Annotated in this window: 94 protein-coding genes and 1 pseudogene (2 of these 95 cut by a window edge); 48 read left to right on the forward strand and 47 right to left on the reverse strand. The window is 41.1% G+C overall.

Annotated elements, in window-relative coordinates; all coding sequences use genetic code 11:
- Both ACKTT2_RS48750 and ACKTT2_RS48755 read left to right on the forward strand, forming a co-directional pair.
- Positions 1 to 366: the end of a protein kinase domain-containing protein gene (locus ACKTT2_RS48750; protein WP_407900343.1), read on the forward strand. 1,794 nt of this gene lie to the left of the window's left edge; the window shows 366 of its 2,160 coding nt (coding positions 1,795–2,160); its start codon lies beyond the left edge, outside the window; it ends in the stop codon at positions 364 to 366.
- A 39-nt stretch (positions 367 to 405) separates the two neighbouring features.
- Positions 406 to 1,392 (forward strand): hypothetical protein, encoded by a 987-nt coding sequence (locus tag ACKTT2_RS48755; RefSeq protein WP_407900344.1) that lies wholly within the window; start codon positions 406 to 408, stop codon positions 1,390 to 1,392.
- Between the two features lie 64 nt (positions 1,393 to 1,456).
- Here ACKTT2_RS48755 and ACKTT2_RS48760 read toward each other — a convergent pair whose 3' ends face one another.
- Both ACKTT2_RS48760 and ACKTT2_RS48765 read right to left on the reverse strand, forming a co-directional pair.
- A complete protein-coding gene (locus ACKTT2_RS48760) occupies positions 1,457 to 3,772 on the reverse strand; it encodes a transglycosylase domain-containing protein (RefSeq protein ID WP_407900345.1) in 2,316 nt (771 codons plus the stop codon).
- Between the two features lie 361 nt (positions 3,773 to 4,133).
- Positions 4,134 to 4,739 carry a hypothetical protein gene (locus tag ACKTT2_RS48765; protein ID WP_407900346.1) on the reverse strand — a complete coding sequence of 202 codons (606 nt, stop codon included), beginning with the start codon at positions 4,737 to 4,739 and terminating at the stop codon, positions 4,134 to 4,136.
- A 662-nt stretch (positions 4,740 to 5,401) separates the two neighbouring features.
- Between ACKTT2_RS48765 and ACKTT2_RS48770 the strand changes: the two genes are divergently transcribed.
- Positions 5,402 to 6,163 carry a HEAT repeat domain-containing protein gene (locus ACKTT2_RS48770; RefSeq protein WP_407900347.1) on the forward strand — a complete coding sequence of 254 codons (762 nt, stop codon included), beginning with the start codon at positions 5,402 to 5,404 and terminating at the stop codon, positions 6,161 to 6,163.
- 91 nt (positions 6,164 to 6,254) lie between these two features.
- On the opposite strand, the gene ACKTT2_RS48775 is transcribed toward ACKTT2_RS48770, so the two are convergent.
- The 7 genes from ACKTT2_RS48775 to ACKTT2_RS48805 form a co-directional block, all read right to left on the reverse strand.
- Positions 6,255 to 7,592, reverse strand: coding sequence for a PQQ-dependent sugar dehydrogenase (locus ACKTT2_RS48775; RefSeq protein ID WP_407900348.1), 1,338 nt, complete (start codon positions 7,590 to 7,592; stop codon positions 6,255 to 6,257).
- A 298-nt stretch (positions 7,593 to 7,890) separates the two neighbouring features.
- Positions 7,891 to 10,233: an NACHT domain-containing protein gene (locus ACKTT2_RS48780; protein ID WP_407900349.1), complete on the reverse strand. Its 2,343-nt coding sequence runs from the start codon at positions 10,231 to 10,233 to the stop codon at positions 7,891 to 7,893.
- A gap of 179 nt (positions 10,234 to 10,412) precedes the next feature.
- Positions 10,413 to 11,543, reverse strand: a complete 1,131-nt coding sequence (locus ACKTT2_RS48785; protein WP_407900350.1) for a hybrid sensor histidine kinase/response regulator — start codon at positions 11,541 to 11,543, stop codon at positions 10,413 to 10,415.
- Between the two features lie 263 nt (positions 11,544 to 11,806).
- Positions 11,807 to 13,030 (reverse strand): EAL domain-containing response regulator, encoded by a 1,224-nt coding sequence (locus ACKTT2_RS48790; protein WP_407900447.1) that lies wholly within the window; start codon positions 13,028 to 13,030, stop codon positions 11,807 to 11,809.
- Positions 13,031 to 13,094: 64 nt separating this feature from the next.
- On the reverse strand, positions 13,095 to 15,941 hold the full coding sequence (locus tag ACKTT2_RS48795; RefSeq protein ID WP_407900351.1) for a PAS domain S-box protein: 2,847 nt from the start codon (positions 15,939 to 15,941) through the stop codon (positions 13,095 to 13,097).
- A 230-nt stretch (positions 15,942 to 16,171) separates the two neighbouring features.
- The gene (locus ACKTT2_RS48800; RefSeq protein WP_407900448.1) at positions 16,172 to 19,015 is read right to left on the reverse strand and encodes a family 10 glycosylhydrolase; all 2,844 of its coding nucleotides are present in this window, start codon (positions 19,013 to 19,015) and stop codon (positions 16,172 to 16,174) included.
- 127 nt (positions 19,016 to 19,142) lie between these two features.
- The gene (locus ACKTT2_RS48805; protein WP_407900352.1) at positions 19,143 to 20,468 is read right to left on the reverse strand and encodes a TIGR03279 family radical SAM protein; all 1,326 of its coding nucleotides are present in this window, start codon (positions 20,466 to 20,468) and stop codon (positions 19,143 to 19,145) included.
- 15 nt (positions 20,469 to 20,483) lie between these two features.
- Between ACKTT2_RS48805 and ACKTT2_RS48810 the strand changes: the two genes are divergently transcribed.
- Complete coding sequence (locus ACKTT2_RS48810; RefSeq protein ID WP_407900353.1) at positions 20,484 to 21,470, forward strand: FecCD family ABC transporter permease; 987 nt, start codon at positions 20,484 to 20,486, stop codon at positions 21,468 to 21,470.
- Entirely contained in the window at positions 21,470 to 22,252 is a 783-nt protein-coding gene (locus ACKTT2_RS48815) for an ABC transporter ATP-binding protein (RefSeq protein WP_407900449.1), read from the forward strand. The genes ACKTT2_RS48810 and ACKTT2_RS48815 overlap by 1 nt, the downstream gene beginning before the upstream one ends.
- Positions 22,253 to 22,473: 221 nt before the next feature.
- Here ACKTT2_RS48815 and ACKTT2_RS48820 read toward each other — a convergent pair whose 3' ends face one another.
- Together ACKTT2_RS48820 and ACKTT2_RS48825 are read right to left on the reverse strand one after the other, a co-directional pair.
- The gene (locus ACKTT2_RS48820; protein WP_407900354.1) at positions 22,474 to 22,992 is read right to left on the reverse strand and encodes a calcium-binding protein; all 519 of its coding nucleotides are present in this window, start codon (positions 22,990 to 22,992) and stop codon (positions 22,474 to 22,476) included.
- Between the two features lie 277 nt (positions 22,993 to 23,269).
- Entirely contained in the window at positions 23,270 to 23,401 is a 132-nt protein-coding gene (locus ACKTT2_RS48825; RefSeq protein ID WP_407900355.1) for a hypothetical protein, read from the reverse strand.
- A 213-nt stretch (positions 23,402 to 23,614) separates the two neighbouring features.
- On the opposite strand from ACKTT2_RS48825, the gene ACKTT2_RS48830 reads away from it, so the two are divergent.
- A complete protein-coding gene (locus ACKTT2_RS48830; protein ID WP_407900356.1) occupies positions 23,615 to 23,869 on the forward strand; it encodes a hypothetical protein in 255 nt (84 codons plus the stop codon).
- A gap of 110 nt (positions 23,870 to 23,979) precedes the next feature.
- Positions 23,980 to 24,852 (forward strand): ABC transporter substrate-binding protein, encoded by an 873-nt coding sequence (locus ACKTT2_RS48835; RefSeq protein WP_407900357.1) that lies wholly within the window; start codon positions 23,980 to 23,982, stop codon positions 24,850 to 24,852.
- A 192-nt stretch (positions 24,853 to 25,044) separates the two neighbouring features.
- Here the strand turns inward: ACKTT2_RS48835 and ACKTT2_RS48840 are convergent, their stop codons facing one another.
- Together ACKTT2_RS48840 and ACKTT2_RS48845 are read right to left on the reverse strand one after the other, a co-directional pair.
- Entirely contained in the window at positions 25,045 to 25,998 is a 954-nt protein-coding gene (locus ACKTT2_RS48840) for an undecaprenyl-diphosphate phosphatase (protein WP_407900358.1), read from the reverse strand.
- A 296-nt stretch (positions 25,999 to 26,294) separates the two neighbouring features.
- Complete coding sequence (locus ACKTT2_RS48845; RefSeq protein ID WP_407900359.1) at positions 26,295 to 27,308, reverse strand: mechanosensitive ion channel family protein; 1,014 nt, start codon at positions 27,306 to 27,308, stop codon at positions 26,295 to 26,297.
- A 581-nt stretch (positions 27,309 to 27,889) separates the two neighbouring features.
- Between ACKTT2_RS48845 and ACKTT2_RS48850 the strand changes: the two genes are divergently transcribed.
- A complete protein-coding gene (locus tag ACKTT2_RS48850) occupies positions 27,890 to 28,339 on the forward strand; it encodes a Fur family transcriptional regulator (protein ID WP_407900360.1) in 450 nt (149 codons plus the stop codon).
- Positions 28,340 to 28,385: 46 nt separating this feature from the next.
- Here ACKTT2_RS48850 and ACKTT2_RS48855 read toward each other — a convergent pair whose 3' ends face one another.
- The gene (locus ACKTT2_RS48855; protein ID WP_407900361.1) at positions 28,386 to 31,385 is read right to left on the reverse strand and encodes a pentapeptide repeat-containing protein; all 3,000 of its coding nucleotides are present in this window, start codon (positions 31,383 to 31,385) and stop codon (positions 28,386 to 28,388) included.
- Between the two features lie 138 nt (positions 31,386 to 31,523).
- Here ACKTT2_RS48855 and ACKTT2_RS48860 point away from each other — a divergent pair, with 138 nt between their 5' ends.
- Positions 31,524 to 33,350 (forward strand): DUF3685 domain-containing protein, encoded by a 1,827-nt coding sequence (locus ACKTT2_RS48860; RefSeq protein ID WP_407900362.1) that lies wholly within the window; start codon positions 31,524 to 31,526, stop codon positions 33,348 to 33,350.
- Here ACKTT2_RS48860 and ACKTT2_RS48865 read toward each other — a convergent pair.
- The 4 genes from ACKTT2_RS48865 to hbs form a co-directional block, all read right to left on the reverse strand.
- Positions 33,339 to 34,034, reverse strand: a complete 696-nt coding sequence (locus ACKTT2_RS48865) for a toll/interleukin-1 receptor domain-containing protein (protein WP_407900363.1) — start codon at positions 34,032 to 34,034, stop codon at positions 33,339 to 33,341. The two genes, ACKTT2_RS48860 and ACKTT2_RS48865, sit on opposite strands and share 12 nt — an antisense overlap.
- Before the next feature lie 251 nt (positions 34,035 to 34,285).
- Positions 34,286 to 35,767, reverse strand: a complete 1,482-nt coding sequence (locus ACKTT2_RS48870; protein ID WP_407900450.1) for a dihydrolipoyl dehydrogenase family protein — start codon at positions 35,765 to 35,767, stop codon at positions 34,286 to 34,288.
- A gap of 87 nt (positions 35,768 to 35,854) precedes the next feature.
- Positions 35,855 to 36,970, reverse strand: a complete 1,116-nt coding sequence (gene cobD, locus ACKTT2_RS48875) for a threonine-phosphate decarboxylase CobD (RefSeq protein ID WP_407900364.1) — start codon at positions 36,968 to 36,970, stop codon at positions 35,855 to 35,857.
- Between the two features lie 26 nt (positions 36,971 to 36,996).
- Positions 36,997 to 37,281: a non-specific DNA-binding protein Hbs gene (gene hbs / locus ACKTT2_RS48880; protein ID WP_009457351.1), complete on the reverse strand. Its 285-nt coding sequence runs from the start codon at positions 37,279 to 37,281 to the stop codon at positions 36,997 to 36,999.
- Between the two features lie 399 nt (positions 37,282 to 37,680).
- Between hbs and ACKTT2_RS48885 the strand changes: the two genes are divergently transcribed.
- The 9 genes from ACKTT2_RS48885 to crtW all read left to right on the forward strand — a co-directional run bounded on the left by ACKTT2_RS48885 (position 37,681) and on the right by crtW (position 48,110).
- Complete coding sequence (locus tag ACKTT2_RS48885) at positions 37,681 to 38,343, forward strand: TIGR04282 family arsenosugar biosynthesis glycosyltransferase (protein ID WP_407900451.1); 663 nt, start codon at positions 37,681 to 37,683, stop codon at positions 38,341 to 38,343.
- Positions 38,344 to 38,565: 222 nt separating this feature from the next.
- Complete coding sequence (gene hpsJ-B, locus ACKTT2_RS48890; protein WP_407900365.1) at positions 38,566 to 39,402, forward strand: hormogonium polysaccharide biosynthesis protein HpsJ; 837 nt, start codon at positions 38,566 to 38,568, stop codon at positions 39,400 to 39,402.
- 207 nt (positions 39,403 to 39,609) lie between these two features.
- Positions 39,610 to 40,491, forward strand: coding sequence for a glycosyltransferase family 2 protein (locus ACKTT2_RS48895; protein WP_407900366.1), 882 nt, complete (start codon positions 39,610 to 39,612; stop codon positions 40,489 to 40,491).
- A gap of 413 nt (positions 40,492 to 40,904) precedes the next feature.
- Positions 40,905 to 41,678, forward strand: a complete 774-nt coding sequence (locus ACKTT2_RS48900) for a DUF502 domain-containing protein (RefSeq protein WP_407900367.1) — start codon at positions 40,905 to 40,907, stop codon at positions 41,676 to 41,678.
- A gap of 220 nt (positions 41,679 to 41,898) precedes the next feature.
- On the forward strand, positions 41,899 to 42,549 hold the full coding sequence (nusB, locus tag ACKTT2_RS48905) for a transcription antitermination factor NusB (RefSeq protein WP_407900368.1): 651 nt from the start codon (positions 41,899 to 41,901) through the stop codon (positions 42,547 to 42,549).
- A gap of 98 nt (positions 42,550 to 42,647) precedes the next feature.
- On the forward strand, positions 42,648 to 44,324 hold the full coding sequence (gene ftsY / locus ACKTT2_RS48910; RefSeq protein WP_407900369.1) for a signal recognition particle-docking protein FtsY: 1,677 nt from the start codon (positions 42,648 to 42,650) through the stop codon (positions 44,322 to 44,324).
- Between the two features lie 585 nt (positions 44,325 to 44,909).
- Positions 44,910 to 46,316: a GAF domain-containing SpoIIE family protein phosphatase gene (locus ACKTT2_RS48915; protein ID WP_407900370.1), complete on the forward strand. Its 1,407-nt coding sequence runs from the start codon at positions 44,910 to 44,912 to the stop codon at positions 46,314 to 46,316.
- A 249-nt stretch (positions 46,317 to 46,565) separates the two neighbouring features.
- A complete protein-coding gene (locus ACKTT2_RS48920; RefSeq protein ID WP_407900371.1) occupies positions 46,566 to 46,760 on the forward strand; it encodes a chlorophyll a/b-binding protein in 195 nt (64 codons plus the stop codon).
- A gap of 588 nt (positions 46,761 to 47,348) precedes the next feature.
- The gene (gene crtW, locus ACKTT2_RS48925) at positions 47,349 to 48,110 is read left to right on the forward strand and encodes a beta-carotene ketolase CrtW (protein WP_407900452.1); all 762 of its coding nucleotides are present in this window, start codon (positions 47,349 to 47,351) and stop codon (positions 48,108 to 48,110) included.
- A gap of 9 nt (positions 48,111 to 48,119) precedes the next feature.
- On the opposite strand, the gene ACKTT2_RS48930 is transcribed toward crtW, so the two are convergent.
- From ACKTT2_RS48930 to ACKTT2_RS48955, 6 genes are all read right to left on the reverse strand, one after another.
- Positions 48,120 to 48,803 (reverse strand): hypothetical protein, encoded by a 684-nt coding sequence (locus tag ACKTT2_RS48930; RefSeq protein ID WP_407900372.1) that lies wholly within the window; start codon positions 48,801 to 48,803, stop codon positions 48,120 to 48,122.
- 8 nt (positions 48,804 to 48,811) lie between these two features.
- Entirely contained in the window at positions 48,812 to 49,486 is a 675-nt protein-coding gene (locus tag ACKTT2_RS48935; protein WP_407900373.1) for a DUF2834 domain-containing protein, read from the reverse strand.
- Positions 49,487 to 49,814: 328 nt separating this feature from the next.
- On the reverse strand, positions 49,815 to 50,903 hold the full coding sequence (hrcA, locus tag ACKTT2_RS48940) for a heat-inducible transcriptional repressor HrcA (RefSeq protein ID WP_407900374.1): 1,089 nt from the start codon (positions 50,901 to 50,903) through the stop codon (positions 49,815 to 49,817).
- Positions 50,904 to 51,325: 422 nt separating this feature from the next.
- Entirely contained in the window at positions 51,326 to 51,673 is a 348-nt protein-coding gene (locus ACKTT2_RS48945) for a rhodanese-like domain-containing protein (RefSeq protein WP_407900375.1), read from the reverse strand.
- A 140-nt stretch (positions 51,674 to 51,813) separates the two neighbouring features.
- The gene (locus ACKTT2_RS48950) at positions 51,814 to 52,257 is read right to left on the reverse strand and encodes a type II toxin-antitoxin system VapC family toxin (RefSeq protein WP_407900376.1); all 444 of its coding nucleotides are present in this window, start codon (positions 52,255 to 52,257) and stop codon (positions 51,814 to 51,816) included.
- A 2-nt stretch (positions 52,258 to 52,259) separates the two neighbouring features.
- The gene (locus ACKTT2_RS48955) at positions 52,260 to 52,568 is read right to left on the reverse strand and encodes a DUF2281 domain-containing protein (protein ID WP_407900377.1); all 309 of its coding nucleotides are present in this window, start codon (positions 52,566 to 52,568) and stop codon (positions 52,260 to 52,262) included.
- Between the two features lie 351 nt (positions 52,569 to 52,919).
- Here ACKTT2_RS48955 and ACKTT2_RS48960 point away from each other — a divergent pair, with 351 nt between their 5' ends.
- The 6 genes from ACKTT2_RS48960 to ACKTT2_RS48985 all read left to right on the forward strand — a co-directional run bounded on the left by ACKTT2_RS48960 (position 52,920) and on the right by ACKTT2_RS48985 (position 58,557).
- Positions 52,920 to 54,650 carry a DUF3352 domain-containing protein gene (locus ACKTT2_RS48960; RefSeq protein WP_407900378.1) on the forward strand — a complete coding sequence of 577 codons (1,731 nt, stop codon included), beginning with the start codon at positions 52,920 to 52,922 and terminating at the stop codon, positions 54,648 to 54,650.
- Positions 54,651 to 54,799: 149 nt separating this feature from the next.
- The gene (locus tag ACKTT2_RS48965) at positions 54,800 to 55,297 is read left to right on the forward strand and encodes a hypothetical protein (protein WP_407900379.1); all 498 of its coding nucleotides are present in this window, start codon (positions 54,800 to 54,802) and stop codon (positions 55,295 to 55,297) included.
- A 291-nt stretch (positions 55,298 to 55,588) separates the two neighbouring features.
- Positions 55,589 to 55,843, forward strand: a complete 255-nt coding sequence (locus tag ACKTT2_RS48970; protein WP_407900380.1) for a ribbon-helix-helix domain-containing protein — start codon at positions 55,589 to 55,591, stop codon at positions 55,841 to 55,843.
- A gap of 332 nt (positions 55,844 to 56,175) precedes the next feature.
- On the forward strand, positions 56,176 to 56,970 hold the full coding sequence (gene cysE, locus ACKTT2_RS48975) for a serine O-acetyltransferase (protein ID WP_407900381.1): 795 nt from the start codon (positions 56,176 to 56,178) through the stop codon (positions 56,968 to 56,970).
- A gap of 184 nt (positions 56,971 to 57,154) precedes the next feature.
- Complete coding sequence (locus ACKTT2_RS48980) at positions 57,155 to 57,739, forward strand: helix-turn-helix domain-containing protein (RefSeq protein ID WP_407900382.1); 585 nt, start codon at positions 57,155 to 57,157, stop codon at positions 57,737 to 57,739.
- A gap of 80 nt (positions 57,740 to 57,819) precedes the next feature.
- Positions 57,820 to 58,557 (forward strand): peptidylprolyl isomerase, encoded by a 738-nt coding sequence (locus ACKTT2_RS48985; protein WP_407900383.1) that lies wholly within the window; start codon positions 57,820 to 57,822, stop codon positions 58,555 to 58,557.
- Between the two features lie 361 nt (positions 58,558 to 58,918).
- On the opposite strand, the gene ACKTT2_RS48990 is transcribed toward ACKTT2_RS48985, so the two are convergent.
- The 7 genes from ACKTT2_RS48990 to ACKTT2_RS49020 form a co-directional block, all read right to left on the reverse strand.
- Complete coding sequence (locus ACKTT2_RS48990; protein ID WP_407900384.1) at positions 58,919 to 60,433, reverse strand: beta-barrel domain-containing protein; 1,515 nt, start codon at positions 60,431 to 60,433, stop codon at positions 58,919 to 58,921.
- Positions 60,434 to 60,456: 23 nt separating this feature from the next.
- Entirely contained in the window at positions 60,457 to 62,649 is a 2,193-nt protein-coding gene (locus tag ACKTT2_RS48995; protein WP_407900385.1) for a peptidase domain-containing ABC transporter, read from the reverse strand.
- A 185-nt stretch (positions 62,650 to 62,834) separates the two neighbouring features.
- On the reverse strand, positions 62,835 to 63,212 hold the full coding sequence (locus tag ACKTT2_RS49000) for a beta/gamma crystallin-related protein (protein ID WP_407900386.1): 378 nt from the start codon (positions 63,210 to 63,212) through the stop codon (positions 62,835 to 62,837).
- Positions 63,213 to 63,338: 126 nt separating this feature from the next.
- Positions 63,339 to 63,701 (reverse strand): beta/gamma crystallin-related protein, encoded by a 363-nt coding sequence (locus tag ACKTT2_RS49005; RefSeq protein WP_407900387.1) that lies wholly within the window; start codon positions 63,699 to 63,701, stop codon positions 63,339 to 63,341.
- A 737-nt stretch (positions 63,702 to 64,438) separates the two neighbouring features.
- Positions 64,439 to 64,600: a hypothetical protein gene (locus tag ACKTT2_RS49010; RefSeq protein WP_407900388.1), complete on the reverse strand. Its 162-nt coding sequence runs from the start codon at positions 64,598 to 64,600 to the stop codon at positions 64,439 to 64,441.
- A 75-nt stretch (positions 64,601 to 64,675) separates the two neighbouring features.
- Positions 64,676 to 65,020: a peptidase inhibitor family I36 protein gene (locus ACKTT2_RS49015; protein ID WP_407900389.1), complete on the reverse strand. Its 345-nt coding sequence runs from the start codon at positions 65,018 to 65,020 to the stop codon at positions 64,676 to 64,678.
- 463 nt (positions 65,021 to 65,483) lie between these two features.
- Positions 65,484 to 65,843: a peptidase inhibitor family I36 protein gene (locus ACKTT2_RS49020; RefSeq protein ID WP_407900390.1), complete on the reverse strand. Its 360-nt coding sequence runs from the start codon at positions 65,841 to 65,843 to the stop codon at positions 65,484 to 65,486.
- A gap of 757 nt (positions 65,844 to 66,600) precedes the next feature.
- On the opposite strand from ACKTT2_RS49020, the gene ACKTT2_RS49025 reads away from it, so the two are divergent.
- The 6 genes from ACKTT2_RS49025 (at position 66,601) to ACKTT2_RS49050 (ending at position 73,208) form a co-directional block, all read left to right on the forward strand.
- Positions 66,601 to 68,247: a sigma-70 family RNA polymerase sigma factor gene (locus tag ACKTT2_RS49025; protein WP_407900391.1), complete on the forward strand. Its 1,647-nt coding sequence runs from the start codon at positions 66,601 to 66,603 to the stop codon at positions 68,245 to 68,247.
- Between the two features lie 13 nt (positions 68,248 to 68,260).
- A complete protein-coding gene (locus ACKTT2_RS49030; RefSeq protein WP_407900392.1) occupies positions 68,261 to 69,487 on the forward strand; it encodes a DUF1822 family protein in 1,227 nt (408 codons plus the stop codon).
- A gap of 57 nt (positions 69,488 to 69,544) precedes the next feature.
- A complete protein-coding gene (locus ACKTT2_RS49035; RefSeq protein ID WP_407900393.1) occupies positions 69,545 to 71,869 on the forward strand; it encodes a CHASE2 domain-containing protein in 2,325 nt (774 codons plus the stop codon).
- A gap of 49 nt (positions 71,870 to 71,918) precedes the next feature.
- On the forward strand, positions 71,919 to 72,698 hold the full coding sequence (locus tag ACKTT2_RS49040) for a DUF928 domain-containing protein (RefSeq protein WP_407900394.1): 780 nt from the start codon (positions 71,919 to 71,921) through the stop codon (positions 72,696 to 72,698).
- A 70-nt stretch (positions 72,699 to 72,768) separates the two neighbouring features.
- Positions 72,769 to 72,993 (forward strand): type II toxin-antitoxin system HicA family toxin, encoded by a 225-nt coding sequence (locus ACKTT2_RS49045; protein WP_407900395.1) that lies wholly within the window; start codon positions 72,769 to 72,771, stop codon positions 72,991 to 72,993.
- Positions 72,990 to 73,208 (forward strand): type II toxin-antitoxin system HicB family antitoxin, encoded by a 219-nt coding sequence (locus ACKTT2_RS49050; protein WP_407900396.1) that lies wholly within the window; start codon positions 72,990 to 72,992, stop codon positions 73,206 to 73,208. The genes ACKTT2_RS49045 and ACKTT2_RS49050 overlap by 4 nt, the downstream gene beginning before the upstream one ends.
- Before the next feature lie 85 nt (positions 73,209 to 73,293).
- On the opposite strand, the gene ACKTT2_RS49055 is transcribed toward ACKTT2_RS49050, so the two are convergent.
- The 3 genes from ACKTT2_RS49055 to ACKTT2_RS49065 are packed head-to-tail and all read right to left on the reverse strand — an operon-like array spanning position 73,294 to position 74,940.
- Positions 73,294 to 73,980: a hypothetical protein gene (locus ACKTT2_RS49055; RefSeq protein ID WP_407900397.1), complete on the reverse strand. Its 687-nt coding sequence runs from the start codon at positions 73,978 to 73,980 to the stop codon at positions 73,294 to 73,296.
- 2 nt (positions 73,981 to 73,982) lie between these two features.
- Entirely contained in the window at positions 73,983 to 74,561 is a 579-nt protein-coding gene (locus ACKTT2_RS49060) for a two-partner secretion domain-containing protein (RefSeq protein ID WP_407900398.1), read from the reverse strand.
- Positions 74,548 to 74,940 (reverse strand): two-partner secretion domain-containing protein, encoded by a 393-nt coding sequence (locus ACKTT2_RS49065; protein WP_407900399.1) that lies wholly within the window; start codon positions 74,938 to 74,940, stop codon positions 74,548 to 74,550. The genes ACKTT2_RS49060 and ACKTT2_RS49065 overlap by 14 nt, the downstream gene beginning before the upstream one ends.
- Before the next feature lie 257 nt (positions 74,941 to 75,197).
- Between ACKTT2_RS49065 and ACKTT2_RS49070 the strand changes: the two genes are divergently transcribed.
- Positions 75,198 to 75,401 carry a hypothetical protein gene (locus ACKTT2_RS49070; RefSeq protein ID WP_407900400.1) on the forward strand — a complete coding sequence of 68 codons (204 nt, stop codon included), beginning with the start codon at positions 75,198 to 75,200 and terminating at the stop codon, positions 75,399 to 75,401.
- A 136-nt stretch (positions 75,402 to 75,537) separates the two neighbouring features.
- On the opposite strand, the gene ACKTT2_RS49075 is transcribed toward ACKTT2_RS49070, so the two are convergent.
- The 4 genes from ACKTT2_RS49075 to ACKTT2_RS49090 form a co-directional block, all read right to left on the reverse strand.
- The gene (locus ACKTT2_RS49075; RefSeq protein WP_407900401.1) at positions 75,538 to 78,306 is read right to left on the reverse strand and encodes a CHAT domain-containing protein; all 2,769 of its coding nucleotides are present in this window, start codon (positions 78,304 to 78,306) and stop codon (positions 75,538 to 75,540) included.
- A gap of 70 nt (positions 78,307 to 78,376) precedes the next feature.
- Positions 78,377 to 78,787: a hypothetical protein gene (locus ACKTT2_RS49080; RefSeq protein ID WP_407900402.1), complete on the reverse strand. Its 411-nt coding sequence runs from the start codon at positions 78,785 to 78,787 to the stop codon at positions 78,377 to 78,379.
- 165 nt (positions 78,788 to 78,952) lie between these two features.
- Positions 78,953 to 79,078: a hypothetical protein gene (locus ACKTT2_RS49085; protein ID WP_407900403.1), complete on the reverse strand. Its 126-nt coding sequence runs from the start codon at positions 79,076 to 79,078 to the stop codon at positions 78,953 to 78,955.
- Positions 79,079 to 79,580: 502 nt separating this feature from the next.
- Positions 79,581 to 82,874 carry a two-partner secretion domain-containing protein gene (locus tag ACKTT2_RS49090; protein WP_407900404.1) on the reverse strand — a complete coding sequence of 1,098 codons (3,294 nt, stop codon included), beginning with the start codon at positions 82,872 to 82,874 and terminating at the stop codon, positions 79,581 to 79,583.
- Positions 82,875 to 82,941: 67 nt separating this feature from the next.
- On the opposite strand from ACKTT2_RS49090, the pseudogene ACKTT2_RS49095 reads away from it, so the two are divergent.
- Positions 82,942 to 83,088 (forward strand): annotated as a pseudogene (locus ACKTT2_RS49095) (type II toxin-antitoxin system HicB family antitoxin); the annotation flags it as partial.
- A gap of 406 nt (positions 83,089 to 83,494) precedes the next feature.
- On the opposite strand, the gene ACKTT2_RS49100 reads toward ACKTT2_RS49095, so the two are convergent.
- Complete coding sequence (locus ACKTT2_RS49100; RefSeq protein ID WP_407900405.1) at positions 83,495 to 84,328, reverse strand: hypothetical protein; 834 nt, start codon at positions 84,326 to 84,328, stop codon at positions 83,495 to 83,497.
- Positions 84,329 to 84,463: 135 nt separating this feature from the next.
- Positions 84,464 to 85,048, reverse strand: a complete 585-nt coding sequence (locus ACKTT2_RS49105) for an Npun_F5749 family FMN-dependent PPOX-type flavoprotein (protein ID WP_407900406.1) — start codon at positions 85,046 to 85,048, stop codon at positions 84,464 to 84,466.
- 223 nt (positions 85,049 to 85,271) lie between these two features.
- Between ACKTT2_RS49105 and nrdJ the strand changes: the two genes are divergently transcribed.
- From nrdJ to ACKTT2_RS49145, 8 genes are all read left to right on the forward strand, one after another.
- Positions 85,272 to 89,732 carry a ribonucleoside-triphosphate reductase, adenosylcobalamin-dependent gene (gene nrdJ / locus ACKTT2_RS49110; protein ID WP_407900407.1) on the forward strand — a complete coding sequence of 1,487 codons (4,461 nt, stop codon included), beginning with the start codon at positions 85,272 to 85,274 and terminating at the stop codon, positions 89,730 to 89,732.
- A 190-nt stretch (positions 89,733 to 89,922) separates the two neighbouring features.
- Positions 89,923 to 90,141 (forward strand): ssl0294 family protein, encoded by a 219-nt coding sequence (locus ACKTT2_RS49115; RefSeq protein WP_407900408.1) that lies wholly within the window; start codon positions 89,923 to 89,925, stop codon positions 90,139 to 90,141.
- A 435-nt stretch (positions 90,142 to 90,576) separates the two neighbouring features.
- Positions 90,577 to 90,879, forward strand: coding sequence for an RNA-binding regulator (gene rbp / locus ACKTT2_RS49120; protein ID WP_407900453.1), 303 nt, complete (start codon positions 90,577 to 90,579; stop codon positions 90,877 to 90,879).
- 649 nt (positions 90,880 to 91,528) lie between these two features.
- Positions 91,529 to 92,578, forward strand: a complete 1,050-nt coding sequence (fbp, locus tag ACKTT2_RS49125; RefSeq protein ID WP_407900409.1) for a class 1 fructose-bisphosphatase — start codon at positions 91,529 to 91,531, stop codon at positions 92,576 to 92,578.
- 133 nt (positions 92,579 to 92,711) lie between these two features.
- A complete protein-coding gene (gene tal, locus ACKTT2_RS49130; protein WP_407900410.1) occupies positions 92,712 to 93,857 on the forward strand; it encodes a transaldolase in 1,146 nt (381 codons plus the stop codon).
- A gap of 170 nt (positions 93,858 to 94,027) precedes the next feature.
- The gene (gene zwf, locus ACKTT2_RS49135; RefSeq protein WP_407900411.1) at positions 94,028 to 95,557 is read left to right on the forward strand and encodes a glucose-6-phosphate dehydrogenase; all 1,530 of its coding nucleotides are present in this window, start codon (positions 94,028 to 94,030) and stop codon (positions 95,555 to 95,557) included.
- 99 nt (positions 95,558 to 95,656) lie between these two features.
- The gene (gene opcA / locus ACKTT2_RS49140; protein ID WP_407900412.1) at positions 95,657 to 97,033 is read left to right on the forward strand and encodes a glucose-6-phosphate dehydrogenase assembly protein OpcA; all 1,377 of its coding nucleotides are present in this window, start codon (positions 95,657 to 95,659) and stop codon (positions 97,031 to 97,033) included.
- A 107-nt stretch (positions 97,034 to 97,140) separates the two neighbouring features.
- A complete protein-coding gene (locus ACKTT2_RS49145; RefSeq protein ID WP_407900413.1) occupies positions 97,141 to 98,694 on the forward strand; it encodes a cobyrinic acid a,c-diamide synthase CobB in 1,554 nt (517 codons plus the stop codon).
- Between the two features lie 19 nt (positions 98,695 to 98,713).
- Here the strand turns inward: ACKTT2_RS49145 and ACKTT2_RS49150 are convergent, their stop codons facing one another.
- Positions 98,714 to 99,223, reverse strand: coding sequence for a VapC50 family PIN domain-containing toxin (locus tag ACKTT2_RS49150; protein WP_407900454.1), 510 nt, complete (start codon positions 99,221 to 99,223; stop codon positions 98,714 to 98,716).
- A gap of 30 nt (positions 99,224 to 99,253) precedes the next feature.
- A complete protein-coding gene (locus ACKTT2_RS49155) occupies positions 99,254 to 99,691 on the reverse strand; it encodes a helix-turn-helix domain-containing protein (protein WP_407900414.1) in 438 nt (145 codons plus the stop codon).
- Positions 99,692 to 100,425: 734 nt separating this feature from the next.
- Between ACKTT2_RS49155 and ACKTT2_RS49160 the strand changes: the two genes are divergently transcribed.
- The 3 genes from ACKTT2_RS49160 (at position 100,426) to ACKTT2_RS49170 (ending at position 107,614) form a co-directional block, all read left to right on the forward strand.
- Positions 100,426 to 100,764: a hypothetical protein gene (locus ACKTT2_RS49160; RefSeq protein ID WP_407900415.1), complete on the forward strand. Its 339-nt coding sequence runs from the start codon at positions 100,426 to 100,428 to the stop codon at positions 100,762 to 100,764.
- Positions 100,761 to 101,114, forward strand: a complete 354-nt coding sequence (locus tag ACKTT2_RS49165; protein ID WP_407900416.1) for a hypothetical protein — start codon at positions 100,761 to 100,763, stop codon at positions 101,112 to 101,114. The genes ACKTT2_RS49160 and ACKTT2_RS49165 overlap by 4 nt, the downstream gene beginning before the upstream one ends.
- 977 nt (positions 101,115 to 102,091) lie before the next feature.
- Positions 102,092 to 107,614 carry a trifunctional serine/threonine-protein kinase/ATP-binding protein/sensor histidine kinase gene (locus tag ACKTT2_RS49170; protein WP_407900417.1) on the forward strand — a complete coding sequence of 1,841 codons (5,523 nt, stop codon included), beginning with the start codon at positions 102,092 to 102,094 and terminating at the stop codon, positions 107,612 to 107,614.
- 95 nt (positions 107,615 to 107,709) lie between these two features.
- Here the strand turns inward: ACKTT2_RS49170 and ACKTT2_RS49175 are convergent, their stop codons facing one another.
- From ACKTT2_RS49175 to csaB, 4 genes are all read right to left on the reverse strand, one after another.
- Positions 107,710 to 108,030 (reverse strand): type II toxin-antitoxin system TacA family antitoxin, encoded by a 321-nt coding sequence (locus tag ACKTT2_RS49175; protein WP_407900418.1) that lies wholly within the window; start codon positions 108,028 to 108,030, stop codon positions 107,710 to 107,712.
- Between the two features lie 8 nt (positions 108,031 to 108,038).
- Entirely contained in the window at positions 108,039 to 108,428 is a 390-nt protein-coding gene (locus ACKTT2_RS49180) for a VOC family protein (protein WP_407900419.1), read from the reverse strand.
- An 81-nt stretch (positions 108,429 to 108,509) separates the two neighbouring features.
- Positions 108,510 to 109,100, reverse strand: coding sequence for a Uma2 family endonuclease (locus ACKTT2_RS49185; RefSeq protein WP_407900420.1), 591 nt, complete (start codon positions 109,098 to 109,100; stop codon positions 108,510 to 108,512).
- Positions 109,101 to 109,125: 25 nt separating this feature from the next.
- The gene (gene csaB, locus ACKTT2_RS49190; protein ID WP_407900421.1) at positions 109,126 to 110,163 is read right to left on the reverse strand and encodes a polysaccharide pyruvyl transferase CsaB; all 1,038 of its coding nucleotides are present in this window, start codon (positions 110,161 to 110,163) and stop codon (positions 109,126 to 109,128) included.
- A gap of 79 nt (positions 110,164 to 110,242) precedes the next feature.
- Between csaB and ACKTT2_RS49195 the strand changes: the two genes are divergently transcribed.
- The 5 genes from ACKTT2_RS49195 to ACKTT2_RS49215 all read left to right on the forward strand — a co-directional run bounded on the left by ACKTT2_RS49195 (position 110,243) and on the right by ACKTT2_RS49215 (position 113,300).
- Positions 110,243 to 110,590: a DUF2499 domain-containing protein gene (locus ACKTT2_RS49195; RefSeq protein WP_407900455.1), complete on the forward strand. Its 348-nt coding sequence runs from the start codon at positions 110,243 to 110,245 to the stop codon at positions 110,588 to 110,590.
- A complete protein-coding gene (locus tag ACKTT2_RS49200) occupies positions 110,587 to 110,880 on the forward strand; it encodes a DUF3593 domain-containing protein (RefSeq protein ID WP_407900422.1) in 294 nt (97 codons plus the stop codon). Before ACKTT2_RS49195 ends, ACKTT2_RS49200 begins: the two co-directional genes overlap by 4 nt.
- A gap of 136 nt (positions 110,881 to 111,016) precedes the next feature.
- Positions 111,017 to 111,790 carry a 1-(5-phosphoribosyl)-5-[(5-phosphoribosylamino)methylideneamino]imidazole-4-carboxamide isomerase gene (hisA, locus tag ACKTT2_RS49205; RefSeq protein WP_407900423.1) on the forward strand — a complete coding sequence of 258 codons (774 nt, stop codon included), beginning with the start codon at positions 111,017 to 111,019 and terminating at the stop codon, positions 111,788 to 111,790.
- An 823-nt stretch (positions 111,791 to 112,613) separates the two neighbouring features.
- Complete coding sequence (locus tag ACKTT2_RS49210) at positions 112,614 to 112,772, forward strand: hypothetical protein (RefSeq protein ID WP_407900424.1); 159 nt, start codon at positions 112,614 to 112,616, stop codon at positions 112,770 to 112,772.
- 309 nt (positions 112,773 to 113,081) lie between these two features.
- A complete protein-coding gene (locus ACKTT2_RS49215) occupies positions 113,082 to 113,300 on the forward strand; it encodes a hypothetical protein (RefSeq protein WP_407900425.1) in 219 nt (72 codons plus the stop codon).
- Positions 113,301 to 113,435: 135 nt separating this feature from the next.
- Here the strand turns inward: ACKTT2_RS49215 and ACKTT2_RS49220 are convergent, their stop codons facing one another.
- Positions 113,436 to 115,343 carry the 3' portion of a cation:proton antiporter domain-containing protein gene (locus ACKTT2_RS49220; protein WP_407900426.1) on the reverse strand. The gene runs 363 nt beyond the window's last position, so only the last 1,908 of its 2,271 coding nucleotides appear in the window; the start codon falls outside the window, past its right edge; the stop codon is at positions 113,436 to 113,438.

The following is a 115,343-nucleotide window of genomic DNA, read 5'->3' on the forward strand; positions in this document are numbered from 1 at the left end:
GCAGCAATCCAAATCTATAAAGAATTTAATCAAATCAATCCCCAAAATGACTTTGTTCTATTTCGTTTAGGTACGTTACTAGGACAAGAAGCTCAACGGTTAGGACAACCGGAATTATGGTCAAAAGCCCTTTCATGTTTAGAACAAGCAGTGCAGATAAGACCCGATCGTGCAGAAGCTTACCACAATCTTGGTTGGGTTTTGCATCAGATTAAAAACAATAATGGTTTGAATAATAACTATGTAAAATTGTTGGCAGCATATCGTCGAGCAGTCCAACTATATGAACAACAAAATCAACAAAATCCAACGAAATTAGCTCAAAGAATTAAACACGCCTTCCAATTAATTGGAGTTCCAATTTAAAACCTGTTTTTCAAGTTCTTTAAGTAAGAGGAGTTAAAAATGCCACGCCAGCAATACGAGCATGATTCTTTTTTGGGATTGTTTAAAGGAATTCATAAAACAGTCCTAACTATGTTAGTAGCTTTAATCTTAAGTTCTGGAGGAATATATGCCGTCATTGGGTTTATAGATTTTCGTATTAGTAGTTTACCTGAAAATTCTTTAGAAAAGACATCATGGAAAAATAACGTTAAACCTATCCTTTCTGATATTAGCTCGTCACTTATTTCAACTGTAGTCATAATATTGTTTTTTGAAATTGGTTTGCGAAAAGCAACTATAAAAGAGATTCGTAACATTTACAAAGAAACTCAGCCCAGTAAATACATCAGTAACTTTTATGCAAGTAACAAGGAGTCTAACGATCAAATAGTGGAAAATATTAAGATAGCAACACCAGGAAGTGATATAAAATTACTTGGGTTCGAGAAAGAGATAAATATGTTGGATTCATTAGGAATAAAAATAGTAAAGAATCAAATTATCTCTGGATGTCACTTTAGAATTATTATTTCACATCCAGAGTCTTCACTTTTAGAGTGTCTTGAAAAAGTCAATTCATCAAATAAAACTCTTTTAAAAGCATATATCGCAAGTACACTAAAGAATTTATATACAGAGTTATATAACAACCTGTCTTCATTAAAGGGAACAATTGAAGTTAGACTCCATGAAAATGTTTTTGCACCTGTTTGCTACTATTGTGGACCAGGGTTAGCATCTGTATGGATGTATCTCCCTGCCCAAGAGGGGACAGAATTTCCTGGGTTTATAGTATCTAATCAAGAGCTGATCAATGACATGAACAATTACTTTGAGCACCTATGGAAAAAAAGTTCGTATGTACTATTTAAGGTTTCAAAAGACGACTCATCATCAATGGGATTAGATTCGTTAATCCAACAATCTAACTCTCCTGCCACTCAAAATCAAGCTATTCCTTCAGCATCCCCACCAACTACAGGTCAACAGAATTCAAACCCGTAGGAACACTCAGTTGCTACGAGGCTACCAACTGAACTCGAACAATTTACACAATTGTCGATGGAAACTAGCGAGCAATTCTACTCATGTAGTCTCCCCAAAGTTTAGCCGCTAGAGCACTAGTACCACTAGTAGGGGTATTATCATCATTACCTAACCAAACACCTGTGACAAATTGTTTTGGAATATAGCCAACAAACCATAAATCTCTATAATCATTAGTGGTTCCTGTCTTACCTGCAACTTCTATCCCCGCGAGATTGGCTTTGTGTCCCGTACCATCTTCTCGTTGAACCACACCTCTAAGGAGTTTGGTCATTGTGCTGGCGACTCCTTCCTTAAGGACACGACGTTCTGATTCTCGATCGTCAGAATAAATGACCCGATCGCAGGTAGAGAAGTTTTGAATATTTTTACAACTACTGCTATCAAAGATTCGTTTAATAGCATGAGTACGAGTTCTAGTTCCTTCATTTGCTAGTACTCCGTAAGCTCCGGTCAATTCTAACAAATTTACTTCACTATGACCTAGAACCAAACGGGGAACAGGCTTGAGTTTAGATTTAATCCCCATCTGCTGAGCAATTTCTACTACATTTCCAATACCCGCTTCTCTGGCTATCTGTAATGCAATGACATTCTCCGACAATGCGATGCTGTCATACATATCCAATTTATCTTGTTTGGTATATTGACAAGAAGGGAATGACTCCTGGTCCCAATCAAACTTTTGACAGGAGTAAGTTTTCTTCGTTGATACGCCTTGCTCAAGTGCAGCCGCATACGCAAATACCTTGAAAGTCGAGCCTGGTTGTCGTTTTGTTTGCACCCGGTTCAATTGACTAACCTGATAATCTACTCCACCAACTAAAGCGAGAATTCTACCAGTATTGGGGTCTATAGTGGCGATCGCACCTTGGGAAAATCCTTTAGAAGCCCCCTCATTATTCATCGTGTTTTCTAAAGCATTCTCCGCTTTCTCTTGCATTTCCAGGTTGAGAGATGTTACGATTATATAATTTCCTTGTTGCGCTACTTCTTTTCCTAGTAAAGTTTGAAGTTCTTGAAATACATAATCTCCAAAATAGGGAGCTTTTCTGTTTTCTGCGTTCTTACAGAAAGAAGGTGCTGCTTGAATAGTGGAGCGCATTGCTAGCCTTGCCTTATCAGATGTTATTTTATACTGGTCTAACATCCGATTAATAACTCGATTACGCCTTTCAACTAAATCTTTATGACTTGCATCATCTTGATTTCTACATAAATCAAAGCCGTTTGGTCCGGGTAACATTGCTACTAAGGTCGCTGCTTCCGATAGCGTCAAATCTTTAACAGGTTTGCGGAAATAAACTTTGGCAGCATCTTTAAATCCATAGACACCCTCACCTAAATAAACATTGTTCAAATAGTTCAGTAAAATAAAGTCTTTGCTATAAACTGTTTCTAATTTCAGAGCAACAGCAGCTTCCTTGAACTTTCTAAACAAAGATTGTTCCCTTCCAACATAATTAGAGAATAAGGTACGAGCAACTTGTTGAGTCAAAGTGCTAGCACCTTCACTAATTCCTCCTCCTTGAAGGTTAATCAATATAGCCCTTGCAATTCCAATCGGATCTATACCTATATGCCAGTAATAACGGCTATCTTCTGAAGCGATCGCAGCCTGTGGTAAAAAAGTAGGAAACTGTGATAAGTTCTCTGCCTCTTCGTGAATAACGTTGCGTGGAAGGTACAGGGGAACCTGATTACTGGCGTAGACAATTACGGGTTGACGGCTAAGTACTGGTAGGGGATTTACTGCTGGACAGAGCACGTATGCCAAAACACTTAAGGTCAGAAACAAAACTGGTATGCAAATAATACCATAAAAGCTATAATAGGCAGCGGTGATGTACAAAGGAGGTGGATTGAGGTATTCAATCTGCACAGAATTTGCTAGTTCTGGTATTCCAAGAGTCAACACATCACCATGTCTTAACACAAGCTCTTTAATCTGTTTTTTTCCCTTATATATGCCGTGTTTTGAACCTCTGTCTTGAATCACAAAAGGTTTGTTTGGCAGATCGTTTCTGCGCTCAATAGACAGGTGTTCTTTGCTCACAATAGGGCTGGGCGTGACGATATCACATACCCTGCGATCGCGACCCAGAACAAATCTACTATGTAAAAGAGGATATTCTTTCACCTTTTGTACAACCGGATCTCGTACTTTGAGTTTAGGTACTCTTGCATTAGGTCTAAGTTGAGGAAATTGTTCAAAAAGAGTTGTTAAGACTCGTGAGATATTATTCCCTATGGTTTGAGAAGTTTGTTGTACTTGAGGAGGAAGTAAAGATTCAACCCATCTAAGAAAAGCTCTCAACCATTGAGCAAGTGAAGTCATGTTCTGCTCCTTTTGGTGTCACCATCTAATATGTTACAAAACTGATAACTACAAAAAAGTTTACGAAGGTAGTTACTGCATATTTACCTTCGATACTACCTAGGAAACTAGCATTAGTGACAATTCTACAAGCCAAGTATATACCAGAGCTAGTGACGACAAAGCCATCAAGTCGTTATGCTGTCACAGCAAATGGAACACGCAATTGCAGCGTAGGGTGATTAAGGATAGACGAGTCGGTATAGAACTCCCTTATCTAAGTAGCAAATTGGTAAGTCATCGCGCCCAAGAGTTCAATATCTACTGTAGAGCTTGACCAGTGAGAAACCGCGATCGTGCTTTCCTAGAACAAAATTATATGTTATTGAGGTTTGAAAGTAGCTATTAATTGAAATAAATTGCCAAGAATAAAACACACTATTCCTATAGTAGTTAAGAAAGATAAAAATATATTATCTTGATTTGAAAAAGCTACTAGAACTTGGGAAAATTTAATAATAAGAAAAACCAATAATCGCAAGAAAATAATTAATACAAGAAAGGAAAATATAGCAAGAGCAAAAATCAACACGATTCTAACAAAACTAAATTTTAATATTATTGAAAATATAAATAAAAGAATAGTAAAGATTAACATACTAATCAATACTAATAGTAGATTTTTTGTATTTTTTCCAGTCGCTCCATTACTTGAACTAGAAAGTGTTATTCTTCCTACTGCTGTGCGAGTTAAGTCACCAATAATAGGAATTTTATAAAAAAAATCACGATAAAAATTTCCAACAAATTTATCTAGAAAAGTATTTAAATTCGACATAAGGTTTGCAAAACTTGGTTTCAGCCTCTTTTCCAATTGTGAAAGCTTATCTTTTCCTATTAAGTCAGGCGCTAGTAAAAATCCTGCTAAGAAATTTAAAATGATACCAACTCTGTTCAAAGTATCAAAATCAGGAATGTAGAAGTTCATAAACTAATCAAAATAAAGGACTTAGATAGAGTAAATAAGGAATTAGGCTAAAAAATAGCACTTTTGTGATGAATACGCGCACGCAATTCCTTACAGAACTTACGCAACCTCAACGGTATTTTGGGTATTTTACGCCTTGCAGATCCACCCATCTTCCTCTAGCTCCTCTTAAAAAGAGGACTATGCATAAGTCCTAGATACGGTTAGGACGTAAACACACAGAAGTTCCTAGCGGCGACAAAAAACCTGCACCACAGTTAACAGAGTTGCCGTCTCATCAATTTTTAGGCTTTCCTTCTATAATTCTATTAGGTAAAGCAAAATCATCTTATGCAGAAGAATGTTAGTAAACCGTGACACGTTAGACTAAATTTTCTTATAAAGTACGCATCCGATCGTCAAATAGCATTACCGAAGAAAGATAGAGGCTTGGTTGCATAGGGCAGAAAGTTCATATTGTTAGCTTTTATACAATATTGAGTTTTCTGTGCTCTGCCAGATGGTCTAAAGCCGAATGTATTTATTTATGGATAAAATAGAACATTTTTCCTTGAAAGGTTGGGGAGATTGGTAAGTGCAATCTTTAGCCATAAAATTTTTACATCTTCACTTCTTGACACAAAGGGTTTTATATTAATCCCTATCAGGGATTGAAATAAGATATGTATGACGAAGAAGACCTAAGTTTACTTGATGATGTAGAGATAGAACTGGAAAGTCCCCTAGACCATTTAGGACCACTGACTGCGGAAGCAGAAGCACCTAAGCCCGATCCGGAGGCAATGCTAGCTCTATTGGAACATCCAAAACCACAGCAAAGAATGCTTGCTTCTCGTGCTTTTTGTGACATAGAAGATGCACGAGCTATTCCGCATTTGATTCGTTTGTTAACTGATACTTGCCCTTTAGTACGGGTGAGTGCGGCATATGCCATTGGACGAAACCCAAGCCCAGATGCCGTGGAGCCATTGATTGCTCAATTAAACCGAGATTGGAATGGTTACGCACGTAAAGGCATTGTTTGGGCATTGGGAAACTGTCGCGATCGCCGTTCTTTACCACCCCTCACAAATGCTTTAAGGACTGATATCTCAGCAGTCCGTTTGTGGGCTGCTAGCGCCCTAGTTCAAATGGCAGATGTGGGTTATGAAACAGTTGTGAGGGCAATACCTCCCTTAATCGAAGCTTTGGTGCAAGATCCCGTAGCTCCAGTGCGAAGTAATTGTGCTTGGGCATTGGGACAATTATGCCGCGAACTCCCTTCTAATGTCGTCTATGCCACCGCTGTAGACGCTTTAATTCAAGCTTTTGCTGAAGACAAAGATTTAGGAGTTAGGGAGGATGCCAAAGCCGCAATCCTAGGTGTTGGTGATACCCGTGGACTCCAGATGGTAGAAACTCTCGAACTGGAGGGATGGTTTTAGTATGGGGCAATGGGTACTGGGGAACTCGGGGCCCCCTCCTTGTTGAGGGGCAATGGGGACTGGGAAATTCTTACTCCCAATCGCCAATTCCCTATCCCCCTTTATACTGAATCCTATAAATGCGATCGTTAGCTTCCTCAGTAACTAAAAGGCTACCGTCGGGTAAGACAAGTAAGCCTACAGGACGCCCCCAAGTTGTGGGTACGGAAGGATCTAGTAAAAATCCTGTGAGGAAGTCTTCATAATAGCCCTGGGGTCTCCCTTTACCATCAAAAGGCACAAAGACAATTTTGTAACCAGTACCGCGATCGCGATTCCAAGAACCTCGAAAGGCAACAAAAGCACCATTACGGTATTTTTGGGGAAAGGTCTGACCGTCGTAAAACTGCAAACCCAGGGCTGCTGAATGTGCTTGAAATAATACATCTGGAGTCCGAGTGCGGGCTGCTAAGTCAGGTCGTTTGCTCTTGTTACCCGTAGCTTGGCGGGGGTCAAGATTATTGGGTGTCAGGTAAGCATAAGGCCATCCGTAGAATTCTCCCTGCTGAATGCGAGTCAAGTAGTCTGGTACTAAATCATCCCCTATACCGTCTCGTTCGTTGACAGTTGAGTAAAGTTCTTTTGTCACGGGATGAAAGTCCAAACCAACTGGGTTACGCAAACCAGAGGCAAAAGTTTGCCGCCCAGACCCATCTAAGTTCATCACCTGTACGGAAGCCCTTGGGAGTGGTTCTTCATCTACATTACTTTCCGAACCAATAGAAACATATATTTTTTGACTATCTGGTGATGACACTACGTTACGAGTCCAATGCTGATTGTATCCACCACCTGGTAGGTCAGCAATTTTTTGTCCCGTACCGCTTAGTTGCTGCTGACCTTGTTGATAAGGAAATTTCAGGACAGCATCAGTATTACCTAAAAAGAAAGAATTACCTGCAAAAGCCATACCAAAGGGAATATTGAGTCCATTTGCAGAACTTGCAAATGTCTCTTTCACATCAGCCGCTCCATCACTGTTGGTATCTTTCAATAAACGAATTCGATTCTGCCTAGTTTCTGTCACTAAGACATCACCACTCGGAGTTAAAGCCAACCAACGGGGTGCATCTAAACCATCCGCAAAAACATTAACGACAAAGCCAGACGGTACGCGCAAAGTGGGTTTTGATGGAATTGGTACGACTTGAGGACTTTTTGAAGCACTGTCTGTGGCAAAAGGTTTTGGTAAACTTTTGAGGTCAATATTAATGGGTGTAGGAGACAGTGTTTCCGTCGGAATAATATTTTGTGTTTGTGCCGAATTCTGTGCCAGTTGAGCAGAGGGTGCAGAAGCTTGGGGTGTAGATTCTTCTGGCAAAGCACTCGTTCGATCGCAAGCTACTGTACCTAGAAACAGAAACAGCAGCAACCAACGCAGAGATTTCATACCAATTTCCGTACTACTTTAAAGTATAACACCTCCAGTGTAATGTTTGCCCAATGCCCCATGCCCCATAGCCATTAGCTAATGACTACTCCCGAACCGCTTTTATGATTACCTAAACAAGTAGGTGGGGCTATGCCCTACAATAGCGCATGGTGGGCACTGCCCACCCTACTTCAGTTTCACTGGTCACTGGTCACTGGTCACTGGTCACTGGTCACTGGTCACCGGTCACTGGTCACTGGTCACTGGTCACTGGTCACTGGTCACTGGTCACTGGTCACTGATTACTGGTTACTGATTACTGGTTACTGAAAAAGCTTTCCTCAATGGACTGCTGAATTTTAACATTTACGCGATCGCTGCTATTCAAGCAATCAAAGAGCAATTTGTTAGCGTCCCAGTACTGTTGTAGCAATCCCAACTCATTCTCTGTAAACTGCCAATCATAACCAATACCTCGCCCAGAGATGGCTAAAGATCTCAGTTCTTCTGTCCATTTTTCTCCATTTGCCAACCACCACGCTTTTACGGGTTCTCTCCCTTCTATAGAATTTGGTAACTGATTTTTTAGGTTTTGTAGTGATGTTTGTAATGAAGGATTTTGCCCTAATAAGTGTTCTAAATCGAGAGATAGCTGGATAGCAGATAGTCTTTGGAAGAAAATGTCCGCCGTCATGGATAAACTCACTGTAAGAGCATACGTCAAAGCTAAATCTAAGGCTAAATCGGTAACAAGTGTACCTGCAAGCCTTTTATCTAATAACAGAGTAAAACTTTGGTTTCCTGCTAGGGAATGTTTTGGAGGAAGAGCGAGGGTAAAGTAAAAGGAACGAACGCTAGCTGGGTGATAAGATACGATGGCACTTGCTTTTTGATTTATCCATTTAAGATATTGCTGTAATTTTTCATTGGAAGCAGCAAGAATATTAATTTGTTGTTTCAACAATAACCACAAATCATCCCCAGAGTACAGCATTTCCGAAACCAATAAAAAAACTTCTCTCCAAGACTTTTCATAAAAATGAGTTGCAAATTCTTGCAATGTTTGAGGATTGGCAGTTGCTACAATTTCTCTTGCAGTAAAATATTCATGAAAAGTTAAGTGGGAAAAAGAATAAATTCCTCGTGCTTGCTCTACTAAGAGTCCATGCTGTGCTTCGATTGATTTTAATACGACCGTACTATCTAGCTGTAAAGCATCCACATCTGTAGGTACTTGTCGCAAATCGCTAAGGTAATCGCCAATAAGTTGCTGGATTTGAGCTTCAGAAAAAAAGCGATCGCCTCGAGCAAAAGTACTTGCTGCTATGCGACTGAGTAACTTAATTTTCTGTAATAAAGATAAATTATAGTAAAATTCATCTCGTTTAATACCTCTAGCTTCATCCCATCGCACCAATAACAAATCCAAACCTTGTCTATAAAGTTCGGAACGGAGGTGGGGAAAATTTTTGACACGCTGAAAAACTAAGCAGGTAAGATTAAGAAGAATTGGTGTAGTTACCAGTTCTCGAATGTGATAATTTTCGAGCAATTCTAGCTTTTGCATAAATTCAGCAGCTAAGACTTTTCCGTGTACCGGATAAGATTTAGCAATAGAGACAAACCATTTCTCAACAAATGCTCGAATCTGCGCTTTCGTAAAATCAGCAATTTCAACTTGAGTAAATCCTTTAAATTGATATTTATGTCCTGCAATACGACAAGTGAGAACGATCTGATTTTTATAAAACTGCTCGGTAAAGTAACGAATTTCTTTAATCACTTTATCGCTTTCTTTCTCGCTAACTTCATCTAAACCATCTAGTAGGACAATTGCCTTACCATGATGAAGTATTATTTCAATTTCTTGTTCTAATATATTGCAAGACTTAGCTATCTGACCTAAGTAGTTGAGTAAACTACTATTGGGGATTGTACTCGTGTCTTCCGCAAAGCTTTTTAAACTTACAAAAATTGGCAGACAATCTGGTTTAAAATTTCCTTGGTTGCACCGAATTGCAATTGATTGTAAAAAAGTGGTTTTCCCAGAGCCCGGTTTACCCAATACCATCAGCTTAGAATATTTTAAAACTGCCTCATACCCAGCAATTCGTTCTTGATGTAATTGATTCGAGTAAAAACCACCAAATTCTAACCTTGTCTTGTTTTGAATGGAAGAATAATTGTTAGTTTTGTTAAACGTAAAGTTTTGTAGCTCGGTCAAATCTAGCCATCGCTGACTGGTAATTTCTTCTAGAATATTGACATCGATATAAAGAGCGTCTAAATTCAGAGGCTGAGCTATATCCAAAATATATACAGTACCGCACTGGTCTTGAATTTTTTTATAGTATGCAGCCCGTGCTTTTTGTACTAAAGCACTAATATCTGTGGTATTTTCTTGTATCTTCTCTGAATTGGTTGCTAGTTCTTCATCGGGCTGTTGGACGATTTCTTCGAGATTTAAATCTAATAAATGACAAATCTCGTGAAAGACGTAACGTTCAACAGGTTTTCCACTAAAAAACTTCCAAATTGGTTGTCGAGTGTCCAATCCAACTTCAGATGCTAAGTATTCTTGTGTCCAGCCTTTCAGTTTAAAAGCATATTTCGCTTTTCTTATACCCTCAGTTGATGCTTGGAGCGATCGCTTTGCCATATTCTATAATCAATGATTTTTCGTTCATTTTATACAAGATATACGCAAAGTCAAACAGCAAATCACACATAATCTCAAACATCAGCCGTTCATAATGGTATCAAAGTCAGCCAATTAACCAATAATAAATTCAAACACGATAAGGCACTACCACAAATCAGCCTACTGTGGATAATGCCTTAAGTGTTTTCTTTTTTACATGAAGTACAGGGAAGCAGTACTTGCACAACAGTTTTCTCTCCAGGCTGACTGTGAATAGAAAGTTCACCTCCGTGTAATTCCACTATGCGCTTAACAATACTTAATCCCAAACCCGAACCTTGCTGTTCGTAAAGTTTTCGCTCAAATTGCCGATATGCACCCAAATCAGAAATTTCAGCACTTGTCATACCTCTACCAAAGTCAGTAAAAGATAGAATAAGTTTTCGATTGCTAACAGTACTGTCTACATATATTTTTGTTCCTGGCAATGAGAATTTTAAAGCATTATCTAACAATTCTTCAGTTATTTTATAAAGTTTAGTTTCACACATCCTTAGCCTACAAGATTTTTGAAAATTGATACATACATCCGCTCCACGCCCTAGTTTTTTAGCTTTTTCATCGATTAATTTTTGCAATCCCATTGTAGGGAATTTAGTCTTGTGGGTTTGAAGTAAATGTACTCTCTGTGAATCTGTGGCTGCGATTTCTAATTCTGCATAAAGTAAAAATTTTTGAATTAGCCTGTAGAGACGTTCTCCTGATTTGTGAATGCCTTCAGCCATTTCACGGATTTCGTGAGGACTAAGATTATCGACTTCTCTAATAAGAAGTTCTGAAAAACCCAAAATCCCATTGAGTGGTGTCCGCATTTCATGAGGAAGTGACATAGCAATATTACTACACAACTCATCTAGCTTTTTTTGTGATTGCTGACGAATAGCCGCTTGTTTTTCCAATCTTGAGGAAATAGCTGCTAGTAATTCTACCCTAGTAAAAGGCTTGGTTAAATAATCATCTGCCCCCAAAAGCATTCCTTGACGCACATCAGCTTTTTCACACTTAGCAGTCAAGAAAATAAATGGAATTGTTGCTGTTAGCGGTTGTTGACGTAATTTTTGCAAAACATCATGCCCGTTTAGTTCTGGCATCATAACATCGCAAATAATTAAATCTGGCACTTCCTCATGAGCTAATTGCACGCCCATGAGACCATTTTCTGCAGCAATAACCTGAAAATTCTCATAGGTGAGTAATTCTACCAAATTTTGCCTTACAAATGTCTCATCTTCTATGATTAGAATTTTGTGCTTATTATTATTTGTCATTTGTCATTGGTTATTTGTCATTAGTCATTTGTCATTGCTTGTTTGCCTCCATCTATAGCAACCCTCAATCATTTATAAACAATCTTAGGTACTGTAGGTAGGGAAGACAGCCCACCACAAAGTTTGATGGTGGGCAATGCTCACCCTACATATATTTTATAAATTAAATAAGATTGCTATATTTACTTAAGTCATCAGTTTGTTATTTCTTTAACAAACATTGATAATTATTATTTGAGTATTAAATATCTTCTAAAAACCCACTAACAACTAACAACTAACCTTTTATCCTCTCTTAACATTTTTTCAAACTCCGACGCTGGTAAAGGACGGCTAAAGAGGAAACCTTGCATAGCGTCACAGTTATAAGCTCGTAAGAATTCTAATTCTTGTTCTGTCTCTACACCTTCAGCTATGACTTTTAAATTTAAATTGTGTGCCATTTGAATTAGTGCTGTAGTGATTGCTGCTTTTTGTGGATCGCTGGCAACGTTTTGAATAAAGTAACGATCTATTTTTAATGTGTTAACAGGTAGTTGTTTTAGATAAAGCAAAGAAGAATAACCCGTCCCAAAATCATCAATAGCAATTTGTACTCCTAAAGAGTTGATTTCCTGTATATTTTGAAAAGCACAATCTACATTTTGCATAATCATGCTTTCTGTTAATTCTAGTCCTATGCGATCGGCTACTAGGTTATTGTTCAGTAAAAACTTAATAATTTTTTGACTAAATTCAGGTTGCATCAATTCACAAACAGATAAATTGACAGCAATATGTAAGAAAGTAAATCCTGCATCATGCCACAATTTTGTTTGCTTGCACACGCAACGCAATATCCACTCTCCAATAGGGATAATTAAACCTGTAGACTCTGCTAAAGGAATAACTTCTGTTGGAGAAACCATACCTAGTTCGGGATGTTGCCAGCGTAGCAAGCTTTCGGCTGCTACAATTCTACCAGAATTGAGATCGACAATAGGTTGGTAATAAATTTGAAATTGGCGAAATTCTCGCCGTTCTAAAGTATGACGCAAGCACATTTCTAGCTTTTGTGCTTTTGGAGAAACAGCCTTAGTTTCATAGTTTGGATTTTTATTTATACATTGTTTAAAAGCGGCTTGTTTGGATAAACGACTGGCGATCGCATTTAACAGTTCAGCTCGAGTAAATGGTTTGGTTAAATAGTCATCTGCTCCTAAATCCATGCCTTGACGAAAATCAGATCTAGCAGATCTAGCAGTTAGGAAGATAAACGGAATTGTTGCGGTCGGTGTTTGTTCGCGTAATGCAGTGAGTACACCATAACCGTCAACCTCTGGCATCATGAGATCGCACAAAATGAGATCGGGCGCTTCAGAGAATGCTAATTGTAAGCCCATTTTTCCATTAGCAGCAGAAATTGTATCATAGTTTTCTGCTTCCAATAGGTCTAAAATATTCTCCCTTACTGATTCTTCGTCTTCAATAACTAAAATTTTGATCATATTTTCCCTAATTTGTCCTTGGTCATTGGTCACTGGTTACTGGTCACTGGTCACTGGTCACTGGTCACTGATCGCTGATGATTGGTAACGTAACAGTGAAGGTTGTTCCAACACCAACTTGACTTTTCACAGTAATGTTACCTTTGTGGGTATCGACGCATTTTTTAACAATCGCTAGTCCCAATCCTGTCCCCTGGATATGACTGACGTTTGTAGCACGATGAAAGGATTCAAATATATAAGGTAGATCGTCTGCTGGGATGCCAATCCCATGGTCTTGAATTTCAAAAATTGCTTGCTCAGCTTCTAACTGAAGGGTAAATTGGATAAGAGGGCTTTCCGGAGAATATTTAATAGCATTTGATAGTAAATTACTTAAAATGTGACTTAGTAATTTTTTATCCATACGACATTGTAAGGACTTATTTTGAGTTTTAAAATTGATAAGTTGAGAATTTTTAATATTTAATTCTGATTCCTTCACAATATACTGACAGTATTCGACGAGATCGAACTCTTCTAGAGTCAAATCTAGTTTTCCCGATTCTGCTCTACCAATTAACAAAACATTGTCTAACATTTCTGTCATATGATGAACGGCGTTTTGAATGCGTTGCAGGTGAGAAAGCTGTTTTTCCTGCGTCCATTTATGACGGTAATGTTGTAGCAATTCTGCTGAGGAGAGAATAGTACTTAAGGGTGTCCGAAATTCATGGGAAGTCATAGCAATAAAGCGAGATCTGAGATCGTTAAGTTCTTTTTCTTTTTGCAATGCATTTTTTAGTTCCTCTTCAAGTTGTTTGCGTTCTGTAATATCAAGCCAGTAACCAACGATTTCTATTGGATTGCCAGTATCATCTAGTACAAGTTGAGCTTGATCGTACATCCACCGGACACTACCATCTTTGTGGAAAAAACGGTACTCGTAGTTAATTTGTCCTCGCTCAAACAGAATTGCCAAATCTGCACTGACTCTTGGCAAATCTTCTGGAAAAACGCGATCTATCCAAAAACTAGGCGTTTGAATAAACTCTTGTACTTCATAACCCAACATGGACATGACATTTTCACTGATAAACGTTGTTGCATAATCGTCTGAAGGTTTGCAGCTATAAATGACTCCCGGACTAGAGGAGAGTAAATAGTGCAGCCGTTCTTGCGATACTAATAGAGCAACAGCTGCCCTCTGTCGCTCTGTAATATCAGTTTGAATACCAATATAGTGTGTTAAATTTCCACTCGAGTCGTGAACCGGAGAAATACTTAATTCATTCCAAAATAACGAGCCATCTTTACGGTAGTTGCGTAAAACTACAGTACAGCCCTTTCTTTGGAAAATAGCATTACGTAATTGAACTAAACCGGGCTGATCGGTATCGCCATTTTGAAGAAAACGGCAATCTCGTCCTAGCACTTCTTCTATAGAGTAACCTGTAATTTGCTCAAACGCTCTATTAGCATAAATAATTGGTGAGTTTGGTATGGACGCATCAGTAATAATAATGCCATTGCTGCTAGCTGCGATCGCGCGATCGCGCAAGCGGAGACTTTCTTCGGCTTGCTTGCGAGAAGAGATATCCTCAAACGTACCTAAGATCCCCATGACTTTACCTTCTAAATCGTGAAGTGGGACTCTTGTTGTCTCTAGCCAAGCTTCTTTGCCATCTTTACGTGTGTGAAGTGAGACTACATGATACTCTGGTGCGTCAGTCTCCATCACCCTGAGATCGCATTCCCGGTAATAGTCAGCTTCTTCGCGATCGCGAATTATATCGTAATCAGTTTTGCCAATAATATCTTCTGGACGCTCCAAGCCTACTATCTGAGCAAAATTGCGGTTACAACCCAAATATACGGATGTTGTATCCTTCCAAAAAATACTTTGAGGAATGTTGTCCATGATATGTTGCAACATTTCTTGAGATTGTCGCAATTGCTCTTCTATTAACTGGCGATCTGCAATTTCATACATTAACTGTTGATTTATATCTCGCAAAGCTTTTGTACGTTCTTCAACCCGCATTTCCAGTTCTGCATTTGCTTGAACGAGATCTGCTTGCGCTTGTTGTAGTGCTCTTTCTACTTGCTTAGTTTCCGTAATATCAATTCCCACGAGAACTGCAGCATTATTTTGCTGATACTTATGCGCTGTAATCAAATAATTACGAGTTGTGCCATGTACCTGCATATCAAAGATACGAGATCTGGCTATTTCCAAGCTACTTATAAAATCTTGTATAAACTTTGTAATATTTTGATTGGTTTGCGTAAAACCCACCGATTGACCGACAAAATCATCAGTCGTTAAATTTAAACTTTCAGCTAAACGACGGTTCACTCCCAAATAGTGTCCATCAGCTCTCACCCACGAGACAAATACCGGCACTGCATCTATAACAGCTTGAAGTTGCTGTTCTGCTTCAGAATTCATAACAGCCGACTCTACTAAACTAGGTTGCTTCTGAATTTGCGTTAATTCACCTATAGTCAATCCTTCTCTTTCTAAAAAGTGGCAAATACTTTCATAAGTAATGACTCCAATGAATTGCTCCTTTTCGTCCACAATGACTAATGCAGGTAAATGATGCAGGCGCAATAGTGTTAGTAGTGTTACTATATGATTTTCCATTTCAGAGCGCTTCAGAGTAATTACTGAAGTCTCCATCACTTCAAAAATCTTAATTGCTTTAAAGTTAATATCTGAAAAAGCTATCCGCACTATATCTCGTTCTGTTAGTAACCCCACTACGCGCATTTCGTCGAGTACCAAGACAAAACCTGTTTGCAGCTGAGATTGATGCATAAGAGCCACAGCGTCTGACAAAGTTTCTTCTGGGGTAATAGTTAGAGGAGAAGGATAAATGATAGAGTCTAAACTCGGTAATACAATATATTGAGCTAAAGTATGCATAAAAAATTACAATAGCCTAAGTGGCAAAATTGTATTATAAGATTTCTTTTAACTGACTTGTTGCATTGTTACTTTGTCATAAAACATTTTCTTGCGTAGAAATACAAAAAAATAAAATTAATTTATACAAAAATTTCTTTTTAAGGGATTGAACCACAGCATTCTTGTTCTTGTGGTACGGGCGTCCTCGCCCGTACCACAAGATGAGTAATGTAATTCTTGGAAATCCCTTACTTGCGAACTTGGGCGCGTTCTCCATAACGTAATAACCGATCTATCGTAGTCAAACGATTTTCCCAAACTTTGACTTGATAGGAATTTTCTTGAGATGGAGCACGCATTAAAGTTCTAAATTGAGACACAAAACGAGTGAGTACGGCTTTTGCAGCAATCAAATTGCTAGAATTAGGCTCTTGCGCTACCCGATCTAAAGCACTTTGTACAATATCTGCTTGAGAATTAAATGTGGCTAGGGTTGTGTTCGAGAGTTGCAACTTATTATTTTGAAACAAAAATTTCCATTCCCGTTGTAAAGCAGAGTAACGAGCAGCCGCAGTTTTAAAAGGTTGGCGGTGAGGAATGAGTTCTTGCGATCTGGGTTGAATGCTTCCTTGAGTTGCACTAAAAACTTTATGTAGATCGCTACCAAAGTTCTCCGTGGCAAATAAAGCGTAACCAATTACGGGTAAGTCTCTCAAGAGTTGAATTTGGTCGAATGCACCTACGGTGGGTAATGAAAGTAAGCGGATTCCCGGTACTAATAGCGCCGATCCCAGTTGTGAAGATCTGATCCAAGGTTGTGCTAGTCGCTCGAAACGAGCTGTCTCTAAAGCATAGGTCATAGGAACAATCAAATCTATATCCCCGTTCTTTGCCCAAACTTCCCATTGTTGTTGAAGTTTTTGAATGCGTTCTTGTTCTTGTAGGGGAAATACAGCAGCTGACAAAATTAAATTCGGTCGTTTTTCTCGCAGCTGCTTTGACAGTTGTGCAACAAAAGTATTAATTTGAGAAGTCCGAAATTCCGTCCACTTTTGCCATAACTCTCTGTCTTTTGGAGAAATTGTAGCTGGATCTACCCCAGTTTGTTGTTGAAACTGCTGTCTAGCAGCTATGCCATAACCATAAGTCCGGTTAGCAGAGGGGTCTTGAAAGGGATAGCGAATGTAGTCTAGTTGCAGACCATCGACGTTGTAACGAGTGACAATTTCCTCGTAGAGATTTAGTAGGTACTGCCTTAACTGAGGATTTGCTGGATCGAAGAATGGCTTACCCTGTCCCACAGGAATCATCTGACCGCGATTGTCGTAGCCAGCCCAATCGGGATGAGCCGCAAGCACGGGTCCTGGATATTCAGGGTTAAGGTTCAGCAGTATATTGTGTTTTCTGTTACCTGCTGCAAACGCCCAAACCCAAGCGTGTAATTCTATACCTCTCTCATGAGCTAGCTTAACCGCAACTTCAAGCGGGTCCCATCCTTGAATGAGGGGGTTTTGCTGGGGTGCAATTTTGCTGGGGTAAATTGTGTACCCGGCGTTGATGGTTTCAAAATATACTGTGTTAATTCCCGCTTGAGCCAATTTATCAAAAATAACGGCTAACCCTTGTTCGTTTTTAGCACGGACAATTGTTCCGCGATCGAGCCACACTGACCGAATTTCTGGTTGAGCTAGTCTTTGGTCGAGAGGAAATTGTTTCCATAAATTTGCTCTTGCGGTTTGCCACTGCTGACGAGCAAGGGCATAATTTCTTTGTGCAACCAATTGGGGCAAGTTTTTAGCGACTGCACGAGCATTATCTATGACTTGTTCTGTATTGGAAACAAGCGAACCTGGTGTTGTTGATGCAACTTCTGTTTGTTGTGCCTTAGTCGCTTGAGCGCTGTTACTGTTTCCGTTAATAATTGAAGCTGCCAAACGAGAACTCTCTACTCTACCAATCAGATTTTCGAGTTCGTGTTGGAGTCCGATCGCATCCGACGAGCTTATGGATGATTGTGAGTTGGGATCGACATTAAATCGTACCCTTTGTTCTAATTGGTCGATCGCTTCGTCTGACTTCAGTGGCGGTGCAATGTTAATACGGGGAGTAGGGAGTAGGGAATAGGGAGTAGGGGAGGCGGAGGGAGTTGGAGAGGGGGAAGTTGGATTTCCCTTTGGAGTTGTGGGTTGTGGGGAGGTAGGAGTTTTGGATAAAGTGGATGAGGTAGATGAAGCGGAGCTTTCTCCCCTGCTTCTCTGCCCCTCTGCCCTTCTGCTCTCTACTTTCTGCGTTCCAGAAGTAGAAGGTAGCCTTGCCAAAGTTGTATTACAAGTGCCAGAACCTCCTGGAACTCGAGTTGGGGCAGTTTTAGATTTTTTGAGAAAACGGTTGATACTTGTTTGTAACCAAGCTGTATCCAACTCTGGTGATGCAACAGCATCGACTCCCCAACGCCAACCAAAAAATGTAGAACGCTCGGTGGCTACCACTGCGGCTGCATTATCTTTGGCATTCCAAACAGCAGCAGTTTGAGTGGTAGCTAATTCATCAGGAATAACAACACCACCACGTATTTTGCCAAAAAGTTCCTTTTTATCTGCCCAAGCTTGAATTTTTGGTTTTGGAGGAAGTTGTAATTGTTGTGCGTTTTCAAGGCTAAATCCCCAATAGCCTCCTAACAATGCACGCAAAAGCTGTCTAACTCCTGGTGCTGATACGCTTCCCATAGGACCGCTTGCAATCAAGCGCCCTCCTTTGCTCATCCATTCTTCTAAAGCAATCGCTTGTCCTGGAGTTAAGGACTCAACATTGGGTATAAATAAGATAGTGCGATCGCCCCAATCTGCTGTGCTACTCACATTCCACAAGGGAACTATACAGAACTTTACTCCTGCTGCTTGCAAACGGTTTGTAATACCCGTCCACTGATTTGTATTTTCTGTACTTTGGACAATACTAATAACTGGCTCTGTTGCTGTTGCAGTAGCAGGTGCAATTAGTAAATTCAATAGTAATAATTTAAAATTTAAAATTAAAAATCCTGCTTTTTGAATTTTTCGTCTCCGATTTGTCACTATAAACCCCCACAGCATCATCTTAGTTCGTAACTAGTAGGTAGGGCTAAAGCCCACTACCTTAAACTTTTGTAAGGCATAGCCCTACCTACGTGCCATTAAAAAATAAGATTTTTAATTGTTAATTGCCATTAGCTATTAGCTCTTAGCATTTAATACAAGTTAAAATCAATTCTTCAACTCCTGACACTGGAAATATTTTTGTACCCAGTGCTTGAGCCACATCTTCAACACTTATATCATCTAAAAATACCAATTCGCCATGTTTCAGTATGATACTTGGCAACAAAATTCCATTTCCCAAGTCTTGCCCCTTTAACTTTAGTAGCAAATCGTGACCTGTTAGCAAGCCTGTTACAGTAATATTCTGCCCCCAATAATCACTTGACAAAGCGTGCATTTTCACCTCTAGCCCCTCAACTGAGTTCAATCGTTGAATAATTGGTTCAAATGCTTGTTCTACCGCATTACCTACAACCCAAGTAAATTTTCTAGGTTCAACCTTTGAGGGTAACAATCGGTCGGCTGTTTCTGAAAATTGTCTGAGAAATAAACGGATGGAACCAACACCGTTATCTATTTGCGGATAATCCGCATACTCAGATTCTTCTGGCAATTCCTCTCTAGCAATCAGAAACCACTCATCAGCTAACCAAATACAGTTTTGACCGTATTTTTGCCGAAACTCTTGTTGTAGCGATCGCACTTGAGCGATCGTTTCCCTTGCCTTTTCTGTACTCACGGGTATCAGTTCGTCTTCTTTTGGGCGAAACTTAGTTAAACCCACTGGCACTACTGCTACAGAAGCAACAGCTGGGACTTGACCCGTGTGGAAAGACGCTAAATCCCTGAGTGTTTGTTCCAAATGAATGCCATCATTAATACCAGGACATACTACAACTTGTGCGTGTATTTGAAGTCTTCTTTCTTGAAACCACGCAATCTGCTGCAAAATTTGACCTGCACGCGGATTTTTGAGCAATCTGATTCTAACTTCTGGCTCAGTTGCGTGAACAGAAACATAGAGAGGAGACAAGCGCATACTTTCAATACGCTGCCATTCTCGTTCTGGTAAATTTGTCAGAGTTAAGTAGGAGCCATATAAAAAACTGAGTCGATAGTCATCATCCTTAAGATATAAACTAGAGCGCTTGCCTGGAGGTTGCTGGTCTATAAAACAGAAAGGGCAGTGATTATTGCACTGGATTAAACTATCAAAGAGAGCTGTTTCAAACTCTAGCCCCAAGTCATCATCGTAGTCTTTTTCAATTTCTATATAATGTGTTTTGCCAGCAGTATCTAAAACTTCCAATTCCAGCACTTCATCAGCACATAAAAATTGATAATCTATTAAATCTCTGGGCTTTGTACCGTTAATGCTAACAATTGCGTCTCCCGGTTCAAATCCAATTTCTGCAGCGATAGATTCGGATAGTACTTTAGTAATTCGGGCAGGATGAATAATAGCCATTTTGAATATACACTAATGAAAAAAATTATTTCAGAGAACCGCGTTCTAGTAGCAACTTTACTGCTAAGTGTAGCACTGGTGTTCCTAATAGGAATTTCCTTGTCTTTTGGGGCGGTTGCTTTGACTCCATCCCAATTATGGCAGGCAGTTCTTCGTCAAGGCGATACGCTACCTCAAACTATTATCTGGGATTTACGGTTACCTCGAACTGTGGCAGCAATACTGGTAGGCGCGGCTCTAGGAATGTCTGGCGCACTGCTTCAAGGAATGCTTCGGAATGGACTGGCAGATCCTTTCTTACTCGGTATTTCGGCTGGGGCGGGTTTAGTGGCTGTCCCAATATTTGCTCTGGGAATACTGCAAAGTTGGATTCCCTTTGCTGCATGGATTGGCAGCTTATTGACTACCCTGTTCGTTTATCTTCTGGCTCGCAGTGGTGATGGTATTTCTATTGAAAGGTTAATTTTGGGTGGAGTTGCTGTAAGTTCGTTATTTGGAGCAATTCAATCTGTTTTATTGCTTTTAACAGAAGACGGACAAATCCAAGCTGCATTAAGTTGGTTAATCGGAAGTCTCAACGGTAGGGGATGGAATCTGGTTGCGATCGCAATCCCCTATATTTGTATAGCTTTAATCCTAGGATCTTTACTCGGTCGCAATCTCAACTTGTTAAATTTAGGAGACGATCTAGCTGTTGGATTGGGAGTTTCACTTGGGCGATCGCGTATTATTATTGGCTCTGTTGCTACATTACTTGCTGCAGGTGCTGTGAGTATAGCCGGATTAATTGGCTTTGTTGGTTTAATCGTTCCCCACGGTATCCGCTTATTTGTTGGCACAGATTACCGATTTGTTTTGCCTTTAAGTGCTGTAGGCGGTGCTCTAGTTTTAACAGGAGCCGATCTGCTTTCTCGTCTGGGCGCTGTAGAATTACCAGTAGGTGCAGTCACCGCACTGCTAGGTTCGCCTGTATTTATCTGGTTATTATACAATCGCAAATGATAATCTTAAAAACTCAAGATCTGACTGGTGGATACGCAAGCAAACCCGTTATTCAAGATATCTCTCTCACACTTCAAGCGGGAGAATGGTTAAGTTTAGTTGGTGCTAACGGTTCGGGAAAATCCACCCTGCTAAAACTGATGAGTCGTTTGTTAAAACCGCAAACAGGAACTGTACTCCTCGACGGACAAGCAATTCACACTCAAAAAGCAACAGATGTCGCTAAGAAATTAGCTTTATTACCACAACAGCAAACAATACCCCCAGGGTTGACAGTCAAACAGTTAGTCTCTCTAGGGCGCACGCCTCATCAACCTTGGTGGCAATGGGAGTTAGATTTAGAAGATAGAAAGAAAGTGGAACAAGCTTTACGGCTAACACAGATGCAAACATTTCGCGATCGCTCTGTGGAACAATTATCAGGTGGTGAGAGACAAAGAGCATTTTTAGCGCTAGCATTAGCCCAAGATCCACAAGTGTTGCTCTTGGATGAGCCAACAACTTATTTAGATGTCCGCTACCAATTGCAGTTATTAGAGTTGCTCAAACAACTAAATCAAGAACAAAATATATCTATTATCACAGTATTGCATGACGTCAACTTAGGCGCTCGGTATAGCGATCGTATAGCTCTAATTTACCAAGGCAAAGTTTGGGCTGTAGGAGAACCCAAAATGGTGTTAACACCAGAAAATTTAGCTAGTGTTTTAGGTGTAGAAGTTGCTGTACTTGAAACACCAGTGGGTTTACAAATTTGTTCTTTAATGGCAATTGGGGATTAGGGATTGGGGACTTTAAGAGTATATTCCCCCCTTTTTAAGAGGGGATTGGTAAGTGCCTAAAATCGCATTATTACCGGAGAAAGGCAAAGGGCAGAAGGAAAGATTCTCAGCTTTTATACAAAATTAAGTCCTCTGTGCTCTGCCAGACGGTGAGAGTTTGACCATTTGCACACTATTCAACAATTGAATCAACATCCGTACAGGATGGTATTCAGAGTCTCTTACGCAACAAGCTCAAAACCTTCAAGGTAAAAAATAGATGGCTTGTTCTCTAATATAGCGAACTGGATTAATTGGGTTCCCTGAATGAACAACCCACCTGTAAAATTGTCGTATCTGAACTGACTAGTGGAAGAAACACCAAAGCCTGATTTGGAAATCTGAATTTTGTCACCTTCTGTGTAGGAGAAGTCTTTGATAATGTCAATACCTTCAAACCAGGAGTAGAAGTAGAATTTATCAGCGCCAGAACCACCAATTAAAGTATCTGAACCAGTACCACCATAAAGGAGGTCATTGTCTAACCCACCATCAAGATAGTCATTACCATAACCACCTAGAAGGTAATCATTACCGATCCAACCAGTTAATATATCGTCACCATCATCACCGTACAAATAATCATTACCACTACCTGTATTCCAATAATAGTCATTACCACCGTAACCATAGGCAGTCAGGTTATCTGACCCTTGGTGAATAATGGTATCGTTGCCACTAGTTCCGTATATAATTGTCATGAAATTTTCTCCTTAAAGAATATTTTGAATGTTAGATAAATTTCCAAAAGTTGTGGAACACTAAATTACAGATGGCTGTATGGAATGGAAACCAATTATTAAATTCACAAGAATAATATTCTCATAAAAATGTGACTAAACTAAAAACTAACCTCGAAGCTCAACGCAAAAAGAGGAACCGCAAGAAAAAAGTAACCACACACCATAACCCCGCGCCATTCGACCCTAGTTCGTCCATTAAGCCACTGATCTATGCTTCTATGGGTAGTTTCGCTTGTTATAGGTCAATATTGAGCCAAATCTGGAAAGAGGGGTGGGCGCGATCGCGATAGAATCCGATATGGAAATTTTCCCGTAACGGAGAGACTGTCACGGCTTGCGCTACGCGATCGCAACAACAGCTAGCCACACATATCCACTAGTCCAGGGATAGCAGATTGGGGAAACTGTGAATGCTGTTATACCTGTACTAGAGGGTTAAGTTTAGATGTGAGCTATGGTCATGCCATTATGCATAGACTAGTGGGTTAATAGCAACCATAGAGTAGCAAGTGGACGCGATCGCAATTAGGAGCGGTAGCCAGTAGCGGTGGATGCGGTAGCAGTGGACTGGGAGTTGGTATTGTCCCTTATTTCTTATGTTTTGGCGCATTGGGCGCAACTTCAAACGGCGATCGCCAAGACAAACCTACCTGATTGGGGAGAAGCCGCTGCGATCGCATTCCAAACTATATTTCCACAATTGGTGGTGTTACTTCTTTTACAAGATATTGAACGCCTTAGAGAACTGGCACTTAGTCAAGGAATTGACATTCAAATTTCCCGGTGCAAGATAGGAGCCTCTGACAGGCGCGGCGAGCGCTCCCGTGAAATATGAAAGAAACACAATTTTCCGGAAGCCCCGATACATAAGGGTTTTAAAATGTGTTTCTTAGGAGGTAGATGGGGTAAAATCAGGGTATTGCAAGTGCAACAAACATACATAATATGAAACATCGCTTAATCTTAATTGGATTATTAATAGGAGTAATTTTCGGTATTTTTGCTTGCTCAAGTATAACAAACGAGCAGGCAAAAACCTCATCACAGCCGCCTGCTCGCTCAGTAGAAAAAGTTGTTACGCTTACATCTCTTTCCACAGATATTATTTCTCGATTAGATAGTAAAAAAATCGTGGGTATATCTGGTAGCAACTTATTCAAAAATGACCCGCGTTTTAAAGATATTCCCCGTGTAAGCGAAGGTCAAACGCCGCCTAATCTAGAGAAAATTTTAGCACTGAAACCAGATTTGGTCATTGGTGCAGAAGGTTTTTCTAATCAGACAACAAGTAGACTTAAAGAATTGGGTATCCAAACTCTACTAACAAAAGTTGATAGTTGGGAAGGATTACAAGATTTAACGAAAACATTGGCAAAAATAGTTAATGCAGATCCAACACCACTTTTAAAGCAGTATCAAACTTTTTTGCCCGATAATCCAATTCCAACAGAATCTACTTTAGTACTTGTTAGCCGTCAACCGATTTTAGCACCCAATAAAAAAAGCTGGGCTGGCGATTTACTAGATAAATTTCAGGCAAAAAATTTAGCGGCTGATTTACAAGGGAAAGCACCAATACCGGGTTATATAACTCTTTCAGCAGAAAAAATTTTGGAAGCTAATCCAGAAGTTCTGATTGTTGTTAGTCCCCAACCAGGGCTTTTAAAATCTTTCAAATCAGAATCTTTTTGGAACCAATTGAAAGCAACAAAAAATAATCGAGTTTACGAGTTTGATTACTACGGGCTTGTCAATCCTGGTAGTATAGATGCCATTGCAAAAGCCTGCGACCAATTGAAAGCAGCTTTAGTAGCTTAGTTAACAACCCTCGTTCCCTGGCTCTATTTAGAAAATAGGGCATTAGGCATGGAAAAAGAATTATTTTTATTCCCTCGTTGTGAGATGTTCCCATGAATGACTGTCTTGAGTATGGAGCATGGGATGGGTAATGCCAACCAATATCGAATGGTGGGCATTGCCCACCCTACTTTACTGGTCCCTGCTCACTGCTCACTGATTACTCAAAACTCCTGCCCCAATTGCCGCTAAAATTACAACACCAAATACCAAGCGGTACCAGATAAATACCCAAGTGCTTCTAGTTTTAAGAAAACGTAATAAACCAGCGATCGCTAAATAAGAAAAGACTGCTGATGAAACCGTCCCAACGACCAAGGGAACTATATCCCCAAAGCCGACTTCTAACAAACCTTTTAACTCCACTAAACCAGCTAAGGTAATAGCGGGGATGCCTAACAAAAAGGAAAATTTTGCTGCGGTTGCTCTTTCCAAACCAATAAATAGCCCTGCTGTAAGGGTAGAACCAGAACGAGAAACACCAGGAATGAGTGCCATAGCCTGAGCTAATCCCATCGATATACCATCTGACATTTCCAATTGGCTGAATTCCCGCTTGCGCGTACCAAGTTTTTCTGCAACCCCCAAGAGTATGGACATGAAAATTGAAGCAATTGCTATTGCACCTAGACTACGTAAGGGAGAATTATCAAAATCGGGAATAAATTTTTTAATCAAAAGTCCACAAACAACAATTGGCAGAGTTCCTATGAGAATTCCCAAACTCACGCGGAAGTCTTTGTCTTGGTAATCGGAACGACTAATGGCTTTTGTTGCTCCTACAACAAGTTGTGTTAAATCTCCCCAAAAATACCACAGGACTGCAGCAATACTTCCTAGCTGAATGACGGCGGTAAAAGCGACTCCCGGATCGCCCCATCCAAGCATCACTGGCACCACTTTTAAATGTGCCGTGCTACTGATAGGTAGAAATTCCGTAGCTCCTTGAACAAAACCCAGTACAAGAGCTTGGAAGATATTCATCTGCTGTACTCCGTTAGTGGTTGTAGCCTGCGTACCAAAAGCTTTTAACGGTTCTACTACAACCGAGAGTGCGGCGGATGAGACACTTAAAATTACAAATAATTGACGTTTTGATAGAATCATTCAGTTTACCTTGCGATCGCTGTTTCTATAAGTTATACACAGTTTCACAAACGCTTCCTTACAAGAACCCTCCGGTAAAAAAGCACTTAAAAGTATAAAGGTTACAAAATAGAGGATTAAAAAAGCTTACAGGATTTTACTGAATTATTAATATTTACCTATTTTCGTCAGTCTTATCATACTTAATATGAAGTAAGTATGAAGAGTCAATAATTTATTTTTAAAATTCCCAGCCACTGGTCACTGGTCACTGGTCACTGGTCACTGATTACTGGTCACTGGTCACTGGTCACTGATTACTGGTCCTTGCTAACATAAATATCGCGAATTGGAAAGGGAATTTTAATTCCTTCTTGTTGATAGCGTTTGTGTAACTTTTTGACAAATAAATGTCTGGCAATGCGTTGATCGAAAAACTCATTCACCCGCATATAGAGAGTAAAATTAATACTAAAATCTGCAAATTCCTCAAATCTTAAATAAGGCTCATTTTCAATCAATTCTGGAGCTACTTCTTGCATAACTTCTTTCGCAACTTCTACAGTAACCTTCTCAACCTGTTCTAAATCGCTCTCGTAGGAAACACCCACACTCATTATCAAGGTAATTTCTTTAACAGGAAGATGATAGTTAGTGAAAATTGCAGTAGCTAGCTTAGAGTTAGGTACAATAATAACATTGTTAGAAAGCTCCTTAATAGTTGTATTTCGCCAAGTTATATCTGTAACATAACCCTCATGGTTGCCTGAGTCTAGCTTTACATAATCTCCAGTTCTTACTTGTTTGGAGATAATTAGGTAAAACCCTGAAAATAAGTTGGCTAATGTGTCTTGAAGCGCTAAACCAACTGCAATACCCGTAATACCTAAAGTCGTGACAACTGGTGTAATTTCAACTCCCAGTGTTTGTAGTAAAATGAGTATGCCTAGAACTAAAACTGCTGTTTTAGCAGCATTAGAAATCAAAGACGCTGAAAGTCCTTCCGTTCTCCGTAAATAGAGATTTATAATTCCTGCTGTAAGTCTAGCAAGAACTAAAGTTACAGAATATAAAAAAGCAATAGTAATAACTCTTTTTAGAACATCTGTAATTTCTGGCTCTGTACGATAACTAATAACTGCACCATAAAAACCTGCTAACGTACACCAAATAAACGGCATACGATTTAAGGATTGAATGAGTACTTCACCAATTGGGAATTTTTTGCTGAATGCAATCTTTTTCAGCTTTCTAAAAATAACTTTTTCGCCAATAATTCCACTAAGTACGCCAATCAGAAGAAAGCCAATTGGCACAATCCATTTCATCATAATTTTCAATTTTTAATTTAGGGAACAACTTGGTCGAGATAAAGTTGTAACATTTGATACAGCAATTACTCTATTTAGTGGTGCGCGATTTCATTTGACTAGAGGTAGTCATGGCACTATGTACCTAGCAGATGCACTCCTAGATAATCATGACTCTCTTAAGACCATCGAAATAGATATTTTTTAATTTTTATTTTACAATTAAACTTTTAATTTACAATATTGCCTCTCTTCACTCCAAGTTCCAGGATGATTTGTCAAGAAAGAGCCGATGAGGCAGGAGGCAGAGGGCTGCTACAGCAAATAATTGTTAACTATTGACAAGATAGCAGCAGTACAGTAGACGTTTACAGCAATTTTAAGTTAAAGTTGTAATGAGTTTGTTTTAGATTAGGGTGTAAACAATTTAGGCTTAAAAAGCAAAAAAGATACGTCATATCAATATGCCTTATCCCCAATGCTCCAAACAAAGGCTTGGGAAGAGGCGGACTTCGAGGAGCAAAAGTGCAAATCACATAGAATAACAAATAAACATTTAACAGAGATAAGAAACCCATTAATTTAAAAAACTTAAAGTAAATATGCAAAAACAAGTATTATCTACACAACCAATTCGTTCTCTAGAAGATGCTCTCGATCGCTGCCAGAAGCTTGGTATGCGGGTGAGTCGCCAGCGTCGTTTTATTTTAGAACTGTTATGGGATGCACAAGAGCATCTTTCTGCCCGAGAAATTTACGATCGCCTAAACTTGCAAGGGAAGGGAATTGGGCATACATCGGTTTATCAGAATTTAGAAGCCTTATCCAGCCAAGGTATCATTGAGTGCATCGAACGTTGTGATGGGCGTTTATATGGCAATATTAGTGATTCTCACAGTCACGTTAACTGTTTAGACACCAATCAAATTCTTGATGTTCACATAGAACTCCCAGAAGATTTCATTCGCCACATAGAAGAACAAACAGGCGTAAAAATTACAGATTACAGTATTAATTTTTACGGGTACCGCAACAAAGAACAGAATGGTTAGTGGTCACTGGTCACTGGTCACTGGTCAGGTGATTACTAGTCACTGGTCACTGGTCACTGGTCACTGTTGCGTCGTCTCCATAATCTTCGTATGGATCTTCTGGAAGAACCAGTTCCCCTTCTACACTTTCAATAATTCCCTTCTCCAATAAATTACTATGAGTCCAAGCAACTGTATCACCCGTAGTATTACTGCCATTCAGTAGATATTGTTGTGACAGTAAACTTTTAATAATTTGAAACTGTTCTGATGAGAATATGGCACCTTTGCTTAAAGCCATCTGTCGATCGGCATCAGTTAACATGGCTTGAAATAAACAGGCATTAGTCAGATTTACAGACTCAAGATTCACTCCTGTGAGATTTGCACCTCTAAGATCGGCTCCCATAAGGTTAGCATGGTTTAGATTTGCCTTAGAGAGGTTTGCACCTGCAAGATTTGCATCTTGGAAATTGGCTGCTGCTAAATTTGCCCCAACTAACTCAGCGTGAGACAGATTCACTTGCCTAAAATCAGCCCCTGCTAGCATCACGTCTTCCAAATGAACTCCTGACAGATTGATAAAGCTAAAAGATTTGGAGCGAATGCGAGATATAAGAGTGTTTTTGCCTAAAATTGATGTCCTACCTATCAGCCACATGAGCGCTTCTGAATTAAATTCTGTTAAAGAAGCAGGATGACCACAGGGCAAAAATTCCTTTTTTGCTTCCTGATGACTGCTAAAAAGCAATAAAAAAACGTTTAATCCCACTGCTGCATTCACTTGCTCGATGCCAACAGGGTTTTGTAATACCTGAAAATAAGTCAAAGCTTGATGCCCTATACCTTCATCTAACCAATGCCCTTGACAATAGGTATACCAGAAGGGTAACAGACGCTGACACAGAACTTCAAAAGAAAACTCTCGCTTGTTCGAGCGCCGTAATCCCTCAACAACAAGTGCTTCTATTTCAGAACTGAGAACACCATAACCAAGTAACTTGTAGAGATGAAGAGCAATTTCACTTCTTGAATCTAAAACAAAAGTTTGTTCGCCATACGCATTTGTAGTCCGTTCAACTAACCGTTTCAAACCTAAAATTATAGCTTTAGCACAAAAATAATCACCCAACTTAGAGTGAGCAAACGATAAGGAATAGGCGATTGGAGATTGGCGATTTGAAAAGTTTCTAGGTTTTTCTGTTAGCTTGAAATAAAAGGTTGGTAATATGCCTAGTTCATCAATCCAACTTATTTGACTCCGCCCGGAGTGCAAAATTTGCAACGCTGTATCTTGCATAATTTCTAGTAATTCTTCAGGGTGGTAACCTTGTAACAGATTTGCGATCGCTTCTTGAGTCCGGTGAATATGACTCAATCCCCAGTTCATTTGCACTGTTTTAATACCTTCAGCTTGAGGATAACCTAACAGCCATTTACTTAGACGGTAGTAAATTTCCCATAACAAAGAAGCATCACCTCTATACTGAGCTTTAGCTGCGAGCTGCAACATTTCATCATCAAGCAATTCATCACGATGTAAAATGCCTAGTAAATAAAGCATTAAAGGTTGTCGAACCAAAGCAGAAAGTTGTTGGAATTCCGGTTTCTTAGAAAAAATTCCAGCCTGTTTTAAAAATGTAAAGAAATTTTGAGCAATTGGTAAAGATTGTACTTTTGCCCATTGTTGAAACCATTGTCTCAGTTCATCCTGTTCCCAACGCTCTATAATTATTTGATTGAATTGCGATCGCAGTTCTCGAGCAATTTCTGGCAATATTGATAACCGACTCGTTAAGAAAACTTTATGTTGGCGCTTTGATTGAAAATCGAGCAATTGCTGAATAAAAATTGCTTTTGCTCTTTTACCCATAGAAGAAGGTGGTAGCTCATCCAAACCATCCAAAAGCAAAAGGCACCTAGGATGAGATAATTCCAACCATTCAGCAAGATGGATATGAAAGTTTCCTCGAAAACCAGAATTTAATGTTTCTTCCAAAGTGTCGCCCGGAGTCACCTCAGCAAGATTAATGAGTATGGGCATCCAGTTAGGATAAACTTCCTGAGCCACTATTCCAGCCCAAATCTGACAAAAACTACTTTTTCCGTAACCTGCTTCTGATTCAATTAAAGCAACAGTTTCTAAATCGGAAAGTTGTTGTTGCGCCCATGTCATTAAATCAACAGACTGAGAAGTTTTTGCCATTTCCTGGGAACCCTTTTCTGTGGGTAAACCTTTAGAAAAGACATAAATATCTTTGAGAGCAAAAGATTCTATAAATATCGGTTCTGAGTAACTTTGAATTAAACTAGCTCGGTAGAGTTCTCGGTACAAATCTATTTTGTCACCTGCTGCTGATGCATTTGACGTATAATTTGGAAGTAATGAATTACCTAACCGAAAGAATTTTTGGAGTTGAGCAAATGCGGGGGCATTTTCTGCAATTGCGGCAAGCAAATGTCCTGCAAGTCCATTCACCAATCGCTGTACGCTCGCTTTAGCTTCTGCTTCTTCCGCACTATTAGCTAATAACCATGCAACAGAGGCATTATTCATCTGTTGGACGAGTAATGAATCTGCAACTACAGATAGTGCTTGCTCGGCTTGAGTATCAGTGAGTTTTCCAGGACGGAGAGTTTTCAGCAATGCTTGGAGTTGGGCATCGGGAAGAGGACGAGAAATCAATCTGTCCGAGATCGTCATCCTATCTATCCAAGGTCGGTGTAGTTTTTTTTCTTGGCTGAGAACTTGGTGTAAAGCACGAAGATAAGCAATTTGGAACGCCAACCACGTCCCCTCATTACGTTTTAAAGATTTTTTTTGGCTAAAGGCAGTGACTAGGTTTTGAGTGAGTTGTGCAAAAACAGAAATTTCCAGTACAACAGCCCCTAAAGGCATTTCTAAAACTTCGACTAACGGACAAATATCAAATATGCTCAAGCTTTTGAGTTCCATATCTTGAACAATACGGAATGCCAAGCCAGCGATTTGCCCCGATGAAAATTGACTTATATGGGGAATGTCAAGATTGTGTTCTGTTAACCAATGCCGAAGACTCAAACTCATTATAAGATGTGGAATGCCAGCCTATGAGAATTATTAATCATTTATTGAGCTGCTCAAACAGGTCACAATAGGGGAAATTAAGCTAATTTGTAAAACTTGTTGTTACCTAATAAAAACAAGTGTTGTTTTTAGCAAACTATGAGCGATCGCCCTTTGAAACTACTGTTAATTGACCAAGACCCTATTTTTCGGTTAGGGCTAAGGGTAGCGTTGGAAGTCATCCCTGACATTGAGGTGATATCCGAAGCCGAAACAGATACCACTGCATTGCAGATCCTAGCAGAACTTGCACGTAATGACCCTAATAGCGTGAATTTAGTTGTTTTAGAACTAGGTAACGGTCACTCTATCTCAAGTCAACAACTAGGTTTACAACTCTGTCAGCATTTGAAAATTCAATATCCTAACTTGCCAGTGTTGCTCTTGAGTTCAACTCAAGAACAAGGACTCCTCCTAGCAGCACAAGCGGCGGGAGTTAATGCTTATTGTCCCAAAGGTGTACCTGTTGCTGAATTAGTCACTGTTATGAAAGAAGTAGTAGCAGGGCGTTCGTTTTGGTACGGAGATGATTGGGGACAGGGTGCAGGGGAGCAGAGGAGACAAGGAAGAATAACCAATCGCCAATCGCCAATTGCCAACCTCCAATCCCCAATCCCCTTACCTCGCTTACGAAATAAAATACGTTTGTCAGGAGAAGGGTACATCAATGCTTCTTTGGAAGAAGTTACCGCAAAATTACAGGTTCCTGGGCTGCCACTTTTAGAGCAAGCAGTTCTAGCCGGACGAAGACGAGAACTGTTAGCGGCTCGTTGGTTACTCGATCGCTTATTGACTTCTCCATTAGAAAGGCAACAAGTTAAGGAGAGAGTCTCCTACAATCCAGAGTCCCTCATCCGCGATGTTCCTCAAAGCAATTATTTTGCAACTGAGCCATCTCAGTTTTCCACAGACTTACCTTTACGCTTTCCTTATCCCAATCCTGACTTCTTAAAAACTCCAAAATCACCCGTTTTACTTAGCCCTAGAGCACTACAAGCGGAATTATTTGCTCTTTGCATTACAAAAATCCAACTTCCTTTACAAAATTTAACTGACGTAGTTTTAGAAATTGATATTTTACGAGAAGACAAAAAACGCGAACTTCTATATGTGATTCTGCAAAAAGTAGCAGATACATTGGATAAAATGCGTGCTTCTCACGTTGAAATGCACGATATAAGCCACTTAAAAGAGACTGTATTATTTGATATATGGCGAGAATCAACTATAGATTTTTTTGGAAAATTTTCTAAGATTAGAGTTGGCGATCGCAACTTAGAGATTGTCAATTTATTGTTAGAAAACTCTGTTGTAGTTCAAAGAGAGATTCTCAACAAAATACCCTTCTTCGTCGAATTGTTTTCCTACTTATTATTTCAAACAGATTTACAAGTAGACAATACTTCCTATCCATCTCATAGTTCTGAAGCAAAAGAGCAAGCAGAAAATATCCTAGAAAATCTCTTGATTCAGATTGCCAATGGTATAGTACAGCCGTTGCTAAACTCTTTATCAGATGTAGAAGCAATCAAACAAAATTTTTACACTCGCCAGTTTATATCCACGCGAGAACTAGAAAAATTTAGAAATAATTTATCTTGGAAATATCGTTTGAGCGCTTACGTATCTGAGCCTCAAGCAATTTTTGAAAGTCGCTATGAACTTTTTATTTTTGCACCTCGCGGTATTGCAAAAATTTCAATTTATGCGCCTCGCGGTCAAGAACTTGCTCAGCTTTCTGGTATTCCGCTACTTGTCACCCTAGGAATAGAATTTCGAGATGCATTAATACCTCGCTTGCAATCATTACTCTCTTTCTTAGGAAACGGTGTCGTGTTTGTTTTAACAAAGATAATTGGTCGCGGTATCGGTTTGATTGCTCGCGGTATCATTCAAGGGATTGGTAATGTTTCTTTAAGGCGTTAGTTGTTGGTTGTTATTTGTGTTAATCACTAACCACGATATGGGCGCAATGCCTTGCGCCCCTACTGATGACACAAAGCTCACATCTGTATTTAACAACAGTGTATCTTCAATAACTGTAAGAAACCCCAGATACCATTGTTCGGCAGTAACTTTTACTCCTCCTAGTGAAATCAAATCAACGACAACAGACTGTAACCCCTCATTTGCTAGACGTACCGGAAGAATGGCAGGACGCCCTTGCTGTACTTGTGCGAGTTCGTAAGCCATGCGAATTTCTGCCTCTACCATTTCGCTGTAGACCGATCGCGACGAAAGTAAGACAATGAAATAATCAGCTTGGCGGAGTTCTGCTTCTATATGTTCTGCCCACCGCGTACCCACTAACATCCTTTGGTCAATAAAAACTTGGTGCTGTTGCGATAGCGCTTGCAAGATTTGCATGGCGACTGGCTTATCAGGTTCAACATTGCGTTTGTAGCTGATGAATATCCGTTTAGATAGTGTCTTATCTATAACTGGATTGATGAGTTTTTTCTTAAGTACTGGAGTTTGGTGCTCGTTCAGATTAACTAGCAGCGAGCAACCCAATTCAAAAGCAAATTCGACATCTTCCCCTGCTGCTAAAGCATCGTAAAATGCCACAGCAAAATCAATAGCCGCTCTATCCTTAATTGTGCTATTCATGCCAATTACATATTTTATATGTTGGCTAATACTTGTAGCCTGCTCCTCTGAGTAACAAGCATACAGTTCAATCCGGAGTCAATAAGACAAAATTCTTGAATTTAAGATAATTAACAGCTGATAAACTATTGAACGAACTTCAAAGTCAAAAACTCAAAACATATCTGTAAATGTTGGGTTTTGTTCCTCAACCCAACCTACGTGGTTTCGGATTTTTAGGCAAAACCCGACAAGTATTGCTTGCTAACCAATCATAGATTCCAATTTCGCCGGAAGTGAAAAAAGCTTTCGAGAAAATCTTGCCAAGCAAGATCGCTATTGAGCTTGTGCTGATTCCAAGAAAGGGCTGTTTGCTCTAAAATTTCTGAGAAACTGGGGTAGAGAGGTGCTATGCGAGCTAAATGAGTTACGGTAATTTTTTGTGCGATCGCTAAAGCAATAACATGAATAAATTCCATAGCTTTTGCACCTAAGATAGAAGCTCCTAAAATTTCTCCACGATCTAGGGTTATCAATTTACATAAACCTGTTGTTTCATCTTGAATTTGAGCAGATGCTATAGATTTAAAATACTGTCGTAAAACTATAATTTTATCTCGATTGTATTGACGTTTAGCTTGTGCTTCAGTTAAACCAACTTGCGCTACTGTTGGATGAGTAAATATACCCCAAGGAATCTGTTGATAATTGACTTTTTGTTTTGAGAAAAAGAGTGCATTTTGTATGGCAACTCTTGCTTCATAGCGAGCGATGTTAGCAATTTCATAACCACCAATCACATCACCACAAGCCCAAATGCGGCGATTGGTAGTTTGCAGTTTATCATTGACTAGTAAGCGATCGCAATCCCATTTGACATCGACAGCAGCCAAATTTAAAGATTCAATATTTGGTTGTTGTGCGGTGACGACTACAATCTCATCTGTTTCAATAGCTTTATCTCCTACTTGCAACCATTTTTTATTCTCAATTCGTCTGACTTGAGTCACAGGTGCTTGTGTTACTATCCGCACGCCTTCTGCTTCTAACTGGCTACAAAGGAGTTGGGATATCTCAAAATCAATTTGAGGAAGAATATTTTTTCCAGCTACAATCAGCGTTACATCATAATTCAAATGCGCTAAAGTTTGAGCTATTTCAATACTTTGAGGAACACCACCAAAAATCGCCCATTGCTTGGGTGCTGCGGGGCGGTTAAGAGATTGCCAAACATCAGGTATGGTTAGAAAACCAATTTTTTGCAATCCTTCAATGTCTGGTATTTTCGGACGCGAACCTGTTGCTAGTAAATAAGTTCGAGCGCGAAGCTGGCGATCGTTGACTACAAATGTAAGAGTTGGTGATGGTTGAAATTGACCATCACCAACAATAACATCTACTCCTTGCGCTGCTAGGATAGCAGGTGAATGTTGCTCTTGAATCTTGGAGATAATGCCATCAGAGTAAAGTAATGCTTGGGAAGTATCTACAGAGATTTGACATTTCTGTTCGTTGTTACCACATGAAATGCGAACACCTTTGAAAAATGTCTCATCGAATTGTCTAGCCAAGTCGCTGATGTGACTAAAAGCTTGGTGATAGACAAACCCGTAAAGGGCATTAGCCAGATATAACTTACCATTTACTGTTGGTTCTACCAAAGCAACTTTAGCCCTCAGTTGGGTTGCAGACAATGCAGCAAAGCGTCCTACTAGGCTGCCACCAATAATTACAATATCGTAGTCATTAGTCATTTTTTGTCCCTTGTCCTTTGTCCTTTGTCCTTTGTCGTTAGTCATTATTTGACCAATGACTAATGACCAATGACCAATGACTAATGACTAGTGATGACTAATGACTAATGATAAAGCTTTTAGCAAGCGCTGGTTATCTGAAAAAGAAAGCACGGCAATACGGAAATAACGATCGCCTAATTCAGGAAAACTTAGGCAATCCCGAATGAAAATTCGGTGTTCTTTGAGTAATTTTTGCTGCAACTCCAATACAGACAATTGTGACTCAACGAGTAAAAAATTAGCAGCACCATTCAAAGGTTTTAATTCTGGCAAAGAGGCTAAACCTTCAAAAAGCTGGTTTCTTGTTGGTGGTAACCATGCCCAAGTTTCAGCCTGAAACACCTTATCTTGGAGAGCCGCGACTGCGGCGGCGGATGCTAGGGTATTCACAGGCCAAGGGTCGCGCCATGACTGCCAGCGATGCAATCTGTCGGGATGCGCGATCGCATATCCTAGGCGCAATCCTGACAAACTGTAGAACTTGGTCAGCGATCGCAAAATCACTAAGTTTGGATATTCTTGCACCATAGCGATCGCGCTTTGTTCGAGATCTGGAGGCAAAAAATCCATAAAAGCTTCATCGACTACCACCAAAGCAAATTTCTCCAGATATGGCAAAATGGCTTCCCGCGAAAACAACTTTCCTGTTGGATTGTGAGGATTGTTGAGCAATAGTCCTTTGTTATTTGTCCTTTGTCCTTTGTCAAGAATTTCTGACAAAGGACTTAAGAACGCCACTGAATTCAACGGAGATGATTCCTGCAAAGCAGTGGCTGTTAGTGACACGGGACACTCCAGAACTTTGGCATCGTATGCCGCCAGCGCTCGATAGTAGTCGCCAAAGGCTGGAGCGATTAAAACTGTTGCTGCTAATTGAGCTAATTCTCTGCCTGCAAGAGAGAGTAACTCTGCCGAGCCGTTACCGGGCAAAATCCATTCTGGAGAGAGTTGATGAAAGTGACTGAGAGCAAGTCTCAGTTCACAGTAATTTGGATCTGGATAATACCTGAGATTATCCAATTGGGACTTAATGGCAGCGAGAGCGCTGTTTGGAGGTCCCAAAGGGCTAATGCTGGCAGAAAAATCCAAAATCGTATCTGGGGGACAACCAGCCAGTGCTGCAGCCCAAGCTAAATTTCCCCCATGTTTAGGTCGCTGCATCAAAAAAGGTTCGCGCTTCAGATAACTTATGATTTTGGGGGCGCAACTTTTTCCCTAAACAGTTTTCCAGCTGAAAATGCAGGAACCTTCGTTGCAGGAATTTCCATTTTTTCGTTGGTTTTAGGGTTGCGACCTTCACGAGCTTTACGTTCCCGTGATTCAAAAGAGCCAAAACCCACCAATGTCACTTTATCCCCAGAGGATACAGCTTCAATAATGGTTTCCAATGCAGCCGTAAGAACTGCATCAGCTTGTTTTTTGGTCACGCTAGCTTTTTCTGCTACTGCATCAACTAATTCGCCTTTGTTCATGTCAAACTCCTTAAGGTTTACTTGAGATTGCGTACAGATGCTTCCTGATGCATCTCTACTTAATTCTTTATTCGGAGATTTACAGAAGTCGTTCTTTTTGGGTACTTATGCTTAAAAAAGCTGTAACTCCCATCTGCTCGACTTTTCAATGAATCATTCTAAAGTGTCCTAGCCAGAAGTGGATAGATGAAACCATTAATTTATATAGATTTCAGGATTTTTTGTATAAATTGAGTAATTGTGACCCCAAAAACACCCCTAAAGTAGGAATAAGTACTTAGTAAATACTCTTATTCTTCCTATAACTAGGGGAGATTATTCACAATTCGCAATCTCCAATGACCACCTGACCAGTGACCAGTGACCAGTGACCAGTGACCAGTGACCAGTGACCAACTAATGACCAATCCCCAATCGCTAACCCCCAATCTCCAATCCCCAATCGCAAAACAACATTTAGTTATATTTACTCGTTATCCCGAAGCAGGCAAGACAAAAACTCGATTGATAAGCGCTTTAGGTTCAGAGGGCGCGGCTGAGCTTCAGCGCCAAATGACAGAACACACAATATTTCAGGTAAAACAGCTGCAAAGAAAGTTTAGTTTATCTTTTGAAGTACGGTTTGCAGGTGGAAATTTGCAGCTTGTACGTGATTGGCTTGGGTCTGACATAATTTGCCAGCCTCAAGGAGAGGGGGACTTGGGAGTGCGCTTGGTGCGATCGCTGTTGTATGCTTTTGAATCAGGAGCAGAAAGAGTGATTATCATTGGGACTGATTGTCCCGATCTCAATGGGGAAATTCTTGTCAAAGCCTTTGAGCTACTTTATCATAACGACCTCGTACTAGGTCCAGCAGAAGATGGTGGTTATTATCTGATTGGTTTACAACACCCCCTGCCAGACTTATTTACTAATATCACCTGGGGAACTTCTCAGGTCTTACAACAAACTATAAAGATTGCCCAGCGATTGAATTTATCAGTCGGTTATTTACCTGTTCTATGCGATATCGATCGCCCTGAAGATTTACCTTTGTGGGAAAAATTTATTTCTTCCCCCTAAAGGAGTATTTACTGTTGTCACAGACGGTGTAAGTGTTGACAAGGGATTGGGGCTTAGGGACTGGGGAGTAGGGGAGCAGAGGTGATGACTAATCCCCAATCGCCACTCTCCAATTCAAAAAATAATCTCCGAATCATAAACTCTGGGTAGCATCATGGGAACAATATTCCAGTACCTTGGAATGGAACAAGACTTTTACTGTTGTATGCGAGACAAAAAACTATGAATACTCATTTAGCTGCTGTCACAGCTGCCCGCACGGCTAAGGTCGTGGGACTCATTCTAATAGTGTCTTTCTTTGTGGACTTTCTGATTCTGTTATTTCCCTTCCAACCAACTAATAAGGCGTGGCAAATTGATTTGGCAACAGCGCTGGTTGACCGAGGAATTGTGCCACTTGTAGGTTTAGGTTTCCTTTTTGCTGGATACTGGATTGACAGTATGGATGATGGAAGTCGTCCCGGTATTGACTTGAGATTTCCAGCATTTATACTGTCGAGCATTTTGGGCTTGATGTTTTTGCTGATTTTTCCCCTGCACCTCAATAATGTTCGTCAAGCAAGTGCCACTAGAGTGGATCAAATCAGTAAGGATGCTGAAGCTGCTGAGAATCAATTAAAAAACCAGCTCAATCAAGTACAAGCTCAGTTGAGTAACGATAAAGTTAGAGCAGCTGTAGAACAACAAAAATCCCAAATCAAAAATCAGTTTACCGAACTGCTGAAAGACGACCAACGGTATAAACAAGCACTTGAGAACCCCAATATTCCTCAAGCTCAAAAAGATTTGCTCAAGAAGTTTAAGGCAAATCCCCAAGAACTTGATAAATTTATTGCTCAGCAAAGCGATCCTCAAGCTTTAGCAAATCAACAGTTGAGCACAATTCGGGAACGTAGGGAAGAAGCTGAGAAACAAGCCAGAGAACGGGCATGGAAATCAGGATTGCGAATTGGGATGAGCAGTTTGCTGTTGTCCATTGGTTACATCATCATTGGTTGGACAGGAATAAGAAGTACCGGTGCTACACAAGGCGGTGGACGCAAGGTTCCTGCACGGTAATCCACTCTCCACAGGCAGTAGAATAAATCACTTCATCTTTGATGGTTCATACTGCCGACAATCAGTAACCAGTGACCAGTGACCAGTGACCAGTGACCAGTGATTAGTGACCAAGGACCAATGACCACCTGACCAATCCCCAACACTATTAAATTTGACAAAAAGTATATTTTGTCACAGATTAGTTATTATTACTAATGATTTGAGATGTTTTCAATTTACATATTGACTTATAACGAAGAATTGGATATCGCTGCTTGTATAGAATCGGCAATGCTGTCAGACGATATTATTGTTGTGGATTCATGCAGTAGCGATCGCACTGTAGAAATTGCCGCTCGATATCCGGTACGTGTTGTAGAACACGCTTTTGAAAGCCACGGTCAGCAACGAACTTGGATGCTAGAAAATATACCTCCCAAGCACGAATGGGTTTATATTCTTGAAGCAGACGAGCGCATGACACCAGAACTGTTTGCAGAATGCGATCGGGCAATTCAAAGTCAGGAGTACATTGGTTACTATGTTGCCGAGCGAGTCATGTTCATGAACCGTTGGATTCGGCGCAGTACCCAATACCCCCGTTATCAAATGCGTCTTTTCCGTCATGGCAAAGTTTGGTTTATAGACTACGGGCATACTGAACGCGAAGTGTGTGACGGTTCCACAAGCTTTTTAAAAGAAACCTATCCTCATTACACCTGTAGTAAGGGTTTCAGCCGTTGGATAGAAAAACACAATCGCTATTCCACTGATGAAGCCAAAGAAACCGTTCAGCAACTTGAAGGTGGGGAAGTTCATTGGCAAAACTTATTTTTTGGCAAGACGGAAGTTGAAAGACGTCGTGCTCTCAAAGATTTATCTTTACGCTTACCTGCTAGACCTTTAATTCGTTTCGTTTATATGTATTTTGTTCTAGGTGGCTGCTTGGATGGGTATCCGGGTTTTACCTGGTGTGTTTTGCAAACTTTCTACGAGTATTTAATTTTACTGAAAGTTTGGGAAATCAGGAATATGCCCATACCTACTGAATATGCAAAAACACCTGAAACTCAAGTAACTGAATTGGTCTCGAATCCTGCTGATTGAAGGCAGGAAACAAAAGCAAGTCCTAGTGAAAAAATTTCATCCTAATCGTGAAGTAGGGTGGGCAATGCCCACCGTTCGCTCTATCAAGCTTGCTAATGCTCGCTCGACGCCTGAGAAAAAATATTATAATAAGTTTATAGAGCTTAATAAAATTCCCATTAATTTTCCAGCTACCCAATCTTACCGTACTTAAAATGAATCCTTAAGAATAGCGGATTTAACTAGAGTTGAGCAGTATTGTTAGGATAATTAGCAGCTTTTTATCTGGCACGGTACTATTAGTAATACGTTAAAAGACTTGAATAATCATTTACAAGTCTTAAAGTTAAGCCATCGGTCAGCCGTTAGCAGTCAGCAAAAAGCTGAAAGTAGGAGTTTGACACCTAAAAGATAGTAGCTCAATGGCTAATAATATGAGTACCAATAAAAAAAATTCCACGAACCTAAAAAAGGAGAATGGGGGTTTGGCAATCAATCGCTGGAAACAGGACCTCAAAAATGACCTGATTGCAGGTTTGTTAGTCGTTATTCCCCTAGCTACCACAATCTGGCTAACATTCACTGTTGCCAGTTGGGTTGTTAACTTTTTAACCCAAATTCCCAAGCAACTGAATCCGTTTCAGGGGATGCACCCTATCTTAGTCAATATACTGAATCTTTTAGTAGGGCTAATGGTGCCGCTACTGAGTATTCTTTTGATTGGTTTAATGGCTAGGAACATTGCAGGACAGTGGTTACTAGATGTGGGCGAGCGTCTCCTACAGGCAATTCCCTTAGCTGGACAAGTATACAAAACTCTCAAGCAACTCTTAGAAACACTATTAAAAGATACAAATGGCAAATTTCGCCGTGTTGTTTTAGTAGAATATCCAAGACGGGGAATATGGGCGATCGCTTTTGTAACAGGCAATATAAGCAATGAGATACAATCTCAAATGCCTAATTCAATGTTAAGCCTTTTTATCCCGACAACCCCCAATCCCACAACGGGTTGGTATGCAGTTGTTCCGGAACAAGAGGTTGTTAACCTGTCAATGTCCATTGAAGATGCGTTTAAAATTATAGTCTCCGGTGGAATTGTTTCGCCAAATACACCCTTAGCCCCATTAGCGATCCCAAAAGAGCGCAAACTAGAAGTTCCTCCTATAGAGACAAAACGCCAAGTTATGCCTCTAGAAGAGGGTTAAAGTTGCTACTTACTACTTACTACTTGCTACTTGCTAATCTAGCCTTAGTTAGCACCATCAACTGTGTAGGGACGCAAAGCCTTGCGCCCCTACTAATTGCTAACTACCATGCACGGGCGTAAAGCTTGCGCCCCTACTAACTACTAATTACCATGTACGGGCGCTCTTAGCGCCGCGCCCCTAATAACACCTACCCACTACCCCTACCCCCTTCATTAATATGCAAGAGCGAAAACCCCGTCAAATTGCCCGCGAACTGGCACTTTTAAGCCTTAGCCAGTTACCAGTGAATCCTAAGAAATTAGAAAAGATGGAGCACGATCGCCTGGTTCCCAAATTAGTACTTGCTGCTGTACGCACGTTAAGATCTGAAGTACAGGATACCCTGGATAACGCTGCAGCAGAACTACAACGCAGTAACGATCGCTTGTTGAGCAGTCAAACTCGCACCAACGATGTGGAAACTGCTAGAACAATGGTGAAAGAAGCGATCGAATACACCCAAACAGCAATTAACAAGTTAGGTGCGGCGGTGGAGTTTCCAGAACTAATTCAACTGGCAAATCAAGATCGAGAAGTTCGAGAATATGCTAGAGATATTATTCTTGCAGTCAATGAAAACCGCAACTCTATAGATGAAGAAATTTCTAGCGCCCTAGTTGATTGGCAAGTGACACGCCTTGCTCACATAGATCGCGATATTTTACGAATTGCTGTAGCAGAAATGAAGCATCTTGAAGTGCCTCAAAGCGTAGCAATTAATGAAGCTGTCGAGCTAGCTAAGCGGTACAGCGAAGAAGATAGCCATAGGTTTATCAATGGTGTTTTGCGACGAGTCATTGAGCAAAAAAAGGCAGCAAGTACTCCTTAGTCATTAGTCATTAGTCATTTGTCATTGGTCATTGGTCAATGACAAAAAAAATTAAACTAAACATTAGAAACTAAAATTTTATAACACTGTTAGCTGTAATGGTTTTTAATTGGTTCCGCCGTCAATATAATGAGCCTTCTGGGACTCCCTCTGAAGATAAGCAGTCAGAAACACCTGCTGTACAAGAAACCCAACCAGAACAAGCCGTTACTTCAACGACAGAGAATGCAACTGACGTAGCTGTGGATTTGCTGGCTTATGCAAAAGCGGCTTATAAGAATATTCAGCAAAGACAGCAAGTAGAGGAACAATCTGAAACTTCATCTGAGGAAGCAATTACAGAAACTTCCCAACTACAAGAAGTTGTAGAGACACAACCTCAAGAAGAAACAAGCTTGGGAGACTTGGGAGACACGGAAGTTCTTCTGAGTCAACCTAGTCCTGGTGACCAAATCCAAGAAGAACTCAATGTAGCACCAGTAGATGAAGCTACGACTGAAGCACAAGAAGTGGAGAATTTAGAGTCTCCTTTGGAAATTAAAGGTGATGGGGAGTTGGCTGTAGACGAAGATGTAGCTATATCAACAGTTATCCCAAACGAGGAAACTCCACCTGTAGCACCAGCAACTCTGTCTTTTTTAGAAAGAGCAGCAGCAGAAAGGCAAGCTAAACAAGAACGACTGATCGAGAGTGCGATCGCAGAACCAGAGGTGGTACAACCAGCAGCAACAACAGTACCACAAGAACAAGAGGAAATTCCAGAGTTTGCCTTCGATGAAGGATTCTTGTGGTCTACACAAGTGCTGGCTGCACAAGGTAGACGAACCGAAGACATTTCTATTGAAGAAATTACTTGGCTCAAAAAACTACGCCAAGGTTTAGATAAAACTCGCCGTAACATACTCAACCAACTGAAAGCTATTGTTGGTCAAGGACCTCTCAACCAAGCAGCTGTTACGGAAATAGAATCCTTGCTTTTGCAAGCTGATGTGGGTGTGGAAGCAACCGACCATATCATTAACACTTTACAAAAAAGGCTTCGCCAAGAAGCATTACCCCCAGAAGAAGGTATTGCATATCTCAAGTCCATCCTTCGGGATATGCTAGATGCACCAATACAGAAATCTGGAAAACTTTCCTTTGCACCAGAAAAGGAAACCCTAAACATTTGGTTAATGACGGGAGTAAATGGAGTTGGTAAAACCACTACCATTGGTAAAATTGCTCACCTAGCCAATAAATCTGGTTATAAATGCTTGATTGGTGCTGCTGACACCTTCCGGGCGGCAGCAGTAGAACAAGTGAAAATTTGGGGTCAAAGAAGTGGCGTTGAAGTCATTGCAAATCCTGCTAAAAATGCCGATCCGGCTGCTGTTGTGTTTGACGCAATTTCTGCTGCACTAGCACGAGAAACGGAATTACTTTTGGTAGACACCGCAGGGCGACTGCAAAATAAAAAGAATTTGATGGATGAACTCAGTAAAGTTCGCCGCATTATTGATAAAAAAGCTTCCAACGCCAAAGTAGAGTCTTTGCTAGTATTAGATGCAACTTTAGGTCAAAATGGGTTGCGACAAGCAGAAGTCTTCTCCCAAGCAGCACAGCTAAGTGGTGTTGTTTTAACAAAGCTTGATGGCACTGCCAAAGGCGGAGTCGCCCTTGCTGTCGTGCAGCAACTAGGCTTACCTATCCGTTTTATTGGCGCAGGTGAAGGTGTTGAAGATTTACGACCTTTTTCTAGCTACGAGTTTGTGGAAGCACTTTTGAGTGGTTAGTTGTTAGTGGTTAGTTATTAGTAGGGTGGGCAATGCTTATCCTACTTTCCCAATCCCTAATCCCTAATCCCCAATCCCTAATATCTGTAGTTCCTGACAAAGCCGAGCGCAAAATATTCTCTAATGGTAGTTTAAATGTTGTTACTCCCTGGGCATGCTCTTATGATTTCCTAAATATGTAGGGTGGGCAGTGCCCACCATTAGCCGTTGGTGGGCACTGCCCACCCTACGCTATATCGGTACTTTTAGAGCGGAAAGGGAGTAGTGCTATAGTAAATATTTCGAGACTTTGTACTTTTAATATTTCTATTGGGAGTTGACAAAATAAGAAATTTATGAAATACTGAAAAGCCTCTTAGCGCTTGTCAAAAAAGTGCTAATTTCAAAATTTGTTTTGTATGCAAAACACTTAGATTCTATATATATCTATTGACTGGGAGCGGAAAATATGTATAAAAATCGGATTCTTGCGTCTTTCTACTCTTGCTAAATTGACAATCTTGTCACAATATGATTTAGCAATGAAAAAACAGAAGTATTTATAACTAAATCTAAAATCTGCTTAATTAAAGTGAAATTATAGCTGTGCCTGTGCCTCAACCATCCTCTCAACCTACTGATAATAACGGGTCTAGTGCTAGTTCGAATGTGACTCCTGTAATAGCACTGAAAGAGCTTGTGGCACGGTTACATAGAGAACAAAATAAAATTCAAGACTTACTGAGTTCATTAGGATTTGCCCTCAGAAGTTTCAATAATCTCAACCAGTTTCTGGAACTGATTCCACTGATGGCGACAAGGGTAACAGATGCTGATGGAAGTGCGTTGTTTTTGTATAAACCCAACGGTCAAGTCAGATTAGAACAACTGCACTGGCAAGATAGCCGTCAGCGTAAAAACATCCGCAAAGCCTTAGAAACAGTTAGCAGTCAAATTACCTATGTGCCAAACTCCCAACCTTTGGCAACAAATACAGGTATGTTGGACGATCATATGCATCGTCATCTGGGACCGGATATACAAATCTTTGGTACGGCTATTCTGGTGAAACACACAGAACGAGGATGGCTTTATGTTTTAAGTCGCGATCCAGAATATGGTTGGACGGAAACCAGACAAAAGTTAGTTCGGTTAATTGCAGATCAAACTGCAGTGGCGATTGAAAACGATGAATTAGCTGTAGAACTGAGGAAAAAAGAACGTCTCGACCAAGAATTAGAAATTGGGGCGGAAATTCAAAGACGGCTTCTACCACGTCAATATCCTACCATTCCGGGTGTAGCCCTTGCAGCTCGTTGTAAACCCGCCAATCGTGTTGGTGGGGATTACTATGACTTTATTCCTACTAATCACCATCAAATTCAATACAATAACAATGGTCGTTCTGCCGAAATGAATGGTCGTTGGGGTTTGGTAATTGGGGATGTCATGGGCAAAGGCGTTCCCGCTGGATTGATTATGACAATGATGCGGGGAATGTTGCGGGGAGAGGTTTTACACAGCCATACTCCGGGTCAAATTTTGGAAAACCTGAATCGAGTTATGTATGTGGATTTGGAAAATTCCCATCGCTTTGTCACGATGTTTTACTCGGAGTATGACCCAACAACTAGGATTTTGTCATACACCAATGCAGCACATAACCCTCCTATGTGGTGGCACGCTAAGACAAAAACAGTGACGCGCCTTGATAGCTGTGGTATGTTAATTGGCTTGGATGCTAGCAGTCAATATGAAGATGCTCGCGCTCAGCTAGAACCGGGCGATACTATTCTTTACTATACAGATGGTCTGACTGATGCTGCATCTGCAAGTGGCGATCGCTTTGATGAAGAAAACCTGCTTGTTGCCTTTAACTACGCTTGTCGGATTTGTAATAATCCAGAAGAAATACTCGATTACTTATTCGATCGCGTGGAACAATTCATTGGCGAGGACAGGCAAAATACTGATGATATGACATTGGTTGTTTTGCAGGTGAGTAATCAGTGAACAGTGACCAGTAACCAGCGCTCAGTGAGCAGGAGAGTATACAGGAGCACGGTTTGTGTATACACAAATTTCTTCTTTTAGGTAGTGTATATAGAACTCTACAGTCCTTTCGTTATAGAAAATTTACATATATTTTAAATAAACTCATTCTTGGGATTAACTAGTTGTTTTGCACTCTAGACAGATAGTGATAACTGTAGAAGCAAATACTATGAAAAATGTAATTCAAATACTTAAGGAAAATTAACAATGGGACTTTATCCTACAGATGCGACTGAAAAGGCATACAACGGTAGCGATCGCAATGCTGTAAAATTCGGGTTTACGCCACAATCCGAGCTGTGGCAAGGACGATTGGCAATGATTGGTTTTCTAGCATACGTACTATGGGATCTTAGTGGTTTTAGTGTAGTGCGTGATGTACTCAATCTTATTCCTCAATAAACACACACTACTAGAGCACCAAATTAATTTTGACACACCAGTTTGGTCAGATCCCCGACTTCTATAAGGATACAGCTGGTCAATTGGAGATGACACCAATTATTCAGTACTGTCTCGTTCCCAATCTCTATTCATTACTGTCTCGTTCCCAGCCTCTATTCAGTACTGTCTCGTTCCCAGCCTCTATTCAGTACTGTCTCGTTCCCAGCCAGAGGCTGGGAATGCAGACTACGAGGCTCTCTCTGCCTCGCTTTACACCGAACAAGAGGCGCACTTTATTAAAGATGCCTTTACACCGAAAAGGAGGCTCCGCCTCCTAAAAGTCATTCCCAGGCGGAGCCACCGGATCGAGGGGGGATCTGGTAATTCCGCAAGCTCGATCTGGTCACGCTCAACACAGAACAGAATTAAGACTAAAGAGCGTTGCAGGGTATGTAATTATTAAAGTATCTTAATATTTCTATACAATAGAAATGCTGGTGTTGCTTAAAGTACAGCACCGAGCGCAATTCAGGCAGAATCTGATGTGCGATCGTTTGCTTTGCCATGATTTTTTGAATTTTTACCCAAGACGGAGTTAATAGAGTGATCCAACAATTAGAAAAACCACCCAGTTCTCAAATTCAAATAAAATTAAACGGTGAATCTACTACTGGGCTTTTTATTGCTATTACCATCATAGGTATATGGGTAGCCAGCTTAACTTATTTACTTTCAGTAGATATTTCTAAATTGAATTTTTTTACTATATTACTAGGCGTAATTTGGCAAACATTTCTCTATACGGGATTATTCATTACTGCTCACGATGCTATGCATGGAGTGGTGTTTCCTAAAAGTAGCAAAGTTAATCACTTTATTGGTTCATTTTCCTTGTTACTTTACGGTTGGTTATCCTACAAAAAATTAATTAAAAAACATTGGTTACACCACCATCACCCTGCAAGTGAATCAGATCCAGATTTCCACAACGGTAAGCAGAAAAACTTTTTTGCTTGGTATCTATATTTTATGAAGAACTACTGGAGTTGGTGGCAAATTATTGTATTAACAAGTGTTTATAACATATCTCATTACTTACTCCATATACCCAAAGAGAATTTAACTTATTTTTGGGCAATACCTGCAGTTTTGAGTTCCGTGCAGCTATTTTATTTTGGCACTTTCTTACCCCATCAAGAACCAGAAAATGGTTATTCTGAACCCCATCGCGCTCAAACAATCTCACTTCCTGTCTGGTTGTCATTTCTCACTTGCTATCATTTTGGATATCATAACGAACATCATGAATACCCTCATGCAGCATGGTGGCAATTGCCAAAAGTTTATAAACTAAGAACTGAGCCGTAATTATTTTTTTCAAGAATTACGAACTAGAGTATTTTGCCTGTGCTGAGCAATATTATTCTCTAATATTGAAGGGCGCAGGCAAAGATAGGCAAGAGGACCGAATAAAGGAACTAAAGCTACAGACCAAAATAGTAGAGGGTTATCCAATCTTCGCCTTGCCATATCATCACCAAGTATGGTGGGAAATAACAGACAAAACAAGCAAACTGCCAAACTCATACCGTGAATAAAGCGATCGCTTTGAAACTGCTCCCAAAAATCTGTCCAATTCCCGAAAATCAAAGCATATCCAAGGATAGGCAAAGTGCTCAAAGCGAGAATAATACCAAACAAGCGAGAATCTAAAAAATTCAAAAAAGAGTCCTTTCGTCCGGCGAATTCTTGATTAGGTTCTCGAAAAGCTAAATAAGGCAAAAGACCAAGAATACCCGCACCAACACCAGCCAAAGCAAAAGGCCAAAAAGGAATCCATTGCATTCTGCCATCAAAGAACAAAACCCCACTATAAATTAGTAGCAAAATTCCTACCAGAGCAAAGATTGAGAGTATAACTGGATTGATTGCTAACCAATTCAGAGTAAATATATTTTTCAGAAGAGTGAGGGTTTCCTCTAGATGTAGGGGTGGTGACAAAAATAAAATGTAGGCAATAAACCCAGCCCATAATGACCAAAGAGCTATTTTTCTATTCATGCTTTTTTCTAACTGCTAATTCCTAATTCCTGACCTCTAACCTCTGTATCCTTGTCTGGTAAAGACGGACGAATACATAAATATATTAAAGGACCAAACAAAGGTATAAATGATAACCAGAAAATCTGAGAATTATTCAGCCCCCGACGTGACATATCATCTTTAAGTAAAGCTGGAAATAACAGACAAAGCAGGCAAAAATCAAGACTCATGACATGGATAAAGCGACTGGTTTGCCACTGACGTATAAAATCTCCCCAATCACCAGTTCCAATACCGTAAGCAACTAGTAAAACAGTGGCAATAGTTAAAGCAAAGCCAGTTAAGCGAGAATCCAGTATTGCCAAAAAAAGATTCTTCTTACCGAGGTATTTTGGATTGGGTTGCCGTAGAGATAAATAAGGCAATAGAGCAAAAGCCCCAACACCAAAGGAAACTGTAGCAAATGGCCAAGCGGGAATTTTTTGCCCTCTACCATCAGCAAACATGAGAGCGCTGTAAATTAATGGCCAAACACCCATGATGTAAAAGAGTGATATTACCAAGGGATTAATTCCTTGCCATTTACCAACACAAAGATTTTTAATCAATTCAAATGTGTTGGGTTGAATTTCTGGTGCGAAGAAAGAAGCGTAAATAATAACGCTCAACCATAAAAGCCCAAAGGCAATTTTTCTCACCATATAAATAGCTTTTTGTTAGTGGTTAGTTGTTGGTGGTTAGTTGTTAAGGGACTTCCAAATAAAAAAAATATACAACTTTCTCTTGTGGTGCCCAGAGCAGCGCCGTGCGGAGAGCAGTGCGTTGCGGGGGTTCCAAGCGTTGAAGCAACTGCGGAGGGTTCCAAGCGTTGAGGCGACTGCGGAGTGTCTCACCCGCTATCAGTATGGAACGGGCGAGGACGCCCGTCCCACAAGATGGATAATTTATTTCTTGGAAATCCCTAATAGAAAAAACATTAACTACTGTACGGGCGCGGCGACCTTGCGCCCCTACTAACCATTAACCCTTTTAAGAATTAAACGAACTGAAAGCCTCTGAGAGGTAATCGGCGGTTGCTGATACAACTGCGATCGCACTTTCATAATCCAGGCGCGTCGGTCCCAGTACACCTACACTGCCCACAGGCACTAAACCTCGACGATATGTAGAGGAAATTAACGAGCAAGTACGGATAGGTTCCAAAGGATTTTCAGAACCAATACGAACAGTGACTCGTGGCTTACTCACGTCCTCAGCTTCTGGTTGTTCAAATATTAACTGCCAAAGTTGCTCTTGTTCTTCTTCCAGCAGGTGGATAAGAGTTTGCACTTGCTGTAATTCTGAGAATTCTGGTTGGCGTAAAACCTCAGCGATACCGCGAACCATGATTTGTGTTGCAGATGGTTTAACAGTACGACGGCTTAACTCTGCCAATGATTTTTTCAAAAAGTTACTGTAGCTTTGGAATTCTCGATCGAGTTCGCTCCAATCGAGATTAGCTAGTTCTACCAGACTGCGTCCCCGCAAATGGCTGTTTAAAAAGTTGGATACTATTTGTAACTTATGGTCGATGGCTTCAGCGTCAGGTTGTGAGTTTTCTGGTTCGGTAGGTAAGTCTAACATGACTGAATGTGTTTCATATGCATCTGTAACCACAATCAACATGACTCGTCCTGCTTCAACTTGCACCAGTTGTAAATGCCGAACAACAGCAGCACTAGTTTGTGGCATGGTAATTAAGGTAATGCAGCCACTTAAAGTCGCGAGGATTTGTGCTGCTCCATGTAAAATGGCTTCCCAACTCCACTCTTCCCATTTCAAATTTTGTTGGAGTACTACCTCTACCTCCTTACCTAAAGTTTCAGAAGGTGTAATCAGGCGATCGACATAAATGCGGTAGCCTGAATCGGAAGGTACTCTTCCTGCGGAGGTATGGGGTTGATATAAGAACCCCGATTTCTCCAATGCGCCCATGACATTACGAATAGTTGCCGAGCTCACGCCAAGGTTATACTCCTCAACAAGAGCTTTGGAACCCACTGGTTCCGCCGTAGCAATGTAATGACGTATGGTTGCCCAAAGTATGTGTTGTTGCCGATTGGTTAACTGAACTTGCATAAGGGGATGGTTTACTGAAGCAGAATTTTAAGTAAAATTTGAAAAAGTTAATGTAGACAACTCCTAAAAGAATTAATTTTGGTAAAGCAAAATATCAAAGTGTGTATTTCTTTTGAAATAAGTGGAGTTGAGTTCCAGTATAGCCCCAAATAAAGTGTTCTTTAACACAAAGTGAGCGAGATGAAAAAGTTGATGGTTGCTGGAGTTAGAAAACTTACATATACTATGTATCATTTCATAAGCTTCTAAAAGATGTTGTATTTTAAGTTACTAATTTTTACTTGAACTAGAGCAAAAAGGGGTTGAGCAAGTGAGAGACTTGCTCTGTATACTTTACAAGCTAAATCTATTGTGTTAAAGATAGTGAAAGTTAGTTAAACTTACTAGTGCAATAAGTTTGAAAATGCACTTTTATGTTAGAACTAATACTGAGGAATGGAAGGATCGACTAAATGAGAGTACGCATCAATTCCACCTGCTATATTCTTAACATTTGTAAACCCTTGAGCGATTAACCACTGACACATCTGGGCGGAACGGATACCGTGGTGACAGAGTACGAGAGTTTCCGCATGGGGATTCAACAGAGTTTGAATTTGTTCCCCCCAACTAGCAAATTGACTCAAAGGTAAATTGACAAAGCCATCTATGCTAGCGATCGCAACTTCTTGCGGTTCGCGTACATCTACAAGCTGAAGGTTTGGCTCTTGTAAAGACAAGTGTTGACTGAGTTCCTCAACGCTGACTTGGGTAAAAGATTCCTCGCGCATGTCTGCCTACCATGAAGTTTTGAAGTTTTATGATAATTGCCTCTATATTTATGTTGACAGAAAATTGTCTGTTTTGTCGTTACTTAGCAAGCTATTAGATACCCGACTTCTTTAAGAAGTCGGGTATCTAGAGGATCTATCTAAACCCAAGACTCCAAATTGAACTCTCGCACCTGTTGCATTCGTTCAAAATCGCTATCAGTTGAAACAACTGTTAATGAGTAGCGAATAGCAGTTGCCGCAATCCAAAGGTCATGCTCACTGATACCTATTTCTCCTAATTTAGTTGTTCTGCGTCTAATTTTTTGTTTTGGTCCAAATCGTCTAACTAGCTCTGTTTTGAATTCTGCGTAAACCGCAGCAATTTCTAAGTTGATTGGATAAACATTAATACGCTGGATAAAAACGTTCACTTTCAGAAGATTGGTAGTTCTTTCTTGGGAGTTTTGTGCCATGAACTTTAGTTCACCTGCCACAATTACGCTAGTTGATACTTGAACATTCTCCTTATCTTGCCAACGCTCAATTACTTCGCGACGTCCCTCAATAATAAAAGTACAATGATTTGTATCCAGTAAGTACACTCTTAAAACTCCAGTGGAGCACGGCTTTCATGAACTAATTGCAGGCATTCTTGAATATCATCACCTTCCCAAGTACCCGCCAATTCTAAGAGATCCCCAAGAGTAGAGCCACCTAACTTAGTATGAGAAACGTCAGTACCATTTTGAGTTTCGGTTGGAGGTATGTCCGAGGAATTAGTCTCAACGCTTTTCATTTCCTGATTTTGTTTATGTACTAAAAAATTTATCATCTCAGTCACGAAGGCTAAATTATCGGGAGATAATTTTTGAAGGGATTGTATAATTTGTTGCTGATTCCTAACAGTATTCATGATCGATAGAGAAAATACAAAGTTTGCTTCTGGGTTTAGATACTTTGAGCGTACTGTCCTATTCTTATTTTAGCTGTAAAGTTTACGTACATAAGGTATACTCTCTTCTCCCTTGATAGTTACCTATGAAGGCATTGCTCAACGCCACTCTTCTCAATACGGACATCTCAATGAGGGTAGCTTCCTTACACATATTCCTTTGCCTAGTGGAAGCGTCAACAGCATAGTACTTATGCCTAAAGAGCATGAGCAATGAGCATTATAGATTTAAACTAAATCCTAGTGATGACATCGCCTTTATCTGGTAGTTGTATATTTGTTTGTGCGCCTCCAATAGTCTATGTAATAAATATGACACAAAATTTATTTTTCAAAGCCATAAAAGCTTATTTCCTCGTGCTGCTTCTCGTGGGCATTACGAGTTGTAATAGTGCCAAAGCCCCGCCTAACCTCGTGACTCCTTCCGGACAGCCAGATGCTGCTATATTTATTTCTCAGCAAGCGCCAGTGATAGTGTCGCTGCTGACAAATCCAGAACGCTTGCCAAGTTCAGAACGTGATGGAGAACTCTCTAAGCTAAAAACCAGTTTATTGGCAAATACGGATATTGATTACCAAAAAGATATTCAGCCGTGGTTGGGAAACGAAATTACATTGGCTGTAACTGCTTTAGACTTAGATCGCGAACCGGAAAATGGTAAGAATCCTGGGTATCTTATGGCACTTGCTACCAAAGAACCAGAAAAAAGCCGTGAATTTGTGGAGTTGTTGTTCTCCAAGCGATCGCTTACCGGAGCAAACTTAACTGTGGAACAGTACAAGGGTGTAAAATTGATTTATGAGATTCCACAGGAAACAACAGTAGAAGAGAAACCGGGCGGATATTTTTCAGTTCCAAATCGCCAATCTAAAAAGCCAAATCCGAAATCTCAAATTCAAAACGCTCTTGCTGGTGCAGTGGTAGGTAATAACTTTGTATTATTCGCGAACGATCCAAAAGTTTTGCGAGATGCGATTAATAACGTTCAAGCCCCAGACTTGAATTTGATAAGTTCTAGCAAATACCAGCAAGCCATAAAAGCATCACCTAAAGATGCTCTCGCGGTTGCTTACCTCAATCTTCCCACTGTCGCAAAATGGCAAGGCTTGGAAAGTGAAACCGCAACTTACAACAGTCAAATTGTTTCCTTAGTTGAGAAACGCAAAGGATTGATAGCTGAAACTGCTTTTCTAGCAAAAGAAAAAAATCTAGTTCCAAGCACAGAAATTGCTAAACCAGTTGGTGCATTGCAGTATATTCCAGCCTCAGCAGGGTTGTCAGTTACTTCTTCAAATTTAAGTAATTTAGATAACAGTAGTTTAGCTCTACTTTGGCAACAAGCGATCGCAGTGCTAACTGGTTCTAAAGAAGATGTGTTCTCTGGATTGCTGCAACCTTTAGCTGAAGTTCAAAAGCGCTGGAACGTCAATTGGAAAGACGATATTTTTAGTTGGGTGCAGGGAGAGTATGCCATAGGGCTGTTACCTCGTGAAGACAAAACCAATCCAGATTGGATTTTTGTAGCAGAAAAATCAGAGGCGACACCAACAGCTATTTCTCATTTAAATGAAATTGCTTCAACAGGTGGGCTTTCGTTGAATTCCCTAAACATAGGCGAACAAAAAATATTTGCTTGGACAGAGTTAGCCGCCACTTCCAGTCAATCTGCACTTGTGAAAGATCGACAAGTCTATACAATTCAAGCGAAGGTTCTGGGAGCGTATACGGATGTCGGTAATTACGAAATTATCACTTCCTCAATTGAGGCAATGGATGCAGCTCTGACAGCCAAAGAAGATTCTTTAGTTAACAAGAGCGATTTCCAAAATAGTATTGCTGCTCTACCCCAACCCAACCAGGGTTATGTCTACTTCGATTGGGCAAAGAGCCAACCAATTCTCGAACGTCAACTCCCCTTTCTGAAGCTTGTGGAAGTCATTGGCAAATCATTTTTTCAAAATTTGCGATCGCTTACAGTTAGTAGTTACGGTAGCGATACAGACTTGCTGAAAGGTGGTGTGTTTTTTCAGTTTAGGGGATAGGGGATAGGGGACCCCGAGTTCCCCATTCCCCATTCCCCAATGTTTCCTGTGCCACAATGAAAGCTGCCACAAGAAAGGGCGGCTTCAATGTTTTTCCCGATATTCTGAGTATAGAAAACAACTCTACTCAGATACAAGGGAGGGGTATCATGAAACGTAATTGCCCCCTATCTACGATTGCAACAAGCACTTGGTTCTTAGCTGCATTTGCCGTTTTTGCTTCTAACTCCGTATTAGCAGACACAGCAAACTTTGGTAGGCTAGCTCTGTCACCTGGGTTTGAATCAGCGAAAGGAACAATAACGGGTTATACAGGTGGATCGTATTCCTTGTCAGCCATTAGCAATCGCGATCGCAACAGAAATGTCTGTATTGGCTATGGAGATCCTAAGCCAGACCATATCCTAGTTTTGGAAAAAGACTTTTCTCGCCTCAAGATACAAGTTGACACAGGCGGCGGGGATACAACTATAGTCATTCAAGGACCAGATAACAGCATAGTTCGCTGTGGTGACGATACTGGTAGAAATAAAGACGCTAGCATCACGGATAATAGTTGGAAAGCGGGTACATATCGCGTATGGGTAGGCACATTTAAACCTGGAGAAAAGCGAAATTATAGACTTATGATACAGGAGCAGAGCTAAAATTTTCTGGAGTTGCGATCGCTTCGGCGCAAGCTGTACCCAGCTTATCGTTGATGGCAATTTTCTCTGCACTGAGGTATGGTCAGAAAAAATTTAACCGCAGCCTGTAGCTGATGGACGCGGATAAATTGATTTGTAACTCAGCAGATTTGGAAAGGTTAGTGTAATCTAATTTCTGTGTACTAAGCTGTTAGAAAATTCATTACTATTTTATAGGTAGTGACAGCGATCGCTTTGGTAGCGTAGTTCAAATATAGCAAGAGAAATGCAGAATAACTAGAGGTAAGAATTATGAATATCCAACTTAAAGCCGAATACGAGCAATTCATTCAAACCCGAATTGCTACAGGTAGATATGAGAATGCTGAAGATGTTATTGCTAAAGCATTAAAGTTACTTGAAGAATGGGAGAAGGGTTATCAAGAGTGGGAAGAAGAAACACGAAAAAAAGTAGCTATTGGGCTTGCTCAAATCGAACGTGGAGAAGTATTGGATGGTGAAGTAGTCATGAAGCGACTAGAAGAGAAATTACAGAAAGCACGTTAAAATCAAAGATAATGGAATACTTTATTGCAAAAGAAGCAAGCTAAGATTTAGATAATATTTTGGATTATTTTCTAGCTTGCAACATCAACGCCGGAGAAAGATTGATTCAAGAATTTAATAAAAAGTGCCAAAATATAAGTAAGTGGATAGGCAGCAATAAACCCAACTATATTAAGAAACGTAAATTTCCTTAAACTCTTACCAATGACAGATGACAAAGGACAAAGGACGAGTACCACTGGATAACTCTAATTGTGCTGACTTACTTAGCGATTGGCAATTAACGTTAAGATAGAGTGTGACTAGTTTGGCAGAACGAGAGTTTTATAAGCGTGTTATCTACTCTTTCGACTGACTTCCGCATTATATTTGACCGAGATCCAGCAGCCCGCAACTGGTTGGAAGTATTGTTTTGCTACCCCGGATTGCAAGCCCTGTTATTTCATCGGTTTGCTCATTGGTTGTATAGCATTGGCATTCCTTTTATTCCCCGTCTCATCTCCCATCTCGCCCGGTTTTTAACTGGAATAGAAATTCACCCCGGTGCAACAATCGGACAAGGAGTTTTTATCGACCATGGCATGGGCGTAGTTATTGGAGAAACAGCAATTATTGGAGACTATACCCTGATTTACCAAGGTGTTACCCTTGGTGGTACGGGAAAAGAGTGTGGTAAGCGCCATCCCACTGTAGGTGAAAATGTTGTTGTTGGAGCGGGTGCAAAAGTGCTCGGCAATATCCAGATTGGCAACAATGTCCGTATTGGTGCAGGATCGGTTGTTTTGCGCGATGTTCCATCTGACTGTACCGTAGTTGGCGTGCCTGGTCGGATTATTTATCGTGCTGGAGTTCGCGTCAATCCGCTAGAGCATGGAAGTTTACCAGATGCTGAAGCTCAAGTGATACGTGCTTTGGTAGACAAAATCGAACAACTCGAACAGCAAATTCAACAATTGCAAGACGTGCAGCAACACTTGTCAGTTTCTAACGTAGCTGCTGCTTTGCAAGAGCATTACTCTTCTCATACCCACTTCTTAACAGAGGAGCCAGTTTTTTCAGAAACTCGCACTCGCTGTCGAATTGACAATAAGATCATAGAAGAGTTTTTAGATGGTGCAGGGATTTAATAGAATTGGGGACTGGTGACTGGAAAAGAGTCATTTCAACGAATGAAAACCATCATCTACCGTAGGGGCGCAAGGCATTGCGCCCCTACAAGTTTGGACGAAATTACCGCTAACTTTTAAGGCTTCTGCATATTGTGTATGTTATGTCCCCAGAAAAATAGCAGATTTTTAGAAGTTCAGTGTTATGTCAAGCAATCATTTACAACAAGACATTGCTAGCAGTAACGAACAAGGTAAGTACTTAACACCGTTTCAGCGCAAGTTGCTGCAAAAAAGTTTGCAAGAAAATTTACCACAGCAGTACCGTCTGCGAATTGAAATCATGCTGCTTGCAGATCGAGGGAAAACTCAAACCCAAATTTGTCAAGCTTTAGGATGCTCTGTAGGAACGGCAAGACATTGGATTTGCATGGCTCAGTCAGGACAAGCTCACAAGTGGAACAATAACCCGATTGGGAAACCCAAGATTGTTAATGACCAATACTTAGAGCGTTTGAAAGAAGTAGTGAGCCATAATCCAAGAGAGTTCGGCTATCCGTTTCAACGTTGGACATCGCAATGGTTAAGCAAGCATCTGACGAAAGAATTGGGCATAGAGGTAGGCGATCGCCACATCCGTCGCCTACTTAAAGATATGGGACTATCCACCCGTCTCAAACCCTCTAGTCCCAAGGAAGCAATAAATCAAACCGACACCTACAGTATTGTAATTGCCGATTTATCATCTGCAAAAGTACCCTCGTTTTTTACGCTCGATCCATTTAAGTAGTTGCAACAAGATTGAAGCTGCCATTCATACCAAAAAGTGAAATTTCTGTTGCCAATATTCACTAAAAGGGAGTTATTTCCATGTTAAAGCCAATTACTATATCGTGCCAAGAAGTCCTTCAACAACTCAAATTATCCAACCAAATTCCCTCTCTTATTGAAAGAATTGTAACTCGTAATATTTTATTGTCCTCAGTAGCGGAATTAGGCATCAAAGTTGAATTTGAAGAACTGCAACAAGCAGCAGACAATATTAGATTCACGAACAACCTCAAAACAGTTGAAGAAACCAGAGCATGGTTGGAGAACAATCATTTATCTTTAGATGATTTTGAGAAAATGGTTTACATCAATGTTATTTCTGGGAAAGTGGCACAATATCTGTTTGCGGAGCAGGTTGAACCCTGGTTTTTAGAACATCAGTTAGATTATGCTCGAGCTGCAATATATGAAGTAATTTTGGAAGACAAAGACTTGACTAGTGAACTTTTTTATGCGTTACAAAAGGGATTGCGGAGTTTCCCTGAAGTTGCCCAACAATATATACAAGATACAGAATTACGTCGCTGTGGAGGATACCGAGGGATATTGAACAGGGTTCAGATGAAACCAGAGATTTCTGCTGCTGTTTTTGCTGCTAACCCACCTCAGATTCTTAAACCAATAGTGACTGCTGAAGGAATACATCTAATTTTGGTTGAAGAAATCATGCTACCACAGTTGGATGATGAGTTGCATTATCGAATTATTTCCAACTTGTTTTCTAAATGGTTAAAACAACAAATTGAACAAGTTAAAATTATTACTTACTTTAACTAAATGTGAGTTCGACAGTCTGTCATCAATACTGTTATAAAAACATTTATAGCGGTTTTCAATTGAGTGCAATACACAAAAAAGTTATGGAACTGCAGCCTGTAGCAGATGAACGCAGATAAATCTGTAGTTTCAATTATGATTATCTATCGCTCCTACTACCAAAACAATTAACATCACCACTAGGCTCAAAATTACCAATTTTACTCGACGCATATTGTTAGCTCTCTTACAAAAGAAAGTTGCAAATCTTTGTTTAAGTTCAAATCCCACGTTTGAACACAATCCCTAGTTCTAAAAAGACTAGATGAGGTGCGATACTGATGCAGAAACAACTTTTGCCTACGTTGTATAATGGAGGACTTTACATATCCGCTATCAGCCTTGCCTTCCTTAAAAAGAATTGGAGTACTGTTTCTTCTTTAGAAATAATATCCACTCTACCCTCCATTCCTAATTGAATGGAACATTGTTTTTTGCCGTTATATAGTTCAAGGTTTTCTGGCTCAACTGTTACCTCATAGAAAGCACCCCCTACAGCCGTCTTTTGACTGGTAGCCGTAGTGGAAGCAACTGCGGTAGCATTATTATTTGCTTGAGGGACGAACGCATCTGGAGAAATTGCCTTGACCTTACCGTTGAGAGTACCGTAATCTGGATATGGACAAGCAGAAACCCTCATAAGTACGTTTTGTCCTTCTTTCAACTTGCTCTTATCCTCAACTGCTACTGCTGCTTCGATCGCTATAGGAGCATCACTAGGAACTATTTGCGCGATTTCCTCTCCTAGGCGCACAGTTTGACCGGAATTGCGGAGATTAAGTTTGGAGATAATACCGTCTGCTGTAGCAGTAATGGAAGTTTGGCGGAGGTCTATTTCCACTTGTTGAAGTTCCCGGCGATCGCTCTCTAGTTGTTTGTGAATTTCAATCTGTTGCTGGTTCAATGCTTTACGTTCTTTGTCTATTGTAGCAAAGTTGACTTGCCCCGAAGCTTGTTCTTGAGCAATCCGCGATTTGGCGATCGCGACTTCTGCATAACTCGGATTGAGAGATGCGATCGTGCGTTGGCGTCTAGCTAGGGCTGCCAAAACTGCTTGTTGTAGCCGCGAAATTGTTTGTTTTTGCGCCTCAACTGTTGCTTTTTGTGCCTCAACTGCTTGTTCCTGCTGGTCAACAGCGAGTTGTGCTTCCTCAAATTGATTCCAAGGAAGAGCGCCAACTTTTGCTACGCTCTGATATCGATTTCGCTTCGACTGGGCTGCTGACAAGGCGACAACCGTTGACTTTAAGTTTGCTTGGGCTGTCCTTAAATCTGCCTGACCTTTTTGCAATTCCTTCTGGGCTATCCTAACATTCGCCTCGGCTTCTTCAACATCAGCGACGGTAGTAATCTGCTTGTCTCGATAGTCTCGGCTACGCTGTTCTAATTCAGAACGAGCTGCTGCAACAACACGGTTAACGCGATCTGTATCGGCTCTAATTTGGTTATTGAGAGCGCTAATTTGGGCGTTGAGTTGAACGATTTGTAACTGGCTTTGCTGGATGTTGCTTTGCAGTTGACTCTTTTTAGTTTGAAGGCGAGAGTCATCAATGGTGGCAATGATATTTCCCTTTTTGACAACTTGATTTTCTTTGACTCTGACGCCCATAATAGAGCCTTCTGTCGCTGCTTGAACAATACGCAATTCACCAGCAGGACGGAGGTTAGCTTGTGCTTGGATGGTGACTTTGTATTTGGCAACAGAAGCAAGAGCGATCGCCCCACCCACAAAAGTTAACATAACCATTCCACCAATGGTAGTCCAACGACCAAGAGGTGGTAGAAAACCATTTTCTTCAATCTGGGGCAAAGAAACTGAGTTAGAGTGGCTAAGCATAGGAAATAACAACTAACAAATGACTAATGACTAATAACTAATGACGAAACAAAACCATTTGTTGACGGAGCAACTTCGTCTAGGAAGTCTAAATGCTCGCCAGGAAGAAGGCGTAGCTCTTGGGGAGTACCCTGGATTTTCACCCGCCCTTTCTCCAGCAGCACAATCCAATCAGCTCGCCCGATGACTTTAGGACGGTGGCTAATCATAATTGTGGTTTTCCCCTGTCGGTAATAAAGTAGATGATTGAGTACTTCGGCTTCACTTACCGGGTCAAGAGCGCCAGTAGATTCATCTAAAATGAGTATCGGTGGCTCAGTAACTATAGCCCTAGCTATGGCTAACCTCTGCCGTTGTCCACCAGAGAGATTAGCACCAAATTCTCCTAAAACAGTTTGATATTTGTCAGGCAATTGACTGATAAACTCATCTGCACCAGCAATCTGGCAAGCTCTGACAATTTGTTCAAAACTAATGTGCGGATAGCTGAAGCGGAAGTTATCAACGATTGAACGACTCCAAAAGTGGGGTTCTTGGGGTACTAGCACTACCTGCTGCCGTAGGCATTCCAAGGAGAGATCTTGCCGATTGTAAATGCCATAGCGAATATTACCAGACTCAAGGGCATATAAACCAGCAATCAGTTTGGCGAGGGTACTTTTGCCGCAACCAGATTTACCAATTAAGGCAATGACTTGACCACCTTTGATAGTCAGGGAAAGATCTTGCAGCAAATCAACTCTACCTGCGTGGTGGAAGTTGAGGTTGGTGCAGGTAATATCTGCATTATCCTTAATTTCTGCTTCTGGCTTTTTGAAGTCGTTTTCGTCTTCTGGGGTGGCGTCAATGACCTCTGTTAAGCGTTGGATAACAATCTGAGCAGTAATAAACTGATCGGCTAACCCAATGACTGAACTTAAAAAGCCGAGAAAGTTGCCACTCATGCCGTTATATGCTAGCAACTGCCCAATAGTTAATGTGCGATTAATTACTAAATATGAACCTAACCAAAGTAAGGCAATATTAGTCAAAGTAGAAAGAATGCTGGTAATTGTGCTACTGTAAAGCTCTAACTTCATCGTACTCCAGCTTAGATTGGCAAGGCGACCATAATTGGTTTGATACTCTTGCCAAGCTTGCTCTGTAGCAGAAGTTGTTTTGAGAACTTGGACACCACGAAAGGTTTCGACGAGAAAGCCTTGGTTTTCTGTGCCTAAGACTATTAGGTTACGGGTTTTTCGCCGCAAGGAGGGGAGAAAAAGCAGATTGACGAGGGTGACAATGACAAAAGCACCCAGGGAAGCCACAGTCAGTTCCCAACTGTAGAACAGCATCAAACCCAAGGAAATCAAGGCGATAAAAAATTGGCTAGGTAAACCGAGAACAATTTGGGAAACAAGGGCATTGATGGCATGAACATCGGCAATGCGACTGACGACTTCTCCACTGCGGCGTCCTTCAAAATATGCAAGGGGCAAGTGCAAGAGGTTTCGCCCATATTCCAGAATCAGTCCTAATTGCAATCGTTGACCAAAGTGACCGATTAAGTGAGATTGTACTAAGCCGATCGCACTTTTAAATAAGTTCATCGCAATCACCCCAATTGCCACTGTTGTCAGCAGTTGGGTATCTCCTCGCACTAATACGTCATCGGTGAGAAGTTGCGTCATCAAAGGGGAGGCAAGAGAAAGTAGTCCGATGGCGATGTTAATTGCGATCGCTTGAGCAAGAATAAAGCGATAAGGCCAGACACGCACCACAAAGCGCCCAAATCCGCCAATTTTATCTTCTGGTTGCTCTTTAAAGCGGTTGTCATCTGGCTCCAACAGCAGCATCACGCCATTGCCCCAACCACTGAGTAACTCCTCGCGGGTGAGGTAACGGATGCCTACACTGGGATCTGCAATGGCATATTTTTTTCCTTTTTGCCCGTATAAAACAACCCAGTGGTAGCCTTTCCAATGAATGATGGCAGGCAAGGAAACTTTATGCAATGCATCTAGCAGTTGCGGAGAAGCTTTGACTTGGCGGGCATTGAATCCTAGAGCTTCTGCTCCCCGTCTCAACCCCAATAAGGTTGTTCCCCGCGATCCCGTGCCAACCGCTTCTCGAATGCGACTGATGGCAAAAGTGCGTCCGTAGTATTTAGCAACTGTAGCAAGACAAGCAGCACCACAGTCTTCTTCGCTGTGTTGCAGTACGCTGTAGTATTTCATTGTTCAATGATTAAAGTAAGTAAGCAGTCAACAGTTATCAGTCAACAGCGAACAACTACTAACTGAGTTATTAATATTAGGTAACTGATATCTGAACACTGTTAATACTGCCTCAGATTATAAATCTCTGAGGCAGGTTTATTGTCTGGGCAAAAATCCCTAGACCGGCGGCAGGGAAGTCAAATCTATCCTATACGCACGAGGGAAGATATTGAGTCATTTGTAAGGGTTCCAAAATTACCACCAACTGTGTATTGTCCACGAGTGAGAGTGCCTTCATAGTTGTTATAGCCTGCGTCTCTATAGAACGCCCAAACACCTCGAATAATTGTAATAGATGAGGTTACATCGTTAAAGTTGAGGTCAGTATCTCGTAGATTAGAAAAGCCATCACCTATCGATGCATTAAGCCCTAGTGTTCTCCCTCTGTAACTTGAATCTGAAAATAAAATTACATCTGGATCGTTGCCTCCAGGATAACGTACACCGCCACTACAGATAGCAGCCACCTCATCGTCAAGTTCTTTAATTGCGGAAATTTCTTCAAATTGATTGACTTTCATCTTTTCTTTCCTTTCTTCTTGAAATTAGGTTTATCGCAGATGTAATTAAGCTTTAATTAGCTCGTACATCTAATCATGTTTATAATCTCGGTAAAAATCCCCATAATAGCGACAGGAAAGTTAAAGCTATCCTATACGCAAGAGGGAAGATATTAAATCATTTTGCGAAGAATAAACATTAAATTGATCCCCAGGTCGCAAAGTGAATAGAAAGTTCTTCTTGTCTGCGTCTCTATAGAACGACCAAGTACCGCGAATAATTGAAATAGAAGAGGTTACATCATTGAAGTTTTGATCCCGTAAGTTGTTTGGACCATCACCTATTGATGCATTAACCCTTAGTGTTCTCCCACTAGAATCTGAATCTGAATATAAAATTAGATCGGGGTTATTGCCTCCAAATCGGACTATACCACCACTACAAGTAGCAGCAAGCTCATCGTCAAGTTCCTTGATAGCAGGAATTTCTTCAAATTGATTAACTTTCATTTTTCCTTTCCTTTCTTCTATAAATTAAGTTGACTACCAATAGAATTTAGCTGTTTTGTAGCTCATCTATCTAATCTATTTTTAAAACGTATATTTGTTAAAAACAAGCTTTTTAAACTAATTAACCGGACATTAATTAATCTGTTTAATCCATTAACTAAATATACAGCTTTCTCTTGTGGTGCGGGCGTCCCGCCCGCCAATAGTAAAGGACGGGCGAGGACGCCCGTTCCACAAGATGGATAATTTATTTCTTGGACATCCGTTACTGTCTGGGCAAAAATCCTTAGAAAGAATACAGGGAAGTCAAATATCGTCAATTGAATATTTCTTCCTCTTTTGACTACACAAAACTATCCATTGGTTGCCTTTCTTTGTGAATGATGGCTGGTAGAGGCGCTTTATGCAATTGGTGGAGATATACGTTTGAGAGAACTAACTGAGTCGAATGGAACATTAGGGTATATTCCTGGTTCGGAATATATGATGAGAAAATAATGTTATGTTTCATATTTTATGGACAGAAATAAAACAGTTTCATCCAATTTAAATAGAGCGATTATTCTGCCATAAACTGATGAAATAGCACACTCTAACCTTGTTCTTGGTTGAGTAGAGTTTTGAGCAGCGATCGCTTTGAATGGAGAGAAACGAAAAGCAAACCTAGGAAAGTTTAGTTTTCTGACTTTGACATCTGCTCCTCAATCGCGCTTAGGGACTTTCATATAAAAAAATATTCAATTTTCTCTTGTGGTGCGAGTGTCCCGCCCGCCAATGATAAAGGACGGGCGAGGACGCCCGTTCCACAAGATGGATAATTCATTTCTTGGAAATCCCTTATCATCCGGGCAAAAAATCTCTAGAAAGGATACAGGGAAGTCAAATATCGTCAATTGCATATTTCTTCCCCTTTTGCCCATACAAAACTATCCATTGGTTGCCTTTCTTTGTAAAGAATGGCTGCTAGAGGCGCTTTATGCAATTGGTGGAGATATGCGTTTGAGAGAACTAACTGAGCCGTATTGAACATCAGGGTATATTCCTGGTCCTTTCAAAGTTCCAACCAGATTCTTATAGCCTGGGTCTAAATAAAACGCCCATGTTTCATCTGCGTCAATCACAACAGATGAGATCGCGTCATCGAGATTGATGCCTTCCTTGTTATAACGGAGATCTCCATCTTTATTATAAAACGTCAGCCTATCTCCCCGAAAGACTCTATCCCGGAATACAGTTACCTTGCCTCCACTACAGCTAGCAGCTGCCTCATTGTTAAGTTCCTGAATAGCAGAAATTTCTTCAAATTGATTGACTTTCATTGTTGTTTCCTTTCTTTTTTGAATTAGGTTGATTACTGATGAAATTAAGCTGTGATTTAGCTCATCCATCTAATTTATTTTTAAAATATATTTTTGTTAAAAACAAGCTTTTTGAACTAATTCATTGGACATTAATTAATCTATTTAATCCATTTATTCGTCAACAAAAAACTATTTAACAGGAATATATAATAAAAAAAATAATGTCATATTCCAGTTTTTTTGGACAAAAATCAAGCAGTTTTACCCAATTTAACCCCCGCCACCAGTATAGAACGGGCGAGGACGCCCGTTTCACAAGATGGATAATTTATTTCTTGGACATCCCTTACTGTCTGGGCAAAAATCCCTAGAAAGGATACAGGGAAGTCAAATATCGTCAATTGAATATTTCTTCCTCTTTTGACTACACAAAACTATTCAGTAGTCGCCTTTCTAGTGAATGATGGCTGGTAGAGGCGCTTTATGCAATTGGTGGATATTCGCGTTTGAGAGAACTAATTAAGTCGTTTGGAATACCATAATACTTAACAAAAGAGTATCTTCCTGGTCCATGTAAAGATCCAGCCAGACTCTTATAGCCTGGGTCTCTATAAAATGCCCATGTTTCATTTCCTTCAATCACAACAGATGAAATTGCGTCATTGAGATTGATGCCTTCCTTGTTATAACGGAGATCGCCATCTTTATTATAAAACGTCAGACTATCTCCCTTAAAGTCTCTATCTCGGTATACAGTTATCTTGCCTCCACTACAGCTAGCAGCTGCCTCATTGTTAAGTTCTTGGATAGCAGAAATTTCTTCAAATTGATTAACTTTCATTGTTGTTTCCTTTCTTTTTTGAATTAGGTTGATTACCAATGGAATGAAGCTGTGATTTAGCTCATCCATCTAATCTATTTTTAAAACCAATATTTATTAAAGACAAGCTTTTTAAACTGATGTATTGGACATTATTTAATTGGTTTAATCCATTTATTCGACAATAAAAACTTGTTTAACAGAAATATATGATGAGAGAATTAATGTTCTATTCCATCGGTTGTGGACATAAGTAAAGCAGTCTTCTCCAATTTACATAGTAGGTCGATTATTTTGTCATACACTGATGAAACAGTACTTCCTTAGCTCTCTCGACTAAGAGAATTCTAATATGTAGCAGCACTAATGGAAACTAAGTAAGTGGGCATGATTAAATAAACCTGTGTCAAAGATTGTATACCAAAAACGGTTTAGAATCTAACTTTCCAAAAGTTGTCAAAAACTTGTAGGGGCGCAATGCCTTGCGCCCCTACAAATACATTAAACAATTCCGAAAAAGAACAGTTGTTAGCCGTTTACAGTATATATAAAGGTTTGTAGTTGTTTTTGCGAAGACAGTGCAACTACGAACCACGAACAGCATTTTATTTTGACCGCTCCACTGAGTAGCTGTTGTGTATACTCAAAAAAGCTGCATAATTACCTTCGTTCGATCCCAATAAATCAAGGCAGTCTACATCACACAGGCTGTCTTGATTAAATTGATACTGCTTTACAGTAAAAACACTTGATTGTCAATCGGGGAGAAGGAACCAATATGTTCGGCTTTATGCTAGAGGGTATTCCTATATTACCAAAGCGTGAGAACAATGTTGACAAATTTTCCATGTATCTCATGCTTCATACTCAAAATGGTCGTTTGTTGATTCAGTGGAAGTATCAGTTTTATTTGCAACGCAATATGGAGCTATACGAACAAATGGATCGGCGTTTTTCGCAGTTATGCAGTCAGCGAGACAAGGGATTAGGTTTAGCACAGTTTTGGCGGTATGTGGCGCTTAACGAACCACAGTTAACTCAAGACTGGGAACCAACAAACAAAGAACAGCTTGCTTGGGAACATTTGGCAAGTTACTTTGAAGAAAAATGCTATTGGGCTGCTAAAAAGGTATACAAAGAGTATGGCGAACATTCTTGGGAGGAATATCTATGTATTGCCCGACTGCTGGTTTACAATCCTCTCAAACTTAGCGATCTATTAACTCGGTATGATACTGATAGGGCAAGTATAGATACTTATGTATTAGAAGCTTTAGTCAAGCATATTAAATTTGAAACAGAAATTAATAGATTTTCGCGGTGGCGGCTATTGTGTAAAAAGAGCGAGAAAGAATTAAAAGAAGCACTGCAAGCCTCTGGTTGGATCGAACCAGAAATTTCTCAATTACTGTTTGCTCGCAAATTGTTTAAACAAGTTTATCTACTTAATAAAGTTAAAACTTCAACCAGACAAACTGGAAAAAAATGGCCCGAGCCCGATCGCGAAGATTTTGAAAAATCTGCTTTTTGTTACAATAATGAAAAATTACTGCCTACAGCACCTCATGAAGTATCCGTCTCAGCTAATATTGAAGTCGAGCAAATTCAATTATGGATGGAAATTTGCATTAACGCTTTACAAAATTACCCAAGAACAATCCTACCTCGCTTTTCTCTTGATGCTTTGCAAAATGTTGGATATGAAGCTAAATATGAGACGCAAAGCAATCCTTTAGAACTGGAATGTAACTCTACAACTAAAGTAGGAGAAACAGAAGACTATCAATATTTGCTTAATCAGGCTAACTCGTCTTTATGTCAGCAGATTGAAACTATGAAATTGGAGTACAAAAAAATTCTGCTGCTCTACTATGGTTTTGGATTGACTCAAAAACAATTGGCAATTCAATTGGGAATTAATCAGAGTACAATTTCTCGTTATTTAGCAAAATCAACTTTGCAATTACTGGATACTTTAACGGTAATTTCTCAACCTCAGCAATGGGTGAAACAATATGTATCCGCATGGTTAGAGCGAGATTACCAAGCACCTTTACACTCAGATTTGATTCATGTAGCTTTGGTATCAGCCATAAAAGAACTCGATGTTGAAAAACGAGATATTTTGCAACTTTGTTATGGACAGCGAATGGATGAAATAAAAATTGCTCGGGAGTTGAGTATTAATCAAGAATTAGCTAGAGAAAGACTTTCCCAAGCTCAGTATCAATTACAAAATTATCTAATCGAGTCAATAAATGTTTGGATTAAAGAGTATCTGGAAAAGTGGTTATTGCAACACTATCAATCTTTAGTTAAAACTATATTAAAAACTATTTCTCATCAAGCTACAAAATTAGAACCAGAAGCAAGAATCAATGCCGTTGTCGAGGCATATCTCCAAGACCAATCTCAAGTAAATTAATGAGGTGCAAATAATGTTTAGTTTCACAGAATTAGCAACGGCTGACACCAAGCATCTCTGGTTAAAAATTTCACCAGCAGAACAACAAATAGCATTGCAGCAATCCCAATACCACTCTAATCCGATCGCTTGCTATAATGCTTATCTCAATCACGTTTGCCTGCATTGCTTTAACAGTTGGCTTGAGGAATGGTTTCAAGAAGAACCTGCTCCACAACCTAAAGTATGGCTTGATGAGGATAATCTACCTAGTATTTGGGAATTGGTAAATGGTGCGGCTATTGAGTTGGGCGATACTCGATTGGTACTAGTACCGACTGAAACAATGGATTTAGAAGAATTTTCTGTACCGCAAGAGTGGGTAGATATTTCGAGTTGGGCGGCTGACTATTATCTGGCAATGTTAGTCAATATAGATGATGAAGATGACTGCTGGATAGGAGTGTATGGGTTTGCAACTCATAGTCAATTAAAGAATGAAGGTAAATATAACGAGCGCCATCGCACTTACTCTTTACCAGCCCAACAATTGACAGAAAACCTGACATTGCTGTTTGCAACACTCGGACTGCATTTACGAGAGAAAATTCCACTTGAGTCAAGCTTAGCAGAAGTTGAAGCCAAAAATTTATTGCTAACTTTGGGTGATGTAGCTATTTATTCCCCCCGTCTGCAATTAGATGTGCCATTTTCAAAGTGGGGGGCGCTCATTTCAAATCAGCAATGGAGACAGCAACTGTATAATCGGCGTTTGGGTTTTTTACATGATACCTCACCTGTTACCGTAGTTACTAAAACACGAGTGAATTTGAGCCAATGGTTTCAAAAGTTATTTGTTGCTGATTGGCAACCAATTGATGTACTTTTGGGTAAACAATTAGACATTATAGCATTTGAGAGCCGAAATTCTTCTGCTTCTGGAACATCTGTTAATGGAGTGAAGGTCATCGATTTAGGGATGCAACTAGGAGGACAAAGTGTAGCATTACTACTTGCGTTGACACAAGATGAGGAGAAAATTGGTATTCTCGTACAAGTGTATCCTACTAGAAATGAAAAGTACTTACCGCCTAATCTCAAACTTGTACTTTTAGAATCGGGTAAAGCTCTGCAAGAAGCGCGATCGCGAAGTCGAGATTATTACATTCAACTGAATCGCTTTAAAGGATTACCCGGAAGTAGCTTTAGTCTCCAATTAATTCTCGGCAATTTCAACATTACAGAAGATTTTTTTCTGTAACAAAAGACTAATAGCTTGTAATAATAACAATAAGCAATTAGCAATTAACCATTAGCTATGAGTAAGTTAGTTGTCATCAGTCTGGGGAAAGGTGACTTAAACGACGGCTTTTCCATCGTTACGGCCCAGCTTTGGGAAACTAACAACGAGCACCCGATGCAATTTACAGGTAGTTTACCAGCAGTACCAGAAATTGCTGAACTTGAAAAACGCTTTCAGTTCATCTATCAAGCATTGTATCAACGACTTCGACGGCGCTCTCAATTTGAAATCGAAACGGTAGGGATCAACAATGTTGGTGAAGTAGATTTTACTGATATATGTCAGCAGTTACACGAGCAAATCAATGCTTGGCTGAACTCAAATTCATTTCGCCCAATCGATCAACAATTACGAGCGCGATTGGCTTTAGATGAAGAATTTCAAGTCATAATTGAAACAAGTGATGACCAACTGCAAAAACTACCTTGGCATCTGTGGAATTTTTTTGAGGATTATCACAAGGCGGAAGTAGCTTTAAGTGCGCCTCAGTATAAGCGAGTTAAGTCAAAACCGAAAGAGATCGTTCATAAAGTTAGAATTCTAGCGATTTTAGGTAATAGTGCCGGAATTAATGTTCAGCAAGATAGAGAAATGCTCGAGCAATTGCCTGATGCATCAACGGTGTTTTTGATAGAACCTTCACGCCAAGAGTTAGATCGATGGCTTTGTGACAAACAGGGTTGGGATATTTTATTTTTTGCAGGGCATAGTCAAAGTCATGGTGACACGGCTCAGATACATATTAATCAAACTAGTAGCTTAACTATACCAGAGTTAAAAAATGCTTTGAGATGTGCGATCGCACGCGGTCTTAGTTTAGCAATTTTCAACTCTTGTGATGGTTTGGGCTTAGCTCGGCAGTTAGCTGACTTGCATATCGGGCAAATTATTGTTATGCGGCAAGATGTACCGGATATAGTAGCACAAGAGTTTTTAAAGAGTTTTCTTTTTGCTTTTGCCGACGGACACTCTTTGCACTTAGCAGTGCGTTACGCAAGAGAAAGGTTGCAGGGGCTAGAAGATGACTTTCCCTGTGCTTCATGGTTGCCAATAATTTGCCAGAATCCTGCTGAAATACCACCGACTTGGCAAAAGTTATGTGGTATGAATACAAACAATAGAATTTTTAAGCTGAATTGGCATTTGGGCAAAGCGATCGCAACAAGCTTAGTCGTCACAAGCTTGGTTTGCTGTATGCGCTCTCTAGGCATAATGCAGCAATGGGAACTGTCAGCATTTGATTCTATAGTGAGGATGAGACCTTCGGGAGATTTAGACAATCGCCTTTTGGTTGTCACTGTTACAGAAGCAGATATTCAAGCTCAGAAACAACCGCAAAAGTCTTCCCTATCCGATGCAGCACTCCGAAAACTTTTATACAAGTTGGAACCATACCAACCAAGAGCAATTGGTTTGGATATTTACCGTGATTTTCCAGTAGAAAAGCAATCTGGAGATTTAGCAAATATTTTACAGAGAACCAACACATTGATTGGGATATGTAAAGTTAAAGGTGGTAAAAAACAATCAGCTGGTGTTTCACCTCCTCCAGAAATTCCAGTTCAACGCATAGGGTTTAGCGATGTTGTGCGCGATCGCGATTTGATACTGCGTCGCCAACTACTAGCTATGACTCCATCTCCTAATTCTCCTTGTAAAACAACCTACTCCTTCAGCATACAACTGGCACGCCAGTACTTGGCAAAACAAGGCATCCTACTCCAAATTACTGACGAAGGCTACTTGCAGCTTGGCAAAGTCGTCTTCAAACCTTTAGAAGTTCCTATGGGGGGCTACCAACAATTAGATACGCGAGGACACCAAATACTGCTTAATTACCGCTCTTCACCAAAGGTGGTTCAGCAAGTCAGTCTCACACAAATCTTGAATGGTCAATTTAATCCGAATTGGGTAAGGGATCGTATTGTCCTCATCGGTGTTGATGCCGAAAGTGTCAAAGATAATTTTCTCACACCTTATAGTGCTGGGACTGTACCTCCCCAAGAAGTCCCAGGGGTTATAATTCACGCCCATATGGTAAGTCAAATTCTAAGTGCGGTTTTAGATGACAGATGGCTGTTGTGGGTTTTGCCTATGTGGGGAGAAATTCTTTGGCTCTGGGGTTGGTCTTTAGTGGGAGGCATAATAGCATTTTACCATCAGTTCCGGCTACAGGTGGTATTGATAATATTTGCTACACTCCTCATTTCATGTGGATGCTACTTTGTTGTCCTACTGTACGCGGGTTGGATACCTCTTGTTCCCTCTTTGATGGGAGCAAGTATCACATATTTATTAGTAATTTTTTATACTATATTGAAAGTGAAACGATATGAATAAAACCAACTTTTTTGTTTCATGTGTATTTAGTGTGTACCTAATTACTGTTTTGCTAATCAATTCTACGCAAACTACAGCACAGCAGAGGCGATCGCCTAGCAACAATACAAATCAAGTAGGTGTGCGCTTTGTCTCTCCTACTTTAGAAAAAGAACCAGAAAACCGAGGAGCACCAGACGAGCGTGTTGGAGCAGGAACCCGTCGTGGTGATTGTCCAGCAATACCTGTAAACAAGCCTCATCTCACTAGTTTAGTACCTTTAATGCAGAGAACTTTGACACAGAAGCAACAAGGAACTACCTCGAAATTTGTTTTAGGGTTAACAGTTGCCGAATACCCAACCTTTTGGTTTTACGTTCCTTATGCTCCAAAAGATGTCCGCGCAGTAAAGTTTATGCTGCTAGATGAAAACAATAACTCTGTTACCAAAGAACCTATTCCCATCACACTATCTGGAACACCGGGAGTTATTAGCTTCAGCTTTCCCCAGAAGGAAAAGCCGCTCTTAGTTGGCAAGTATTATCATTGGTACTTGCTAATTGACTGTAACCCAGCAAGTCGGTCTGCGGATATTAATATCCAAGGTTTAGTTCAACGGGTTGAACCAAACAGCGATTTGATGCGTAGGTTAGAGACAGCAACGCCACAAGAACGCATCGCCCTTTATGCTCGATCTGGCATTTGGCATGAAGCGATCGCACTTCTAGGTGAACTTCGCCGCACTAAACCACAAGATGCCGCCCTTGCCTCTGACTGGGTAAATTTGTTGAGATCCGTTGAGTTGGAAAATATTGCGACTGAGCCGATTGTACCGTGCTGTAAACCTTAGTATAAAGCCTGTGTTTATTACTCCAAAGGATGAGGAAGTGAGAAAATAGAGTGAGAAGTAGACGATATCTATGCCCAGGAAAATTCGAGAGTTGAAAACCCAAATTGCGCGAGAAGGATTTGTTTACCAGCCTAAGCGTGGTAAAGGTAGTCATGAGCGTTGGCGACATCCAATGCTGAGAAAAACACTGACAATTCCTGGCAAAGATGGAGATGATGTGCCACTCTACCTGGAGAAACAATTAGAACGGTTATTAAATGAACTAAAAGAAATGCGGGAGGACGAAGATTCATGAGCAGATACAGTATGATTGTTCAATGGTCAGATGAAGATCGGCTTTTCTTAGTTACAATTCCAGAGTTTGCCGACCGCGTTGTCATGCCCTGTACTCACGGCAAAACTCGTGAGTCAGCAATTCGTAATGGTGAAGAAGTAATTGAGATGTACTTGGAAGCTTGGCAAGCGGAAGGTGAATCTATACCTGAACCTAACACGCTTCAAACTGCCTGAGCACTACCCTAAGACCTTAATTCTTAAAGAAGGGAAATAATGCATAAATTAAAGATTATGTTAGTCTTTGTTACAGCTAATGTTACTAATGGCAAGATAACGGGTTCAACCAAGAATTATGGAGTGTAACAGTGGGTGAATTAGCTGTGAGGACTACCTCTCCCAATTCATTCTTCACCCACCCAGTAGCTTCAACTATGGGTTCTAGTGTGGCACGTTTTGGTGTGACAGTTGTTAATGAAAGGTCTTTAGCGGCATTGGCGCTTTGATCCTCTACAGCTTGTCGCCAGACGTCGCTACTTGGCACAGTCGTGAATCGCCAATCTTCCCAAACGGTATTGCTATTGAGTGCAGAGTTAGGAGAGGGAGGCAAACCACCACGCCCTGTTATGGTGAAGCTACTGCCAGTACCAGTAGTAGCTGCACAAAAATTTTGGTCAATCAAGCCAGTGGCATCAACTACTTCTAGTGGCAAGGGGACTAATCCTCGGCTGGGGTCAACATCAGGTGTGTTGAGTTGTATAGTGCCATTTAACTCAGGACTTGCCCCAGTGGCTGTGATGTCACTTGTTCGATCGGATGCCACATCTCGGATCTCTGTACCAAAAATACCTTGGGCATTAATTCTCACATTCCCGCCACGGAAGTTAGCAGAATTGGCGCTGATGTCACTATTTTCAACAGCAATGAGGAAATCGGTGTTAATGTTAATATTGCCACCGATAACGTTCTCTCCTGTTGCGTTGGTTCTAATGTTGCTGCCACGGCGCATTATCAAATATCGTGAGTTAATGTTAACTGTGGCCAAGCATACAAACCTCCACCATTTATATTGATATCACCGCCTACCAACAGCAAACTCAAGCCATCTGGCACACGTAAACCTCTAGCAGTAATCTTGGAAGATGGATTTAAACCCGCGTTTGCAACAGAGTTATTTTGAATTGGTGCAGCAGCATTTTGATTAAAGAAAAACGCAGAAGGATTTACTGTGAGCAGTTCAGGATTATTCGGAGCGGAAGCATTGAAAAAACCTTGATTACCAAATCGGATTGCATTGGCTGTAGTCGCAACAAAAGAACCACCAATGTTGAATGAAGCATTACGTCCAAAAATAATCCCACTGGGATTTATCAAAAACAGGTTAGCTGCACCATTAGCGCGGATTATTCCATCAATGTTCGATACTGACCCACCCGTTACCCTACCGATAATGTTCTGAATATCCGTAGCATTATTGAAGAAAGTAGTACCACCAGTAGAACCTTCGCTACTTCTTGTGCTTTTATCACTAAAGCTTATGCAGAGGTAGTAGGAGATCCAATTGAAAAAGGATGTACTAAAGATGCACAACAGCTAGAATACAAACAAAAAGGGTCTTATCTACACCAATGATGTTCTGAATATCAGCAGCATTATTGAAGAAAGCAGTACCAGTGGGAACAGAAAACTCTCCAAAACTGTGGAACAAGTTGCCACCTGCTCTAGTTCCACCCTCAATGATTGTGGTGTTCCCCTCTTGTTTGATGGTGGAATTATTGGGTAGAGTGTTATCGGGGGTGATTTGGGCATAGGCGCAATTAGTAGAGAGAGCGATCGCACTACCTATCGCACCACCGATCGCAATCCCTAAAACCAAGTTCCAACGAGTACTTATCCCGGACATAGCACCCCCACAAAAAAACAGCAGTAGCCCAACACCGATTACTTGGCTCTTTTCTAAGTAAATCATATTTACTGTTTTTAGAGAGTGAAACTCCCACCTAGCAATTTCACAGGTAGAGAGTCAATTGTGAGTGTAGTGCGCTAAGAAGCAGATTCCCTTTTAAGCAGATCTGGCATATGAGTTTCTGTGCGCTCTACACAAGCTTTGGGTCAACTCTACATTGACGGCAATAGAATTAAGGAAATGAGTACTTCTTCTACAATCAAGCGAAGTCAACAACTGCGGTCATTAGCCAATTTGGTGGCGACTCGGGAGGACCAGTGATGACGGAGGGGTCGGCAGTACCATTAGCGCGACCACTCATTGTCGGGGTGGTGGCAGGTCAGAATAGGAGCCTAGATGAGATCAGCCGTCAGGAAGAAATCACAGAGTGGTTTGCACGCTTTGACGCAGCTCCGCCCTTTGAACCGGGTATCCCTGACAACACTTATGGGTGGATACAGCAGAAAATTAAGGAATGGAAGTAGCTGTCAAAGCAGTTCTGTTGCTAAAGCTTTCAAGCTGTGCGTTCAGCTTCTTTACAAGCTTCATAACCAAAACTACCAAGTGCAAGAAGCATGAAAATAACTGAGCATTTGATATTAATCCAAAATCTAAAATCCCCTAGAGCCAATTACCTACTAAAACATAGGGTGCCCAATAAAATGGATGTTCTCTGTACTGCTGCAAAATGACTTGTTGGGCGCGACGGAGAGCTTCTGCTTTTGTCAAGGTAGGGTTTTTTGTTAACTGTCGATAAAACTCACCCATGAGCAAAGCGGTAGATTTATCGTCTACTTGCCACAAAGAAGCAAGGGTACTGCGTGCGCCTGAACGTACAGCGACTCCAGCTAGTCCTAAAGTAGCTCGTTTATCTCCAGTTGCTGTCTCACAAGCACTCAAAACAAGTAATTCAAGTGGAGGCGGAACGCGGGATGCCTGCCCTACTACTGGTTCTCTAGTTTGCAGAACCTCACGCAACTGGTTGACATTAATTTTGCCATTCCAGGCAAGAATAAATGTATCTTCCTGCTGAGAACTGAATTTACCGTGAGTAGCGAGGTGAACTACTGGGAAAGAAACAGAACTGACTTGGTTTTCGATACTTTTTTCTGTAAACCCTTGATTAAGCAGCTGTTTGGCGGGAATAACTGACTTAATTTGCTGCAATTCAGTTGCTACATTGGGTAGGGGACTATAGCCAAGTCGTGCTTCAGTCAATCCAGCTGTTAAAGCTTCTAGTCTTCGCTGTTCTTGCTTGGGCGATAATAGCTGCAAACCGGGAGTTAGGGCTATGCTGTACTTTTCTATTAGATACTGCTTGCCGTCATACAACGCTGCCATCGGTATATTCCGCAAGGAACCATCTAACACAAATACTAGGGTTTTTACCTTGCTCTGTTGCAGATCTGCTTGAACGGGTTCGATCAACCAGTTGTATACTTCTTTGGATAGGGCCTCGCGATCGCGAAAAGTATAGACCTCTTCCAATTTTTGCCGCAAATCCTCTAGAGTACTTTCTATTTGGCTTTTTGGTTTGTAAGTCCGATAGTGACGAAGTGCATTAATTCGTGGTAGTTTGACTATAACCTCAAGGCTTTCTGCTAAAACTATAGGATAGATGACTGCTGCCGATGAATCAGCACTGTCAACTATTTGGTCAATCTGCCTTGGTTCGGCAATTAAACAAGCATTACGAAAGAAGTTATCTAGTTCAGCGAGTTGTAAGGACTCAATTACACTGCGAGCTTGTTTTAAGTTTTCTTGACTCACCCTCACCTCCCCTGTATCCCCTCCTTTGTAAGGCGAGGCTAGGGGGGGTTGCAAAAGTAAAGCCACTAGTTGCCGATAGACTGGTTCAACTTCATCGCGAAAGTTAAACTTAATGTCGGTATCAAGGGCTGCTAGATCGTTGCGTAAAGATTTCAGCGATTCTACTGATTGGCTGTAAGCTGCGATCGCACCTTTTGAATCTCCCTTTTGTACTAGCAACCGTCCTAGTTGCCATTGCCACTGATATACAATATCAAGTGAATTAATCGTTTGGGCAAGGTTTAAAGCTGACTCAGTGTATTGTCTGGCCATTGAAAATTGTTTGGTATACTCATACACTTGACCCAAATTCCCGACTGCATAAGACTCAGCTCGTTGGTCTTTAAGTTCTTGAGCTTGTTGAATGGCGATGTTTAAAACTCGAGCAATTTCTCCTGCCTTCGATGCTCTATCCTCACTATCTATTACCCGCTCCAAACATACTAAACTCTGGGCCAAGTTTACCCTAGCGTAAACTCCAGCTCGACTTGGGGTTAAGGAAGCGATTTGTGACTGTAGCGATCGCAACTCCTCTGCTTTCGGTTTTTGTTCGAGTGCTAGTAATACCGAGAGGCGATTGAGTTGTGCTTGTACTGTAGCAATTTTTGAAGTTGACTTATTTGCAGCAGTGTGGTAATATTTGAACGCTTTACTATAGTATGTAGTAGCATTGTCAGAAAGAGGTTTTGATTCACAGCGTAGTGACAAAGGATGTGCGTCTTCTTTGTTATTATCTAGCTTCAAGTTATTGTTACCTTTGGCAAAAGCTATATTACCCAAACTGAGTAAGGTTGCACTTTCTTCTTCAGGAGATTGTATCTCTTGAGCTACTGCCAAACTTTGATATAGTATCTTCTCAGAATTGTTTAGATCCCCAAGCGATCGTAGAGTGTCGCCGAGACTTCGCAGCCCCGCTGCTTTGAGCAGAGAGCTTGGTTGTGCTTGGAGAGATTCTTTAACTGAGTCAAATATCTTATTAGCTCGTAAGTAAAGTCCCAAAGATTGCATAGCTATAGCTTGGTTAATTAAGCTACCGATACGACCAACTTCATCATTGACTTGAGTATAATTATTAGCCGCCTGTTTCCAAGATTCTATAGCGGCTTCAGTTTGGCCCAATGCCAATTGTAAACTACCCTGAGTGTTCAGTGAAAGGGCAAGAATATGTTTTGTAGGGACGCGATTTATTCTGTTTCCCGTACTAAATTTAAAATGACTTAACAAATTGATACTAGTTGTAATGGACTCCTTTGCTTGCTGCCATTGTCCAAGTTTTTGCATAGCTAAGGAGAGATAGTTTAACGACAATGCTTGGTTGAGTATATCTCCTTGAAATGCATAAATTTCTACAGCTTGCTTTAAGCTTTGTGCTGCCTGAGAAAATTGCCCAGCCTGGTACAACGTTTTGCCCTGTTTTACAAGTTGGTCGGTGTTTGTAGGAGTTTGAGCTTGTATGGTAAAGTCCTTACTATTAGAGGTAAGTCGAGAGTCAGCAGGTAGGATATGCACACCTAAGCTGAAAATTAGCCCCACCACAACCAAAAAGATAAATTTCAAAGAACGTTGCCAAATTCTTGCCATATCCCATTTCTCAAATCAATTATTACTTAGTGGATGGCATTCAGTTAGGGAGCATCCCCTAGCTTGGAGATTATACCGTCTGCTGTAGCTTCGATCGAGTCAAATTATCAAAACTATAACTGGTAGATTTATTCTGCTGTCTTTTTTGATGATAAGCCCAGAACATTCGTTGACTGGCTTTTGGATCTTTCAAATCTAAATATATAATTGACACCTCATTCAAATCTAAATCATTATATTTAAAAGCGTGAGTTTCATGCTTTTTCATTCCTAGCTTTAAGTAAAGATTGCCAGGAGTGGGAAATGTTGCTGTTGCAAATACATAGTAATAGCCATGACTTTCTAAAAAAGTATACGCTAGATAATAAAGCTCTATTAATACACCTGATTGATTTCGATGGTTTTTGTGAATGACTAATCTTGTACACTCAACAGCCAGTGAAGATTTTAAAAAATCAGGTAATGGATGATAAAGCTCCAATTCAAACTTTCCTCCTATTTGTGGACAAAATCTCCAACAAGCAATTAGTTCATTATTATAAAATGAGCCAAACCATAGAGCAATACTATCAAAATTATCGATAAAAAGTTTTTCGTTATCTTCGTAATGAAATTTAATTCCAGAGGGGTTATCATGTGGAGGAATCTAGTTTAGCTCTTCTACATAAACTGAATAAATAAGCTTTTGAGCCATTCTAATTTCGTACTCAGTTTCAAGTTTTTTACTGATGTAAGTACTACGATTTGCCTCGAATAGAACTTGGTTATTCATAAGTAAATTTTAAAATCTGTTAAATAGCGACCGCTTATATCGCTATTTATAAATGGTAGTGCAAATACACAATCGTTCTTGCACATTATACGGACATTAATAACACAGCTAAATGCTGTTTTAAGAGAGAAAACTTAAATTTGTGTAGTCAGATTATTTACCAAATTACCAAAAATAACAATTATAAGAAGCGCGATCGTGACCAAAAAAATTATCATCTACTGAGGTTTCTAGTACTTTTATTTATGCTTAAATTCATAACAACATACAAGTTAAATTAATACTTACCTGTGCGGATATTAATTAGTTATTTATGTCCATTAAATAGTTTTTTGCTAGTTATAATACTTAGTTATTTAAAGCAAAATAGATAATATAACAAAAATTCAATCTAGCGTTTCCTAGTCTGCTGAGGTACAAATTTATCCGCGTCCATCCGCTACAGGCTGCGGTTAATTTAATATTCTGTACCTCATGAAAGTGGGAATTGCTATAAAAGAGTTTACTTTCTCAGAGGATGACATCCAGACGGCAGATTCCAAGAACCATAAGGTGTCACCGTAGGTGCAGCGGTGAGAACTACCTCACCTTTAGCGTTTACTGCTAAACCCTGCGCTTCTATAATTTCATTAGCACGGCTATTGACATAATTTGCCTTTTGTGCCAATCTTTCCAATGCCCCATACCCCATTCCCGATGCCCTAGTTGGCACAGTAGTGAACCGCCAATCTTCCCAAACAGCATTACTGTTGAGTGCCGAGTTGGGAGACGGTGGTAAACCGCCCTTGCCAATAATTGTGAAGTTACTGTTAGAAGTAGCAGCACAGAGGTTCTGGTCAATTAATCCGGTGACATCAACTACCTCTATCGACAAAGGGACTAATCCTCTGCTTGGGTCAACATCAGGGTTGTTAATTTGCACGGTGCCGTTGACGCCAAACTTAGAACTAGCAGTGATATCACTAAATCGTGTATTTTCCGAACGGAACTGAATGCCAAAAATGCCAGAGGTAGTGATTTGGATGTTACCACCTTTGCCTTGGAATGCATTGGCAAGGAGATCGCTATCTTCTTTTGGAATTGCTATTATAAATGGACTATTGATAGTGATATTGCCCCCATTACCACCGCCACTTAGGTCAGTGCCTGCGCTAGTGGAGATAAAACTTTTATTACGTAATAGTAAGAAATCCTGCACTTGGAGCTTATTAATATTCCCACCACTACCAGAACTACTGCTAGTGGTGATGGAGCCATTGTCCAGCTTGAGCGAGCGAGCAGTGATGTTCATATCGCCTGCATTTCCTGTTCCTTGACTGCTAGCAGTTATTTTTGCCTCATCTCGGACAGTCAACTGCCCAATAGTCATTTTTATATCTCCCCCTTGACCTGTGGAGTTAGGATTTGTGTTAGCAAATATGCCACTGACAGCACTAGCCGGATCGACCAAGGGCTGATTAAATTGCAAAAATCGAGCTGAAAAATTGGGGTCACTGCCAGAGATAGTAACGTCTGATGGGGCATTTACGGTAATGTTACCTGCTTGTCCGCCACTAAAGGTAGTGGTAAGGATTTCTCCACCACCAGAAATTTCCAGGTTATTAACATCAACTAAGATATCACCACCCCTAAAGGTGTTAAAAGTGCGTGCGCTTAAAACTGCCCCATTTGATATACGCAAGACAGGAGTAGTAACTCTAATCTCACCACCGTAACCAATAGCTGTCTTTTCGTTACCACTGAATAATCCACTAGAAAATCCAAGGCTTGCCGCCACACCATTTAGGGAAACAGCATTCTGTGCCTTAATCTTCACACTGCCTGCATCCCCCTGTCCCTCAGTTAGGGCTAGCAGTTCTGCACCATTAGTTACAGTTAAGGAACCAGTTGTGATGTCGATCTCACCGCCTTTGCCCTCGCCTGTTTTGCCCACGATGGTAACGACTGAACTGGGAGTGGAGGATTCATTACCACCCACTCCATCTAAAACAATATCGCGAGCGTTAATAAATATTTGTCCTGCATTCCCTTGTCCAAAAGTGCTGACTTCCAATCTAGCGCCATTATTTACAGATAGTAACCCCGTCGTGACGTTTACACTACCTCCTTTGCCAATACCATTGTTTGTCACATTGCTGTATGCACCACTGGATGTTTTGTTGATACCCACTCCATCAAAAGAAATCTTATCGCTAGCGTTAATAGTTACATTACCCGCATCTCCAAATCCATCGGTACTAGCAGTGACGAGCGCACCATTGCGTACAATCAGGGAACCAGTCATGATATTGATATTACCAGCCTTACCTTGACCTGTCTTTGCTACAGTACTATATGCACCACTAGAAGGAAAACTAAGCTTAGGTCCCATCCCAACCCCATCAAAATAAACCAGATCGGCGGCGTTAATAGTTACATTACCCGCACGCCCCTGACCGTAAGTACTAGCAAAAAGTTGCGCTCCATTAGTGAGAGAAAGCGACCTAGCTGTGACATTAATATTACCTCCATTACCCACAGCATTCGCTCCGACTTGACTGTATACACCGCTGAATGGAGACTGACTATCAACGAGTTCCTCCCCATCAAAAGAGATGCGATCGCGAGCATTAATAGTCACATTACCAGCATCTCCCTTTCCAAAGGTACTCGCAATTACGTTAGATCCATCTGTTGCGGAAACAGATTCAGCATAGATATTGATATCGCCACCGTTGCCCACAGCTCTAGAGAACATTAAATTCTGAATATAGCTACCATTAGTAAGATCGATCGCCCCTGTAGCATTAATATCAATATTCCCTGCCTTACTGTCAACCGAACCCAAACCTGACATTATCCCTGCCCATAATGCACTTCCTTCACTCATTTTCAGATTATTGGCATTAATGACAATGCTACCACCACCTACACCGCTTACATTTACAACAGATCCATCGCTTAGTGATACATCCGATCTTGCTGTTTTTGGGGGGAAATTTAAAATGACATCGTTATTGTTGATTGCTAGATTAACTGTCCCTGCTTCAGCCAATCCCCCTAACTCAACTCGACCTCCCCTTGCTCTAATCCCACTATTATTAAGGACAACGTCACCACCAATTAACATCCGTGTACTACCAACTTGGTTGTCCAAGAGGCTAGCACCGTTCAGTTGGATTCCTTTAGGATTTGCCCCAAATTGCAGTCCAATCGGTACGCTGATAGTTAGTAATGGTGTGGTTTGAGGTGCAGTTGCACTGAACTGAGTGCTGTCAGCAAATTTTAAGCTACTTGCCGTACTTGCCAAAAACGCTCCTCTGATATCTAAGCTGGCATTGGGACCAAAAATAATCCCATTGGGATTAATCAAAAACAAATTCGCCGTACCATTGGCCCGGATTATACCATCAATATTTGAAACCGATCCACCCGTTACGCGACTAATAATGTTTTGAATGTCCGCAGCATTATTGAAAAAAGCAGTGCCGTTAATAGGAACAGAGAATTTTTGAAAGCTGTGGAACAAGTTGCTTCCTGCTTGTGTTCCCCCTGTGATATTGAAAGTGCTACCCTCTAATTGAACGTTGGAATTACTGGGTAGAGTGTTATCAGGGGTGATTTGCGCGTCAGCACAATTTGTAAAAAGAGCAAGTGTAAAAGACACGATTGCACCGAACGTACTACCTATCACACCATCGATTGCAATAGCCGAAGCCCAGTATAAACTAGGACTTACTCCAGACATAGCACCCTCACTAAGAAACATTTGTGTAAAGAGTTTGATTGTGCTTGGAGAAATTCTTTGACTTGCCATGTCCCATTCCCCAAATCAATTATTACTCAGCAGATGGCATTCAGTTGGTTGATGTGGCTAGTGGTTAGCCGATCGCGTTGTTATGCCATGCACTCACGGAGAAACTCGTGAGTCAGCAATTCGTAATGGTGAAGAAGTGATTGAGATGTATTTGGAAGCTTGGGAAGCGGAAGGTGAATCGATACCCGAACCTAACACGCTTCAAACTGCCTAAGCGCTAACCCAGTTTATTGTAGAAAGGGTGTTATCATATTTTTCAATGTCCTTTGCGCCTCACATTTGGGTGAGTAGGAGGCAATGCATGATTTTAGCTGTTTCTTGTATCGCGTTCCCTATAATCTAAATCAAAGTACTTATCGCATTTTTGAGCCATAGTGTAAAGCAGAAATTCTTCACTGGTTTAGTCGAGAGGATATCCCTAACGAACATAAGGAAGAGTTTATGAAACGCAAGACCTGAATTAATGGAAGGCGTGCGAAGTTTCCCGTATGACAATATATGTTATTCTTTTTAGGTATCGCGATTCCTTGATGGAAATTATTTCGATTATTGAGGGACACAGGGACATAGAAGAGCTATGCCAAATTATATTCACAATCGAGCAATCGCTCGGTTCGACTTTAGTCGAACCGAGCGATTGCTTTCAGCTTTGATCTATATGTAATATTAGGATGACTAGCCATGAATGCAGCTTGAGAGCCAACAAACTTAATTCCTAGTTCCATGTATTGAGCTTGAATCTCTCCATATTGAGCTTGAATCTCGAGAGCTTGCTGTCTAAGCATTTTAGATTTCTCCCTAATTTCAGCAGCTTGCTTTCTCACCACCTTAATCTTAGTTTGAGACTCTTCATTACTGCTAAGTCTACAATTGGCTGGAGTGCTTATCAAAGGTTGAATAGAATTTGTTTTTTCTCCGTGTTCCAACTTCACAGGTTCGACGGTCGAATTATAGATACTGCTCAGGAGTGTTGCTAAAGTTTCACTGATAGGCTTTTTACTTACCAAAATTTTTTTCACTACTTCTTTTGCCTCATCAAGTGTTAGCCTAGGTGAATTAAGTGCAGTACACAAATATACATTTGTATCATGTAATTCTTGCCTTATCTCTTGCATTTCTAACTCTTGGTAGTACAACAGTTGCTTGAGAGTTTCTATTTGCTCGTACAAAAGCTCTACTGTATCTTCAATTTCTAGTCTTTCACCAAAATTTAGAGCGAGGGATTCTATAACTTGACTATCTTTGTGTTTTGTATTTTCCAGTCGAGCGACTGTCTGGTTGGATTGACTGATTTTGAGAAAAACTTCTTCTAAAATTTCTATAATCTTTTCCATAATTTCCATATTCTCGAATAATACAGTTAGATTTGGATTTTTATTAGATTCGCTATTATATAAATCTGATTGTAAGTCTTGTATAATTGTTAATTCAGTATCGCCATTTAAAGAATCCATAAAGGTCGGTAGCAATATTTTTTACTTAATTATACTCATGAACAAGTAATAAGAGTCAAGTCTGGAGAGTTCAACAAATGCACTCACTTTCAAAGGGTTCATGAGTCTTGCATAAAAGCATGAATTTATATATACTTAAGGATTAACTGCTACAACAGACCAAATTTGCGATTCATCCTGCAAATAACACCATCGATTTTGGGGATCGCCTTGTAATTCAAGACGATCCACTTTAACGGGGTCGAGCAATAACAAACAAAAATTTGTGAGAGGCAAAGTTGAATCGGGAGGTGATGGAGAGAAAGCCTCTTGCGAGCTTCTAGGTTCACCGGGATCGGGCCAAGTGAATTGCAAGCGAGCGCTATCTGAAATCTCTTGCCACGCAATCTGACGGGCTTTTTGCATTTTTGGATCGGGATGATTGGTATCTACAAGTACCAATTCTCCTGCAAGACGAAATTGCTCGCGGGTGTTCGTAAAATACCAGCAAGCTTCTCCCCAAGCACGATACTTTATTTGGTCAATTTTTTCGCTTCGAGAATCAGTAATAATTTTTAGCTGGTTGGTATCGTCAAGAAAACCCCGAAATACAACAGTACGGTTGGCAGGACGCCCATCTGCTCGAACGGTTGCTAGTTGAAAATATCGCGAATGTGGCTCGCTACGATTGCGATGAAGAGCACGAGCAAGGGGCGATCGCCAGGGCGCAAGATTTTCCAACTATCCTCCAACAACAGAGACCAGTGACCCTTACGGGTTCGCCAGTCGCCTACGGCGGGAGACCCGCCTGCAGCGCTGGACTCACCAGTGACCAGTGACCAGTAACTAACAACATAAAGTATATCCTTAGACTTAGCGTAAATTTTTAAATTTTGCAATCTTTACCCTCTCAGTCAGTTAGCGTATAGTCGTAATCTGTGTCAGAAAGCAACAAGACTTGATTATGGTTCGCGAGCTAGAAAGAGAACGCCTAAAGAGTGCCAAATTTCCGGAAACAGCTCCTGCAGCAAATCCAGTGTTTTTTAGAACTTACAGCCGCCGCAAAGAAGGCGGAGTCAGAGAAACTTGGGAGCAGGTGTGCGATCGCACTTTATCGGGTTTAATTGACTTGGGTAAGCTTCAGCCAGAAGAGGCTGAGATTCTGAGTCGGATGCAGCGAAATTTAAAAGCATTGCCAAGTGGAAGATGGTTGTGGGTTGGAGGTACGAGCTGGTTATTACAGCCAAAGAATTTTTCTGGAGCCTACAACTGCACATCTACTAACACTGTAGATTGGAGTGCTTTTGGTTTAATGATGGACTTAGCGATGATGGGTTGCGGAACAGGAGCAGTTCTAGAACCCAAATATATCAACCAACTGCCTCCTATCCGCAATCGCCTCCTAGTCAAAGTCCAAGGAGAAATTGGCAGTACTCTTCCCGAACAGCGTCGTGAGGAAACAGAAGTTAAAATAGAAGGCAATCTCGTAACAATTTGTGTTGGAGATAGCCGCCAGGGTTGGGTGCAGTCTTATCAAAGACTGTTGGAACTTTCAACCGATGAACGGTTTACACAAGAAGTTCAAGTCATTGTCGATATTAGTGATGTCCGTAAAGCAGGAGAGCCACTCAACGGCTTTGGAGGAGTTGCCAATCCTGTCAAATTACCAGGGCTTTACCAGCGTTGTGCATCAATTTTAAATCAAGCTGTAGGAAGACAGTTAAATTCAGTAGAATGCTGTTTGTTGATTGATGAAGCAGCTGTCACGATTGTTGCTGGTAACATTCGCCGCTGTATCGCCTACGGCACAAGGGTTTCTGCAAGTGATGGCATGAAACCCATTCAAGATATTCAGCTAGGGGATTTAGTTTTAACCTCCTCTGGTGAGTACCGCCCAGTGGTAAATAAATTTATCCAAGGTATACAGGATGTTGTAGAAATACGTACCCCTGTTACTTCAATTCGTTGTACTGCTAACCATCGCGTTGCTGTATACGACGGATTGCGATCCTATAAGTGGAAGTATGCTGGTGAGTTACAACCAGGCGATCGCCTGATCTCTGTTCCTCATCTGAGGGGACAGTTATGTTCTACAACCGATTGGGCATGGTTAGTAGGTTTTTTCATTGGTGATGGTCATGCCGATTTGCAATCAACCAGCATGCGTAATGGTGGGGGTGGAGTTGTTAGCTTTGCCTTATCTACTCAACGCTTACAGGGTGTTTTGGGGCAAAAAATTCTCAGAATTCTTAGCAGTATAGGTCACAACCCTGCTGTACAGATTCAAGGTAGTCATGCCAATATCAATGTTTATCGCAAGGAACTCGCTGAGGAACTAGGACAGTATAAACAGCCCTGGCAATGTCCTGTCATTCCAGAATTTGTTTGGAAAGGAAATCGAGAAATTCGTGCCGCTTTCTTAGCTGGCTTAAGTGACGCCGATGGAACTCCCTCCCGAAACGTACTGGTTAACTCTAGCAAATTGGAATTTTTACGGAAAATTCAAAAGCTGGCTCTTTCTCTTGGTATTGCTACAACCTTACATGAACGTCAAACAAAAACTCTCAAAGGTAGAGAAAAAGTTTATGAAGGATGTCATTGCATTCATATTCAAGGTTTGCAATCTCAAGCTGTTGCTGTAGCTTTGATTAATCAATTTGCTGTTCGTGATGGCTATACTATTAAGGTAGCAAAGAAAAATGGCTTGACCTTACCCTATCAATTTGTTCGTGAATTAGCCGTCACAGGATGGAAACCAGAAACTCTGTGTCGTGCTGATGTCATTTGGGTCGAGCCAAAAGGCAGACCTGGACTTTTCAGAGATGCCAATTTTGACACGTTAATAGCAGAAGATTTGGTAAATCCTCATTGGTTACCAATAGAAGTTCAATTTGTTGCTCCCGCAGGTCAAGCTGAAACTTTTGACATAGAAGTTGAGAGCGATGGTGAATTTATTGCTGATGGCTTGCTAGTTCATAACTCAGCTGGAATGCGCCAGTTCAATGGAAAGGATGAATTAGGAAGCACTGCCAAAGATAACTTATGGCAACAGGATACTCAGGGGAACTGGCGCATCGATCCCGAACGCGATGCTCTCAGGATGGCGAATCACAGCAGGGTATTTCATCATAAACCAACTCTGGAAGAATGTATTGATGCTGTCCGCAAACAATACTACAGTGGGGAAGGTGCAATTCAATGGGCTGGTGAAGCTGTAGCTAGAGCTAACTGTGACCTTGTCACTCAAGAACAAAAAGTTGAGTTTCTCAAAGCTTATGCACAAGGAAAAGCAGAAGCTTGGTTGCAAGAAAAGTATCCTCACATTTCTCAAAGTGAGTTAGAACATCGTTTAGCTCGATTTGGTCTGAACCCATGTGGTGAGATAATTGGTAGTAACTTCCATTGTGTAAGTGGTGATACTCTGCTCATTACTAGAGATGGAATGCACAAAATTACGGAAATTGTAGGCTCAGAAGTTGAAATCTGGAATGGACAAAGATGGAGCCAAGTAACACCTTTTAGAACAGGTAGCGAGCGCAAGCTGTATCGAGTTCGTTTTGGCGATGGTTCTTACTTAGATGTAACTGAGTATCATCGTTTTTTTGTGAAAGATCGCTTTGGCAAAGTGTATCAGGAAGTCCAAACAAAGGATTTGATGGATACTAGCCCATATACCATTCATACAGAACCTTTCACTATTCAGTATGAAGATGGATTAAATATTGAACCAGAGTATGCCTATACTTTAGGGGTAGCTGTAGGAGATGGAACTACAGATCGAAATAACAATGCTAAAGTTAGGCTGTACGAAAAGAAATCAGCTTTATCTGTAGCAGGAAGTAAGTCTAGTGAAAGAACTTATGGCTACTTGCCTACTTTTACAGATGTAACAGATCTCGGTTTTTCTGGGGAATTTTTGAAAAGTTTAAAGACCAATCCAGAATCGCTAAATGTAATTGCTAGCTGGAACCGTCAAGCTATCTTACACTTTATCGCAGGTCTAGCCGATACAGATGGCTCGAACACAAAAAGCAACGGCATCAGAATTTATATTTCTGACTACGAACGTGCTTACCGAGTTCAATTACTACTGACTAAATGCGGTGTCCGTTCATCACTCAACCTTTGTGCTCATAAAGGTGCAACAACAAATCATGGTATCAGAAGTCGGGATTTGTACTACTTACAAATAACAGACTGTGGTAGTATCCCTTGTCAGCGTTTGAATGTGAGTAAAGGAACCAAGGCAAAATCTAAAGGGAAATGGCAAGTTGTAAGAAGTGTTGAAGAATTGCCGGGACTACACGATACTTACTGCTTTAATGAACCGGAATATCATAAGGGAGTTTTTGGCAATACTCTAACTGGAAACTGTAATTTGGCTGAGGTTCATCTCAATCAAATTGACCCACTGAACTACAAAGAACAAGAAGAAGCTTTCACTGCAGGAGCACTTTCTGTAGCATCACTTTTGCACCACGAGTTTCTTGAACCCCGCTATCAGTACAGCCGTGAATTAGATCCCATTGTGGGTGTTTCTTTCACGGGGTTATTTGATTTCTTTGTCCGTGCTTTTGGCGTTGATTGGTTGCGTTGGTGGGCAGAAGGAAGACCGGAAACAACTCAAGGATTGGCGTTTAAGCGTCAAGAACAGGAATACCTGAGTTTCTGGCAAGATACAGTTCATCGTGTTGTTTGGGATTATTGCGATCGCCACAATCTCAAGCGTCCCAACCGTTGTACCACTGTTCAGCCTAGCGGTACGAAGTCCTTATTAACAGGTGCTAGCCCAGGATGGCATCCTCCCAAAGCACAAAGATTTTTGCGACGGATTACCTTCCGTAAAAATGACCCTGTTGCCTTAGCTTGTATTGACTACGGCTACAACGTCATCCCCTCCCAATCTGATAAAGACGAACAGGGTAATTTGTTGAACGATCCCTTAGATCCGCGAGTCAGCGAATGGCTTGTGGAGATCCCCGTCTCCGTACTTTGGGCAGATCTACCAGGTGCTGATGAAATTGATATCAGTCAATTTAGCGCCCTCGCCCAAATGGATTTTTATATGCAAGTCCAAAAGTTTTACGTTACACACAACACTTCAGCAACCATTGAACTCCGAGAAAATGAAGTGGAAGCTTTGGGAACTCGGATATATGAAGCCATCAGAGATGATGAAGGTTACATGAGTGCTGCACTGCTTGCCAGATTTGACGATCTCCAAACTTTCCCCCGCTTGCCTTTCGAGCCAATTTCAAAAGAGCACTACGAACAGTTCATGAAGGAAATAGAAATGCGCCGTAAAACAGATGATTTTCATGGCGTTTTAAGTAACTATGATTTTGGTGAGTTAATGGAAGCCGGACCTGCTGGGTGTGACTCAGATAAGTGCATGATGCCCGAACAAAATAATGAGAGGGGTTAGAGGTTAGGGGTTAGAAATACCCCCACCCCTGCTAGCGTTATTGACACGCATCTCTCGTCTCTCGTCGTCTCTCGTTCCCAGGCTCCGCCTGGGAACAAGAGATGGGGGTCTGCCGCTTGGAGCACCCCTACTCCCTAGTCTCTACCCCCTACTCCCTAGTCTCTACCCCCTACTAATTAGGAGATTCCTGATGTTTCTTGAAGAATTCTCACCAATATTTAAACAACTGACTCAACACCCAATTTCCTTTATGGGTGGATTTGTCTCTGGAATGCTAAAACTAAACCTTGCAGATGACCCTGTTAAAAGTTGGCTGTCTCAACAATTAGGTACAAGTACTTATACTTCCACCACCATTCAGGCACATAACGGCAAAGCAAATGGGCCACAAACAATTTCTATTGACTAACATTTGAATGCTGTCACTCTGGTAAAGGTTTGAGGGTAAGTTTAACTTACCCTTAATCTAGGTTAAATAGGTATTAAAAAGTTAATTTCGCATCTACATAAATAGGTAGATTTTTCTCTTGAAGCTTAGAAAAATCCTTATTAAATTCAGTTAATCATAGAACAAATAAGATATATAAGAGAGACTGATTATAACTTATATATGTTTGTAAAATCTCATACTTTGAAAAACAACGCGATCGGTTATGATATGAGCGTATGCGAAAACTTAGCTTAACAGAAGGATATTCTGTAATGACGTAACTGTCCAAAGTTACATTTTCATTACACGACATTCTATCTGCAAGTCAGATGAGACTGAACAGTCTTTGCTGTTGGTTTTACCTGTACATTTATGCCTAACTTTTCGCTCTTCGTTGCGATTTACGTGATTCACATGACTATTTACGTTGGAAATCTCTCCTACCGCGCCACTGAAGAAGACTTAAAAGTTGTATTTGCAGAATACGGCGAGGTCAAAAGAGTTGTTTTACCTACCGATCGCGAAACAGGACGACTTCGAGGTTTTGCTTTCGTTGACATGAATGAGGACACACAAGAGGATGCAGCCATATCTGAATTAGATGGTGCAGAATGGATGGGTCGTCAACTCAGAGTCAATAAAGCCAAACCACGAGAAGAAAATAATGGCAATGGCAATAGACGAGGTAGTTGGGTGAAAAAACAAGAGTCTTATTAAAAGCAGAATACGATGATAACAAATTGTCTTCTAGTTACGCAAGCTATTAACTGCTAAGTTTTCTAGAAACAGTTGTTTCTTGCACTTAAATTAGGAGTGCAAACGGCAAGTTGTGGCAAAGTGAGACAGGTCACAGCTTGCAACATTTTGCTGAGCCAAAGCGTGTTTGGCAGAAACAAAACAACCAAAAGGCAAGTTTCCCGGCGGGTGGGTGCTTGAATAACAGTAGGATTAACATGCTTTGTGATTTAATAGCCATTGTAGCGATCGCTCAAGCTACCCTCTCTATCTACAGGATGAAATAGAGGTGAATGACAACAGCGATTGATACGTTCAAAATTAATAAGTATATTTGCTGAGTATACCATTCCCTACTACGCCAGTCGCCTCAACGGGGGAGACCCCCGCACGGTGAGCCAGCGCTGCAGAAAGGTAACATTCGTAGGCGACTGGCGAACCCCAAAGGGGCGCTGGCTCCCCTACTCCCCATTCCCGTTTGGTATAGCTCCAATTTGGAATTGATTCTTTAGTTTATGTAAAAACCCATTTGAGTGGTCAATTTACCTTTCTAAGATAGAGGCAGCAACAAACAGTTGTGACGCACGGGACGAACCAAGTAAATACCCACTATGAACGGGAGGACATAACAATGACTAAAGCGCCAGAATCTTTGGAGTCGCTTAATAACGAAGCAGCAGACCGGGCGTTAGACCGTGATTGTACTACATTATCCCGTCATGTCCTACAGCAACTTCAAAGTTTTTCGCCAGAAGCACAAGATTTGAGTACTTTGATGAATCGAATTGCTCTGGCTGGTAAGTTAATTGCACGTCGCCTTAGTCGTGCTGGTTTAATGGAAGGGGTTCTTGGATTTACCGGGGAAGTGAACGTACAGGGAGAATCCGTTAAAAAAATGGATGTCTATGCCAATGACGTTTTTATCTCAGTGTTCAAGCAAAGCGGTTTAGTATGTCGCTTGGCATCTGAGGAAATGGAAAAACCCTATTACATTCCCGAAAACTGCCCCATAGGTCGCTACACCCTGCTATACGACCCCATTGATGGCTCGTCAAATACTGATATAAATCTCAGTTTGGGTTCTATCTTCTCGATTCGGCAACAAGAAGGAGAGGATCTCGACGGAGAAGCACGAGATTTACTGGCTCCAGGACGCAAGCAAATAGCCGCCGGATACATACTCTACGGCCCCAGCACGATGCTGATCTATACTATAGGTAAGGGCGTTCACTCGTTTACCCTCGACCCCAGTTTAGGGGAGTTTATCCTTACAGATGAGAACATTCGCATTCCCGACCGTGGTTCCGTATACAGTGTTAACGAGGGTAACTTTTGGCAGTGGGATGAACCAATTCGCGAGTACATCCGTTACGTTCATAGAACAGAAGGTTATACCGCTCGCTATAGTGGAGCGATGGTAAGTGATATTCACAGAATCTTGGTGCAAGGTGGTGTATTTCTTTACCCAGGAACGCTGCCAAAACCAGAAGGGAAATTGCGTTTACTTTATGAATCGGCTCCTTTAGCCTATGTAATCGAGCAAGCAGGTGGTCGCGCAACTACAGGACACACGGAAATTTTAGATGTGGTGCCAAAGAAACTACATCAACGCACTCCTTTGATTATTGGTAGCCCAAAGGATGTAGCGAAAGTAGAGTCTTTTATTCAAAATGGGCATTAGTTGGTAGTTAGTGGTTAGTGGTTAGTGGTTAGTGGTTAGTGGTTAGTAGAGCAACTAACAATCAACAACCAACAACCAACAACTAACAACTAACAACCAACAACTAACGTACACGCATAAAACAGGTACAATTATGACGACTAATCAACTACTAGAGATTAAAGGGCTCGGTCAAAGTATCTGGATGGATAATTTGAGCCGCGATATCGTTCAATCAGGCGAACTCAAAGACTTGGTTGAAAACAAAGGAATCTGTGGGATTACTTCTAACCCAGCTATTTTTGAAAAAGCGATCGCTGGGAATGCCATTTATGATGCTGATATTGAATCGGGAATCCGTGCGGGACTACCGACATACAAAATTTATGAATCGCTAGCTTTTGCAGATATCCGCAATGCTTGTGATATTTTACGCCCTGTTTACGATGCTACTAAAGGATTGGATGGTTATGTCAGTATAGAAGTGCCACCAACTATTGCTCACGATACTGAGGCAACAATCAAAGAAGCCCGTCGCTACTACAAAGAAGTTGCTAAGGAAAATCTGATGATTAAAATCCCCGGTACAGAGGCGGGTTTGCCAGCTGTTGAGCAAGCAATTTATGAAGGCATCAGCGTCAACGTGACCCTACTGTTCTCCGTTCAAAGCTATATTAATACGGCTTGGGCTTATATTCGTGGTTTGGAACGACGAGTTGCAGAAGGTAAAGACATTAGTAAAATTGCCTCTGTTGCTAGTTTCTTCTTAAGCAGAATCGATACCAACATTGATGGTAAGATAGACGCAAAATTGCAAAAAGGTGTTGACGATATCACAGTAGAAGCTAAGCTAAAAGCAGTGAAAGGAAAAGTCGCGATCGCAAACGCCAAGATTGCTTATCAAGAGTACAAAAAGATTATCAACGAAGAGCGTTGGAAAGCATTAGCAGCCAAAGGTGCTCAAGTGCAACGCTTGCTATGGGCAAGCACCAGCACCAAAGACCCCAATTACAGCGACGTGATGTATGTTGATGAGTTAATCGGTCCCGATACCGTAAACACCCTACCACCTGTAACCATAGACGCTTGTGCCGACCACTGCAATGTCGAGAATCGCGTGGAAACAGGAGTAGAAGAAGCTTACCAACTTATCGAAAGCCTCAAAGATCCAGACATCAACATCGATATCAACACAGTCATGGATGAACTTCTGAGTGAAGGTATTGATAAGTTTATCAAACCCTTTGAATCGTTGATGAAGTCCTTGGAAACTAAGGTGAGACAGTTGTCACCTGTTTAGGGAATAGGGACTGGGGACTGGGGACTAGGTAAGAAAATTAACTTCTACTCCCCATTGCCCCTCAACAAGGAGGGGGCCCCGAGTTCCCCAATTCCCAATCCCCATTACCCCTTATCCCCAGAGGGGACCCCACAATCCCCACAATCACAAAACACACAACCAAACTTGTTATGGTCACATTCCTAGAAAACCCGTTGCGGGTTGGTTTGCAACAGCAACGGATGCCCGAACCTCAAATCATAGTTATCTATGGTGCTTCCGGCGATTTAACTCAGCGCAAACTCGTTCCAGCGCTTTACAAATTACGCAAAGAACGGCGCATTCCCCCCGAAACTACTATAGTTGGTGTAGCGCGGAGAGACTGGACTCACGATTACTTCCGCGAACAAATGCGCCAGGGTATTGAGGAGTTTTCTGACGGGCTTGGTGCAGAAGGGCTGTGGCAAGATTTCTCCCAAGGTTTGTATTACTGTTCTGGGGATATGGATAACCCAGAAAGCTACCAAAAGCTAAATAATTTATTAACTGAATTAGACGAAAAACGCGGAACAAGGGGAAATAGAATTTTCTATCTTTCCGTTGCACCGAAATTCTTTGCCGAGGGTATCAAGCAGCTTGGAAATGCGGGTATGTTAGAAGACCCCTACAAGCATCGTTTGGTGATTGAAAAACCTTTTGGTCGGGATTTAGCATCTGCTCAAAGCTTGAACCGAGTGGTACAGAAATATTGCCACGAAAGCCAAGTTTACCGGATTGACCACTACTTAGGTAAAGAAACAGTTCAGAATTTGTTGGTGTTCCGCTTTGCTAACGCCATCTTTGAACCACTATGGAACCGTCGTTTTGTTGACCACGTACAGATTACTGTAGCAGAAACAGTCGGTGTGGAAGACAGGGCAGGGTATTATGAAAGTTCTGGTGCCTTGCGCGATATGTTGCAGAACCACCTCATGCAACTTTTCTGCTTAACAGCGATCGAACCACCAAACGCTTTAGATGCCGACAGTCTCAGGACAGAGAAAGTCAAAGTTCTTCAAGCGACTCGTTTAGCTGATATTCAAAATCTACACCGTTCGGCAGTACGAGGTCAGTACAGTGCGGGTTGGATGAAAGGAAAAACCGTTCCTGGATATCATGAAGAACCAGGGGTTAATCCCGGTTCGACAACACCCACTTACGTAGCAGTAAAATTCCTGGTTGATAATTGGCGTTGGCAAGGAGTTCCATTCTACCTACGTACTGGTAAGCGGATGCCAAAAAAAGTCAGTGAGATTTCCATCCACTTCCGTGAAGTTCCCTCTCAGATGTTCCCATCGGCTTCTCAACAGATGGGTAGTAACATCCTAGCGATGCGGATTCAACCAAACGAAGGAATTTCTTTGCGTTTCGAGGTAAAAATGCCAGGGGCAGAATTCCGGACTCGTTCTGTTGACATGGATTTCACATACGGTTCCTTCGGAATTGCAGCAACTTCAGATGCATACGATCGCCTTCTGCTAGATTGTATGATGGGCGACCAGTCATTATTTACAAGAGCAGATGAAGTGGAAGCAGCTTGGCAAGTCGTCACACCAGTGCTTTCAGTATGGGATGCACCTGCAGATCCGGCGACAGTTCCCAAGTATGAAGCCGGTACATGGGAACCAGCCGAAGCAGAACTCTTGATTAACCAAGACGGTCGCCGTTGGCGGAGACTTTAAATTTTTGGTTAGTAGTTAGTAGTTAGTAGTTAGTAGTCAAGACTAACCACTAACCACTAACCACTAACCACTAACCACTAACAATTAGCATTCATTACTATGACTTCCCAAGCTCCTACAATTTTTTCACTTCAAGCACCCAAAGATGTTTCGCTCACAGAAATTGATGCGGAACTCAGCCAAATTTGGCAAAGTTATGGCATTGCAGGCGAGGATGGTACGCTTCCTGCTGCTACACGTGCAACCACATTTACTTTAGTGGTATACGAACCAGAAGAAACTCAGCTTCTGTTAGCAACATTGGGATATTATCATGGTCCGATTGATGGTATTTTTGGACCTCAGATGCGAGCAGCATTGAAAGAAGTACAGAAAAAGAACGGATTAGCTGAGACTGGAACAGCGACAGAAGAAACCATTGCCCTATTGCGGGAAGAATTTGCCAAACGTTATGCAAGTGGTGCCACAGGTGATGGCAATGGTACAAGTGCTCCCTATGGCTCAGTTGCTGCAAGCCCCACAATTGCAGATGAAATAGCCATCCGCAACCCATGCCGAATTATTAACCTGTCGCCAACAGCAGGTGAAGACACAGGTGTCAAGGCTCAAGTTTCTGCTTATTGCCCCATCCAAAAACAGTCTTCAAATACTCTCGTCTGCTGTGAGTACATCACTCTCTCAGGAACCGCCGCAGCTTTGGAAAGAATAGGCGGGATGCTTCCAGCATTGTTGATTGGTGGGCTACCCAAGTTCCTGTGGTGGAAGGGAACACCAGATATCAACAACCCATTGTTTAAGCGGCTGTCAGGAGTTTGCAACAACGTTATTGTAGATTCATGTTACTTTAACGAGCCAGAAAAAGATTTACTGAACTTGCAAGGGTTAATAGACAATGGCGTACCCATCGCTGACCTCAACTGGCGTCGTCTTTCAGGATGGCAAGAATTAACAGCCGAAGCTTACGATCCACCACAACGTCGTGCTGCTTTATCAGAAATCGATAGAGTTAATATCGATTACGAAAAAGGTAGTTCCGTACAAGCACTACTTTATTTGGGATGGTTGGCAAGCAGATTGCAATGGCGTCCCGTTTCTTATCAAAGAGAAACTGGGGATTACGACATCACGCGAGTTAGCTTCCTGACACCAGAACAAAGACAAGTAGAAGCAGAGTTAGCAGGCGTACCAGTTGCTGATGTAGGCGATATTCCCGGTGACTTAATTGCTTTGCGTCTGAGTTCCACTAATCCCCAAGCCAACTGTGGAACGCTCATTTGTTCTGAGACAGGTGGTTGTATGCGGTTGGAAACACAAGGCGGTGCTCAAGCACAAGGTTTGTTTGAACACGTAACTTCCCTTTCCGAGCAAAAAGCAGAAGTTTTGTTAAGTCAACAAGTCCAACGCTGGGGTCGCGAGGCACTTTTGGAAGAAAGTCTTGCAGTTACGTCTCAAGCACTTAAGTTGGTTAATAGTTAATGGTTAATGGTATAAACAGCAATTAGGGATTTCTAAGAAATCAATTACCCAATCTTGTGGGACGGGCGTCCTCGCCCGTCTTAATTATTATCTATTAACCATCAACAATGCCTTTAATTATTGCCGGAGAACGAAGTGGGGTGGGCAAGACGACAGTTACGCTCACCTTTTTGGCGTCTTTGTGTCGTCGCAGTCTTCAAGTACAATCTTTCAAAGTTGGTCCCGATTATATCGATCCAATGTTTCACCAATATGTCACTGGTCGTGCTTGTCGTAATTTAGACCCCGTGTTGACCTCGGAGAAGTACGTACAAGAATGTTTTACACATCACGCCCAACTGTGTGAATATGCGATCGCCGAAGGCGTGATGGGATTGTTTGATGGAGTGGGAATTAGGGATTGGGAACTCGGTACTAGGGATTGGGAACAAGAAATGGAGAAAAAATATCAACCTCTAATCCCCAATCGCCATTGCCCCTTATCCCCAAAGGGGACTCCGAGTTCCCCAATCGCCAGTACCGCCCACATCGCAAAGCTGCTGGATTTACCTGTAGTCCTGGTGATTGATAGCAGTCGGTTATCTGGTTCTGTAGCAGCAATAGCTCACGGTTATCGTTCTTACGATCCCGCAGTAAAGATTGTTGGTGTCATCTTAAATCGCGTGGGAAGCGATCGCCACCTCGATCTTCTCAAAAATGCTCTCCAACCTTTACAGTTGCCAATTCTGGGAGTTTTACGACGCGAAGATAACATTACAATTCCCGATCGCCATTTAGGTTTAGTTCCAACAGCAGAACTTCCTCAAATGGATGCTTTGATTAACCGACTTGCCGACTTAGGAGATTCTTGTTTTGATTGGGAACGCTTGCTACCACTATTAGAAGTAAAAAGACAAAATTTAAACCGCAGATGCACGCAGATACACGCAGATAAAAGAGAACACAGAACATTATCTTTCCCAGTCCCCAAACTCCAGTCCCCAGTCGCTAAAGTAGCAATTGCACGCGATCGCGCCTTTAATTTTTACTACCAAGACAATCTTGATGTACTACAAGAGTTAGGTGCAGAACTTGTTTTTTGGAGTCCTTTAGAAGATACCGAACTACCACAAGGCATTCAAGGAATGTATTTTGGAGGAGGTTTTCCAGAAGTTTTTGCACGGCAATTATCAGAAAATACTAACGTTCTGACAGCAGTTCGCTCAGCTATTGTTTCTGGAATACCGACAATAGCTGAGTGTGGAGGGTTAATGTACTTGTGCAAAGAAATTATTGATTTTGAAGGGAAATCCTGGTCAATGGTTGGAGTTTTGCCAACAACAGCCGTTATGGATAAGCGTCTGACATTAGGGTATCGTCGAGCCATTGCCCAACAAGATGGTTTGTTAGTCCTTGCAGGTACAACTGTTCGCGGGCATGAGTTTCATCGTTCCCGTTTAACTTTAACTCAAGAGCGATCGCTCTTTCAAACTTACCGCTACGATTCTCAAGAATTTACAGGCGATGAGGGATGGAGTTTACCTTCTTCCCTACACGCTTCTTATATTCACTTGCATTGGGGGGATAATTTAGAAATTCCCCAACGGTTTTTAAACTCATGTCAACAATTTTTTGAGCGCAAAATTATAAAGAGTTCAGAGTATAATTCAACATTCGGCTAGAAAATTTCGGTTGTTGTTTCTAAAATTGTGACAAAAATTCTAGATAAGTATAAGGAGGTTTTTTGTACCTACTAATTTGTTCAGTAAGTAAATCATATAAAACGTCATCTCCATATCTATCACATAGGTAAATTAAGAAATCATCTGGATGCATGGCTTCTATATCCCAGGGTAAGAGAGATGACTCAGAAAAATGCTTCAAATTTGATGTAACAATTATATCAACTTTTGCATGAACAGCAGATGCTAGCACATGACGATCTTTTGGGTGATTTTCAACCTTGTTTTCCAAATTCTTAGGCGCTTCTACTAGTGCTTGAGGAAAAGCATCAAACAAGGCTGCCTTAAACTTATCTGCAGACGCTTGATTCATTTTCCCCCTCTTTACTCGGTTCCGAACCGCTTCATCTACGATTTGAATAGAGAAATGAACTCGATATAATCCTTTATATGCCGTAGTTAATAATGTATCAGACAAAGAGGTAGGGAAAAGAACACAAGCGTCGAGAAGCGCAGAAAAGTTTCTCACAGTCAAAAGCAATAAATGTTACTTATTATCTTAGTCAAATAAACCGTTATCTTGCATTATTTCCGTAAGTTTGTTGAATGATTGAGCAGTTTGAGCTTCTCTCTTTTCTTTATAGTCCATTACGTCTTTTAATTTAATCCGACGATGACTGCCCGTTTTTACATGAGGAATTTCATTATTGTTTAAAAGTTTGATGAGATAAGGACGGGAAACATTCAGGATATCTGCAGCTTCTTGAGTTGTCAGCTCACTGTTTGCTGGAGAGATCGTTACTATTGTTCTACCCTGCTCAAGTGCTGGCAGAATTTCTTGTAAAACTTTAAAAACATTATCGGAAATAGGTATTTCTTCACCATTTGCGTTAACTAATTTAGGTGTATTTTTTTGGTAATATTGCTCAAACTTTTTTCTGGCATCACCACAAGGTTTTTTGGGAGTGTCAATAGTTACAAGCAAGTTCTTAGCCATGGTTCTATACCTTAATCAAGTTATTTATGTCTTGTCCCATCGTCTTATTACAAAAGCACAGCTTCAAGACCTGGTTATTTTGTAAGAAGATGGGCAGCCCTATCCTTATTTAGAAGGTGCAAGGTGTTAGATTACTTGTTCCTGTAATAAAGACAGGAATTAGAAAATCCTGTTATTGTGTTTGCTAGTGATATTCTAATTCTACAATACGAAAATCGCAATATCCGAAAAAAACGAAATATACGAAATTTTTGTTTATAGTATAATTACTTACTACTTTTTATCGTACCGTGTTAATTACCATAAGCGTTGCTGGAGCAACGTTTCTTCTTACTTTCTATAGATACTATTAATTTCCTGTTTCACTAGGATTACGCAAATGTGAAATTCCTGGGTGACCTTTTCATTCTCAACTCCCCACTATCTCAAGCATGATTATCTTTACCATCAAATTATCGGTAATATGTGTAACTCTAGTAGTACACTTTCCTACCAGGAAGTCTACTATCTACTACCTCCTATACAATTCTCCCAAGCCCGATCGCACTTCAGCTTTTCCAAGTATTACATGGTATTGGTAAAGTCAGATCTAAAATCAGGTTTTTTCCTTAGACAATAAGGCATTCATTCCTTTTCGACTCTAAAAATCAGCAAACGTACAGCTCTAAGGATGGGCTTGGCAATCGCCGTCTGGTAAGCTTGTCATAGCAAATAATAAGGATTGAAAAAACGATATGAAAATTTTGCCTAAACTAGTGTTTAAGTATGGTTGGGATGAAAGAGATGATGTAGAAACACCGATGAAAGGATGTAGAAATGATGGGATTGTCCTTTGCGAGGATGGCAAAACTTACTCAGTTTATTTTATAGATCCTATTCGCTTACAGCAAGATTTAGAAGAGGAAGAAGAGTTAGGCTCTCCTTTTTTGGCTCCACCAGGGTTGATTGTTTTACCAGAATTAACGCGAAGTGCAATGGAAAACGCAATTGAGCAATTGTGGAAGCAGGGACATTTTGATGTGTTCAAACCACTGTCCGAAGAGAAAGAGCAAAAGATAGGGGAAGCAGCATGACGCAGAACGGACCTCAAAACAGACTTGAACGCTTGGAACAAATGCTAACAACCCATGCTGAAATGCTAAATCAGTTAGCTCCACTTATGACACAGGTTGCACAAATAGCTACGAGCACTGTTGAAACAGTTGCTAAGCATGATGATATGCTTATACGTCTAGAAAGACAAACCTTAGAAAATGCAGCAACACTTGGTAAGTTAGAGCAACGTGTCGATCGCTTAACTGAATTAATGATGGTTACCACTCAAGCCATGCAGCTTGTTGCTGAGAATAGCCAACAAATCCACCGGATCTGTGATTATCTTATGGAACAAAACAATAATAATGATGCCAAGACGGAGGGTTAAACCAAGCTTGAACAATTAACTTACACCAGCATCTTCACAACAATCAAAAAGATTGATAAATTCAGTAACAACATTGACAATGCTGTTTTGTGCATCATATCCTCGCTTAACCTTCCTGACACCCGCGATTATCCTTCACTTAGTATATCTATACTATATTTAGATGCGTTTGCCCTGACTTTTTTATGAGATGGAAACGATTTAATTTTAATTATTTTACCACATTCTAACTCTTCTTGGCTCCATTCTAATGATTCAACATATTTATATTTTGACCAAATTGAATCGTGATGAGCAGGCTAGCGACGTTCGCCTGCTCACTCTTCCCCTCACACGATTATCATTTTTACATAAGTACATTTGAGTATTTTAACTGATTGACAAAGGTTCTTTATTTTAGCTCTCACGGTTGCACTGAGACTGATTGTGCCAGTTGCGTAAGTCCTGGGTGGGTTTAAGAGCGATCGTGACTAGTCGCGATCGCCAGCCCGAAAAAGTTCGGCTGCAACCCTTATTCTTTCGTTAACTTTCAAAAGTTTTTGGTCTACTGAATTTGTCACAAGCACAGGTATGAAATTAACTCTTGTACAGAACCAATGGAGTAAGAATAAAAGATGCATATCAAACTTACGCGTAGGCTAGCAAATACCGCAGGCATCGCCTGCTCAAAAATTGTGTTTTCAACCCCAATTTTAGCCCGATTCTAGGGATATTTTAAGTACTATTGCTTAGTGACAAATAGTAACTGACCTTAACCTCTCACGAATGAGCGATCGCTCACTTACCAACTACTTTTGACCACACCCGCGAGCATTCACGATCCCGAAGGTCGTAAAATTTTGCAGCAGCTTCGAGACGATCGACCAATCGAGTGAGATTGCTGCGACTCAAAAGTTTGTAAGCTGTGAGGATTCAAGATGCGATCGCCAGAAAATTTGGGAATTCTAAAGGATATGGGTTAACACTAGCCAAACTGTATGCATTCTCCTACAAGCACCTCTGATTCATTCCCTACAATCGCTGGCTATGCCATTGTTGAGCAACTGTATCTAAGTTCTCGAACAGTAGTGTATCGAGCCATCCAAACTGCCCAGCAACGATCAATGGTTATCAAGGTGCTGCAAAGAGAGCATCCGAGCTTTAGCGAGTTGGTGCAGTTTCGCAATCAGTATACGATCGCAAAACACCTGCCCATTCCTGGCGTTGTCCAACCTTTGAGCTTAGAACCGCTAGGAAATAGCTACATACTAGTAATGGAAGATTTTGGCAGCATGTCGCTGGAGCAATATGGAAAGCAGCACGCTTTGGATCTAACCGAGGTGTTAGCGATCGCCCTGCAACTCACGGAAATTCTTCACCATCTCTGCCAGTATCGGGTGGTGCATAAAGACATCAAACCCGCCAATATTTTAATTCATCCTGATTCAAAACAAATTAAACTAATTGATTTCAGCATTGCTTCCTTACTGCCTCGTGAAACTCAGGAAATTCAAAGTCCCAACATTTTAGAAGGTACGCTGGCATATCTTGCTCCCGAACAAACAGGGCGCATGAATCGCGGCATTGATTATCGCGCCGATTTCTATGCATTAGGCATCACCCTCTACCAACTGTTGAGCGGACAACTGCCGTTTGCAGGGGACGATCCTCTGGAGTTAGTGCATTGTCACATTGCCAAAGTTCCCATATCGGTCAATCAGGTGCAGGTGGATGTGCCAGCAATGGTGGCAGCGATCGTTGCCAAACTGATGGCAAAAAACGCAGAAGACCGCTATCAAAGTGCGTTGGGACTCAAGCACGATTTAGAACAGTGTTTACAAGCGTGGAAAGCGACAGGTACGATCGCCCTGTTTGAGTTAGGACAGCGCGACTTGAGCGATCGCTTCTTGATTCCCGGAAAACTCTACGGTCGAGAAGTGGAAGTACAGACGTTGTTAGAAGCATTTGAGCGAATAGCGGGAGCGGGGAATGGGGAAGAATCTAACCCTCCTCCCTCTCGTAATGAACTCATGCTCGTGGCTGGATTTTCGGGTATTGGTAAAACAGCCGTTATCAACGAAATCCATAAACCGATCGTGCGGCAACGGGGTTACTTCATCAAAGGTAAGTTCGATCAGTTCCAGCGCAATATTCCTTTCTCTGCCTTTGTGCAAGCGTTTCGTGACTTGATGGGGCAACTGTTGAGTGAGAGCGATGCTCAATTGACGACGTGGAAAGTCAAAATTCTCGACGCTGTGGGCAAAAACGGGCAGGTAATTGTAGATGTGATTCCCGAACTAGAACAGATTATCGGGCAACAGCCATTGGTGCCAGAATTCTCCGGTAGCGCTGTCCAAAATCGTTTCAATTTACTATTTCAGAAATTCATCCAGGTTTTCACAACCCCCGATCATCCTCTGGTCATATTCCTGGACGACTTGCAATGGGCAGATTCAGCCTCCCTCAACTTGCTAACATTACTTATGAGTGAAGCAAGTTCGGGATATTTACTCATTCTAGGAGCCTATCGAGATAATGAAGTGTTTCCAGCTCATCCCTTGATGCTGACGTTGGAGCAGATTCAGACAGCCAAGTCAATCGTCAATACCATTATCCTGGAACCCCTGGTAGAAACAACGGTGAATCAGTTGGTGGCAGACACCCTGAGTTGTACCAATGACCTGGCTTACCCCTTGACGCAATTGGTGTATCAGAAAACTAAAGGAAATCCCTTTTTTACAACCCAGTTTCTCAAGGCACTACACGAGGAGGGTTGGATTCAGTTCCATCCAGAACTTGGCTACTGGCAATGTGACCTGACCACGGTGCGCCAATTGACATTAACTGATGATGTGGTAGAGTTCATGGCATTGCAGTTGCAGAAACTTCCGGCAGCAACTCAAGCAGTTTTGAAGTTGGCAGCTTGTATTGGCAACCAATTTGATTTGCAAACCTTGGCACCGATCTCAGAACAGTCGTCGATCGATACAGCGACTCATCTATGGAAAGCCCTACAGGAAGGACTAATTCTCCCTATCGCTGAAACCTACAAGTTTTTCCAATTAAATGACTTAGACAGCATCGAGCGCGGTGGTGAGATCGCCGTTCCTTACAAGTTCTCGCACGATCGCGTCCAACAGGCTGCCTATTCTTTGATTCCGCCGGAACAACGAGCAAGTCAGCATTTGCAAATTGGTCGTTTATTGCTACAAAGTTTTTCGCAGACAGAGCAAGATGACCAGATCTTTAAAGTTGTTAGTCAGTTGAGTCAGGGACGAGCGCTAATTGTCGATCCGATAGAACGTCGGCAGATTGCCCAACTAAGCTACATCGCTGGACTAAAAGCCAAAACATCAACCGCTTATACAGCCGCCGCCGAGTATCTCAAACTAGGAATTGAACTACTAGACACAACCGGTTGGCAAGACACGAATAGTTTAGCCTTGACCTTGCATCGACAACTCGCAGAAGTCGAGTTTCTTTGTGGTCACTTTGAGCAATCGACCGCATTAGTTGAACAGATTCTTGCTCAAACAACAAATTTATTGGTACAGGCTGAAGTGTATAACTTACTGGTTGTACAGCACACTTTCTTAGGACAGCATCAAGCCGCGATTGCTGCTGGGATGCAAGCCCTAAAGCTGTTAGACATTGATATCAGCACCGATCGGCTACAACCAGAAATTCAGCAGGAAGTTGCCAGCATTAATCGCTACCTACAAGAGCATTCAGTCTTATCATTACTCGATGATTTAGCCGAAGCCACCGATCCCAGAATTCGGATTGCAGTACAACTGTTGGTCAATCTCGATCCTCCAGTTTACCTCACCTCTAATCTGGATCTGTATATTCTAATTTCTGCAAAAATTGTGGCACTTTCCTTGCAGCATGGTTATATTCCTGAAACCGTGAAAGGGTATGGCAACTATGGTTGGTTATCGGGAATTGTTCTAGGGAATTATCAGACGGGGTATGAGTTTGGGGTCTTGGGCATGGAATTGGCGCGTAAGCTTAACGATCGAGCGCAGTTGAGTAAAGTTAGCCTGTCGTTCGGCAGTTGGATTCATAGTTGGAGTCGCCCAGTGCAGGAAATTCTTCACATTAACGATGAGGGATACACGGCTGGGCTGGAGTCGGGGGAAGTTCTATTTGGCGGGTATAATCTATTTTGCAAGGTGAGCAACCTCTTATTTAGTGGCGTACCCCTTAATCCGATCGATGAGAATTTACAACGCTATTTGCCCTTTGCCAAGAAAACTCAAAATAGCTTATTGACTAATATTTTAGAGGGCATTTATTTCTTGGTGCAGCCGCTGCTTGGTAAACCAACTACTGCAACGGCAGATGCGGAATTCGTAACCTCTGAAGCGATTGTCCACCTCGATCGGCAACAGTATTTAGAAACCTGCAAGACCGCTCAGGACTTCTTCTCGTTAAGCATGTTTTATATTTGGCAAATGCAATTATGCTGCATCAATCAAACGTTTGCTATCGGCTTAGAGTATGCTTTGACAGCAAAACATACATTACAAGGAGCGCTTGGATTTACACCTGTATCAGAATATCCAATCTACGAATCGTTGATTGTGCTTAATCTATACGACACAGCCACTCCCGAACAACAGGCTGAATACTTACAGCAAGTTCGGACAAACCAAGCACAGTATAAGATTTGGGTAGACAATTGCCCAGAGAACTTTCTGCATAAATATCTACTCATTGAAGCAGAACTGTATCGAATTCAAGGCGATCGAGCACAAGCAGCAGACTGTTACGATCGAGCAATTGCTACGGCAAAAGCCAATCAATTTACCCACATTGAGGCGTTAGCAGCAGAATTCGCCGGACGCTTCTACTTAGCTTGGGGACGCGAACGCATCGCCCAAGACTACTTGCTAGATGCCTATTACGGTTATGTCCGGTGGGGAGCCAAAGCCAAAACGCATGACTTAGAGCAGTGCTATCCTAATCTACTGCATACAATTACCGCTCAAAAAGATGTTAATCTAGCTCCTCTACCATCTCCAACAACCCCAACAACTACAAGTAACAACTTAAACGGACTTGATTTAAAGACTGTTATGAAAGCGTCCCTAGCTTTATCCAGTGAAATTATATTAGAGCAGTTGATTGCTAACTTAATGAAAATTGTTGTTGAGAATGCAGGTGCTCAAACAGGAATTCTAATTATTGAACGCGAGAGAAGATTGGTTATAGAAGCCGTAGAAGGAAGGGAAGCTGATGCAAAAAGTATTAATCAAACTCTTGAAACTCAAGTTCCTATCTCTGCTGTTAATTATGTCATCCGAACCTTAGAGAACGTTGTTTTAAACGATGCAGTAAGAGATGATTCATTTGGTAACGATCCTTATATTGTTACAAAACAACCCAAATCTGTCCTCTGTGTACCTTTAATTAAACAAGGGAAACTAATTGGTGTTCTTTATCTAGAAAATAATTTAACGACTCATGCTTTTAGTGACGATCGCCTAGAAGTTCTCAAGCTTCTTTGTTCCCAAGCTGCTATCTCTTTAGAAAATGCTAACTTGGTTGCTAACCTAGCAAAAGCTAAAGAGCAATTAGAAGATTACAATCAATCTTTAGAAGCAAAAGTTCAAGAACGAACTCAAGAGTTAAAGACTAAAAATAGAGACCTCAAAAATCAAGCTAATCAACTGAAAATTGCTCTAAAATCTCTTAAAGAGACCCAAACTCAACTGATTCAATCCGAAAAAATGTCTTCTTTGGGTCAGCTAGTCGCCGGAGTAGCTCATGAAATTAACAACCCCGTAAGCTTCATTCATGGTAATCTTGTTCATGCTCAAACCTATGTAGATGATTTATTAAGATTACTATATCTTTACGATCGATATTACCCCAACCCAGTACCAGAAATAAGAGAAGAAGTTGTAGCAATTGATCTAAACTTTCTTAAATCAGACTTTGTTAAGCTAATGAGCAGCATGGAAATGGGAACAAAGCGGATACAAGAAATTGTTTGCTCTCTGCGAAATTTTTCTCGATTAGATGAAGCGCAAAAGAAAGTTGTCAATATTCATGAAGGACTTGATAGTACCTTACTCATTCTTCAAAGCCGTCTTTTTACTCATACTAAACCGATTGAAGTAATTAAGGATTACGGAGAGTTGCCGTTCGTTGATTGCTATGCAGGTCAGCTTAACCAAGTATTCATGAACTTACTGAGTAATGGAATTGATGCTATAGATGAGAAGTTGAAGCAAAAAGCATCAATTTCTGGTATTATTCAACTTCGTACTCGGGTAAGAAATAGCAAACAAATTGTTGTTGAAATCTCTGATAATGGTATTGGAATGAGTGAATCAGTACGCCAGCAGTTATTCAATCCTTTCTTTACAACAAAACCTGTAGGTAAGGGAACAGGATTAGGATTAGCCATTAGCTATTCCATTATTGTTGAGAAGCATTCAGGTCAAATTGAATGTCATTCTATCCTCAATGAGGGAACGACATTTGTTTTAACAATTCCTATCGATTCCTAAAACAAAGTTTGGATACTCCCTAGGGCGAACGCATTTAAATATTGACGAAGTGGTAAGAAGAAATGGTCATAGTAAATTCGTCCAATACCTCACTTTCAAGGTGTCTTGGTAGTCAAAACTTTGTGAAGTTTCTCATTCTCCGAAGGTGGTGCATCCAGAAGTTCCATAAGCTGGTAAAATTTTTCTTCTTCTAGAATAAATATCTGACGATCGTGCAATACTGCTTCCGCTTCTCGACACGCTGTTTCCAACATAAAATCGGAACGATTCTTACCAAGAGCCTCAGCAGCACAGTCGATTAAATCTCGTTGTCTTTGACGTGCTCGAATGTTGATGTTTATATCACGGTTACGGTTAGCTGATTCAGAAAATTGCGGTTGCACGATCGCATCCTTCACTGCTCTTACCATAAGCATACAAAACATTACATTGGACTGCAAATTTCAATCAGAACCCCATCTAAATCTCGCACATAAGCTACCGTTTGTCCCCAAGGCTTAACTTTTGGCTCTGTAACAGCAAGAGCACCAACCTTTACTGCATTTGCAAAAACTGCTGGTACATCATCTGTCACAAAACCAATTTCGATCCCAGCCGGTAGATTAGAGCGGCTGTTTTCTAAAAAACCTTGCGGAAGGTTTGACTTTGCCAATTCGTTGGCGGTGAAGGAGAGGGTTGTTTCGCCAGTTTCCATCTCAGCATACTGTTTACTCTCATGAACAAATTTCTGTTTCAAGCCAAATGCCTTTTCATAAAAAGCAACAGATTGAGGAACATCCTTGACATAAAGAATTGTGTATGAGAATTTAACCATCTTTGCCTCTCACCAAAAGCAACTGAGGCAATACTAGTACATTTGCTCGGAATACTCAAGTATCAACAAGAAATTGGGTTTCTATTTCTGGTTTCTTAAACTAGGAAAAACTTTATCTAAATCCAAAGATAAATCGACAAAACCAGGAATTGCGATTGATTCATGTCGTAACGCAATCTGCTTTAAGCGATCGCCGTACTTTCCTTGTTCATTAAGATAAGGCTGACTGTAACACTCTAATTGATTGGCTACTAAATTAACAATCCAATAATCTTGGATTCCATTTTCAGCATATAATTCTAGTTTTGTACTTTGGTCGTAGTCAAGAGAAGAATCAGCTACTTCAATCAATAGGAAAATATCTTCAGGTTGAGGATGATTTGATAAATAATCATCAGCTTGTCCTCGCACAAGGGCAACATCAGGTTCAGGTTCGCTATTGGGAAGTAACACTACAGGCTCTTGTACGCGGACAACGGCTCTATCTCCTAGTAATCTCTCCAATTCTTTAGATAACTTTGTGTTACAAACAGAGTGTCGCGTACCTTTTGCTGCCATTTCTATTAATTCTCCCCTAATCAACTCTACTCGGTCATCTTCTGTAAGAAATCCCAATTCCATGAGCCGATGAAACTCAGCTAAAGTGAAGCGTTTAGGGGTAACGGTAGTCATAGGAAAAAAGTGAGTTGACTGTATATTATTCTAGAACTTCTTTCAAAACCTCGCGATGCATGAGCGCTCTATCTACTAACGACTGTATTCTATCTGTAGATAATGGCTCGCCGTTAGCATAATGCTCGATCCATGTTTTACTAATAATATTAGGATCGTCAGGAAACTTTGCTAAATCCCATCCCGGCATATCTAAATCTTCCATTAACCGATTGACTTTGGGATCGTAACTGAGCGCAAAACAGCGACACCCTTCCGATGCAGCCATAATCAAGCTGTGCAAGCGCATCCCAATTGCCATTTCTACACCGCGAAAAACCCCTTTTAAAAGTTGTGGTTCTTTTAAGGACAATACCTGGCTGACACCTTCAAGTTTTGGTTGAATGGCTCGAGCTATTTCTAAATCTTCACTTTCTTGAAACGGTAGCAATAATATAAAAGTTTGCGTCGCTTTTTGAAAATCCGCCAAGGCGCGAGTTAAGTTAGCAAGACGTGTTTCTGTTAAATCGGGATGAGTTCTCAATGTGACTGCAACTCTAGGAGCAGGCAAATCCCAGAGTCCTGGAACTGGTTTACTTTCCAACGCCCACACCGGATCGGGAGCCAAAATACAAGGAACTTGCCAATCGGCTAGTATAGCAGCAGAAGTGCGATCGCGGACACTCACTTTTGTACAACCACTAAAAGTTAGCCGTGCTAACCAACGAGTTATAGGACGCTTCAACGGACCAATTCCCTGTCCCCAAGCAATAGTTTTCAAACCCATTTTTTGGGCTACCGCCATAATTCCGGCATAATAGAAAGGGCTGATAAGACTTGTGGTATCTTGAATTAAACTACCACCGCCCCATATAAAGGCATCGCAAGAGCGCAAAGCTTCCACAACAGGGGAGATTTTCATGCGATCGCGTGCTTCCACATTATAGCGATCGCTTGTTTCTTTGGGATTACCAGAGAGAACCACAGGTGTGACTGATGGTGGTAGCATTTGTAGAAGTGTTGCTAGTAAAGCTTCGTCCCCACCGTTCCCCTTACCGTAATACCCAGATAACAGAACCCGCATTTTTTTAATTTTGGATGAGTGGATTTTAGCTTATCAATTTTTTCTCAAAAAGACCAATGACTATTAACCCTTGATTCCTATGCATGCTCTCTCGATCCCAACTTGGATTATTCATATATCTAGCGTTATTGAGTGGATTGCCGCTATTTGGTTAATCTGGAAATATGGGGAAGTCACAGGACACCGTGCTTGGGGGGCATTATCCTTTGCGATGTTACCCGCCCTAGTCAGCGCAATGTGTGCCTGTACTTGGCATTATTTTGATAACGCACCATCTCTAGAATGGCTGGTGACTCTACAAGCTACCATGACCTTGATAGGTAATTTTACGCTTTGCGCAGCAGCTTTTTGGATTTGGCGTTCCTATCGTACCAACACAACTCCCTACTCCTCAACTTCTAATCTCTCCTCCCTAGAAAAGAAATGATTTCAAAAGAAACCCTTTTTGCCCTTTCCCTATTTCCATACTTGGGTTTCTTATGGTATCTCAGCCGAGTTCAGCCCATGCCTCGTTTGGCAATGTATGGATTTTATGGCACTCTCGTTTTTGTTGCCGTTACCATTCCGGCTGGGATTTATGCTCAAGTCCATTATGGTAATTCTCTCGCGAACGTTGATTGGTTGCATGGTAGCGCCGAATTTTTTTTGACGCTTTCTAATATCTTGATTGTGCTGGGTTTTCGCGAAGCGGTGATGAAGGGAACCAGTGACCAGTGACCACCTGACCAGTGACCAGCGACCACCTGACCAGTGACCAGCGACCACCTGACCAGTGACCACCTGACCAGTGACCAGTGACCAGTGACCACCTGACCACTAACAACTAACAACTAACAACTAACAACTAATTACTATGGAAACTATCCCGGCAATAGATTTACTAGAAGGTCGCTGCGTGCGACTATACCAAGGTGACTATTCGCTTTCGCAAGTTTTCAATGAGAATCCTGTTGAAGTTGCCAAAGAGTGGGTCGAGCAAGGTGCTACTAGGTTGCACGTTGTCGATCTAGATGGTGCAAAAACAGGTCAGCCAACTAATTTAGCAGCGATTGAGGCAATTGTACGAGCTTGTTCCGTACCAGTTCAAGTAGGTGGAGGCATTCGGGAACACTCCACAGCAAAACGGTTACTCAATCTGGGAGTGCAACGAGTTATCTTGGGAACCGTAGCTGTAGAACAGCCCCAACTCGTACAACAACTTTGCCAAGAGTTTCCCGGACAAATTGTTGTTGGTATAGATGCTCGTAACGGGTTAGTTGCAACTCGCGGTTGGTTGGAAACTTCTGAGGTTTCTGCTTCACAACTGGCTGTCCAAATGCAAGAATTGGGGGCGGCTGCTATTATTTACACCGATATTCATCGAGATGGGACTCTTTCTGGACCAAATCTAGAAGCATTGCGTGCGATCGCATCTACTGTTACTATACCCATCATTGCTTCTGGTGGTGTCAGTTCCATAACTGACTTGTTAAGCTTGTTGGCTTTAGAACCACAAGGCGTTACAGGTGTTATTGTTGGACGTGCTTTGTACACAGGCGATATTTCTTTAAGAGAAGCATTGCGTGCAGTGGGACAAGGACGCATTCAAGATATTCCACCAAATATAGATTTTTCTACCTTTGCATAATGCCTGTGTAAAGGTTGAAGGTGTTGTCAGATGTTTCTACCGGCTTACCGCCGGTTATTTTTTAATTTTCCGGAATGTGAATTAGCGATCGTGTATCTCAGTATGTAAGGAAAAACAAACAACACTAATTTGAACACAGAATGTGATAGATAGTTGGTTGAAATCAAATCTGAGTATAACGTTCTCAATCTAAAATCTAAAATCCAAAATGGTAACCCATCATGAACCGTCAAAAAATTCCTAGAAAGGGCAGACCCGTTAGAACTGAATCTAATATGTTCAGTTTCCCAAGCTTTAATATCCAAAAACTACTTCAGAGCATCAAAGAATTTTTAAAGAAATCGCGTTTCAAAAACTCTAAATAGTTTTATGGTTATATAGATTTTTATTGAAGATTTTCAATTTTCATTTAATGGGTTTCCTCTCCAATAGAGACGTACAAAGAAAGCGTCTCTATTTTTCTTTTTGACTAAACTGTATTGAACGCACCACCAACTAAGAACCTAACAGAAGCTAGATCGCTCAGCCATGTTTTGTGAACGAGCTTGGGACGAACTAGAAGCAATTATTCATGAGTAGCATGAAAGTGCATTAGCGATCGCCAACCCTGATATAGCCTTTGCATTCAGTGATGAGGATGAGTTAGATGAAGTACCATTAATTCAACCTTCTACTGAAAAAACATCCTGACTTCTAAAGTGGTTGAAATTTCATCAAACAAAGTATAAGTGAAGATGCCATTCGAGATAGACAAGCTAAACTGGGACAACTTCTTACAGGTTTAGGTGCAGCCATTGCTGTTGGTCAAATGGTTTCCCAACCAATGACAAGTACATTATCTTTATATTTTGATAGCGGAAAAAATCAACCCTTAGTCACTAGCTTATGGTTGGGTGCATTACTAACTGTTATTTTAAGTATTATGGTAGGCTATGCTATTAGTGTTTCGTTTTACCAACGGTTCACAGAAGATAGATTTTAAGAAATGAAAAAAGAGTAAAGTATCCAGTTCTTAATTTCTGTAGATTGATATCAAATAAGTAAAAGGGTTAACAATGGTATCTCATGAGTTAGTAGAACAATTACGCAGGCTCAATCGCGTAGATAAACTAGAAGTCATTCAACTCTTGGCTGCGGATCTAGCTTCCTTTAGAAACTAATCTTATCAAGTCTGGGGCGTCATACTCTGTTTGGTCTCCCTATGATGCGGTAGAAGCTGCCAATATCATGTTATTCGCGTTAAATGCGGAAACTTCCTTAAATCATGAGTCATCCAGTAAAATATTCTTTCATGTCAACTGATAGCAGTTTAGGAGAAGCAAGCTTTAAGCCATTTTTACCACTGATGTTGAATTATAGGGAAAAATCACAGTCAGTTATCGGACTTTTGGATACAGGAGCGATGGTGAATGTTCTTCCCTATCAAATTGGAGTTGAATTGGGAGCAGTTTGGTCAGAGCAAACAACCATGCTTCAATTATCAGGTAACCGCGTACTCTGCTTGATGTAGTATCGTATTAAGTTCTCACTCTAGCAACGTTAAGAGCGTGCCAGAAGCCTACACCGACCAGCAAGAGTGGCGATGTAGGTAGTTCACTTGGGGATTGCGCTAAAATATTTTTGTTCGATACTGATAGTTAACAAATTACTCACAGATCGGGTTGCTACTTAGTGTAATCACGGTAACGGGGCAGTGTGCCTTATTGAGGATGGCATCGGTACGGTGACCAAAGAACGCCCGACCCGATACTGTACGGACACTGCTACCCATGACAATCAAGTCCACTTGCTTAGTGCGGGCAAAGTTGAGGATTTCAAACTCTGGAATTCCAGTTAAAATCACAGTTTTAACAATTGCCCCCAAACCTTGCCCCACTTCGGCTTGCTGATACAAAATTTGTTGGGCAATCTCTGTCACAGAGTGTATTGTCTGCTCCTCAAACAGAACATATTCCCTCTGCGTCCGGTTCACGACATTGACTAGCGTGACGATCGCCCCAGTCTCCACAGCGATGGTACTGGCGATCTCAACCGCATATCGACTGTAGTCGGTGCCACTGGTTGGTACTAAAATATGACCAATCTTGTGGTAGTCAGCCAGATCGGTCTGCTTCTGAGTTTGGGATAGGTTCGACTTCACAACCATTGTGGCACAAGAAGCTTCTTGAACTACGCGATCGACCAGTAAACTGAAGAGAGCACCTCTGGAACGTTGACGTTCCGTTGCACCTATAACAATGAGATCGTAACCTTTACAAGCTTCCTTAAGAATCACCTCAGCTTTGTTTGGTCCCGACTCAACCTTAGTTTGCAGCAGTGTGTCAGCCGGGAGATGAAACTCCTCCACTACAGCGCCAATAGCAGTTTCTGCTGTGGAACCTTTGACGGCAGTTGCTACAGCGTTCGCTGATTGACGTTTGGGCTTTTTATCGCTCTTGGCAAATAGAACTGTCACTTCTACTGGGTTCTGGTGCGCCAAGTGACTGACTAACTGGGCAGCTAATCTGACATTCGGTCCTCCTTGAGTAGGTATCAGTACCCGGTGGATACGCTTAATAAAACTGCGGTTTGCCAGTTCTTCTTGTTCCAAGCGTTGAGCTTCTTCTTCACCGACCGACACTTTGGATAATGCCCAACGCAACAGAGGCGGAGCCATCAGTGAGGTGACGATCGCTACCATGACAATAATCGAGTACATCTGCGGATTCAGTACGCCCAAGGAAACCCCAATCGTGGCAACGATAATCTCCATCGCGCCACGGGCATTCATCCCCGAACCCATGGCAATACCTTCCCAGTGGCTCAAGCCGCCCAGAAGAGAACCCAGGTACGCTCCTGTGAATTTGCCAAAGCAGGCGATCGCGAGTACCACCAAGCCAATCGCCAACGTTTCGGGAGCCAGCAGTTGCAGTAAGTCCACCTTCAGTCCCGCCGTGGCAAAGAAGATAGGAGCAAGAAATCCGGTGGAGATCAGTTCCAGAGTCAGCCCCGCCTCACGACTAAAGCGTGGCGATTGTCCTGCCAAAATCCCCGTAACAAACGCTCCCAGAGCGGCTTCAATTCCCAGGGTGTGGGTAAAGGCGGCAGCAGCGAATGCTAGTACTAACAAAGCCGACAAACTAGCTGTCGGTCCACCAATGTAATCGTCTACCCAACGTAACACCCTAGCCATGAGCGATCGTCCAATGGTAAAGGCAATTCCCAAAAACAGTACTGCTCCGCCAATTGACCTAAAGACTGTTTGGAAATCGAATTTGCCACTGCTCGCCAACCCAGATACTACTGACAGGAGAATCCAGCCAATGGTATCATCGGTCATACCAGCCGCCAGAGTGACCTGACCAATATCCCGCCGAATCAACTTTAAGTCCATGAGTACTTTGGCAATCACCGGGACTGCTGAGATACTCATAGCGGTCGCAATAAAGAGACTAAATATTAAACGTTGAGAAGGGTTTACTAAAAAGTTGTCTGGTAAAAACCAGCCCAGCCCCAGTCCAGTTGCAAAAGGGATGATAATCCCTCCCAACGAAATCAGTAAAGCGGTTCTACC

Origin of the sequence: Scytonema hankhaensis NUACC26 (assembly GCF_045865695.1) — a bacterium.
In the GTDB taxonomy this organism is placed as follows: Bacteria; Cyanobacteriota; Cyanobacteriia; order Cyanobacteriales; family Nostocaceae; genus Scytonema.

What these genes read in the sequence shown, in the direction of transcription:
- ACKTT2_RS48755 (WP_407900344.1), top strand. Translation starts at nt 406, where the DNA reads ATGCCACGCCAGCAATACGAGCATGATTCTTTTTTGGGATTGTTTAAA.
- ACKTT2_RS48760 (WP_407900345.1), bottom strand. Translation starts at nt 3,772, where the DNA reads ATGACTTCACTTGCTCAATGGTTGAGAGCTTTTCTTAGATGGGTTGAA.
- ACKTT2_RS48765 (WP_407900346.1), bottom strand. Translation starts at nt 4,739, where the DNA reads ATGAACTTCTACATTCCTGATTTTGATACTTTGAACAGAGTTGGTATC.
- ACKTT2_RS48770 (WP_407900347.1), top strand. Translation starts at nt 5,402, where the DNA reads ATGTATGACGAAGAAGACCTAAGTTTACTTGATGATGTAGAGATAGAA.
- ACKTT2_RS48775 (WP_407900348.1), bottom strand. Translation starts at nt 7,592, where the DNA reads ATGAAATCTCTGCGTTGGTTGCTGCTGTTTCTGTTTCTAGGTACAGTA.
- ACKTT2_RS48780 (WP_407900349.1), bottom strand. Translation starts at nt 10,233, where the DNA reads ATGGCAAAGCGATCGCTCCAAGCATCAACTGAGGGTATAAGAAAAGCG.
- ACKTT2_RS48785 (WP_407900350.1), bottom strand. Translation starts at nt 11,543, where the DNA reads ATGACAAATAATAATAAGCACAAAATTCTAATCATAGAAGATGAGACA.
- ACKTT2_RS48790 (WP_407900447.1), bottom strand. Translation starts at nt 13,030, where the DNA reads ATGATCAAAATTTTAGTTATTGAAGACGAAGAATCAGTAAGGGAGAAT.
- ACKTT2_RS48795 (WP_407900351.1), bottom strand. Translation starts at nt 15,941, where the DNA reads ATGCATACTTTAGCTCAATATATTGTATTACCGAGTTTAGACTCTATC.
- ACKTT2_RS48800 (WP_407900448.1), bottom strand. Translation starts at nt 19,015, where the DNA reads ATGCTGTGGGGGTTTATAGTGACAAATCGGAGACGAAAAATTCAAAAA.
- ACKTT2_RS48805 (WP_407900352.1), bottom strand. Translation starts at nt 20,468, where the DNA reads ATGGCTATTATTCATCCTGCCCGAATTACTAAAGTACTATCCGAATCT.
- ACKTT2_RS48810 (WP_407900353.1), top strand. Translation starts at nt 20,484, where the DNA reads ATGAAAAAAATTATTTCAGAGAACCGCGTTCTAGTAGCAACTTTACTG.
- ACKTT2_RS48820 (WP_407900354.1), bottom strand. Translation starts at nt 22,992, where the DNA reads ATGACAATTATATACGGAACTAGTGGCAACGATACCATTATTCACCAA.
- ACKTT2_RS48835 (WP_407900357.1), top strand. Translation starts at nt 23,980, where the DNA reads ATGAAACATCGCTTAATCTTAATTGGATTATTAATAGGAGTAATTTTC.
- ACKTT2_RS48840 (WP_407900358.1), bottom strand. Translation starts at nt 25,998, where the DNA reads ATGATTCTATCAAAACGTCAATTATTTGTAATTTTAAGTGTCTCATCC.
- ACKTT2_RS48845 (WP_407900359.1), bottom strand. Translation starts at nt 27,308, where the DNA reads ATGATGAAATGGATTGTGCCAATTGGCTTTCTTCTGATTGGCGTACTT.
- ACKTT2_RS48850 (WP_407900360.1), top strand. Translation starts at nt 27,890, where the DNA reads ATGCAAAAACAAGTATTATCTACACAACCAATTCGTTCTCTAGAAGAT.
- ACKTT2_RS48855 (WP_407900361.1), bottom strand. Translation starts at nt 31,385, where the DNA reads ATGAGTTTGAGTCTTCGGCATTGGTTAACAGAACACAATCTTGACATT.
- ACKTT2_RS48860 (WP_407900362.1), top strand. Translation starts at nt 31,524, where the DNA reads ATGAGCGATCGCCCTTTGAAACTACTGTTAATTGACCAAGACCCTATT.
- ACKTT2_RS48865 (WP_407900363.1), bottom strand. Translation starts at nt 34,034, where the DNA reads ATGAATAGCACAATTAAGGATAGAGCGGCTATTGATTTTGCTGTGGCA.
- ACKTT2_RS48870 (WP_407900450.1), bottom strand. Translation starts at nt 35,767, where the DNA reads ATGACTAATGACTACGATATTGTAATTATTGGTGGCAGCCTAGTAGGA.
- cobD (WP_407900364.1), bottom strand. Translation starts at nt 36,970, where the DNA reads ATGCAGCGACCTAAACATGGGGGAAATTTAGCTTGGGCTGCAGCACTG.
- hbs (WP_009457351.1), bottom strand. Translation starts at nt 37,281, where the DNA reads ATGAACAAAGGCGAATTAGTTGATGCAGTAGCAGAAAAAGCTAGCGTG.
- ACKTT2_RS48885 (WP_407900451.1), top strand. Translation starts at nt 37,681, where the DNA reads ATGACCAATCCCCAATCGCTAACCCCCAATCTCCAATCCCCAATCGCA.
- hpsJ-B (WP_407900365.1), top strand. Translation starts at nt 38,566, where the DNA reads ATGAATACTCATTTAGCTGCTGTCACAGCTGCCCGCACGGCTAAGGTC.
- ACKTT2_RS48895 (WP_407900366.1), top strand. Translation starts at nt 39,610, where the DNA reads ATGTTTTCAATTTACATATTGACTTATAACGAAGAATTGGATATCGCT.
- ACKTT2_RS48900 (WP_407900367.1), top strand. Translation starts at nt 40,905, where the DNA reads ATGAGTACCAATAAAAAAAATTCCACGAACCTAAAAAAGGAGAATGGG.
- nusB (WP_407900368.1), top strand. Translation starts at nt 41,899, where the DNA reads ATGCAAGAGCGAAAACCCCGTCAAATTGCCCGCGAACTGGCACTTTTA.
- ftsY (WP_407900369.1), top strand. Translation starts at nt 42,648, where the DNA reads ATGGTTTTTAATTGGTTCCGCCGTCAATATAATGAGCCTTCTGGGACT.
- ACKTT2_RS48920 (WP_407900371.1), top strand. Translation starts at nt 46,566, where the DNA reads ATGGGACTTTATCCTACAGATGCGACTGAAAAGGCATACAACGGTAGC.
- ACKTT2_RS48930 (WP_407900372.1), bottom strand. Translation starts at nt 48,803, where the DNA reads ATGAATAGAAAAATAGCTCTTTGGTCATTATGGGCTGGGTTTATTGCC.
- ACKTT2_RS48935 (WP_407900373.1), bottom strand. Translation starts at nt 49,486, where the DNA reads ATGGTGAGAAAAATTGCCTTTGGGCTTTTATGGTTGAGCGTTATTATT.
- hrcA (WP_407900374.1), bottom strand. Translation starts at nt 50,903, where the DNA reads ATGCAAGTTCAGTTAACCAATCGGCAACAACACATACTTTGGGCAACC.
- ACKTT2_RS48945 (WP_407900375.1), bottom strand. Translation starts at nt 51,673, where the DNA reads ATGCGCGAGGAATCTTTTACCCAAGTCAGCGTTGAGGAACTCAGTCAA.
- ACKTT2_RS48955 (WP_407900377.1), bottom strand. Translation starts at nt 52,568, where the DNA reads ATGAATACTGTTAGGAATCAGCAACAAATTATACAATCCCTTCAAAAA.
- ACKTT2_RS48960 (WP_407900378.1), top strand. Translation starts at nt 52,920, where the DNA reads ATGACACAAAATTTATTTTTCAAAGCCATAAAAGCTTATTTCCTCGTG.
- ACKTT2_RS48965 (WP_407900379.1), top strand. Translation starts at nt 54,800, where the DNA reads ATGAAACGTAATTGCCCCCTATCTACGATTGCAACAAGCACTTGGTTC.
- ACKTT2_RS48970 (WP_407900380.1), top strand. Translation starts at nt 55,589, where the DNA reads ATGAATATCCAACTTAAAGCCGAATACGAGCAATTCATTCAAACCCGA.
- ACKTT2_RS48980 (WP_407900382.1), top strand. Translation starts at nt 57,155, where the DNA reads ATGTCAAGCAATCATTTACAACAAGACATTGCTAGCAGTAACGAACAA.
- ACKTT2_RS48985 (WP_407900383.1), top strand. Translation starts at nt 57,820, where the DNA reads ATGTTAAAGCCAATTACTATATCGTGCCAAGAAGTCCTTCAACAACTC.
- ACKTT2_RS48990 (WP_407900384.1), bottom strand. Translation starts at nt 60,433, where the DNA reads ATGCTTAGCCACTCTAACTCAGTTTCTTTGCCCCAGATTGAAGAAAAT.
- ACKTT2_RS48995 (WP_407900385.1), bottom strand. Translation starts at nt 62,649, where the DNA reads ATGAAATACTACAGCGTACTGCAACACAGCGAAGAAGACTGTGGTGCT.
- ACKTT2_RS49000 (WP_407900386.1), bottom strand. Translation starts at nt 63,212, where the DNA reads ATGAAAGTCAATCAATTTGAAGAAATTTCCGCAATTAAAGAACTTGAC.
- ACKTT2_RS49005 (WP_407900387.1), bottom strand. Translation starts at nt 63,701, where the DNA reads ATGAAAGTTAATCAATTTGAAGAAATTCCTGCTATCAAGGAACTTGAC.
- ACKTT2_RS49010 (WP_407900388.1), bottom strand. Translation starts at nt 64,600, where the DNA reads ATGCAATTGACGATATTTGACTTCCCTGTATCCTTTCTAGAGATTTTT.
- ACKTT2_RS49015 (WP_407900389.1), bottom strand. Translation starts at nt 65,020, where the DNA reads ATGAAAGTCAATCAATTTGAAGAAATTTCTGCTATTCAGGAACTTAAC.
- ACKTT2_RS49020 (WP_407900390.1), bottom strand. Translation starts at nt 65,843, where the DNA reads ATGAAAGTTAATCAATTTGAAGAAATTTCTGCTATCCAAGAACTTAAC.
- ACKTT2_RS49025 (WP_407900391.1), top strand. Translation starts at nt 66,601, where the DNA reads ATGTTCGGCTTTATGCTAGAGGGTATTCCTATATTACCAAAGCGTGAG.
- ACKTT2_RS49030 (WP_407900392.1), top strand. Translation starts at nt 68,261, where the DNA reads ATGTTTAGTTTCACAGAATTAGCAACGGCTGACACCAAGCATCTCTGG.
- ACKTT2_RS49035 (WP_407900393.1), top strand. Translation starts at nt 69,545, where the DNA reads ATGAGTAAGTTAGTTGTCATCAGTCTGGGGAAAGGTGACTTAAACGAC.
- ACKTT2_RS49045 (WP_407900395.1), top strand. Translation starts at nt 72,769, where the DNA reads ATGCCCAGGAAAATTCGAGAGTTGAAAACCCAAATTGCGCGAGAAGGA.
- ACKTT2_RS49050 (WP_407900396.1), top strand. Translation starts at nt 72,990, where the DNA reads ATGAGCAGATACAGTATGATTGTTCAATGGTCAGATGAAGATCGGCTT.
- ACKTT2_RS49055 (WP_407900397.1), bottom strand. Translation starts at nt 73,980, where the DNA reads ATGCGCCGTGGCAGCAACATTAGAACCAACGCAACAGGAGAGAACGTT.
- ACKTT2_RS49065 (WP_407900399.1), bottom strand. Translation starts at nt 74,940, where the DNA reads ATGATTTACTTAGAAAAGAGCCAAGTAATCGGTGTTGGGCTACTGCTG.
- ACKTT2_RS49070 (WP_407900400.1), top strand. Translation starts at nt 75,198, where the DNA reads ATGACGGAGGGGTCGGCAGTACCATTAGCGCGACCACTCATTGTCGGG.
- ACKTT2_RS49075 (WP_407900401.1), bottom strand. Translation starts at nt 78,306, where the DNA reads ATGGCAAGAATTTGGCAACGTTCTTTGAAATTTATCTTTTTGGTTGTG.
- ACKTT2_RS49085 (WP_407900403.1), bottom strand. Translation starts at nt 79,078, where the DNA reads ATGAATAACCAAGTTCTATTCGAGGCAAATCGTAGTACTTACATCAGT.
- ACKTT2_RS49090 (WP_407900404.1), bottom strand. Translation starts at nt 82,874, where the DNA reads ATGGCAAGTCAAAGAATTTCTCCAAGCACAATCAAACTCTTTACACAA.
- ACKTT2_RS49100 (WP_407900405.1), bottom strand. Translation starts at nt 84,328, where the DNA reads ATGGATTCTTTAAATGGCGATACTGAATTAACAATTATACAAGACTTA.
- nrdJ (WP_407900407.1), top strand. Translation starts at nt 85,272, where the DNA reads ATGGTTCGCGAGCTAGAAAGAGAACGCCTAAAGAGTGCCAAATTTCCG.
- ACKTT2_RS49115 (WP_407900408.1), top strand. Translation starts at nt 89,923, where the DNA reads ATGTTTCTTGAAGAATTCTCACCAATATTTAAACAACTGACTCAACAC.
- rbp (WP_407900453.1), top strand. Translation starts at nt 90,577, where the DNA reads ATGACTATTTACGTTGGAAATCTCTCCTACCGCGCCACTGAAGAAGAC.
- fbp (WP_407900409.1), top strand. Translation starts at nt 91,529, where the DNA reads ATGACTAAAGCGCCAGAATCTTTGGAGTCGCTTAATAACGAAGCAGCA.
- tal (WP_407900410.1), top strand. Translation starts at nt 92,712, where the DNA reads ATGACGACTAATCAACTACTAGAGATTAAAGGGCTCGGTCAAAGTATC.
- zwf (WP_407900411.1), top strand. Translation starts at nt 94,028, where the DNA reads ATGGTCACATTCCTAGAAAACCCGTTGCGGGTTGGTTTGCAACAGCAA.
- opcA (WP_407900412.1), top strand. Translation starts at nt 95,657, where the DNA reads ATGACTTCCCAAGCTCCTACAATTTTTTCACTTCAAGCACCCAAAGAT.
- ACKTT2_RS49145 (WP_407900413.1), top strand. Translation starts at nt 97,141, where the DNA reads ATGCCTTTAATTATTGCCGGAGAACGAAGTGGGGTGGGCAAGACGACA.
- ACKTT2_RS49155 (WP_407900414.1), bottom strand. Translation starts at nt 99,691, where the DNA reads ATGGCTAAGAACTTGCTTGTAACTATTGACACTCCCAAAAAACCTTGT.
- ACKTT2_RS49160 (WP_407900415.1), top strand. Translation starts at nt 100,426, where the DNA reads ATGAAAATTTTGCCTAAACTAGTGTTTAAGTATGGTTGGGATGAAAGA.
- ACKTT2_RS49165 (WP_407900416.1), top strand. Translation starts at nt 100,761, where the DNA reads ATGACGCAGAACGGACCTCAAAACAGACTTGAACGCTTGGAACAAATG.
- ACKTT2_RS49170 (WP_407900417.1), top strand. Translation starts at nt 102,092, where the DNA reads ATGCATTCTCCTACAAGCACCTCTGATTCATTCCCTACAATCGCTGGC.
- ACKTT2_RS49175 (WP_407900418.1), bottom strand. Translation starts at nt 108,030, where the DNA reads ATGCTTATGGTAAGAGCAGTGAAGGATGCGATCGTGCAACCGCAATTT.
- ACKTT2_RS49180 (WP_407900419.1), bottom strand. Translation starts at nt 108,428, where the DNA reads ATGGTTAAATTCTCATACACAATTCTTTATGTCAAGGATGTTCCTCAA.
- ACKTT2_RS49185 (WP_407900420.1), bottom strand. Translation starts at nt 109,100, where the DNA reads ATGACTACCGTTACCCCTAAACGCTTCACTTTAGCTGAGTTTCATCGG.
- csaB (WP_407900421.1), bottom strand. Translation starts at nt 110,163, where the DNA reads ATGCGGGTTCTGTTATCTGGGTATTACGGTAAGGGGAACGGTGGGGAC.
- ACKTT2_RS49195 (WP_407900455.1), top strand. Translation starts at nt 110,243, where the DNA reads ATGCATGCTCTCTCGATCCCAACTTGGATTATTCATATATCTAGCGTT.
- ACKTT2_RS49200 (WP_407900422.1), top strand. Translation starts at nt 110,587, where the DNA reads ATGATTTCAAAAGAAACCCTTTTTGCCCTTTCCCTATTTCCATACTTG.
- hisA (WP_407900423.1), top strand. Translation starts at nt 111,017, where the DNA reads ATGGAAACTATCCCGGCAATAGATTTACTAGAAGGTCGCTGCGTGCGA.
- ACKTT2_RS49210 (WP_407900424.1), top strand. Translation starts at nt 112,614, where the DNA reads ATGACAAGTACATTATCTTTATATTTTGATAGCGGAAAAAATCAACCC.
- ACKTT2_RS49215 (WP_407900425.1), top strand. Translation starts at nt 113,082, where the DNA reads ATGTCAACTGATAGCAGTTTAGGAGAAGCAAGCTTTAAGCCATTTTTA.